Source organism: Andreprevotia sp. IGB-42, assembly GCF_009848685.1.
GTDB lineage: Bacteria > Pseudomonadota > Gammaproteobacteria > Burkholderiales > Chitinibacteraceae > Andreprevotia.
Genome location: NZ_WXTX01000001.1, coordinates 110,990 through 226,332 on the forward strand (window position 1 = coordinate 110,990; position 115,343 = coordinate 226,332).

Annotated in this window: 88 protein-coding genes and 1 CRISPR repeat array (2 of these 89 running past the window's edge); of the genes, 26 read left to right on the forward strand and 62 right to left on the reverse strand. The window is 61.4% G+C overall.

What is annotated here, in order from left to right:
- The 12 genes from IGB42_RS00580 to smc form a co-directional block, all read right to left on the reverse strand.
- Window positions 1-267: the 5' portion of a flagellar protein FlaG gene (locus IGB42_RS00580; RefSeq protein ID WP_159665117.1), read on the reverse strand. It extends 120 nt beyond the left edge of the window; the window shows 267 of its 387 coding nt (coding positions 1-267); it begins with the start codon at window positions 265-267; its stop codon lies beyond the left edge, outside the window.
- 91 nt (window positions 268-358) lie between these two features.
- Window positions 359-1,978: a flagellin gene (locus IGB42_RS00585; protein WP_159665119.1), complete on the reverse strand. Its 1,620-nt coding sequence runs from the start codon at window positions 1,976-1,978 to the stop codon at window positions 359-361.
- Between the two features lie 209 nt (window positions 1,979-2,187).
- Complete coding sequence (locus IGB42_RS00590) at window positions 2,188-8,373, reverse strand: rhamnan synthesis F family protein (protein ID WP_159665121.1); 6,186 nt, start codon at window positions 8,371-8,373, stop codon at window positions 2,188-2,190.
- A 66-nt stretch (window positions 8,374-8,439) separates the two neighbouring features.
- Complete coding sequence (locus IGB42_RS00595; protein WP_159665123.1) at window positions 8,440-9,126, reverse strand: trans-aconitate 2-methyltransferase; 687 nt, start codon at window positions 9,124-9,126, stop codon at window positions 8,440-8,442.
- Window positions 9,126-9,893, reverse strand: coding sequence for an NTP transferase domain-containing protein (locus IGB42_RS00600; protein WP_159665125.1), 768 nt, complete (start codon window positions 9,891-9,893; stop codon window positions 9,126-9,128). Before IGB42_RS00600 ends, IGB42_RS00595 begins: the two co-directional genes overlap by 1 nt.
- A gap of 4 nt (window positions 9,894-9,897) precedes the next feature.
- Entirely contained in the window at window positions 9,898-10,980 is a 1,083-nt protein-coding gene (locus tag IGB42_RS00605; RefSeq protein WP_159665127.1) for a 2-aminoethylphosphonate aminotransferase, read from the reverse strand.
- The gene (aepY, locus tag IGB42_RS00610; protein ID WP_159665129.1) at window positions 10,977-12,137 is read right to left on the reverse strand and encodes a phosphonopyruvate decarboxylase; all 1,161 of its coding nucleotides are present in this window, start codon (window positions 12,135-12,137) and stop codon (window positions 10,977-10,979) included. Before aepY ends, IGB42_RS00605 begins: the two co-directional genes overlap by 4 nt.
- The gene (gene aepX / locus IGB42_RS00615) at window positions 12,137-13,798 is read right to left on the reverse strand and encodes a phosphoenolpyruvate mutase (protein WP_308419197.1); all 1,662 of its coding nucleotides are present in this window, start codon (window positions 13,796-13,798) and stop codon (window positions 12,137-12,139) included. The genes aepY and aepX overlap by 1 nt, the downstream gene beginning before the upstream one ends.
- Before the next feature lie 441 nt (window positions 13,799-14,239).
- Window positions 14,240-15,295, reverse strand: a complete 1,056-nt coding sequence (galU, locus tag IGB42_RS00620; RefSeq protein ID WP_159665133.1) for a UTP--glucose-1-phosphate uridylyltransferase GalU — start codon at window positions 15,293-15,295, stop codon at window positions 14,240-14,242.
- A 77-nt stretch (window positions 15,296-15,372) separates the two neighbouring features.
- On the reverse strand, window positions 15,373-17,760 hold the full coding sequence (gene ligA / locus IGB42_RS00625; RefSeq protein WP_159665135.1) for an NAD-dependent DNA ligase LigA: 2,388 nt from the start codon (window positions 17,758-17,760) through the stop codon (window positions 15,373-15,375).
- A 162-nt stretch (window positions 17,761-17,922) separates the two neighbouring features.
- Window positions 17,923-19,185 carry a cell division protein ZipA C-terminal FtsZ-binding domain-containing protein gene (locus IGB42_RS00630; protein ID WP_159665137.1) on the reverse strand — a complete coding sequence of 421 codons (1,263 nt, stop codon included), beginning with the start codon at window positions 19,183-19,185 and terminating at the stop codon, window positions 17,923-17,925.
- Between the two features lie 49 nt (window positions 19,186-19,234).
- Window positions 19,235-22,741: a chromosome segregation protein SMC gene (gene smc / locus IGB42_RS00635; RefSeq protein ID WP_236822456.1), complete on the reverse strand. Its 3,507-nt coding sequence runs from the start codon at window positions 22,739-22,741 to the stop codon at window positions 19,235-19,237.
- Window positions 22,742-22,923: 182 nt separating this feature from the next.
- Between smc and IGB42_RS00640 the strand changes: the two genes are divergently transcribed.
- The 3 genes from IGB42_RS00640 (at window position 22,924) to IGB42_RS00650 (ending at window position 26,114) form a co-directional block, all read left to right on the forward strand.
- Window positions 22,924-23,328: a cupin domain-containing protein gene (locus IGB42_RS00640; RefSeq protein WP_159665139.1), complete on the forward strand. Its 405-nt coding sequence runs from the start codon at window positions 22,924-22,926 to the stop codon at window positions 23,326-23,328.
- 27 nt (window positions 23,329-23,355) lie between these two features.
- Window positions 23,356-24,684 (forward strand): glycosyltransferase family 4 protein, encoded by a 1,329-nt coding sequence (locus IGB42_RS00645; RefSeq protein ID WP_159665142.1) that lies wholly within the window; start codon window positions 23,356-23,358, stop codon window positions 24,682-24,684.
- 221 nt (window positions 24,685-24,905) lie between these two features.
- Complete coding sequence (locus IGB42_RS00650) at window positions 24,906-26,114, forward strand: cation:proton antiporter (protein ID WP_159665144.1); 1,209 nt, start codon at window positions 24,906-24,908, stop codon at window positions 26,112-26,114.
- Here the strand turns inward: IGB42_RS00650 and IGB42_RS00655 are convergent.
- From IGB42_RS00655 to IGB42_RS00665, 3 genes are all read right to left on the reverse strand, one after another.
- Entirely contained in the window at window positions 26,083-26,430 is a 348-nt protein-coding gene (locus IGB42_RS00655) for an antibiotic biosynthesis monooxygenase (protein WP_236822457.1), read from the reverse strand. The two genes, IGB42_RS00650 and IGB42_RS00655, sit on opposite strands and share 32 nt — an antisense overlap.
- A gap of 2 nt (window positions 26,431-26,432) precedes the next feature.
- A complete protein-coding gene (gene apbC / locus IGB42_RS00660; RefSeq protein ID WP_159665146.1) occupies window positions 26,433-27,521 on the reverse strand; it encodes an iron-sulfur cluster carrier protein ApbC in 1,089 nt (362 codons plus the stop codon).
- Between the two features lie 205 nt (window positions 27,522-27,726).
- Entirely contained in the window at window positions 27,727-29,862 is a 2,136-nt protein-coding gene (locus IGB42_RS00665) for a patatin-like phospholipase family protein (protein WP_159665148.1), read from the reverse strand.
- Between the two features lie 109 nt (window positions 29,863-29,971).
- On the opposite strand from IGB42_RS00665, the gene IGB42_RS00670 reads away from it, so the two are divergent.
- On the forward strand, window positions 29,972-30,646 hold the full coding sequence (locus IGB42_RS00670) for a glycerophosphodiester phosphodiesterase (protein ID WP_159665150.1): 675 nt from the start codon (window positions 29,972-29,974) through the stop codon (window positions 30,644-30,646).
- Window positions 30,647-30,701: 55 nt separating this feature from the next.
- Here the strand turns inward: IGB42_RS00670 and IGB42_RS00675 are convergent, their stop codons facing one another.
- The 5 genes from IGB42_RS00675 to IGB42_RS00695 all read right to left on the reverse strand — a co-directional run bounded on the left by IGB42_RS00675 (window position 30,702) and on the right by IGB42_RS00695 (window position 36,672).
- The gene (locus tag IGB42_RS00675) at window positions 30,702-31,589 is read right to left on the reverse strand and encodes a L,D-transpeptidase (protein WP_159665152.1); all 888 of its coding nucleotides are present in this window, start codon (window positions 31,587-31,589) and stop codon (window positions 30,702-30,704) included.
- Between the two features lie 137 nt (window positions 31,590-31,726).
- Window positions 31,727-33,499, reverse strand: a complete 1,773-nt coding sequence (locus IGB42_RS00680) for a glycoside hydrolase family 18 protein (RefSeq protein ID WP_159665154.1) — start codon at window positions 33,497-33,499, stop codon at window positions 31,727-31,729.
- Between the two features lie 129 nt (window positions 33,500-33,628).
- Window positions 33,629-34,138, reverse strand: coding sequence for a tRNA adenosine(34) deaminase TadA (tadA, locus tag IGB42_RS00685; RefSeq protein WP_201799777.1), 510 nt, complete (start codon window positions 34,136-34,138; stop codon window positions 33,629-33,631).
- On the reverse strand, window positions 34,131-35,786 hold the full coding sequence (recN, locus tag IGB42_RS00690) for a DNA repair protein RecN (protein WP_159665156.1): 1,656 nt from the start codon (window positions 35,784-35,786) through the stop codon (window positions 34,131-34,133). The genes tadA and recN overlap by 8 nt, the downstream gene beginning before the upstream one ends.
- Window positions 35,787-35,796: 10 nt before the next feature.
- Window positions 35,797-36,672 (reverse strand): NAD kinase, encoded by an 876-nt coding sequence (locus tag IGB42_RS00695; protein ID WP_159665158.1) that lies wholly within the window; start codon window positions 36,670-36,672, stop codon window positions 35,797-35,799.
- Window positions 36,673-37,022: 350 nt separating this feature from the next.
- Here IGB42_RS00695 and hrcA point away from each other — a divergent pair, with 350 nt between their 5' ends.
- The 3 genes from hrcA to IGB42_RS00710 are packed head-to-tail and all read left to right on the forward strand — an operon-like array spanning window position 37,023 to window position 39,888.
- Window positions 37,023-38,027, forward strand: coding sequence for a heat-inducible transcriptional repressor HrcA (gene hrcA, locus IGB42_RS00700; protein WP_159665160.1), 1,005 nt, complete (start codon window positions 37,023-37,025; stop codon window positions 38,025-38,027).
- Window positions 38,028-38,045: 18 nt separating this feature from the next.
- Window positions 38,046-39,116 carry a lytic murein transglycosylase B gene (mltB, locus tag IGB42_RS00705; RefSeq protein ID WP_159665162.1) on the forward strand — a complete coding sequence of 357 codons (1,071 nt, stop codon included), beginning with the start codon at window positions 38,046-38,048 and terminating at the stop codon, window positions 39,114-39,116.
- Between the two features lie 4 nt (window positions 39,117-39,120).
- Window positions 39,121-39,888, forward strand: a complete 768-nt coding sequence (locus tag IGB42_RS00710; RefSeq protein WP_159665164.1) for an ABC transporter substrate-binding protein — start codon at window positions 39,121-39,123, stop codon at window positions 39,886-39,888.
- A gap of 35 nt (window positions 39,889-39,923) precedes the next feature.
- On the opposite strand, the gene rlmB is transcribed toward IGB42_RS00710, so the two are convergent.
- Both rlmB and IGB42_RS00720 read right to left on the reverse strand, forming a co-directional pair.
- Entirely contained in the window at window positions 39,924-40,673 is a 750-nt protein-coding gene (gene rlmB, locus IGB42_RS00715; protein WP_159665166.1) for a 23S rRNA (guanosine(2251)-2'-O)-methyltransferase RlmB, read from the reverse strand.
- An 86-nt stretch (window positions 40,674-40,759) separates the two neighbouring features.
- Window positions 40,760-42,520: a diguanylate cyclase domain-containing protein gene (locus tag IGB42_RS00720; protein ID WP_159665168.1), complete on the reverse strand. Its 1,761-nt coding sequence runs from the start codon at window positions 42,518-42,520 to the stop codon at window positions 40,760-40,762.
- A 223-nt stretch (window positions 42,521-42,743) separates the two neighbouring features.
- Between IGB42_RS00720 and mfd the strand changes: the two genes are divergently transcribed.
- Window positions 42,744-46,148 (forward strand): transcription-repair coupling factor, encoded by a 3,405-nt coding sequence (mfd, locus tag IGB42_RS00725; protein WP_159665170.1) that lies wholly within the window; start codon window positions 42,744-42,746, stop codon window positions 46,146-46,148.
- Window positions 46,149-46,213: 65 nt separating this feature from the next.
- Window positions 46,214-46,918 carry a UPF0149 family protein gene (locus IGB42_RS22085; RefSeq protein WP_159666374.1) on the forward strand — a complete coding sequence of 235 codons (705 nt, stop codon included), beginning with the start codon at window positions 46,214-46,216 and terminating at the stop codon, window positions 46,916-46,918.
- 86 nt (window positions 46,919-47,004) lie between these two features.
- Here IGB42_RS22085 and IGB42_RS00735 read toward each other — a convergent pair whose 3' ends face one another.
- From IGB42_RS00735 to IGB42_RS00750, 4 genes are all read right to left on the reverse strand, one after another.
- Window positions 47,005-48,156 carry an NAD(P)/FAD-dependent oxidoreductase gene (locus IGB42_RS00735; RefSeq protein ID WP_159665172.1) on the reverse strand — a complete coding sequence of 384 codons (1,152 nt, stop codon included), beginning with the start codon at window positions 48,154-48,156 and terminating at the stop codon, window positions 47,005-47,007.
- A 66-nt stretch (window positions 48,157-48,222) separates the two neighbouring features.
- Window positions 48,223-49,143, reverse strand: a complete 921-nt coding sequence (locus tag IGB42_RS00740; protein ID WP_159665175.1) for a LysR substrate-binding domain-containing protein — start codon at window positions 49,141-49,143, stop codon at window positions 48,223-48,225.
- Entirely contained in the window at window positions 49,140-49,661 is a 522-nt protein-coding gene (locus tag IGB42_RS00745) for a disulfide bond formation protein B (protein WP_159665177.1), read from the reverse strand. The genes IGB42_RS00740 and IGB42_RS00745 overlap by 4 nt, the downstream gene beginning before the upstream one ends.
- A gap of 25 nt (window positions 49,662-49,686) precedes the next feature.
- A complete protein-coding gene (locus IGB42_RS00750) occupies window positions 49,687-50,886 on the reverse strand; it encodes a patatin-like phospholipase family protein (protein WP_159665179.1) in 1,200 nt (399 codons plus the stop codon).
- Between the two features lie 161 nt (window positions 50,887-51,047).
- On the opposite strand from IGB42_RS00750, the gene guaB reads away from it, so the two are divergent.
- Window positions 51,048-52,514, forward strand: coding sequence for an IMP dehydrogenase (gene guaB, locus IGB42_RS00755; protein WP_159665181.1), 1,467 nt, complete (start codon window positions 51,048-51,050; stop codon window positions 52,512-52,514).
- A 167-nt stretch (window positions 52,515-52,681) separates the two neighbouring features.
- Window positions 52,682-53,685: direct repeats of the CRISPR family, unit length 29 nt; unit sequence CGGTTCATCCCCGCGTTCGCGGGGAACAG.
- Window positions 53,686-54,047: 362 nt separating this feature from the next.
- On the opposite strand, the gene IGB42_RS00760 is transcribed toward guaB, so the two are convergent.
- Complete coding sequence (locus tag IGB42_RS00760; RefSeq protein ID WP_159665183.1) at window positions 54,048-54,254, reverse strand: hypothetical protein; 207 nt, start codon at window positions 54,252-54,254, stop codon at window positions 54,048-54,050.
- Between the two features lie 5 nt (window positions 54,255-54,259).
- Here IGB42_RS00760 and IGB42_RS00765 point away from each other — a divergent pair, with 5 nt between their 5' ends.
- The 3 genes from IGB42_RS00765 to IGB42_RS00775 all read left to right on the forward strand — a co-directional run bounded on the left by IGB42_RS00765 (window position 54,260) and on the right by IGB42_RS00775 (window position 55,699).
- Complete coding sequence (locus IGB42_RS00765) at window positions 54,260-54,754, forward strand: N-acetyltransferase (RefSeq protein ID WP_159665185.1); 495 nt, start codon at window positions 54,260-54,262, stop codon at window positions 54,752-54,754.
- Window positions 54,755-54,799: 45 nt separating this feature from the next.
- Window positions 54,800-55,219 (forward strand): hypothetical protein, encoded by a 420-nt coding sequence (locus tag IGB42_RS00770; RefSeq protein ID WP_159665187.1) that lies wholly within the window; start codon window positions 54,800-54,802, stop codon window positions 55,217-55,219.
- Between the two features lie 81 nt (window positions 55,220-55,300).
- Window positions 55,301-55,699 carry a VOC family protein gene (locus tag IGB42_RS00775; RefSeq protein WP_159665189.1) on the forward strand — a complete coding sequence of 133 codons (399 nt, stop codon included), beginning with the start codon at window positions 55,301-55,303 and terminating at the stop codon, window positions 55,697-55,699.
- A 41-nt stretch (window positions 55,700-55,740) separates the two neighbouring features.
- Here the strand turns inward: IGB42_RS00775 and kdpE are convergent, their stop codons facing one another.
- Window positions 55,741-56,436 (reverse strand): two-component system response regulator KdpE, encoded by a 696-nt coding sequence (gene kdpE, locus IGB42_RS00780; protein WP_159665191.1) that lies wholly within the window; start codon window positions 56,434-56,436, stop codon window positions 55,741-55,743.
- Window positions 56,437-56,439: 3 nt separating this feature from the next.
- Complete coding sequence (locus IGB42_RS00785; protein WP_159665193.1) at window positions 56,440-59,145, reverse strand: sensor histidine kinase KdpD; 2,706 nt, start codon at window positions 59,143-59,145, stop codon at window positions 56,440-56,442.
- A gap of 69 nt (window positions 59,146-59,214) precedes the next feature.
- Between IGB42_RS00785 and IGB42_RS00790 the strand changes: the two genes are divergently transcribed.
- A complete protein-coding gene (locus tag IGB42_RS00790) occupies window positions 59,215-59,523 on the forward strand; it encodes a hypothetical protein (RefSeq protein ID WP_159665195.1) in 309 nt (102 codons plus the stop codon).
- 10 nt (window positions 59,524-59,533) lie between these two features.
- On the opposite strand, the gene kdpC is transcribed toward IGB42_RS00790, so the two are convergent.
- The 4 genes from kdpC to kdpF all read right to left on the reverse strand — a co-directional run bounded on the left by kdpC (window position 59,534) and on the right by kdpF (window position 64,205).
- On the reverse strand, window positions 59,534-60,112 hold the full coding sequence (kdpC, locus tag IGB42_RS00795) for a potassium-transporting ATPase subunit KdpC (protein WP_159665197.1): 579 nt from the start codon (window positions 60,110-60,112) through the stop codon (window positions 59,534-59,536).
- A gap of 74 nt (window positions 60,113-60,186) precedes the next feature.
- The gene (kdpB, locus tag IGB42_RS00800; protein ID WP_159665199.1) at window positions 60,187-62,253 is read right to left on the reverse strand and encodes a potassium-transporting ATPase subunit KdpB; all 2,067 of its coding nucleotides are present in this window, start codon (window positions 62,251-62,253) and stop codon (window positions 60,187-60,189) included.
- 72 nt (window positions 62,254-62,325) lie between these two features.
- A complete protein-coding gene (gene kdpA, locus IGB42_RS00805; RefSeq protein WP_159665201.1) occupies window positions 62,326-64,116 on the reverse strand; it encodes a potassium-transporting ATPase subunit KdpA in 1,791 nt (596 codons plus the stop codon).
- The gene (kdpF, locus tag IGB42_RS00810) at window positions 64,116-64,205 is read right to left on the reverse strand and encodes a K(+)-transporting ATPase subunit F (RefSeq protein ID WP_159665203.1); all 90 of its coding nucleotides are present in this window, start codon (window positions 64,203-64,205) and stop codon (window positions 64,116-64,118) included. The genes kdpA and kdpF overlap by 1 nt, the downstream gene beginning before the upstream one ends.
- Window positions 64,206-64,595: 390 nt before the next feature.
- Between kdpF and leuA the strand changes: the two genes are divergently transcribed.
- The gene (gene leuA, locus IGB42_RS00815; RefSeq protein ID WP_159665205.1) at window positions 64,596-66,299 is read left to right on the forward strand and encodes a 2-isopropylmalate synthase; all 1,704 of its coding nucleotides are present in this window, start codon (window positions 64,596-64,598) and stop codon (window positions 66,297-66,299) included.
- A gap of 189 nt (window positions 66,300-66,488) precedes the next feature.
- Here the strand turns inward: leuA and IGB42_RS00820 are convergent, their stop codons facing one another.
- Window positions 66,489-67,997: a ParB/Srx family N-terminal domain-containing protein gene (locus tag IGB42_RS00820; protein WP_159665207.1), complete on the reverse strand. Its 1,509-nt coding sequence runs from the start codon at window positions 67,995-67,997 to the stop codon at window positions 66,489-66,491.
- Window positions 67,998-68,278: 281 nt separating this feature from the next.
- Between IGB42_RS00820 and IGB42_RS00825 the strand changes: the two genes are divergently transcribed.
- Window positions 68,279-69,058, forward strand: a complete 780-nt coding sequence (locus tag IGB42_RS00825) for a type 1 glutamine amidotransferase (protein WP_159665209.1) — start codon at window positions 68,279-68,281, stop codon at window positions 69,056-69,058.
- 256 nt (window positions 69,059-69,314) lie between these two features.
- Complete coding sequence (locus IGB42_RS00830; RefSeq protein WP_201799778.1) at window positions 69,315-71,108, forward strand: glycoside hydrolase family 19 protein; 1,794 nt, start codon at window positions 69,315-69,317, stop codon at window positions 71,106-71,108.
- A 147-nt stretch (window positions 71,109-71,255) separates the two neighbouring features.
- Here IGB42_RS00830 and IGB42_RS00835 read toward each other — a convergent pair whose 3' ends face one another.
- The 6 genes from IGB42_RS00835 to IGB42_RS00860 all read right to left on the reverse strand — a co-directional run bounded on the left by IGB42_RS00835 (window position 71,256) and on the right by IGB42_RS00860 (window position 77,170).
- On the reverse strand, window positions 71,256-71,984 hold the full coding sequence (locus IGB42_RS00835) for an ABC transporter substrate-binding protein (RefSeq protein ID WP_159665211.1): 729 nt from the start codon (window positions 71,982-71,984) through the stop codon (window positions 71,256-71,258).
- A gap of 115 nt (window positions 71,985-72,099) precedes the next feature.
- On the reverse strand, window positions 72,100-72,396 hold the full coding sequence (locus IGB42_RS00840) for a hypothetical protein (protein ID WP_159665213.1): 297 nt from the start codon (window positions 72,394-72,396) through the stop codon (window positions 72,100-72,102).
- Between the two features lie 23 nt (window positions 72,397-72,419).
- Window positions 72,420-74,462 (reverse strand): S8 family serine peptidase, encoded by a 2,043-nt coding sequence (locus IGB42_RS22410; protein ID WP_159665215.1) that lies wholly within the window; start codon window positions 74,460-74,462, stop codon window positions 72,420-72,422.
- Between the two features lie 213 nt (window positions 74,463-74,675).
- On the reverse strand, window positions 74,676-75,176 hold the full coding sequence (locus IGB42_RS00850) for a DUF934 domain-containing protein (RefSeq protein ID WP_159665217.1): 501 nt from the start codon (window positions 75,174-75,176) through the stop codon (window positions 74,676-74,678).
- Complete coding sequence (locus IGB42_RS00855) at window positions 75,176-76,852, reverse strand: nitrite/sulfite reductase (RefSeq protein ID WP_159665219.1); 1,677 nt, start codon at window positions 76,850-76,852, stop codon at window positions 75,176-75,178. The genes IGB42_RS00850 and IGB42_RS00855 overlap by 1 nt, the downstream gene beginning before the upstream one ends.
- A gap of 147 nt (window positions 76,853-76,999) precedes the next feature.
- Entirely contained in the window at window positions 77,000-77,170 is a 171-nt protein-coding gene (locus IGB42_RS00860; RefSeq protein ID WP_159665221.1) for a hypothetical protein, read from the reverse strand.
- 318 nt (window positions 77,171-77,488) lie between these two features.
- Here IGB42_RS00860 and pepN point away from each other — a divergent pair, with 318 nt between their 5' ends.
- The 4 genes from pepN to IGB42_RS00875 are packed head-to-tail and all read left to right on the forward strand — an operon-like array spanning window position 77,489 to window position 81,195.
- Window positions 77,489-80,143, forward strand: a complete 2,655-nt coding sequence (pepN, locus tag IGB42_RS00865; protein WP_374705040.1) for an aminopeptidase N — start codon at window positions 77,489-77,491, stop codon at window positions 80,141-80,143.
- Between the two features lie 56 nt (window positions 80,144-80,199).
- Window positions 80,200-80,763, forward strand: coding sequence for a hypothetical protein (locus IGB42_RS00870; protein ID WP_201799779.1), 564 nt, complete (start codon window positions 80,200-80,202; stop codon window positions 80,761-80,763).
- A gap of 37 nt (window positions 80,764-80,800) precedes the next feature.
- The gene (locus tag IGB42_RS21855; protein ID WP_174764149.1) at window positions 80,801-80,923 is read left to right on the forward strand and encodes a VOC family protein; all 123 of its coding nucleotides are present in this window, start codon (window positions 80,801-80,803) and stop codon (window positions 80,921-80,923) included.
- The gene (locus tag IGB42_RS00875) at window positions 80,920-81,195 is read left to right on the forward strand and encodes a hypothetical protein (RefSeq protein ID WP_159665223.1); all 276 of its coding nucleotides are present in this window, start codon (window positions 80,920-80,922) and stop codon (window positions 81,193-81,195) included. Before IGB42_RS21855 ends, IGB42_RS00875 begins: the two co-directional genes overlap by 4 nt.
- A gap of 498 nt (window positions 81,196-81,693) precedes the next feature.
- Here the strand turns inward: IGB42_RS00875 and IGB42_RS00880 are convergent, their stop codons facing one another.
- The 6 genes from IGB42_RS00880 to IGB42_RS00905 all read right to left on the reverse strand — a co-directional run bounded on the left by IGB42_RS00880 (window position 81,694) and on the right by IGB42_RS00905 (window position 88,561).
- Window positions 81,694-83,022, reverse strand: coding sequence for an LLM class flavin-dependent oxidoreductase (locus tag IGB42_RS00880; protein WP_159665225.1), 1,329 nt, complete (start codon window positions 83,020-83,022; stop codon window positions 81,694-81,696).
- Window positions 83,023-83,204: 182 nt separating this feature from the next.
- A complete protein-coding gene (locus tag IGB42_RS00885; protein ID WP_201799803.1) occupies window positions 83,205-84,284 on the reverse strand; it encodes an alpha/beta fold hydrolase in 1,080 nt (359 codons plus the stop codon).
- Window positions 84,285-84,334: 50 nt separating this feature from the next.
- Window positions 84,335-85,390 (reverse strand): alpha/beta hydrolase, encoded by a 1,056-nt coding sequence (locus IGB42_RS00890; RefSeq protein ID WP_159665229.1) that lies wholly within the window; start codon window positions 85,388-85,390, stop codon window positions 84,335-84,337.
- A gap of 45 nt (window positions 85,391-85,435) precedes the next feature.
- Window positions 85,436-86,272, reverse strand: coding sequence for a carboxymuconolactone decarboxylase family protein (locus IGB42_RS22105; RefSeq protein WP_159665231.1), 837 nt, complete (start codon window positions 86,270-86,272; stop codon window positions 85,436-85,438).
- Entirely contained in the window at window positions 86,269-87,681 is a 1,413-nt protein-coding gene (locus IGB42_RS00900) for an MFS transporter (RefSeq protein ID WP_201799780.1), read from the reverse strand. Before IGB42_RS00900 ends, IGB42_RS22105 begins: the two co-directional genes overlap by 4 nt.
- A gap of 28 nt (window positions 87,682-87,709) precedes the next feature.
- A complete protein-coding gene (locus IGB42_RS00905) occupies window positions 87,710-88,561 on the reverse strand; it encodes an aldo/keto reductase (protein ID WP_159665235.1) in 852 nt (283 codons plus the stop codon).
- A gap of 121 nt (window positions 88,562-88,682) precedes the next feature.
- Here IGB42_RS00905 and IGB42_RS00910 point away from each other — a divergent pair, with 121 nt between their 5' ends.
- Window positions 88,683-89,651, forward strand: a complete 969-nt coding sequence (locus IGB42_RS00910) for a LysR family transcriptional regulator (protein ID WP_159665237.1) — start codon at window positions 88,683-88,685, stop codon at window positions 89,649-89,651.
- Window positions 89,652-89,759: 108 nt separating this feature from the next.
- On the opposite strand, the gene IGB42_RS00915 is transcribed toward IGB42_RS00910, so the two are convergent.
- Window positions 89,760-90,038 (reverse strand): hypothetical protein, encoded by a 279-nt coding sequence (locus IGB42_RS00915; RefSeq protein ID WP_159665239.1) that lies wholly within the window; start codon window positions 90,036-90,038, stop codon window positions 89,760-89,762.
- A gap of 273 nt (window positions 90,039-90,311) precedes the next feature.
- Between IGB42_RS00915 and IGB42_RS00920 the strand changes: the two genes are divergently transcribed.
- Together IGB42_RS00920 and IGB42_RS00925 are read left to right on the forward strand one after the other, a co-directional pair.
- Entirely contained in the window at window positions 90,312-92,222 is a 1,911-nt protein-coding gene (locus IGB42_RS00920; protein ID WP_159665242.1) for a radical SAM protein, read from the forward strand.
- Between the two features lie 106 nt (window positions 92,223-92,328).
- Window positions 92,329-92,709: a hypothetical protein gene (locus tag IGB42_RS00925; protein ID WP_159665244.1), complete on the forward strand. Its 381-nt coding sequence runs from the start codon at window positions 92,329-92,331 to the stop codon at window positions 92,707-92,709.
- A gap of 281 nt (window positions 92,710-92,990) precedes the next feature.
- Here the strand turns inward: IGB42_RS00925 and katG are convergent, their stop codons facing one another.
- From katG to IGB42_RS00945, 4 genes are all read right to left on the reverse strand, one after another.
- Window positions 92,991-95,201, reverse strand: coding sequence for a catalase/peroxidase HPI (gene katG / locus IGB42_RS00930; RefSeq protein ID WP_159665246.1), 2,211 nt, complete (start codon window positions 95,199-95,201; stop codon window positions 92,991-92,993).
- A gap of 277 nt (window positions 95,202-95,478) precedes the next feature.
- A complete protein-coding gene (gpmA, locus tag IGB42_RS00935) occupies window positions 95,479-96,165 on the reverse strand; it encodes a 2,3-diphosphoglycerate-dependent phosphoglycerate mutase (protein WP_159665248.1) in 687 nt (228 codons plus the stop codon).
- Window positions 96,166-96,228: 63 nt separating this feature from the next.
- On the reverse strand, window positions 96,229-96,696 hold the full coding sequence (locus IGB42_RS00940) for a Dps family protein (protein WP_159665250.1): 468 nt from the start codon (window positions 96,694-96,696) through the stop codon (window positions 96,229-96,231).
- 209 nt (window positions 96,697-96,905) lie between these two features.
- Window positions 96,906-97,793, reverse strand: coding sequence for a ZIP family metal transporter (locus IGB42_RS00945; protein ID WP_159665252.1), 888 nt, complete (start codon window positions 97,791-97,793; stop codon window positions 96,906-96,908).
- A 254-nt stretch (window positions 97,794-98,047) separates the two neighbouring features.
- On the opposite strand from IGB42_RS00945, the gene IGB42_RS00950 reads away from it, so the two are divergent.
- Complete coding sequence (locus tag IGB42_RS00950; protein ID WP_159665254.1) at window positions 98,048-99,640, forward strand: ABC transporter substrate-binding protein; 1,593 nt, start codon at window positions 98,048-98,050, stop codon at window positions 99,638-99,640.
- A gap of 102 nt (window positions 99,641-99,742) precedes the next feature.
- Here the strand turns inward: IGB42_RS00950 and IGB42_RS00955 are convergent, their stop codons facing one another.
- Complete coding sequence (locus IGB42_RS00955; RefSeq protein ID WP_159665256.1) at window positions 99,743-103,474, reverse strand: carboxypeptidase-like regulatory domain-containing protein; 3,732 nt, start codon at window positions 103,472-103,474, stop codon at window positions 99,743-99,745.
- Between the two features lie 818 nt (window positions 103,475-104,292).
- Between IGB42_RS00955 and IGB42_RS00960 the strand changes: the two genes are divergently transcribed.
- Window positions 104,293-104,856, forward strand: a complete 564-nt coding sequence (locus IGB42_RS00960; protein ID WP_201799781.1) for a hypothetical protein — start codon at window positions 104,293-104,295, stop codon at window positions 104,854-104,856.
- Window positions 104,857-104,981: 125 nt separating this feature from the next.
- Here IGB42_RS00960 and IGB42_RS00965 read toward each other — a convergent pair whose 3' ends face one another.
- The 10 genes from IGB42_RS00965 to IGB42_RS01010 all read right to left on the reverse strand — a co-directional run.
- Window positions 104,982-106,370: a beta-1,3-glucanase family protein gene (locus IGB42_RS00965; RefSeq protein ID WP_159665260.1), complete on the reverse strand. Its 1,389-nt coding sequence runs from the start codon at window positions 106,368-106,370 to the stop codon at window positions 104,982-104,984.
- Window positions 106,371-106,525: 155 nt separating this feature from the next.
- A complete protein-coding gene (locus IGB42_RS00970; protein ID WP_159665262.1) occupies window positions 106,526-106,696 on the reverse strand; it encodes a hypothetical protein in 171 nt (56 codons plus the stop codon).
- A 20-nt stretch (window positions 106,697-106,716) separates the two neighbouring features.
- On the reverse strand, window positions 106,717-107,379 hold the full coding sequence (locus IGB42_RS00975; protein ID WP_159665264.1) for a prolyl oligopeptidase family serine peptidase: 663 nt from the start codon (window positions 107,377-107,379) through the stop codon (window positions 106,717-106,719).
- A 127-nt stretch (window positions 107,380-107,506) separates the two neighbouring features.
- A complete protein-coding gene (locus tag IGB42_RS00980) occupies window positions 107,507-109,450 on the reverse strand; it encodes an ABC transporter ATP-binding protein (RefSeq protein WP_201799782.1) in 1,944 nt (647 codons plus the stop codon).
- A gap of 82 nt (window positions 109,451-109,532) precedes the next feature.
- Window positions 109,533-110,855 carry an MFS transporter gene (locus IGB42_RS00985; RefSeq protein ID WP_159665270.1) on the reverse strand — a complete coding sequence of 441 codons (1,323 nt, stop codon included), beginning with the start codon at window positions 110,853-110,855 and terminating at the stop codon, window positions 109,533-109,535.
- 122 nt (window positions 110,856-110,977) lie between these two features.
- Window positions 110,978-111,793, reverse strand: a complete 816-nt coding sequence (locus tag IGB42_RS00990) for an ABC transporter ATP-binding protein (RefSeq protein ID WP_159665273.1) — start codon at window positions 111,791-111,793, stop codon at window positions 110,978-110,980.
- Window positions 111,794-111,866: 73 nt separating this feature from the next.
- Window positions 111,867-112,715 (reverse strand): ABC transporter permease, encoded by an 849-nt coding sequence (locus IGB42_RS00995; RefSeq protein ID WP_159665276.1) that lies wholly within the window; start codon window positions 112,713-112,715, stop codon window positions 111,867-111,869.
- Window positions 112,716-112,799: 84 nt separating this feature from the next.
- Window positions 112,800-113,681: an ABC transporter permease gene (locus IGB42_RS01000; protein ID WP_159665279.1), complete on the reverse strand. Its 882-nt coding sequence runs from the start codon at window positions 113,679-113,681 to the stop codon at window positions 112,800-112,802.
- A gap of 24 nt (window positions 113,682-113,705) precedes the next feature.
- Window positions 113,706-114,791: an ABC transporter substrate-binding protein gene (locus IGB42_RS01005; protein WP_159665282.1), complete on the reverse strand. Its 1,086-nt coding sequence runs from the start codon at window positions 114,789-114,791 to the stop codon at window positions 113,706-113,708.
- 71 nt (window positions 114,792-114,862) lie between these two features.
- Window positions 114,863-115,343 carry the final stretch of an ABC transporter substrate-binding protein gene (locus IGB42_RS01010; RefSeq protein WP_159665285.1) on the reverse strand. Its footprint extends 617 nt past the window's final position, so the window shows 481 of its 1,098 coding nt (coding positions 618-1,098); its start codon lies off the right edge, out of view; the stop codon is at window positions 114,863-114,865.

Below are 115,343 nucleotides of genomic sequence, written 5' to 3' on the forward strand. Positions count from 1 at the left end.
CAGTTGCACGCCCGTATCTTCATCGATCGAAAATTGCAGGCTGTTGCTGTTGGAGAACACCTTGACCGTATCGTTCAATTTCTTGACCGCGTCTTCCAGCGACTGCTGGCGTTGCGACGGATCGCTGGCCGGTACTGCGGTGGCTGCGACATTCAGTGACTGCAGATCACTCTGGCCCGTAGGAACCGGAGCGCTCTGGCGTTGCGAGGGATCAGCGACCGACGGTATCGCGCTGGCGGTCAGGCCGGAAAGGGACGGGATTTGCATGATGAACAATCCTTCTGCGGGAATGCCCCGGCGCGGACTGACCGGGCCGGGGCACACTACTCACCTAGGGTGAAAGCTTACCTCAGACTGCTTAACCGCGCAGCAGGCTCAGCACTTGTTGCGGCAGCGAGTTGGCTTGCGACAGCATCGCTGTACCGGCTTGTTGCAAGATCTGCGATCTGGTCAGGTTCGCCGTTTCCGACGCGAAGTCCGTATCCTGGATCCGGCTTCGCGCAGAACTCAGGTTTTCAGACGTTGTGGCCAGGTTCGAAATCGTTGCTGCAAAGCGGCTTTGCAGGGCACCGAACTTCGCACGTTGCTCGTTGATGTTGGTCAGTGCATCGTCAACGATACGCAGTGCTTGCGTTGCGCCTTCGATGGTCGACACATCCAGCTTTTCAACAGTTTTCAGATCCGACGAGAAGCCAGAGCCGGCACCGAACACCGAACCGGTTGCATTACCGGCGCTCGTGAAGAACACACCCGAAGCAAACGCTGCGGTCTTGGTGGTCAGCGAGTACGAGTTCGACGAGTTCAGCACGACCTGACCGGCGAAGGTCACCTTGCCCGAACCGGCGGAGGCCACCGACGAAGCGGTCAGACGCTGATCGGAACCGTTCGACGATGCGTTGTCGAAGTTCCAGCCGCTGACGGTAGCGCCGAAGCCGCTGGTTGCACCGCTGGCCGAGCTCAGCACGATGTTGGAGCCATCGTCGTTGGTCAGCTTGATACCGTAAGTGGTGGTACCCGAGCTGTCCTTGAAGGTAGCCAGCTGAGCGGTCACACCGGTTTGCGACGACTTCTGGTTGAACGCGGAGATGGCTTGTTGATAGTCATCAGCCTCGATCGTGCCGTCCTTGTCCGCGTCGGTCACGTTGAAGGTGACGGACTGGAAGGTCGAGCTCTTCGATGCCACAGCCAGCGTGTACGAACCGGAACCCATCGAAACGACGGTTTCAGTACGGGCCGAAGCCTTCACGCCAGTGTTGGCCTGGTTGATCTTGGCAGCGATGTCGCTGGCCATATCCGTTTGCGACACCGAAATGCTGGTGCCGTTGATGCTGAATGTACCCGATGTGGTCACCGCGCCGCTGCTGGCGTTGACAGTACCGGTTGCACCGGCAGCCTGGCCGCCGGCACCGGTCACGAAGTGGCTGGTGGTCAGCGTGCCGGTACCGTTACCGTTACCGATCTGGTAGGTACCGTACTGGCTGGTGCGCAGATTCGAAGTCGTTGCGGTGATGGTTTCGTTGGCATTGGCACCCACCTGGTAGGTGGCCGATGTGAACGAACCGTCGAACAGCTTCTGGCCGTTGAACTGTGTGGTGGTCGCAAAGCGATCCAGTTCCGCAGTCAGCTGGCTGACTTCGGAGTTGGTGGCCTGGCGGTCGCTGGAGGACAGTGTTGCGTTGCCCGATTGCACGGCCAGTTCACGGATACGCTGCAGGATGTCGCCCATTTGCGACAACGCGCCTTCACCGGTTTGCGCCAGCGATACGCCATCGTTGGCGTTACGCTGCGCTTGATCCATACCCTTGATCTGGGATGTCATGCGCTGCGAAATCGCCAGACCTGCGGCATCGTCCTTTGCGCTGTTGATGCGCAGACCGGAGGACAAACGCTGCAGCGAGGTGTTGAGGCTGCTTTGCGAGTTATTCAGATTACGTTGCGAATTGAGCGACGCAACGTTGGTGTTAATTACTGCTGCCATGATGGTTTCTCCTCACGAGAGAACAATGCTTTGAGATGCTGCGTCGGATGCAGACGTGCATCCTTGTTTGCTGTATCGGCACCCTGTAAACAAACTTTAGTAAAAAATGATGTGGGCCCTAACATAAGGGCCCACAAAGGTTAGTCGGCGTCACGCCGACAGCAGCGCCAGCCGTTACCGGCCGGCGCTGCAAGCCGGTCCGGCAGCCATCAATCCGGTAACCATGCCTTACGCCATGCATCCAGATGATCGCCTTCCAGCATCCAGTGCTGCAGCACGGCCTGCTTGAGCGCATCACCGCGCGCAGCCGTGGCATCCAGATCGGCCAGGTGTTCGCGGATCGCCTCCACCCAGTCCTTGTGCCGGTTCTTTACCAGCGTCACCGGCAGATCGCCGCGGTAGCAGACGATATCCGTGCACACCACCGGGAAGCCGCAGATACCGTATTCCAGCAAGCGCAGGTTGCTCTTGCAGTCGTTGAACTGGTTGTGTTCCAGCGGCGCCACGGCCAGATCCAGGTTCAGGCTGGCGAGCTTGGCCGGGTATTCAGCAATCGGCACCCCGGAATGGAATTCGTGCACATAAGGTTTGAGCACTTCCGGGCACATGCCCAGGAACACCCACTCTACCTCGTTCGCCAGTTCCTTCACCACGCTGGTGATCAATTCCAGATCGCCGGTATGGCTGGAACCGCCACCCCAGCCCACACGCGGCTTGCGGCCCACGCGGCGCTGGCTCTGCACGCCCGACCACCAGTCGACCGGCAAGCGGTTTTCGATCACGCGGATATCCGGGTGCAACCCTGCATAGGCTTCCGCCAGCGGGCCGGTGGAGACGACAAAACGGTCCACCTGCGTCAGCGCCCGGCGCAATGCCTTCATGATGTCCTTGGGCATGTGCGCGCGGTGCACGCTCTTGATCGGCAGGTTGGGCAGATAGTCATCCAGCTCGTACACCTTGAAGGCGCTGGAAAACTTCTTGAAGCCGCTCATGAACTGGAACTGGTCATCGGTGATCTGTCGCTGCAACACCAGCACGTCCGGCGCGATGCGTTCCAGGTCCAGCGGGTTGAGCAGTTCCCACGACATGCCGCCCGTCAGCCGCTCGCCCTTGGCCATCGCCATGAAGGGCTGGATCACGCGGTACTGGCCGCAGCCCATGCTGTCTGCCGGATGCGCAACCACCACCGGCACCGGCCGCCAAGTCAGCGGTTGCCAGGTCAGCAACGAGCGCGGCTCGATCTCGAAACCGTTGCCATTCAGGCTGAGGTTCTTGTTATACGCCGGATCGCGCGCCAGCAGCGGCAGCCATTTATGCAGCATCGCATCCTGCTCGCCCTGGAAGCGCTTGCGCTTGGCTTCCTGCTTTGCCGGGTCGATCTGTGTCTGGCTGACGCTGCCTTCGTGCATCAGCACCGCGTGTGGCGTCCACACGGCGAGGTACCCCGCCTGGTGCACTTTCAGGCACAGGTCGACATCGTTGTACGACACCTTGAATGCTTCTTCGTCCATGCCGGCCACATCGAAGTAAACCGACTTGCGGATCATCAGGCAGGCTGCGGTCACCGCGCTGTAGTTCTGATCGAACAACATGCGGAACATATAGCCTTCCGCATCGCCCGGCATGCCGATGAACGGGTGATCGGCCGGGCCGCGCAGGCCCAGCACCACGCCACCGTGCTGGATGCGGCCATCCGGATACAGCAGCTTGGCGCCAACGATGCCGACCTCCGGTCGCTGCGCATGGTTGAGCAGGTTTTCCAGCCAGTCCGGCTGGGTGATGGCTGTATCGTTGTTCAGCAACACCAGGTAGTCGCCACGCGCTTCGCTGGCCGCCGCGTTGTTGATTGCGGAGAAATTGAACGGTTCCGGATAGCGCAGCACCCTGACCCGATCACTGCCCAATGCTACCAGGCCGTTCAGGTAACCGATGGCATCTTCGGTTTCGCTGTTGTTATCGATGACGATCAGCTCGTAATTCGGGTATGTGGTTTTTTCCAGCAGGCTTTCCAGGCAGCGGCGCAGTACCGGCAGTTGATCCTTGGTGGGAACCAGGATGGAAACCAGCGGCTGGTCCGAATGCTGGTACAGCACGCGGTTGGCCGACTGCAATGCATGGACCTGCGCACCGATACCGCAGCGGGTAAGGTGCGCGAGCGTAACGCGCGCAGCCGCCTGGGCAATCTCCGGCACATGCCAGCGGCCATGCAGCGGTGCCTGCGCATGCCGCAGGATTTGCGGGATATGGCCAATGGTATGCATGCCTTCCTGCTCGAACACGCGCCAGATCAGGTCCAGCCCCGCCCAGACGCCATGCTCGCTATCGAGCCCGCCCACCTTCAGCCAGCTGGCGCGACTGATAGCAAACGCATCGCCGATGTAGGGGCGGCTACGCAGCCAGTCGACGTTGATATCCGGGAACAGCGATGGATTGTCCACCTGGCCGTCGGCCACCAGCACGTCTTCGTCGGTGTAGAGCACCCGCAGGCGGTCATCCGCCATCAGGTGCTGGGCAACGAACAGCATGGTTTCAGGTTGCAGCACATCGCCGGCAGGCACCACGTACAGCCAGTCGCATTCGAGCTGTGCTACTGCGGCATTGAGCGCTGCAGCCGGGTCGCCCTGGTATTGCAGCCAGTGCACATTGCTGCCTGCGCCGCCCGGCGGCACCGGCAATGGCGTGGCGATCAGCAGGTGGTCCGACGCATACAGCTGCTTGCTGAAGGTCTTGATGCCCTGGATCAATGCAGCCATATCGCCGGCACGGTCAACCAGCACCGGCATGATATTGGGGCGGCTCGGCCAGCTTTCGATCAGGGCATCGAACAGATGCCCCTGTTCGGTGCTCAGGTTGAAGCCGGACAGCCACTGCGCATATGAGGACAGCGTTTCTTCTTCCACCGGCTTGGGCAGTGGCAACGCGTCGATCGATGTGGTGGTCAGACCGCAGCGCCGTGCTGCCAGCGGGAACATGCGCTCCATCACGTGGGCCAGCGTTCCGTCGAGCTGGCCTGCTTCCGATTCGAAATCCGATTGCTGCACGCCCAGTTCGCGCAATACGCCAAAAATGGCGCCGCGTGCCCAGAACATGGTGCCGGCAACAAACGAGTAATCCGCTTCATCCAGGTCGTAATCGAAGCGCTTGGCCCAGCGCTTCATGCCCGGGTAATTCTCGCCGTGACGGCCTATCATCAACTGCGCGCTCAGCAGCATGCCGGCCGGGCCGACGAGGCCCACTTCGGGCTTGGCATCCAGCGTGGACAGCAAAGCTTCCACACCATGATCCGGTACCAGTTGCGTCAGGCTGGTGCGGAGCCAGTCCGCGCCCTCGCGATTGTCCAGATGCGGCGATTTCTTGGTATGAATTTTCAGCACGTAGCGGAAATCTTCCAGCCGCGCGTGCTTGAGCAGCGTAAACAGCGGGCCGACATCGCGGCCGCGGTTTTCGCAGATGACCAGCATGGCACCGGGGAAATCCCGTTCCAGCAGCGGCTGCACCAGCGGCGCTTTCGCGGTCACGGTGGTGAAGAAGAACGTGGCATTCGTGGGCAGCCGGCGCAGTACCTCGACAAACGCCGGCCACAGGTCTTCGTGATAAATATGGCATACCACGGCGATGCGGCCGTCCGGTTGCGCCGGCGGTTGCACGACCGCCTGCGCGTGTGGCGCTGCTGCGCTCTGGCCTTTCAGGTATGCACGCTTGAGCTGGGTAGGCTGGATGCGGATATCCAGGTGGGCCGCGCGGAAATTGGCCGGCGCCGGGCAGAACACCACCACCTGGCGCTGGAATTCCACATCCTGTGCCAGCAGTGCATCGACGTCGACCTTGACGCCAACGCGCTCCGCGATCGCTGCGGACAGATCGACAATCGATGTCGGCGTGCCCGGGCGCGGGGGCGCCACCGTACCCAGCTTGTTCAAGCTATGGAACAGGCCACGGAACAGCGGCAGGGCGAGGTCGATCTCGTCCCACAACTGCCATTCCAGATCGAACAGTGTGTACTTGCCCTGGTTTTCAATCAGGTTGAACGGACTGGCATCGAGCAATTCACCCGGCACCATGCGCCGTGCGCCGCGCTTCTTGCTCTTCTGTTCCAGCACCTGCACGAATGGCCGTACCCATTGCACCAGCTCTTCGACACCCCAACCTTCGCGGTTGACGATGGGCAACAACTGATTGAACAGCAGCTCGCCAGGCAATAGCGGTTCTTCACGGGCAAACTTCATCCATGCCGGTTTTTGCTGGGCGTGCAGCAAGCGGCGGCGCACAACCGTACCCTGCTCTGTGGCAACGATGCGCACTTCCTTGGACAGCGGCTTGCGGCGGCCGGTGGAATAGACAAAGGCCAGATCCTGCTGGTTGAACTGCCAATTGCCTGCACCCTTCTTCGCGATCACGAGAAAGGAGTTGGCCAGATCGCCCAGCAGGCCGTTTTCCAGTAGCCCGCGATACACCGCCCCTTCCGAGAAGGTGCGCGCGTATTCAAGTGCCTGGTTAGGGGCAGCGCCCGCAGCCAGCAGGTTATACAGGCCCGGCTCGCCCGATTCGTTGGCGCGCTCTGTCAGCACCATGTTCGGCAGCTTGTAATCCGGGTACGGGTAATAGAACTCGGTTTCGCTGAAATGAGCCTTCTTCAGCACCCGCTCCAGCTCGCGCCGGCCGAAGGTGACCGCGGTATTGCTGCCATACAGGCTTTCCAGCCCGAAAAACGGAATGCTGATGTGATCTTCCGGCGCACCGGCCCAGTACTTGAGGCCCAGCTTGTTCTCGATGGCCACGATGAGTACGCCATCGGGCTTGAGGAAAGACTGCGCCAGCGCCAGCGCGGTGGCGATCGGGTCATCCCCCTTGATGAAGACGCGGCTGTATTCGAGCACGCCGATCAGGGTCACCACATCGAACAGTTCTTCCGGCTGGAAATCCTGGAAGTTATCGTTGAACACCTTGACGTTGGGCAGGTCGCGGCAACGCGATGCGGTAATGGCCGCACGGCGGCGGCTGCCTTCCACGCAGGTCAGCGTGCAGCCCGCTTCACCCAGGAAGCGGCTGATCGCGCCACAGCCGGAGCCCAGCTCCAGCACGGATTTGCCTTGCAGATTGTGCTCGATCGGCCGCATCAGGTTGGCACGTGCCGGGCTCAGGTGATAGAAGGTAGGCCAATCATTGGCGCGGCTGAACAGTTCATCCGAGCCGACCGAAACATCCTTGGCCTGGGTGACGATGTCGTACAGGCGGTTTTCCACCTGGTCGCCATCGTTGTAGGCAAAGTTGCCCGAGCGCTGGCGCTCGAAGATGCGCAACTGGGTATTGAAGTGATACGGCCCGCTTTGCGCTGCGGCAGGTGCAGGCGCGGCAACCGGCAACGGTTGCGGTGCCGCTTCCAGCCCCAGCGGCGCCACAGTCAGTGCAATGCCATCCACCGCGCTCTCGATCAGATCCACCGCCAGCTGGGCACTTTGCCCGAAATGGCTGAAGTGGAAATCACGCAATTGCGCAGCATCGCGCCGGGCCTGCAGCGGATCGGCCAAAATGGCCTCGACGGTATCGCGCAGCTGTGCGCGGGTGGTCTTGCGCACATGATCGAACGGCACCGAAGCGAAGCGCGGCGGCTCGCGATCAGGAATCAGCCAGTCCGATACCGCTACGCTGGGTACCTCGTACAGCGATGCCTCGATCAGCACGCTGGATTCATCCGATACCAGCAGGTCAGATATGCCGATGCAATACATGATGCTGATTTCAGGGTCGACAATATGCACGTTGTCGGCAATGCCCTGATGCAGCGCATTCATCTTGCGGATGTTTTCCCACACCTGCGTATACGACGGTGCCCACGGGGCCTGCTTGAGCAGCAGGTTCACCGGCATATCCATCAGGCTGCGGACGAAATCGTCCTGCTTGCCGTGGTTTTCCCACGATGGTGCGTACAGCACGGTTTTTTCGTGCTTGAGGCCCAGTGTTTCGCGCAACTGCTGTGCCTTGACGGCAAATTCGTCACGGTTGCGGTAGATCAGGTCGGCCTTGGGCCAGCCGATATCGAACACCCCCAACCGGGGCTGCGCCACGCGCAGCATGCCCTGGCTGCGCCAGCGTTGCACCCAGGCCTCGCCCGGCAGGATGCCGACATCGAACTCGTTCCATGGCTCGTGCATCCAGAAATGCGGCCAGATATCGTGGCGCTGCGCCAGATCGTGCAGCATGATCATCGAGAAACTGGCGTTGGGACGGCAAGCATGCTGGCAATAGATGCCGATTACCGCGCGCTCGCGCAAATCGCTGCTGAAACGTACCGGAAAGCCGCGCTTCTGCGCCTCCTGCGCGATCGGCTCGACTGTTTGCCGCTCGCAATTGTCGGTGAAGAAGAAAGTGATTTCGGGACGAGTGGATTCAGTCATGCGGGATAGCAGTCCGACGTGAAGTTGGAAAGGAAGGCACCCGATACAACGGGGGCGCCACCTGTATTACTTGGTGATCAGGCAGTTGAAGCGGAACGGGCTTTGCGCATAGTTGGGAATGCACTGATCGAACACCTGGCAATGGTAGCCGCGCTGCGCGGCGAAATCTGCAAACCAGCTGCGGTCGTAGTAGAAATGCGCGAGGCCGCGATACTTCTCTTCATAGGCGCTGGGGCTCAGGCTGTCGCGCCGGATACGCTCGGCCTCATCACGCGAGGCCAAGTCGGGCACTTCCAGAATCGCCACCATGCGCGTGGCCTTGTCCAGCATGCGCTGCAACACCTGTGCAGCATAATCCTGATCAGGAAAATAATGGAATACTGAATTGGCGAGCACCACGTCGTAAACGGGCTCCAGCGGCATCTGCACCGCCTCGCCATGCGTGAAGTCGCCATCCGGCATCACTTCGCTGGCCTTGGCAACCAGACTGGCCGAATAATCCAGGCCGCCGATGTGCACGCCCAGCTCCTGCAGTGCATAAAGAAACGCACCGGCACCACAGCCCACTTCGTACACGCCCTGGCCGGCTTGCAGATGCAGCCGCTGCGCGATCAGGTGCACATAGGCGCGCCAGTCTGCCGCGATGATGCGTCCGGCACCGGCATCGAAGCCATCGAGTTCGATCAGCGACTGCAGCGCATCGCTACCCAGCTCACCCTGCCGGCGGTTCCAGATTGCATGCCAGTTCTGCATCAGCGCACTCCCGTTGCATGCGCGGCATCGCGGCGCAGGATTTCGGGGTAAACGCGGTCATTCACCCGTTGCCAGTGCGCTTCGGTATCCACCTCGGACCATGCCAGGTCTTCGACCAGCTGGCAGCGCACCGGCCCGCCACGCGCGGCACCCACCAACGCCTGCTCGTATTCCAGCTTCAGCGTGCTGGCGAATACCTGCTCCGAGTGGCTGACCATGCGCGCAAAGCAGTCCGGCTCGATACGGCTGATGCCCACCAGCTCGCCCAGCACGTTGGCACCGAGCTGGCTGCGATCCTTGGACAGATTGACCAGCAGATCGCCACTGGCCTCGGCATAGACTTCATCCATCGAGCCGGTCGGGCCGGACAGCAGCAATGCGCTGCCGCTGTGCACCCTAGCCAGTTCATCCAGCGCCTTGCGCTCGTAGACGAGATCGGATTCGAACAGCCAGAAGGTTTCGGTCAGCCGCTCCCGCGCGGTATGCAGCGAATACATGCTGCCCGATTCGGCGTATAGCGGGTTATGGACCAACTCGATCAAGCCCGGCATGCGCGCCGCCAGCTCCTGATAGAAATGCTGCAGGTGGCCGGTAACGATCACCACCCGCTCGACACCTGCATCCTGCATCTGCGCCAGCGAGCGCTCGATGATGGGGCCGTCCTCGCCAAACTGCAGGAAGCCCTTGGGCGCCAGCTGGCCCTGCTCACCCAGTCGGGTTCCCATGCCTGCAGCAAGAATGACGGCAAGCGGTGGCACCTTGTTCATGACTCTAAGCTTCCCTGGCAAAAACGTCGTCAAAAGCAGCCAGCAAGCGCTGCAGATCACCATCGGCAATGGCACCCATGGTGGCAATACGGAAAATTTGCGCTGCCAGTGCACCTTGGCCGGCGTAAATAACAAAACCGTGCGCCTTGAGCGCATCGTGCAGCAAGTCATACGGCAGCCGCGCCGGCAGGTGGTAGGCACGCAGCATGCTGGAGCTTTCACCCGCGCCCAATAACGGTTGCACGCCCTTGGCGGCCAAGTGCTGCGCAACGGCATTGGACAACGCCGTAAAGCGCGCCTGCCGCGCCTGCCAACCGCCGCCTTCGGCAAACTCGCGCAGCGCCTCCTGCAACGCCTGGAAAGCCTGTACCGGCTGGGTGAATGGCGACCAGCCCTGTTGCTGGGCCACGTAATAGCGCTCCAGATCCAGATACAGCGTGGTGGCATGGCCATGCGGCGTTGCCAGTACCTCGCGCAGCGCCAGCACGAAAGCCACTCCGGGAATGCCATGCAGGCATTTGTTGGCGGTTGCGGCTATCGCCAGTGGTTGCCAGCGCTCGAAAGGGATCTCTTCGCCACCAAAACTGCTGACGGCATCCACCAGCAAACCGATGTGGCGCCGCTGGCACAGCGCTGCCAACTCATCGAGCTGATTGAGCCGGCCGGTGGTGGTTTCGTGGTGCACGACGGCCAGCGTGGCAACATCCGGATGCGCATCCAGCGCCTGCTCCACCTTGGCCACGTCGATGCCGCCCTGCCAATCGAGCAGCAGCGGCACATACGGCTTGCGCTGCTGCGCCAGCATCTGCGCCATGCGTTCGCCATACACGCCATTACATACCACCAGCGTGGCACGATCATGGGCAGCAAAGGTGGACAGCATCGCTTCGACCGCGCAGCTGCCGGAGCCTGCCACCAGCACCGCGGCATAATCGGCGGCGGCAGCGGGGTAGATATGTTCGATACGGTCGCGCACATCCAGCGTCAGCGCGGCAAATTCCGGCTCACGATGGCAAAGGTCTTCCTGCTGCAGTGCCTGGCGCACCCGTGCAGACAGGGTAACCGGTCCGGGATTGAGAAGAATCAAGCGGTCTGCTCCTGGCTGATGTCGGCAATATACTGGCGCAATCTGCGCGTCACAAAATCGGGGGTCACGGCCGGGCGTGGCAAGCCATCCGGCACGCCGGCACCGATCAGCGCACGCACCAGGAAGGGCCCTGCGGGCGTGCCCTGCAACAGGGTCACCAGCTCACCTGGCTGGGTGATGACGAGCTTGCCGGCATAACCGCAGGCCAGCGCCACATTGCCCAGCTGGACCGAATGACTGACGGTGCCCTGCCCGCCGGTGGATTCATGCAGGCCGTTATCGAGCAGCACATGCAGCAGGTTGCGTGGCGCCATGTAGCCGATGGCGGCCAGCGCACCCAGGCGCATCAGCATTGCGCCGTCGCCGTCGAGCACGATCACGCGCAGATCCGGCCGTGCCAGCGCAAGCCCGAGACCCACGCTGGAAGCACACCCCATCGCGCCGACGAGGTAAAGCTGCTGCGCGCGGTCGTCCAGTGCATACAATTCCCGCCCGGTATAGCCGGTGGTGGCCAGCACCACATCGCGCGGTTTCAGTTGTTGCTGCACCGCCTGCAACATCTGCTGCCGCGTGGCGTGCAATTGCGCCGGCAACCGGTCTGCCTCGGCGGGTGGCAGCGGTATGCGCACCGGCGCAGGCTCGGGTGCCGCGCATGGCGCTACCGCGCCTTTGCGCATCACCAGGCAATAGGGGCGCCGTTCGTTCTCGATCCACGCCATGGCCTGATCCAGGCAGGGTTCGACTTCATCGGCATTGCCGGGGAAATAAGCCCACGGGATATCCATCAACGACAGCATCTGCGTGGTGATGGCGCCCATCAACGCGTGCTGCGGTTCATCCGCCGGCCCGCCGGGCTCGCCACGCAGCGTCACGATCAGCAGCAGCGGGATCTGGTGCGTATGCGCCAGCGAGGTCAGTGGATTGACTGCATTACCAAGGCCGGAATTCTGCATCATGGCAACGGCAAGCCCGCCGCCCAGCTCGTAACCGGCGGCAATCGATACCGCATCGCCTTCATTGCTGGCCGGCACGTAGATCAGGCTGTCGTCACCGATCACATGGTTGATGAACGGCTGCAGGTACGAGCATGGCACACCAGTCCACAGGCCGACGCCGCGCGCGCGCGCGGCATCGACAAAGGTCTTGGCTTCCAGCATCAGAACGCCCCTGCGTTGGTTACATCTTCCAGGCTGTCGATATCCAGCCAGTGCCCGGTGGTGTACACCACGCGCACGCGCTCGCCACGTTCCACCAGCAGATTGAGCAGTTGCGGAATCTTGGCGCCACGGTTTTCCGGCACCGCCAGCAACTGCGCCAGCAGTTCACGCACCAGCGGCAGTTTTTCAGCGCCGATTTTCAGGAAGCCCATCCACTCGCCATGGATTTCGCCTTCCGGCAAATCGGCGGCAATGCGCTCCAGGAAAGCCTCGCGGCCATAGAACTGCCGCGAATAGGGCAAGGAGCCATGCACATAATCGGCGATGCGGTTGCGGTTGGCGCTATCGCGCCAATCGGTATCCACCATGATCACCAGCGCATCAGCGGTTTCATGCAGGATTTCCGGCACGTATTTGCGGAACAATACATCGCCATACGACACGATCACGTCGTGCTGGTCACCCCCCGCGGCGGCAAGGCCCTTCTGCAGCGAAACCAGTTCACCGGTGCTGGCGTAATCATCATTGTCGACAAAGGCGAGATTGGGCAGCGTGATGGCAGCTTTCTGGTAGCCGCGCACCACGGTGATGTCCTTGATGCCGCTGGCGTTATACGCCGCCACGATATGCCCGAGGATGGGCGCGGTGCCCACCTGCACCATCGCCTTCGGGCGGTCCAGCGTGAGTTCGCCCAGCTCCACGCCACGCGATGCAGCCAGCACCACCGCATGCGGCATGCGCTGCGCGGAAGGCAAATAGCGCTTCTCGGCCTCTTCCAGTGCACCGGCGCCCTGCAGGCGGAAAATCTCGTTCACTGTTGCAATATCGGATTCAACGCGGATCAGGCTCTGCTCTTCGTAAATGCGCCGCGTCACCTGCTGCATGCCGCTAATGGCGCTGCGCAGCACATGGTTGGCCCAGATCACCATCGAGATGCCCTGTGCGCGGTAGATGTCCGTCGGGGTCGAGTAATACTTGGTCGGCACGATCACCACCGGGCTGCGGTCCGCCCATTCACGCTTGAAGGCCAGAATCTCGTCCGGTACCGCCAATGCGCTATGGATCAGGATGGCATCTGCACCGGCGGCATGGTAAGCCTCGGCACGGCGCATCGCTTCAGCAAGGCCCCAGCCGGCAATGAACGCCTCCACCCGGGCGACGATGCAGAAATCGTCATCCCGCTGCGCATCCTTGCCAGCCTTGATCTTGCCGGCAAACTCGTCGATGGGCGCCAGCGGCTGCTGCTTGCCACCGATGAAACTGTTGGATTTGGGGAACAGCTTGTCTTCCAGGCACACGGCGGCAATGTCGCGCTGCTCCAGCTTGCGCACCAGCCGCTGCACGTTATTGAAGTTGCCGTAGCCGGTATCGCCATCGAGCAGGATGGGCACGCTGGTGGCGTCGGACATGAATTCAAGCACATCCAGCACCTGCGTCCAGCTGGCTTCATTGTTGTCGCGCACGCCAAACTGGGCGGAAATGCTCAGCCCGCTACCCCAGATACCCTTGAAGCCGGCCTCTTCAACGATCTTCGCGCTGAGGCCATTGTGCGCTTCGCATATGAATTCCAATTGGTCGGACTGTAAAAGTGCCTTGAATTGACTAACCTTTTTCATTGTCGACTTACCCTTATCCAAGAAATCCATACATGCGTGATTCATTTGCCCTGCTGCAGAGCGGCATTCGCTATCGTTCTATCGGCTTCAACCGGCGTCAGCATTAGCGCTGCATCAAAAAATACTGCACTTGCCAAGGCTGCCTGGCTGCAATAGCACGCGGTGCAGCAACTGTCGGCAATCTGTCCAAAACCTGTTCACTGCATGCTACCAGCTTTGCTTTGGGCACTGCGAGAGCACATGCCATTCAATTGGAACCTGTCAGGCCCGATTGAATGCAGCTGATGCTATATAGCCCAATCAAACCTGTACCGGCACGCTTTGGTGCGAATTGCCAATGACAACGCAATAAGGTGTTGGGCCATCCCTGCCGACAAAAGACGCAACGCCTTGCGGCATAAGGAAACGCATGGTGTGTCAGGACAGGATCAATAAAAAAAGGGCGGTGCCAGCCGGCCCGCCCCTCATCACCATCCGACACGCTGATCAGACGCGGCAGAATTCCTTCAGGTAGGCGCCGAATTCCTCGCCCACTTCGTGGTGCTTCATGCCGTAAGCCAGCGTGGCCTTCAGGTAGCCCAGCTTGGAGCCGCAGTCATAACGCGTGCCCTTGAGCTTGTGCGCCAGGATGTGCTGTTCCTGCATCAGCGCGAAAATGCCATCGGTCAGCTGGATTTCGCCGCCCTTGCCCGGCTGCACGTGCTGCAGATGATGGAAGATACGCGGGGTCAGGATGTAACGGCCCACGACCGCCAGATTGGACGGCGCTTCTTCCGGCTTCGGCTTCTCGACGATGTTGCTGATGCGCAGCTTGCCGTTCACATCGCTCACTTCAACGATGCCGTAGGAACTGGTATCGGCATGCGGCACTTCTTCCACACCCAGTACCGCGCAATGCGTATCGCCAAATACCTCGACCATGCGCGACATTTCTGATGTCGAACCGCCATCGATCAGGTCATCGGCGAGAATGACGGCAAACGGCTCGTCACCCACTACCGGCTGTGCGCACAGCACCGCATGCCCCAGGCCCATGGCTTCTGGCTGGCGGATGTAGATGCAGGTGACCGACTTGGGAATGATGGACTGCAGGATTTCCAGCAGCTTTTTCTTGCCCTTCGCTTCCAGCTCGTTTTCCAGCTCGTAGGCCTTGTCGAAGTGATCTTCGATGCTGCGCTTGTTACGGCCGGTGATGAAAACCATTTCGGTGATGCCGGCATCAAGCGCCTCTTCCACCGCGTACTGGATCAGCGGCTTGTCGACCACCGGCATCATTTCCTTCGGGCTGGCCTTGGTGGCCGGCAAGAAGCGCGTGCCCATGCCTGCAACGGGGAATACTGCCTTGCGTACCTTTTGCATCGAATTCGTCCTTGAGAAGGGTTGAGCCAGCAACCCCAGCCGCAATGCGGCGCCATTGACCTGATCGGCCTGGCGTTGGGGAAGTTCGTCTGGCCATTGCGATACGGCGGATCGACCCAAGCCCAAGGCTTCGGCCAACCGCGTCTGGCTGCCAAACAAGCGGATAGCTGAGTGCTTATTCATCGCAATCATGTTCAATCAAATGAACAACCCCGTCAAGCGTGAAATGGAAAATTAATATGTTCAATAAAATGAACAATTCACATCAACAAAGCACGCAAACCATCCTCATCCAGTACTGGCACACCCAACTCTTCCGCCTTGGCCAGTTTGCTGCCAGCCGCTTCACCCGCCACCACGTAATGGGTTTTTTTCGAAACACTGCCAGAGACCTTGCCACCGACGGCCTCGATCATCGCGGCAGCCTCATCACGCGAGAGCGTGGGCAAGGTACCCGTCAGCACAAAGGTTTTACCCGAGAGCATCCCTTCCGCAGCGGATTGCTCCGGCAGCTGCGCCAGCAGCTCGTTGCGCAGTGCATCAAGTACATGCAATTGTGCGGCCTGCGCAGGATCGGTCAGCCAGCCTTGCAACGCACTGGTCACTTCTGCAGGCAAGCCGAAACCGGCCACCTGCTCCGCGGTGGCGTCAGCAAGCGCGGGCAGGGTGACACCTTTTTCGAGCAGCTGCTTACAGCGCGTTTCGGTCAACTTCGGAATCGCCAGCGCGGCCAGCAGCACCAGCGGATCGAGCTGCGTACGCAACTTGGCACTCGGCGCGTGTTCGTCAGCCGGCGCTACGCCAGCGGCCAGCAGCGCATCCAGTGCCTGCTGGTTCTTGGGTTCGGAGAAGAAATCAGCGATGGATACCGCTACGGCATTGCCGATATCGGGCAGCACACGCAGCAGCGCGGCCGGCGCGCGGCGCACCAGCGCAAGCGAGCCCAGCCAGTCCGCCAGCGTCTTGGCGGTGGATTCGCCCACATGGCGGATGCCCAGCGCGAACAGCAGGCGCGCCAGCGGCGGATGCTTGCTGGCGGCAATGCCGGCAATCAGGTTCTCTGCCCAGCGGGTAGCCACCTTGCCAGCCAGCACGGTTTCCGGCACCACGCCATCGCGCTCGTCGGCACGGCGTTTCATGGCCAGCAGATCGTCCAGCGTCAGCGTGTACAGATCGGCAATGCCGTGCACGTAATCGAGCTCGACCAGATTATCGATATAGCGCTCGCCAAGGCCTTCGATATCCATCATGCGGCGGCCGGCAAAATGGCGGATGGCTTCCTTGCGCTGTGCGGAACAGAACAAGCCACCCGAACAGCGTGCAATCGCCTCGCCCTCTTCGCGCACCACGTGCGAACCGCACACCGGGCAGGCCTTGGGTAGCTCGAATGCGCTGTAGCGTGGCTGCAATGCCGGCGTGAACATGTCGCCACCAACTACCTCGTCCATCGGCCGCTGCTCCAGCAACACGCTGACCACTTCGGGTATCACGTCGCCGGCACGGCGCACGATCACCGTGTCGCCCACGCGTACATCCTTGCGGCGTACTTCATCCTCGTTGTGCAAGGTGGCATTGGTAACGGTGACGCCGCCGACGAACACCGGTGCCAAGCGTGCCACCGGCGTAATCGCCCCGGTGCGCCCGACCTGCACATTGATCGCCTCCACGGTGGTCAACGCTTCCTGCGCCGGGTACTTGTGTGCCACTGCCCAGCGCGGCTCGCGGGTGCGGAAGCCCAGTTCGCGCTGCAAGACCAGCGCATTCACCTTGTAGACGATGCCGTCGATATCGAACGGCAATGCATCGCGGCGTTCGCGCATGCGGCGATGGAAATCCACCAGGCCCGCGCCGCCCAGCACCACATCGCGCTCCACGCAAACCGGGAAGCCAAACCCTGCCAGCGCATCGAGCAGGCCCGAATGTGTTGCCGGCATGCCGCTCCAGCCCGCCACTTCCCCCAGCCCGTAGGCAAAGAACGACAGCGGGCGCTGCGCAGCCAGCGCAGGGTCCAGCTGGCGCACCGCACCGGCAGCAGTATTGCGCGGGTTCACGAAGGTTTTGTCGCCGCGTTCGCGCTGGCGTGCATTGAGCGCCTCGAAATCATCGCGGCGCATATACACCTCGCCACGTACTTCCAGCAGCGCTGGCGGATTGCCGTTCAGGCGCAGCGGAATCTGCCGGATGGTGCGGATATTCTGCGTGACGTCTTCGCCGGTTGTGCCATCACCACGGGTTGCCGCCTGCACCAGCAAGCCATCCACATACCGCAGGCTCATCGCCAGACCGTCGAACTTGAGCTCGGCTGCGTATTCCACCTGCGGATCGTCCGCACCCAGGCCCAGTTCACGCCGCACGCTGGCATCGAATGCGAACGCGCCGTTCTCGGTCACATCGGTTTCGGTACGGATGGAGAGCATGGGCACCGCATGCACTACGGGCGTAAACCCCGGCAGAATGCCGGCGCCCACGCGCAAGGTGGGGCTATCGAGCGTTTTCAGTGCCGGGTGTGCCAGCTCCAGCGCTTCCAGCTCGCGGAACAGCCGGTCGTATTCGGCATCGGGCACGCTGGGCAAATCCAGCACGTAATACTCGTGCGCATAACGGTTGAGCAGGTCGCGCAGCTCGGCGGCGCGTTGTTCTGGGGTCATGATGTGTGTTCTCCGCCACCGCCCGGGTAGCTCTGGCTGCAGGCAGGCATTGCGCCCGCCGGTCTATCAAGTCTGGTCCATCAATCTGCTCTGGCAGCCCGTCACCGGGCCGGAATGCAATACGCCGCTGATGGCAGCGGCGTATCGGTCAAGGCATCCGGCTCACGCAAACAGCCGCAACGCCGCCATCGACCCCGGCGCAATGCCGCGGTCATCCATCTGCGCGTAGATACCTGCCAGTTGCTTGCGGATATTGGCCAGGCTGGCCGAAGTCAGCGGCTTGCCATTGTCGTCGACCAGATCACCGGCCAGCGTATTGGCCAGCGTATGGGCAAACTCATTCAGGTAATCGAATACTGCCAGGCCGCCGGCCACGCGCGGCACATCGAACAGCAAGGTCAGCCCTTCGGACGTTCCGCTGAATGGCTTCTGGTTCTGGTTGGCCAGCGTGAACAATGTCTTGCCCGAATCACTCTTGTAGTGGAACAGGCCATCGCCGGCGCGTACCAGCCCGGCCTGCTCGGCCAGCGTGCGCACCTTGTCCATGGCAAACGGCTGCGTCACCGACAGGATATTCAGGCCGATCAGCACATCCACGCCGGCGCAGAACTCATCCAGCTCTGCGGCGGCCTGCATCTTGCCGCTGCGCTGCGGAAAGGTCACTACCGCATCGAAGTCATCGGCAAACTGCTGCACGCCCATGCAGAACGCATTGAGCTGCTCCTGCGTGAGCGCCCCCTGGCGGTCAGCCAGTTGCAGGCCGATACGCAGCTCGGCAAAGGCAGAGCGGCTGTTGGGGGTGACGATTTCCCACTGGTCATCATCATTGAGGCCGATGATTTCCACCCGCTTGCCTGCCGGCAAGGTGGGAATGCGCCCGGCGGCGATCAGCTCGCCTGCGTGCACTTCGGCAATGAAATCGAGCTTGGGGTCGAGCTGGCTGGTTGCCAGCACTTCCACATCCTCGCCATCGAGCGGCGCTTGCGGCGCAGGGGCTTCGCGCACCACGGCGCGCGGGGCCTCGGTTACGCGCACCGGCGCAACTGGCTCGGGATTGCGAGATTCGGCATTGCGGGGCTCGGCACCACGTGGATCAGCCGCGCGTGGGGGCGGTTGGCGCACCGGCTCGGGGACATATGGCGGCTCGTCGTCTTCATCCAGCGGATCGAAATCCACGCGCTGGTCGGTAGCCAGCGTGGGTTCCTGGCGCTCGGTGCGTACCGGGTCGATGGCGGGCTCCAGCCGGGTGCCGGCAGCGGTGCGCACCATGTTCTTGGGGGTTTCCAGCAGCACATCCGGCTGGTTGCGGGCAAACGCCTTGCCAGCCTGCTTCTTGTAGCGGTATTCCTGCCACCAATTGAATCCGTAAACGGCGGCGACGAGCACGCCGCCAGCAATCAGTGAGCCCAGTTGCAAATCGGTCATATTTGTTTGGATCGGTCGATTTGAGGGGAGTTAATCTTGTGCAGTTGCCTTACGCGGATACGGCATCGCGCATTTCCAGCGCGGCTTCGATATCCACAGAGACAACACGCGATACACCTTGTTCCTGCATTGTCACCCCGACGAGCTGTTCCGCCATCTCCATCGCCAGCCGGTTGTGACTGATATAGAGGAATTGCGTCCGGTCTGCCATTTTCTTGACCAGTTCACAATAACGCAGCGTATTGGCATCGTCGAGCGGTGCATCCACTTCGTCCAGAATGCAGAACGGCGCGGGGTTGAGCTTGAAGAGCGAGAATACCAGACTCAGCGCCGTCAGTGCTTTCTCGCCGCCCGAAAGCAAATGGATCGTACTGTTCTTTTTACCAGGCGGCTGCGCCATGATCTGCAAACCGGCATCGAGGATTTCATCACCGGTCAGCACCAGCTCGGCATGGCCCCCGCCAAACAGCGTGGGGAACAGCTCCTTGAGATTGGCGTTAACGCTGTCGTAGGTGTCCTGCAGCAAGGTGCGGGTTTCGCGGTCGATGCGCCGGATGGCCGATTCCAGCGTCTCGATCGCCGCATTCAGGTCTGCCGCCTGCGCTTCCAGGTAAGTGGCACGCTCGCGCGCCGCGGTCAGCTCTTCCAGTGCGGCCAGGTTCACTGCGCCCAGCCCGCCCACCGCCTGGGTGAGCCGGCCGATTTCTGCCACCAGTGTGGATATTTTCATGCCTGTACCCAGCTTTTCGCGCAGTGCAGCTTCATCGGCATTGGCCTCGGACAGTTCCTCGGCAAAACGCGCCAGCGCCAGGCGTGCCTCCTGCTCCTTGAGGCGCGCCGCGTTCACCAGCTCGCGCGCCGGTTCCAGGCCGATCTCGATACGTTGTTTGTCTGCTTCGCGCTCGCGCATGCCTTGCGCGTAACCGTTGAGCGCGTCGCGCGCGCGCGCCAGCGCCATTTCCTTTTCGCTGCGCGTATTCACCGCCTGCTGGAAATCCACATCGAATTCGCCTTCGTCGATGTCTTCCAGTTCCAGCGCCAGCGTCTCCGCACGCTCTTCCAGCACCATCTGCCGGGTATCGAGTTCCTCACTACGCCGCGACAGTTCACTGCGGCGCGCATCGGCCGATTGCACGGCAAAACGGGCCTCCTGCGCACGGCGCTCAGCCTGGCGCAGCCGGCTGCGTTGCAGCTCGCATGCGGCATCCGCCTCCGATTTGGCCAGCCGCGCGTTATCCAGCGCTTCTTCCAGCGGAATCAGCGCATCACTGGCGTTGTCGATCAGCGCTTGGGCTTCATCCTGTGCGAGGATTTCCTCTTCGATCTGCTGCAGCACCAGCGCGTGTTCTTCCTGCAGCTGTTCAAGCTGCGCATTGGCTTGCCTGGCGGCCTCCTCCAGCCGCGCCAGCTCACGCTCCAGTTGCGCCGCACGGTCACGCCGTTGCTGTGCGGCCGGGCGCAGCGTACGCAAGGCGTTTTCCAGATTTGCCAGCAGCGTGTTCTGCTCACCCAGGGCGGCATCGAGTTCAGCCAGACGCGGCTCGATTTGCTGCAGCTGCTGTTGCGCATCCTGCAGTGCCTGTTTGCGCGCCACCAGCCCGCTGCCCTCGCCCGCGGCATGAAAATGCAGCGCCAGCCGCTCCAGCCGGTGGCCTTGCGGCGTCACCAGCATCGCGCCATCCGGCAGTTGTTCGCGCAGCACCAGCGCATCACCCAGACTGTCGCAACACCAGATATTGGCCAGCCAGGCATTCAAATGGGGCTGCCAGCGCGCATCCTGGCATGCAATCTGGCCCAATAGCGGCAACAAACCGTGAAATTGTGGTGCAGGCGCACCAGCAGCGCCCGACAGCGCCAGCACCTGTTTGCCCGGCGCAGCATCTGCAGGCGGTGCGTCTGCCCAGCGTGCCAGCAAGCGGTTGCCCAGCACGGTTTCAACCGCATCGGCCCACGCCGGCGCAACCTGCAGCGATTCGAATAGTGGTGGCAAGGCGCGCAAGGCATGGCCGTCCAGCCAGCCGGCCAGTGCGACATCATCATCGTTGCGCAGCAGATCCTGCAGCGCGGCGATGCGCGCGGTCAGCTGCGCCACATCCACGCGCGCCTGCTCGCGCCCGGTGCGCAGCTGCGCCTGGCGCTCGCGCGCTTCCTGTTGCTGCGTTTCGGTATCGGCAAGCACCAGCGCGGCTTCTTCGATCTCGAAGCGCACGGTTTCCAGTACCTCGCGCTGTGCGGCGGCTGCATCACTGTCCAGCCCGCCCAATCGCGCCAGTTCGCTGTCGAGCCGTTCGCGCCGGGTATGCAAGGTGGCCAGCGTTTTGTGCTGATGGGCGATCTGTTGCTGCGCCAGCTGCGCGCGGGCGCGGGCGGCCGTCAATGCATCTCGCGCCGACTGGAATGCGGCGTCTGCTTCGCGCAGCACGATCTCCAGTTCCGGCAACCGCTGGTTTTCTTCCTCGAAGGCCAGCGTAGCTTCTTCGGCAGCGAACTGCCCTTCTTCATGCCGGCCGGACCACTCCTCGGTCTCCCGCACGATATCGGTGCGGTTTTGCGCCAGCCGGCCCAGATCGGTCTTGACGCTGGCCAGTTGCTGGGTCAGCCGCTCGCGCGTCTGGCGCAGGTGCAGCAGTTGCTGCTCCAGCCGGGCTACGCCCGCGTTGGCATCGTACAGCGCGCCTTGTGCATCGTGCAGCGCATCGCTGGCGGTGAAGTGCTCTTCCCTCAGGGTTTCCAGCAGCGCTTCCAGCGCGCGCAGGTCTGCCAGCTGCGATTCCAGCGTGTTTTGCGCGCTGTCGATGTCGCGGCGGGCATTTTCCACGTCGCGTGCAGCATCGAGCTTGCGCTGCAATGCCAGCAGATTCTGTTTTTCAACGATGGTGTCTTTCAACTGCTGGAACTGCGCGGCCACTTCGGCCTGCGCCTGCAGCTTTTCCACTTGCCGCGTCAGCTCTTGCTGGATATCGTCCACGCGCGCCAGGTTGTCGCGCGTATCCGCCAGCCTCGATTCGGTTTCCTTGCGGCGCTCCTTGTACTTGGAAACACCGGCGGCTTCTTCCAGGAAATGCCGCAACTCTTCCGGCTTGGATTCGATGATGCGGGCAATCATGCCCTGCTCGATGATCGCGTAGCCGCCCTTGCCCACGCCGGTGCCCAGGAACAGATCAGTGATATCGCGCCGGCGCACCTGCAGGTTGTTGATGTAATACGACGATTCGCCCTGGCGCGTCAGCACCCGCTTGATGGCGATTTCCGCATACTGGCTCCACTGCCCTGCGGCAATGCCCTCGCCATTGTCGAATACCAGCTCGACCGATGCGCGGCTGACCGCCTTGCGGGTGGTGGAGCCGTTGAAAATGACGTCCTGCATGGATTCGCCACGCAATTGCTTGGCAGAGGATTCGCCCAGTACCCAGCGCATCGCGTCGATCACATTCGACTTGCCGCAGCCGTTGGGGCCACAAATCGCCACGCGCTGGCCCGGAACGTGGATGTTCGTGGGGTCAACGAAGGATTTGAAGCCGGCAAGCTTGATATGGGTGAGGCGCACAGGGGTCACAACAGATGATTTGCGGTGATTGTAGCGGTGGGCAGCGGCAGCGCGAAGCATTGCCTGCACGCATGGCGCTGCTGCGCGCCGTTGCCGCACCGGCAATGTCATCAAATGTTCCACGCGCGGCAACGCGGCACTGTCTATGCTGGGCGCACAGTGCGCATCTTCCATTGCGCCCGGGGATAGTCATGCAGGATGAAACCAGCAGCGTGATCTACCTGCAGCAAGGCGAAGGACGCGCCTATGCGCTGGGCGGCATGCAAAGTATTTTCAAGGCCGACGGTGCAGAAACCGCCAATGCGTATTCGATATCCGAGTGGTGGCTGCAGCCGCATCAGCCCGGCCCCGGCGCGCACCTGCATGAAGCCAACGACGATATCTTCTACGTGCTTGAAGGCACGGTGACCTTCTTGCTGGGCGAGCGCAGCATCGACGCGGGCAAAGGCGCATTCATCCGCGTGCCCGCCGGGGTGATGCACGACTTTTCCAACACCAGCGATGCACGCGCCGGCTTACTCAATATCTATATCCCCGGCGGCTTCGAGGCGGATATGCCGGCCATCGTCGACTGGTTCAAAACCCATGCGGCGTGAAGCCCCGCCGCAACCGCCCTGTAATCGATGACTTCAAGCCTGCGCATCGCGCTGATCCTGACCGAATTTCCGCCCCACTTCGGCGGCATGCAGACCCATGCGGTGCATCTGGCACGGGCACTGGCTGCCCGCGGGCACGCGGTTACCGTATATACCTACCGCAGCAACCATGCCGAAGAGGCTGCGGCGGCAGCGGCTTTCGATGCCGGCTGCGGCTACCGGGTACAGCGCACGCTCAGCCGTATCGGTTTCTGGTTCAACCATCGCTGGCTGGCAGAAGCGCTGGCCCGGCAGCCCGTTGACCTGATTTACGCATCCAATGTGTTCTACGGCTTGCTGGGGCAGGCACTGGGCGCACCGGTGGTTTGCCGCTCGGTCGGCAACGACGTGCTGCGGCCATGGATTGTTTACCCGTTTCAGCTGGGTAGCGGCCTGTGCGCATGGCCACGGCTGGAATCAACGCTGTACCGGCTGTTCCGGCGCTGCAACAGCCCGGAATGGATAGAGGCGCTGCTGCGCAACGCCCGGCAACGGCTGATGCAGCGCAGCGCCGCCGCCAATACGCTGGTACTGGCCAATAGCGAATTCACCATCACCGCACTGCGCCAGGCCGGCTTGCCCCGCCAGCAAACCAGCTTGCTGGTGGGTGGCGTGGATTGCTGCCGCTTCACACCCTCGCAGCTGGATCGTGATGCATTGCGTAGCGCGCATGGCTTGCCCGCCAATGCGTTGTTGCTGTTCACCGCCTGCCGGCTGGTGGCAAAGAAAGGGGTGGATTTCCTGCTGCAGCAAATGCCGGCCATACTGGCGCGTCACCCGCATGCGCTGCTGCTGATTGCCGGCGACGGGCGCGAAAAATGCCGCTGCATGGCGCTGGCTACGGCGCTGGGCGTTGCCGATGCCGTGCACTTTCTGGGCCGGGTCGAACACGATGCGCTGACCAGCTATTACTGGATGAGTGATCTCTTCGTGCTGGCCAGCCGCGTCACCCGCAACCGCATCAGCGGCTTGCTGGATGCAGAAACCATGGGCCGGGTGCTGTGCGAGGCCAATGCCTCCGGCGTGCCGGTATTGGCCAGCCGCTCCGGCGGCATTCCCTGCGTGATCCGGCATGGCGAAAACGGCCTGCTGTTCGAGGAGGACGATGCCAGCTCTTTTCACCAGCAATTGGAGCAATTGACGGGCGACGCCGCACTGCGGCAACAACTGGTGCAAACGGGGCTTGCCCGCGCGGCGCGCGAGTTTGACTGGCACCATATCATTGCCGCACACGAAGCCGCATTTGCCGCTGCGCTGGCACCACACCCGCAGCAATACTCCCGGTTGGCGCTGCAAGCTGCCAGCCTTGCCCGCTGACAGTGGGCGCAGCCCGAGACTGTTTTGCCTTTATCGATGCAAGTGTCGGTGCTCCGTCGCCCGCTTTCCGATCACGCAAGCGGCAGCAATGAAAACCACCAGACATCGGCCTATTTGATTGCCGGGCAAAGCGCTGATTGCCGGTAAACGGGAACTAAGCATTGCCAAGGTAATCAGGTTTAGGTCATCTTCAGTACAAATAAACAGGGAACCGCTATTCGATGCACCATGAAACGCCATTGCTGAACATGCTGGTGGGCGGCTTCAGCCTCGCCTTTTTGCTGGGCGCGCTTGCGCACCGTTTCAAACTGCCACCATTGGTGGGCTATCTGTGTGCGGGGGTGCTGGTGGGGCCGTTTACGCCCGGCTTTGTCGCCGACCAGGGTTTGGCCAACGAGCTGGCCGAAATCGGCGTGATCCTGCTGATGTTCGGTGTGGGCCTGCATTTCTCGCTCAAGGACCTGATGGCAGTGAAGTGGATTGCGCTGCCAGGCGCTGTGGTGCAGATCAGCATTGCCACCTTGCTGGGTATGGGGCTGGCATGGAGTTTTGGCTGGACACTGGGTGAGGGGCTGGTGTTCGGGCTGGCCTTGTCGGTTGCCAGTACGGTGGTCTTGCTCAAGGCACTGGAAGACCGTGATCTGGTGGAAAGCCCGCAAGGCAAGATCGCGGTGGGCTGGCTGATCGTCGAAGACCTGGCGATGGTATTGGCGCTGGTGCTGCTGCCGGCGCTGTCGGGCAGCCTGGGCGGCAAGGCTGTGGCCAGCGCGGGAGATGCCAGCATTGCCATGATCTTGCTGATCACGCTGGCCAAGGTGGCCGGTTTTGTCGCCTTCATGCTGATCGTGGGCCGGCGCTTCATCCCGTGGATGCTGGAAAAAGTGGTGTGGTCCGGCAGCCGCGAGCTATTCCGGCTGGCAGTATTGGCCACCGCGCTGGGGGTGGCCTATGGCGCAGCGATCACTTTCGGCGTGTCGTTCGCACTGGGTGCATTCTTTGCCGGCATGGTGCTGGCTGAATCCGAATTCAGCCATCGCGCCGCGCAGGAATCCTTGCCGCTGCGCGATGCGTTCTCGGTGCTGTTCTTCGTGTCGGTGGGCATGCTGTTCGATCCACGCGTGCTGATCGCCGACCCATGGGCGGTGCTGGGCACCGTCGCCATCATCATCGTCGGCAAATCCATTGCCGCGCTGGGCATCGTGCTGGCGTTCCGCCACAAGCTCAACACCGCGCTGACCATTTCAGCCAGCCTGGCGCAGATCGGTGAATTCTCGTTCATCCTGGCCGGGCTCGGCATGCAGCTTGATCTGCTGCCCGCCCGGGCGCACGCACTGATCATTGCGGGCGCGATCATCTCCATCCTGCTCAACCCGCTGATTTTCAGCGTGCTTGATCGCTTCAAGGAGAAAGAGGCGTTGCCTGCGCCGTGACATGCGGCAACAGCCCATCCCCATAGCTGCGCAAGACCTGCGAAATCACCACCCGGTAGCCTTTCAGCCATTGGCTATAACGGCGCTTGGCTTCCAGGTGGTTCGGGTCTTGCATCAGCGCCTGAAGGCCGGCTTCCGATTCCCAGTAATACACATTGCAGATGCGGCCGGTCTTGGGGTCTTCCCACGCTTCTTCGCCCAGGTAACCGCTGCTGCCGCGCGCAGCAGCGGCGATCAGCGCATCCAGCCGATGGAACTCGGCATCGAATTCACCGGCATCGAAAATGAACGTGGCCGAGAAGATGGGCGTTTCCACACTCAATCTTTGTGGATGACGATCTTCGGAAACTTGTTGCTGAAGTCCTGGGCTTTTTCGGCCACCTTGACTGCCACCTTGCGCGCAATGGCCTTGTAAAGGTCGCTGATGCGCCCGTCCGGGTCTGCAACCACCGTGGGCTTGCCCTGATCGGCAGCAAGGCGGATGGACAAATCCAGCGGCAACTGCCCCAGCAGCTCGGTGCCGTATTCGGCACCCATTTTCTCACCGCCACCGCTGCCGAAAATCGGCTCTGCGTGGCCGCAATTGCTGCAGATGTGCACGCTCATGTTCTCGACGATGCCGAGAATGGGCACGCCCACCTTCTCGAACATTTTCAGGCCCTTGCGCGCATCCAGCAGTGCGATATCCTGTGGCGTGGTCACGATCACCGCCCCCGTCACCGGTACTTTCTGGCTGAGCGTGAGCTGGATATCGCCGGTGCCCGGCGGCAGGTCGATCACCAGGTAATCGACGTTGTCCCACAGCGTATCGTTCAGCAGCTGCTGTAACGCCTGCGTGACCATGGGGCCACGCCATACCATCGGTTGTTCCGGGTCGATCAGGAAGCCGATCGACATAGTCTGCACGCCGTAGTTGACGATGGGCTCGATATGCTTGTTATCGGGCGAAACCGGGCGCTGGTCGGCAACACCCATCATCAGCGGCTGGCTGGGGCCGTAGATATCCGCATCCAGCAAACCGACGCGTGCGCCCTCTGCTGCCAATGCCAATGCCAGATTAACCGCGGTGGTGGATTTGCCCACCCCGCCCTTGCCCGATGCCACGGCAATGATGTTCTTCACACCCTTGATCAGCGGCACGCCGCGCTGTACCGCATGTGAAACCACCTGGCAGCTGACCTCGACCGCCACCGATTGCACGCCGGGCACGGCCTGCAACGCGGCTTCCACCTGCGCGGCAATCACGCCGAACTGGCTTTGCGCCGGATAGCCCAGCGACACTTCCAGCGAGACCCGCCCGCCATCCACCCTGAGATTGCGGAATGCCTTGGCGGCCGCATAGGGCTTGCCGGTATTGGCATCGACGAGCGCATCAAGCGCGGACTGGATTGCGACGGAATCGGACATGGCAAGCTACCTGCGGACGGCAAAGAACGGATTGTCGCAGATCGCCAATACCGCAGTACATGGCTGATGACTGCAAAGCAGGCATCAGCGCCAATTTTACCGTGTTCGTGCCAAGGCAGGCGGGGCTTGATCTGCCACTGCAGATGCCCGTGCGCCCATCACCCCCGCTGGCCGCCATACCTGATCAACCACCCCCCTCACGCAATCAGAACGGATTGCCGAGCGCGAAGTAGAAACGGCTCTTCTTGTTGTCGCCATAGGCCATGGTCAGGAACAGCGGGCCGATATATGAATCCATACCCCAGAATGCGGTCGTGGAATAATGCCAGCCACCGTTGCTGATGCCTTGCTGGTTATAAATCTGCCCTGCTTCCAGCGCAAAGCCCACGTTCCCCAAGCGCTGCCCGAACGGTGCAAACGGCGTGTAGATCGAGGCACGGCCGTAAAGCTGTGAATCGCCAATCAACTCCTGCACGTGATAGCTGGACAGGTTGAGTAACCCCCCCAGCCAGTCGAGATCGGTGATGGACGAATCACCGGATTCAAAATGGCCTTTCACCGTGATGTGGCCGGCAAAATCACCAAACTTCGCAGCCTGAGTGGCCCTGAACCCGACCGTATCGACTCTCTCGGCGAAATCCCCGCCGGAACCGATCGAATGGTAGGCGTACACCCTGGCCAGCTGACCGCTGGTGGGGAAATTGGGCTGATCAAGCTGATCATAGCCGGCACTGAATCTCAGGCCGTAATCGTATTGCGTCTGGTTCGGTACCGGAATGGTACCTATGCTCTGGTTGAGCTTGGCCCGCTGGTACAGCAAGCCCAGCCTGACTTCGCCAAAACGCGTCCAGCTGGAACCGAAATCGATGCCGACCTTGTCTTGCTCATACTGATATTCGGCAACCTGATTATCATCCAGCCAGAATGCGATGGGCCGTTGCCGCCAAGCGACATAGGGCGATACGAAGATTGCGCTGTCGACCCTCAGCGGCTGGTAGAGCTCGGTCCCCACCAGCTTGTCATTGCCCACACGCACCGCCGCCTGCCAATCGCCACCCAGCGAATTGAGCCAGGAGCGGCGATAGCGCGCGGTGAGGTTGTACGGATTGTTGCGGTCAAAATCGGTCCCCAGCGACACGCCAAAACTCAGGTAATTGGGCCCCCAGTCTTTTTCGATCGGCACCAGCTTGAGTATCTGTCCCTTGCCGTTGTCGGTGAGGTCGTAATTGAGGCGGGAGAAATCGCCGCTGGCATACAGCTGCCCCAGCTCCGTGGCCAATTTTTCGTTATCCAGCAAAGTGCCCTGCTCGATATCCAGCGACTTGCGTACCACCTCAGGGTTGACCCGCACCATGGAACCCATTTCGATCCGGTCTATCGGCTTGGGGGCCAGACGCTTGTCCTGGCGCGCGATCAGCCACGCGCGATATTGCTCGGGTGCCACCGCGTAACGCTGGATCACATCGAGCTTGGCGCGCGCCGCCGCTTCACCGGCGGCAAGCAGCTCCTTGGTCTTGTTGAAGTCCATGGAACCGAGCGTGCCGAAATCGGGCATGATCAGCAAATCGCTTGGCGTCAATGTCTTGATCTGCTGCTCGACGTTCTGTGCAATCAGCAGGCGCGTCAGTTGATCGGCCACATCCAGCATGCTGCCGATCTGCTTGCTCTTCAGTGGGGGGGCGCCAACGTCCACGGCGATCACCACGTCGGGATGGCAGGTTTGCCGGGCAATATCGATGGGCAGGTTGCGCGAGATACCGCCGTCCACCAGCGTCTGTCCATTCAGCAGCACCGATGGAAACACGCCTGGCACCGCCATGCTGGCACGCATGGCGGTAACGATATCGCCATTCTTCAGTACCACCATCTGGCCAGTTTCAATGTCTGAAGCAATGGCGCGATACGGAATGGAAAGATGATCGAAATCCGGCACCGTGCCGGCCAGCGTCATTTCCCGCAGGAAACCCTCGATACGCTGGGTGCTGATCACCGCCTTGGGCAAGCCCAGCTTGCCATCGTCGCTGATGCCGATGGCAAACGGCACCACTTGCGGGCGATCATCTTCCTTGTCGCGGAACAGGATTTCGGTGCGCGGCGGCTGAGTGCTGATCAGCGTATCCCAGTCGGCTTTCAGGATGCGCGCTTCCAGCTCTTCCGGCGTGCGCCCCACCGCATAGCCCCCGGCCACCAGGGACCCCATGCTGGTGCCAACGATGCAGGCGATAGGCACGTGCGCCTCTTCCAGCACCTTGAGCACACCGACATGCGCCAGCCCACGCGCGCCGCCGCCGCCCAACACCAGCGCTACCCTTGGCGGCGTGGCGGCCTGAACCGCCGGCAAGAATGACACCATTACCGCGACAAGCACGCTCATCATTACGGCAGTTTTTACTGCAAATCTCATCGGGGGCGGCCTACACTTTCGGTATCTATGTTGTGTAGTTTAAACCATGCATCTGATTGCTCACCGTGGTCTTGCCCGCAGCGTGCCGGAAAATACGCTGGCGTCGTTCGCCGCTGCATTGTCAGCCGGCTTTGACGGCATCGAAACCGACCTGCGCCTGACCGCGGATGACGAAATCGTGCTGTTCCATGACCGCGTTTCACCGCTGGGGCAACCGGTAGCATCACTGACCCGCAAGGCGCTATCGCAAGCGGCGGGTTATCTGGTTCCCACGCTTGCGGAGGCATTCGATGCCTTTCCCGAAGCATTCTGGAACCTGGAAATCAAATCCCCCGCCGCCGCACCCGGCGCTTTTGCGCTGGTCAACAGCCGCCAGATGCAGCAGCGGGTGCTGATTACCTCGTTCCGGCATGAAGTAGTGGTATTTGCGGCGGAACATCTGGACGCCGAATGCGGCTTCCTGCTGCATATGCGCCCGCCCGCACTCAATACCGTGCTTTACCCGGCGTTGCCGTTGCCCAGGCTGCGCACGCTGGTGTGGCATTACGAAATGCTCGACCAGCATTTGCTGGCCCAGGCCAATGCGCTGGGTTTCCGCAACTATGTGTATGGGGCAATCACCGAGTACGAGCACCTGCTATGCCGAGAATTCGGTTTGCACGGCATCATTACCGACTACCCGCAATTTGTCGGTCTGCGCAGCGATCCCTTGCTGCAATAGCCATCTTCCCGCCGTCTGCTCGCCCCTCAGCTAACTTTCAGCAGGCCAGCCAGTTCTAACCTGCCGGCTGGATTCCCCAGCGCAATGCCACACTGCGCACACCATCGATCTCCACCACATCCGATGCCACGCTGGCACCGCGTTGCTGCCATTCGCCTGCATCGGCGTACGGCGCCAGCATGCGCAGGCTCAGCCATCCTGCCTGTGCGGCCTGTTGCTGCAGTAGCAGTAACAGCGCGCCCGGCAAAGATAGGCCGGGCAAGGCCATCAGTTCGGCATTGCCGCCCGTTAGCAGGCGGCCAGCGGCCAGCAATTGCCCCTCGGTACCCCAGCAGCCATGCCAGCCATGGGCGGCTGCCGCAACCGGGCTGAGCGGCGCCGCAGCAGTCAATGCCTTCAGGCCGGCCGATGCCGGGTTGAAGCGCCGTGGCAATGGGTAGATCACAGTCTCACCAGCGGGCGCCACGATCTCGACAGCAATACCGCACGCCACCAGATCGAACAGCGCCACCACATCCGCGTTGCGCATGCGGATGCAGCCATGTGATGCAGGCTTACCCATCGGTTCGGTATCCGGCGTGCCATGGATGTAGATATAACGCCGCATCGAATCCACCTGGCCGCTCCGGTTGAAACCGGGCTGCTCACCGCACAACCACAGAATGCGACTGAGTATCCAGTCGCGCTGCGGATGCGCTGCGGCCAGTTCCGGGCTCCAGACTTCGCCGGTTGGCCGCCGGCCGCGAAAAACGGCGCCGGATGGCGCACCAGCACCGATCTTCGCGCGGATGCGGTGCCGGCCACGCGGCGTGCGGTAGCTGCCCGTCAGCTCGCCCGTGCCATTCCGAGCACTGGAAATGACAAAGCGGTGCAGCATTTCATCGCTGCCCGAATACAGCGTCAGCGTCTGCTGTGCGAGGTCGATACGGATATGTTCTGGCATGGCGCCATGTTGCCAGCAGGCAGGCATTGCCGCCAAGCCACGAAAGCACGCCCTTGCAACGCAAACGCCTTACCACCGCGCCCAAAATGCAAAACGGGGCGACCAGCGCCCCGTTTCATCTCACCCGATTGCGGTGATCACTGCTTGATCAGATTGTCATAAATGGTCGAGACCAGTTCGCCATCGCGGTCACCGCTCAGCTCCCAGGCCATCATGCCACCGAGTTTCTGCTTCTTGATGAAGTCGATCTTTTCCTTCAGGTATTGCGGATCGTCGTAAGTCCAGACTTCATTGCCGTTGAGCTTCCACATGGCACGAGTTTTCTCGTCGCGGAATACCTTGCCCGGCATCGCTTTCACCTGGTAGTACCCGGCAGTACCTTCTTCCAGCGTGCCCTTGGCCTTGGATTTGACGGTCTGGTACATGCCGCCGTTATCGGTATTGCTGACCACCCAGCCATAGCCGTAGAACGGTACACCGACCACGATCTTCTGCGGCGGCACGCCCCCTTCCATATAGTCCTTCACCGACATGCTCACGCCCGCAGCATCCTTGGCACCGGCATGCAGCGTGGACAACGGCGCGGTCACGCTTGACCATGGGCCGGCAAAGTCATACGTCATCAGGTTGATCCAGTTCAGCGATTTCTGGATCTTGGCCAGTTCGAAATGTGACGACACGCTGGAAGGTGCGCCAGCTGCGATGGTCAGCAGGTAGCCTGGCTTCACCGCGTCCAGTTGCTTGCGGAACTCGGCCAGCAGCGCAGTGAAGTTCTGCGTATCTTCATCGCGGACGATATTGCCCGGCGCACCGGCACTACCCGGGTGTTCCCAGTCGATATCGAAGCCGTCGAATACGCCTGCGGCATTGATCATCTTGCCATCGCGGCCCGGTACATTGCCCTTGATGTAGGCATCGACGCAGGATTTGACGAACGCCACCCGGTTGGCCGGCAAAGCCGCATCGGAGAAATACTTGGACCAGGTCCAGCCGCCCAGGCTGATCACGACCTTGAGGTTGGGGTTCTTGGCTTTCAGTTGCTTGAGCTGGTTCCAGTGACCGAACAGCCCGTTGTCGCCCTTGTCTTCCTTGCCATCGAGCGTGTGCTCTTTGGGGATCGGATCCCAGTAATCGTCAGCGGCTGCGCCCTCGCCGGCCTTGTCCACGCCGACAACGCACTTGTTGTCCTTGACGTTGCCGAACGCGTATTCGATCACGGTCAGCTTTTTGGCCGAACCACTGGTTTCAATGTCCTTCACCCAGTAGCCGCCACCAGGCTGGCCCTTGCCCCACGCGGTGAAATAAGTCACCAGTTGCGGGCCCTTGGGGCCTGGCGCATCGCCAGCGGCGATGGTGGCAACGGCCGGCGCTGCAGCGGCAGCCGGTGCACCTGCGTCACCCTTGGCAATCAGCTTGATGTTGTCGATATAGACATCACCACCTGCACCGCTCGATTGCACCCATTGCTCCAGCGCCAGGTGGAAATCAAAGCGGCCCTTGAAATCGATATCGTAGGATTCCCACTTCTTGGTGTCCTTGATGCGCTCCGGGAAACCGTTGGCAGTACCGGCCAACCAGTAATCGCGCCCCGGGAATGCCGAGGTGATGCCCACCACGCCGCCACAGTTGCCACCGCAAGTGCCCAGATAATCGAAGGTCAGCTTGTACTTGCCTTCCGGATACAGCTGCTTGGTGAACAGGTCACCGCCGAAAACCGGCTTGTCGAAACGCAGGACCTTGTTGCCCGGGCGCAACGGGTCTTCAACGATGGTTGCATGGTAAGGCACCGAGCCATCGCCATTCTGGCCTACCCACAGGTCCAGATTGCCCTCGAATTTTTCTTCCAGCACCACGCTGTCTGCCTGCGCAAAAGCCGCAGCGAGCAGTAGCGGCAACATCAATCGCTTCATCCTGCATTCTCCAGTATTTTTTCTTGGGTGCCCCACACCAGCGTTGGCATGTAGCGGCGACCAGTGTACTACCGGATGACCGGTGCCCGGCAAGCCCGATGGCATACTTTGGCGCAAAGCAAGCGCCTCTCAGCCGCCGGCTGCGCGGCGCGCCTTGTCGGCTTCGCGCCGCTCGCGGAAAAACTGCCTGAGCATTTCGCCGGCCTCTGCGGCCAGCAGACCACCTTCGACCATGGTCTGATGGTTGAGACGACGATCCGGAAACGGGTCGATCACGCTGCCCGCAGCACCGGTCTTTGGGTCGTGAGCGGCAAAAATGATGCGCTCGATGCGCGCATGCAGCATGGCACCCACGCACATCAGGCAAGGCTCCAGCGTGATGTAGATCTGGCAACCGGGCAGCCGGTAGTTTTCCAGCCGGCGTGCTGCCTGGCGCAACGCCATCATTTCGGCATGCGCACTGGGATCGTGCCGGGCAATGGGCTGATTGTGACCGCGGCCGATGATTTCACCGGCCTGCACCACAATGGCACCGACCGGCACCTCGCCCTTGGCATACGCTTTGCGCGCCTCTGCCAGTGCTGCGAGCATGAAGCGACCATCGTCGGCGCTCCATGCAGGCGCCATCACTTCAAGCATGGCCGAGCAACTCTGCCGCGTGCTTGCGCGTGGTTTCGGTGATATCCACACCGCCAAGCATGCGGGCGATTTCATCGATGCGTTCATCCCGGTTCAGGCCACGCACCGCGCTGATGATGCCGGTCCCGGTCTTGGCCTTGCTCACCTGCAGATGCTGGTGCCCCTGCGCAGCCACCTGTGGCAGATGGGTGATGCACAACACCTGCCGCGACGCGCCCAGTTGCGCGAGCAGCCGCCCGACAATCTCGGCCACCCGCCCGCCAATGCCCACGTCGACTTCGTCGAATACCAGCGTGGCCACGCCCGAGCGCGCGGAGACGATCACTTGCAGCGCAAGGCTGATACGCGACAACTCGCCGCCCGATACAATCTTGCCCAGCGCCCGCGCCGGTGCATCGCCATGCGCTACACGGAAATCGATAGTCTCCAGCCCGTGCGCGGATGGCGCGCCGGCTTCCAGCGCAATCTCCAGCCGTGAATCAGCCAGTGCCAGCGGTTTCATTTCCTTCGTGACTGCAGCCGCCAGTTTGGGCGCAGCAGCGCTACGCAGACCGGACAGCTTCTTGCCCAGTTGCTGGTAGCTCGCTTCGGCTTTTGCTACGGCTTTCTCCAGGCTGCTCAGCCCCTCGCTGCCACCCAGCGCGGCCAGCCTGGACTGCCAGTCCTGCAGCAGGCCGGTCAGTTGCTCGGGCTCCACGCGGTATTTGCGGGCCAGTCGCCACACCGCATCCATGCGTGCCTCCACGTCCGCCAGCCGCGCCGGATCGAGTTCCAGACCGTCCGCATAGTGGCGCAGTGCATTCACCGCCTCGATCAGCTGCACGTCAATCTCGTTGAGGAGAGCCAGCGGGCCTTCCAGCTGCGCATCGTAACCGGACAACTCCGCCAGTCTGTGATTGGCCTGGCCCAGCCAGCCCTGGCAGTTTTCATCACCATCGGCCAACACCGCGATGGCTGCCTGCACGCCGTCGATCAGGCTGGCGGCATGATGCAGGCGCTTGTGCTCGGCCTGCAGCTCATCCCACTCTGCGCTGCCAAGCCCGAGCGCGGCTACTTCATCAATCTGCCATTGCAGGCGTTCACGTTCCGCATCGAATGCGGCGGCGTTGCGGCGCGCATCGTCCAGCTGCGCCAGTTGCGATTGCCAGTCGCGCCAGGCGCCGGAAAGCGCTCGCGCGGTATCCACCGCGCCAGCGTAGCCATCCAGGATGTCGCGCTGCATTTCTGCACGCAGCAGCAACTGGTGCGCATGCTGGCCGTGGATATCCACCAGCATTTCGCCCAGCGTTTTCAGCTGGGCCAGCGTGGCGGCAATGCCATTGATATAGGCCTTGCTCTTGCCGGCACTGTCGAGCGTGCGGCGCAGCAGCAGGCTGTCAGCATCGTCGCCGGCCATGTCGTTTTCCTGCAGCCATGCTGCCGCCTGAGGCGTGCCGGCCAGATCGAAGCCGGCGGCAAGGTCGGCCTTGTCTGCACCGTGGCGCAGCATGCCGGTATCGGCACGATCCCCCAGCAGCAGGCCCAGCGCATCGAGCACGATGGATTTGCCGGCACCGGTTTCACCGGTCAGCACGGTCAGGTTGGGGGCGAACTCGAGTTCGAGTTCATCGACGATGACGAAATTCTTCAGTCTGAGGGAGGTCAGCATGGCCTTGGGCTCACAGCAGCTTCTGGCCCCAGTGCAGCTTGGCCCGGAGCATGTCATAGTAGTTGTATCCAACCGGATGCAGGATACGCAGCGTATTGCGGTAGCGGCGGATCAGCACCCGGTCCATTTCCTTGAGTTCGCAATCGGATTGATTGTCGAAATACACACGGGTATCGGCAGAGCGTGTCAGCAGGAATTCGACCTCGCACGTATCGTTCACCACGATGGGCCGGTTGGACAAGGATTGCGGGCAGATCGGCACAAGCGCCAGCGCCGGTAGGCTGGGGTGCATGATGGGCCCGCCGGAGGCCAGCGAATAGGCGGTCGAACCCGTTGGCGTGCTCACAATCAGCCCGTCGGAGCGCTGGCTGTATACGAACTGGCGGTCGATGAAAATCTCGAACTCGATCATCGAGCCCGTCGAGCCACGGCTGAACACCACATCGTTGAACGCAAGATAAGGGCCGCTTTCCACATCGCCCCGCTTGACCACGGTTTCCAGCAGGATGCGCTCTTCAGGCACGAAGGCGCCGCCCAGCATATCGGTCACCAGCCGCTCCATGTCACCCAGCGGAATATCGGTCATGAACCCGAGCCGGCCCTGGTTGATGCCGATCAGCGGTATCCGGTACGGCGCCAGCAGCCGGGCTACGCCCAGCATGGTGCCATCGCCCCCCAGCACGATCACCAGATCGGCCAGCGTGCCGATGGCATCGCGCGTAACCGATGCATGCTCGGTTACACCGTGCTCGGTTGCCGCGGCCTCGTCGATCAGCACTTTGACGCCCAGCGACTGCAGTAATGCCGCCAGTCGCCGTAGCGGATCACCGATGGTTGGCGTGTTGTGGCGCGCCACCAGCGCTATGGTCTTGAACAGGCTTTGCATCGGTCCGGTCCCGGAGGAGATGGCGAATTTAACCATAGCCCGGCCGGCTTGCGGGAGCGCAGGTGCACAGATCCATCGGGATCACGCCGGCCGTACAGGTTTGCGCGGCTCAAGAGTCAACTGGAACGGGCGTTCCACATGGCAGTGGACAGACCTTTGCAGCGACACCATCCGGCAATGGCGGGGCCGGCTGCAGCCATCCAGCACCTGTAAACCGCGATCATGCGCGCCGCGTCCTGCATCGGCGTAACGCAGCAGCTTGCATTCACGCACCGTCGCCTGCATCTGAAACGATGCCAGCATTCAATTCAATCGCCCCGGCCATCGCCTTAGACATTAGAATCGCCACCATGCTGAATGAACGCGCCCAAATACTGCTCCGCACCCTGGTCGAGCGCTATATTGCCGATGGTCAACCGGTGGGCTCGAAAACGCTGGCCCATTCGGCCGGGCTGGAAGTGAGCCCTGCCACCATACGCAACGTGATGGCCGAGCTGGAAGACCTGGGCTTCATTGCCAGCCCGCATACGTCGGCCGGGCGAATTCCCACGTCGCGGGGTTACCGCTTTTTTGTTGACTCGCTGATGATCGCGCAGCAGCGCGAGCTGCTGGACCCGGTAAAGGTGCTGTCTGCCAGCCTGCCCAGCGACAATCCGCAACGCAGCATCGCTGCCGCATCGCAAATGCTGTCGCAGCTCACGCAATTTGCCGGCATCGTGGTGATGGGCAAGCGCCAGGAAGTGTTGCTGCAGCATGTGGAGTTCCTGCGGTTATCCGATAACCGCATCCTGCTGATTCTGGTCACCAATGATGGCGATGTGCAGAACCGCATCCTGCATACGCAAACCGCCTATCCGGCCACGCAACTGATCGAGGCGGCTAACTTTCTAAACCAGCATTGCGCCGGGCGCACGCTGAACCATCTGCACCGTTTCGTGGAAACGGAGGTGTTCACGCTCAAGAACGAGATGATCACGCTGCTGGCCGCAGAGCAGAGGCACCACGGCAGCAACGACCAGTTGCTGATCTCGGGCGAGCGCAACCTGCTCAACAGCGATGATCTGGCGGCCAATATGCAGCGGTTGCGCCAGTTGTTCGAATTGTTTGAGCGCAAGACGGCGTTATTGCAGTTGCTGGAGCTGGGCAACGCCGCAGAAGGCGTGCAGATTTTCATCGGTGGCGAATCCGGGCTGGAACCCCTGGGCGATTGCTCGGTCATTACCGCGCCTTACCAGGCCAATGGCGAGATCGTCGGCACGCTGGGCGTGATCGGCCCCACACGCATGGCCTATGAACGCGTTATCCCTATCGTGAATATCACGGCTAAACTGCTGACCAGCGCGCTGTCGCAGTAACCCATACCGGAATCCTGAATGCATAAACCGCTTGTTGCGGCGCTGTTTGCGCTGCTGTCCCTGTCTGCGCATGCCGATGACGCGTTGCTCGCGCGCCCCGAAGTACAGGATTACCTGAACCAGCTGAGCACCAGCCAGGGTTTTGATCGTGCCGATCTGGATGCGCTGTTCGCCCGGATCGAAACCAAGTCCAATATTGTCGGCATCCTCGATAAACCGTCCACCAGCCGGCCGTGGTACCAGTTCCGTGAGAATTTCATCGAGAAAAACCGCATTATCGGCGGTGCGCGCTTCATGCGCCGTTACAAAAGCACGCTGGATGAAGTGGCGGCGCGCTACGGTGTGCCGGCTGAAGTCATCACGTCCATCATCGGTTGCGAAACCCTGTACGGGCGCAATACCGGCAGCTTTCGTGTGCTGGATGCATTGACCACCATCGCCTTCGACTACCCGCGCCGGGCTGATTTCTTCAAGAACGAGCTCACCGAGTTCCTGCTGCTGGCGCGCGAAGAGCAGGAAGACCCGCTGAGCTTCATGGGCTCTTACGCCGGTGCCATGGGCTGGCCGCAATTCATGCCATCGAGTTTCCGCAAATACGCGGTGGACTGGAATGGCGATCACCACCGCGATATCTGGGGCACCCCCGAAGATGCCATCGCCAGCGTGGCCAACTTCCTGGTGGCACATGGCTGGCAGAAAGGCGGCCCCATCATGCAGCCGGCCAATGTCGGCGGCGACGAAATCGCCGGTCTGCTGGCCGACAAGTTCAACCTGCATTACACGGTGGGCGAACTGATGCAGAAAGGCGTGGCGCCGCTTGCGGAAGCGGATGCAAAACAACAGGCGGTGCTGTTCGCACTGGAAACCGAACCCGGCTTCACGCGCCACTATCTGGGCTACGCCAATTTCTATGCAATCACCCGTTACAACCGCAGCACCTTGTACGCCAGCGCGGTGACCGGACTCGCGGATGCGATCCGCGATGCCTATGCTGAAGAAAAGGATCTGGCCCCACCGCCGACTGCAAAGCCGCAAAACACCGCCAAGCCGGTGAAGCAGGCCAAACCGGCAGCCAGACGCAAAGGATGATTGCTTGGCGCGAACTCCGCTCAAGGCACTGACGCTGTTACTGGCGCTATGCGCGCCACTTGCCCATGCGCGCGATACCGTCGTACGCGTGGGCATGATCGCGTCGATCCCGCCCTATGTGTATGCCAGCGAAGATCGCGGTATCGAAGTGGACTTGATCCGCGAAGCACTGCACCGCAGCGGGCGCGAAGCCAGGATGGTCTACACGCCGCTGGAACGGGTGATCTACGGCTTCAAATCCGGGCAGATCGATGCAGCGGCGACCATGGATGAATCGTCGGGGCTGAAGGCGGCTTATTCAGCGCCCTATATCGCGTTCCGCCACGTGGCGGTCAGCCTGGATAATCGCCAGCTCAACATCAATGCCATCAGTGATTTGCGCAATTACCGCATCGTGAGCTTCCGGCGCGCCAGCAGCTTCCTGGGGCCCGATTTTGCCGCGGCGGCCAAGGCCGCGCCGCTATACCGTGAAGAAAACAACGATGTGGATCTCAACCGCCTGCTCTACAAGGGCAGCGTGGATGTGGTGGTGGGGGACGAACGCATTTTCCGCGCCATCATGGGCCAGCTACCGGAAGGCATCGCCAACCCGGTGCGCGTACACCGGATTTTTCCGCCCAAGCCGTATAGCGTGGCTTTCCGTGATGCGCGCTTGCGCCAGGATTTCGACCGCGCGATGGCGCAGATGCGCGCCGATGGCAGCTATACCCGCATCGTCGCGCATTATCTCGATCAGTTACCTTCAATGATCGAGCAGGACAATCTGCGCTGATTCAGCCCTTGCGGTGATTCTTCCCCTGCCGCGATTCAAGCCTTGGCCACCATGGTGCGCTGGCGGCGTGATTCGGCCAGCACGATGCCGGTGGCTACCGATACATTCAGGCTTTCCACCGAACCGAACATCGGGATCGATACCAGCACATCGCAATGCTCGCGCGTCAAGCGGCGCATGCCTTCGCCCTCGTTACCCAGCACCCACGCAATGGGGCCAGTACCGCCGGTGAAGTGATGCAGATCGACGTGCGCATCGGCTGCGGTGCCGGCAATCCAGATTTCCCGCTCTTTCATTTCGCGCAGCGTGCGCGCGAGGTTGGTCACCATCACGTAGGGCATCACTTCGGCGGCGCCGCAAGCCACTTTGGACACGGTGGCATTGATGCCGACCGATTTGTCCTTGGGGGCAACCACCGCGTGTACGCCCATTGCATCGGCCACACGCAGGCAGGCACCCAGGTTGTGCGGATCGGTGATGCCATCGAGCACCAGGATAAACGGCGGCTCGGTCAGGTCGTCCAGCACATCGTCGAGCGAGACATACGATTTGCCCGCGTCGATCATCGCCGCCACGCCCTGGTGGCGACCACCGCCTGCCAGGCCATCCAGCCGCTTTTCGTCGACCAGTACCACCTTGGTGCCCTGCTCTTCCGCCAGCTTCATCAGCTCGCGCATGCGCTGATCCAGCCGCGTGGCGTTCAGGTACAGTTCGGTCACGCTGTCTGGAAAGCGCTTCAGGCGGGTGGAAACGGCGTGAAAACCGTGGATGAGCTTGTTTTGCATGGGATTTTCCGGCACGGGATCAGGCGCGGCACGTTACCCTAGTCGGGCCATCACCACAAGGTTGCAGTTGCTTGCCTGGCCTGCGCTCATTCGCATTGCTGTGCCAGTGGCGGCATCGCACGCCGGGATGGTGGCGTATAGAAACAGGCCTTGTTCTTGCCCCCCTGCTTGGCCTGGTACATGGCGGTATCGGCCACTTTCAGCAACTGCAGCGGGTCATCGGCATCCTGCGGGTAACGCGCGATACCAATCGATGCGCTCACCAGCATCGGTTGCTCATGCAGCACGATGGGCTGGGCCAGCTCGGCCAGCAGGCGCTGGGCCACGGCGACCAGTTCATCATCAAATTGCACCTTCTCCAGCAGGATGGTGAATTCATCGCCGCCCAGCCGGGCGATCTGGTCGCCCTCCTTGAGGTTGGCGCGCAGCCGCTGCGCAATCACCTGCAGCAGCTCGTCCCCCACACCGTGGCCGTAGGTATCGTTGATCGGCTTGAAGCCATCCAGGTCAATGAAGAACAGCGCCAGTTGCTCGTTGCCGGCGCTGGCGCGGGCCATCGCGGCGCCAAGCGCTTCAGCCATGGCAACGCGGTTCTGCAAGCCGGTCAGCGCATCATGGTTGGCCAGGAACTGCAAACGCTGCTCGGCTTCCTTGCGGCTGGTGTAGTCGGAGAACACGCCCACATAGTTGCTGATCTGGCCCTCTTCATCGCGCACCGCGCTGATCGACAGCCACGCGGGATAAATCTCGCCATTCTTGCGCCGGTCCAGCGTTTCGCCCTGCCACATGCCCTGCTCGCTCAGTTGCGCCAGCACATGCTGGTTGAACTCGCGCACGCGGCCGTGTGTATCGAAAATGCGCGATGTCTTGCCGATTGCCTCTGCAGCATCGAAGCCGGTCACCCGGCTGAACGCCGGGTTGACCGCAACGATGCGCGCATCGGCATCGGTGATCAGGATGCCTTCGGATGCGTTCTCGAACACCTGTGCCGCCAGCCGCTTGGCGCGTGATGCAGCCTGCTGCTGCAGGTTGGACACCGCCAGCAGAAAGCCGGTAATGGCCACGCTGACCAGCAGCAGCAGGGTCGAAAGCTCGACCACGTTGTAATAGCCACGCAGGTTGATGGCGATTTCGGCAATGAAGGTGGCGCCCAGCACGATGGCACCATTACCGACATGGCCGCTGCGCAGTGCAGACCAGATGATCAGCGGAAACAGCATGAACTGCAGATCGGCCGAACCGGGCGAAAAATACTGGTAGATGAGCACCACACCCACCAGGGCGACAATGGCAAGCAAACCCAGCTCGATCTGCCGCTCCGGGCCGATGCGGTGATGCGCTTCAGGCGGTGACATGGCCAGCGGCACGATGGCCAGCAGCCCGAGCGCATCGCTCAGCCAGAGCTGAGCCCATGGCTCGAAGCCGTTGCCGGCCAGCGCGGGGTTGAAGCGGGCGATCACCAGCACCGCCAGCGTGGCGGCAAGGCCCGATACGGCCACCGGCGCCACCGCGATGAAGCGCATGGCATCGGGCACGGTCAATGCGTTCACCCGCCCCAGGCCCTGCAATGCGTAAGCAATCAGCATCGGCTGCGCAACCCCCAGCAGCGACAGCAGCAACACTGCCGGCCACGGCATGTGCTGCAACACCGGCAGCAGCCAGCTACAGGCGGCAAGCCACGGCCAGAAGCGCCAGCCGACCAGCAACAGGCCCAGTACCGCCACGCCACATGCTGGCGCGACCAGCGCGCTGTAATGCCCGCTGGGCGCCAGTGCCCAGGTCAGCAATTGTGCAGCAAGGTAAAGGGCGGCAAACGCCACGAAGACGCGCCACGTTGGCTGTTTCAAGAACGACTCCCGGCAGCGGGATGCAATGGATCGGTGCGCAGGCGCACCGGTAAAGGGCGCTGGCAAGGGTAAAAAACCAATCATTCTGTGCTTGACGGTAAAAATCAACAACCGGTCAGCGGCTTGTCCATCTGGCTGGTCGTAAATACGCCACGGTTCTTTCACCTTATCCACCGTCGCGCCACACCGATATAATCCCCCTTTTGCTCCCGTGGCCCAGCTCATGCCCGCCTTACCCCGCCAGAACGAGCGATTGCAGTTAGCCCAGGCCGATGGCTCTTTCGATGCGAGATTGCTCGCCCAGTACAGCGATCTGGCTGCGCCACTGCTCATTCTTACCGCCAATGCGCAAGATGCGGCACGCCTCAAGGACGAGATTTCGTTCTTCGCCCCCGGCAAGACGGTGCTGCAGTTGCCCGACTGGGAAACCCTGCCGTACGACCACTTCAGCCCGCATCAGGATCTGATTTCCGAGCGGCTGGCCACCTTGTGGCAACTGCGCGAGCAAAAAGCCGACGTGGTGCTGGTGCCGCTGCAAACGGCAATGAGCCGCTTCGCGCCGGTGGAATACCTGGCCGGCTACACCTTCTTCCTGCAGAAAGGCCAGAAGTTCGATGCGGAAAAACTGCGTGCCGATATGGCGTTTGCCGGCTACAGCCATGTCACGCAGGTTTACAGCCCCGGCGAATTCTCGATCCGCGGCGGGCTGATCGACCTGTTCCCGATGGGCAGCACGCTGCCCTACCGGCTGGACCTGTTCGATGACGAAATCGAAACCATCCGCACCTTTGATGTGGATACGCAGCGCAGCCTGTTTCCGGTGCCGGAAATCCGCCTGCTGCCCGCGCGTGAATTCCCGCTGGATGACGGCGGACGCACCAAATTCCGCCAGCGCTTCCGCGAGGTGTTCGAGGGCGACCCGAGCAAATCGCGGCTGTACAAGGATCTGAGCAGCGGCGTTACCCCTGCCGGTATCGAGTACTACCTGCCGCTGTTCTTCGACAGCACTGCCACACTGTTCGATTACCTGCCCAAAGAAGCGCTGATCGTACTGCATGGCGATGCGCACAAGGCCGCGCAGCAGTTCTGGGTGGATACGCAGGAGCGTTACCGCAACCTCTCGGGTGAGAAAGACCGCCCCATCCTGCCGCCCAAGGATATTTACCTGCTGCCGGACGAGCTGTTTACCGCGCTCAAGAGCTACCGGCGGCTGGAAATTGCCCCGGCAGCCACCGACCTGACGTCGCCACTACCTGACCTGGGCGTGGATCGCCGTGCCGAGCACCCGATCCAGAAACTCAGCGACTTCATCGCCCGCCATACCGCCATCAAGAAACAGCGCGTCCTGATTTGTGCAGAGAGCCTGGGCCGGCGTGAAACCATGGCGCAGTTCTTTGCCGAATATGGCTTGAAGCCGGCACTGGTCGACAACTGGGCCGACTTCCTCGCTGCCAAAGACCCGGTGATGCTGGGTGCCGCCCCCATCTACAACGGCTTCATCGAAAACGCCAGCCAGCTTGCCATCGTGACCGAAGCCAACCTGTACGCCACGGTGGCGCAGGCGCGCGGCAAGAAGCAGCAAAAACGCAGCAACACCGATGCCATGCTGCGCGATTTGTCCGAACTGAAAATCGGCGATGCAGTAGTGCACGAAGCGCATGGCATCGGCCGCTATCAGGGCCTGGTATCGATGGACCTGGGCGATGGCCCGACCGAGTTGCTGCTGTTGCAATACGCGGGTGAAGACAAGCTCTATGTGCCGGTATCGCAGCTGCATGTGATCTCGCGCTACTCCGGCGGCAGCGCGGATGCCGCGCCGCTGCACAAGCTGGGCTCCGGCTCGTGGGACAAGGCCAAGCGCAAGGCAGCCGAGCAGGTACGCGATACCGCGGCAGAGCTGCTCAACCTGTATGCCCGCCGCGCCGCCCGCAAGGGCCATGCGTTCGAATGGAACCATCACGATTACGAAGCCTTTGCCGCAGGCTTCGGCTTTGAGGAAACCGCTGATCAGGCCGGCGCCATCGAGGCCGTGCTGATCGACCTGCGCATAGACCGGCCAATGGACCGGCTGGTATGCGGTGACGTGGGCTTCGGCAAGACCGAGGTGGCGCTGCGCGCCGCATTTGCCGCGGTGATCGGTGGCAAGCAGGTGGCGGTGCTGGTGCCCACCACCCTGCTGGCCGAGCAGCACTATCAAACCTTTACCGACCGTTTTTCCGACTGGCCGATCCGCATTGCCGAGCTGTCGCGCTTCCGCTCGCCCAAGGAAGTGGCTGCCGCCATCAAGGGGCTGGCGGATGGCAGCATCGACATCATCATCGGCACACACAAGCTGGTGCAGCCGGATGTGCAGTTTGCCCGGCTGGGCCTCGTGATCATCGATGAGGAACACCGTTTTGGTGTGCGCCAGAAGGAACAGCTCAAGGCGCTACGCGCCGATGTGGACGTGCTGACGCTGACCGCCACGCCGATCCCGCGCACGCTGGCGATGAGCCTGGAAGGCCTGCGCGATTTCTCGGTGATTGCCACCGCGCCCAACAAGCGGCTGGCGGTTAAAACCTTCGTGGCCAAATACAGCGACGGCGTGATCCGCGAAGCGGTGCTGCGCGAGCTCAAGCGTGGCGGGCAGGTGTTCTTCCTGCACAACGAAGTCGACACCATCGAGAACATGCGCGAGCGCCTGGCAGCCTTGCTGCCGGAAGCCCGCATCGGCGTGGCGCACGGCCAGATGCGCGAGCGCGAGCTGGAACAGGTAATGCGTGACTTCAACGCGCAGCGCTTCAACCTGCTGCTGTGCACTACGATCATCGAAACCGGCATCGATATCCCCAACGCCAATACCATCGTGATGAACCGCGCAGACAAGTTTGGTCTGGCGCAATTGCACCAGATGCGCGGCCGCGTTGGCCGCTCGCACCACCAGGCGTATGCCTACCTGCTGGTGCCGGATCTGAAGAACATCACCGCCGATGCCAAGAAACGACTGGACGCCATCCAGGCAATGGAAGAGCTGGGCGCCGGCTTCTACCTGGCGATGCACGATCTGGAAATCCGTGGTGCCGGCGAAGTGCTGGGCGATTCGCAATCGGGCGAGATGCAGGAAATCGGTTTCTCGCTGTACTCGCAAATGCTCAATGAAGCCGTCAAGGCACTCAAGAAGGGGCTGGAGCCGGACCTGACCCAGCCGCTGGGCGTCACCACCGAAATAAACCTGCATGCACCGGCGCTGCTGCCGGTGGAATACTGCCCGGACGTGAACGAGCGGCTGAGCCTGTACAAACGTCTGGCCAGTGCCGATACGCCGGACGATCTGGACGACTTGATGCAGGAGCTGATCGACCGCTTCGGCCTGCTGCCGGACCCGGCCAAAGTGCTGCTCGATTGCCACCGCCTGCGCATGCTGGCCAAGCCAGCCGGCATTGCCAAGATCGATGCCGCGGATACCGCCATCGTGGTGACCTTTGCCAAGAACACCGTGGTGGAACCGTTCAAGATCATCCAACTGGTGCAAAGCAAGAAGAACTACAAGATGGTGCCGCCAGACCGGCTGCGCATCGACGGCAACTGGCCCGAGCCCACGCTGCGCACGGTGCGCATCAAAGAGCTGCTGACCGAGCTCACCCGTTAAGCGCATTCCTCCTCGCGGGCAGCGCCACCTACTATCATCTGTTCAGGATTTACCAGGGAAACACCATGTCGCACACACCGCTCAACGACAGCGAACTCGAATACCTCGACACCTTTTTGATGTCGCCCCGTACGCCGGACGAAACCATGGACCTGGAAATGGTCGATGGCTTTTTCGTGGCGCTGGCCATCGGCCCGGAAGATATCAGCGAAGAAGAATGGCTGCCGCAGATTTTTGCCGGCCAGACGCCCGAATTTTCGGACCAGAAAGAAGCCGATGAAGTCCTCGACCTGATCCACCGGCACTTCCAGACCGTGCAGCAGGCTTTTGCGCCCAAGCGCCGCAGCAATGTGGGGGAAGAACCGCTCTATCTGCCGCTGATCCTCGAAGACGAGGGCGTGGATGAAAAGTGGAAGGAAACGCTGGGCGCCTACTGGGCGTCAGGTTTTCGCGTCGGCATCCTGGCGCGCGAAGACCTGTGGCAGGCGGCGCTGGATGAGGACGAAGAATTCTTCGATACCATCGCCAGCATCCTGGCGCTGGAAGGCAGCGACGGCGAGGCCGAAGAAGACCTGGAAGAACTGGACGTACCGCAGCGCGAAGAACGCCTGACCGAGCTGCCGTGGCTGGTTGAGGACGTGATGTTCTACTGGCTGGAAAAACGCTTCGGCAAAGTGGAAACCGTACGCAATGATGCGCCCAAGGTAGGTCGCAACGATCCATGCCCGTGTGGCAGCGGCAAGAAATACAAGAAATGCCACGGCGCGTGATATGGCGTGGCGGTTAACGCTTCGATAAAAAAACGGCGCTTCAAGCGCCGTTTTTTATCGCCAGTCTGGCTTAGAGCGAATCCTGCTCAAGCCAACACGGGCGGCAGCAACGGCACCAGTGCCTGCCGCTGCCTGGTGGCCTCGCCCAGCAGTGCAAAACCCAGCAAGGTGCCGTCAGCAGCAACGAAGCGGGCATCGACAGCTGTTTCGCTGGCATCCACCTGCCATTCACCCTGCGCGCCGACTGCTGGTGGCGATACCACGGTTGGGCATGCGGGGGTTTTCACCAGCACCGGCATGGCCGGGTATTTGATCTCGGTGTCGTTGCCTGCCAGCGTGGCCGCCAGCGCACGGGCCTGCTGCATGATGGGCAACACGAACGGCAGGGATAGCCCGTTCACTTCGGCGGTATCGCCAACCGCGTAAATCGCCTGGTCCGACGTTTGCAGCAAGCGGTTGACCACCACACCGCGCTCCACATGCAGGCCGGCGGCCTGCGCCAGTTGCGTGCGCGGGCGCAGGCCGATGGCGGACAACACCAGATCGGTTTCCAGCACCATGCCGTCGGCCAGCGTGACGCGGTAGCCGGTTTCCGCCTTGTCGACCGCTGCCGCGCTGACACCCAGGCGCAAATCCACGCCAGCCGCAGCCAGCTTGCCGGCCAGGTAATTACCCGCCTGCTGCGGCACCAGCCGGGACAGCGGCCATGCAGCCACATCCAGCACCGTCGGCTTGATATCGCGCGCCAGCAGGTCATTGGCAAACTCGCAGCCGATCAACCCTGCACCCAGGATCACCACGCGCTGCACGCCTTCGAGCTTGCCGGCAAAGCGGGCGTAGTCATCCAGATCGTTCACCGACAGGACGTCATCAGCGGCATTGCCTGCCAGCGGCAGGCGCAGCGGATCGGCACCTTGTGCCAGCACCAGTTTGCCGTAACCGAGCACACTGCCATCATCCAGCCTGATTTCATGCTTGGCGACATCGATTGCGCTGACGCTACGGCGATTCAGGATGGTGGCGTTCAATTCTTCCGCCATTTTTTCCACCGGTTTCATCACCAGCATGTCGGCGGTTTTCTTGCCGGCCAGTGCATTGGAGAGCATGGGCTTGGAGTAAAAGCCGCCGCCGTCGCGGGTAATCAGTGTGAGCGGTGTGGCGGTATCGAGCTTGCGGACCTCACGGGCAAGGTTGTAGCCGGCAAGGCCGGTGCCGATGATGACGATGGGCGCTGTCATGGGAATCCTCTGGTTGGCTGCCGCGGCAGCCCGATCTGGGTAATGTGGGGTATCGGTTGCTGCTGATCAGCCCAGGAAGCTGACACCGGCAAGGCCGGATGCAAGCACCGCCTGGCGGATCGCCTCGACAGCGCCGGTGCGCGGGAAGTTCTTGCGCCACGCCAGGATCACGCGCCGCGTGGGTGTTTCACCCGCAAACGGCCTGATCGACAGCAGCGCATCATCCGCCGCGGTAATCGACGTGATCGGCAATACCGTCACACCGATGCCACCGGCGACCATATGCCGGATGGTGGTGAGCGAGCTGCCCTGCAAGGTGCGCTGCAGGCTGCCGGCCGGCAGGCTTTCGCGGTTCAGGTCCGGGCAGGTTTGCAGCACATGGTCACGGAAGCAATTACCCGGCGAGAGCAGCAGCACGTTTTCTTCCGCCAGCTGGTTGGCATCGATGGCCTTGAGCTTCTCCCACGGGTGGCCCTTGGGGGTGGCAACCACGAAGGGCTCATCGTACAGCTGCAGCGTGCTCACGCCGGTTTCGAAGAACGGCTCCGCCACGATGGCAACGTCGATCTCGCCCTGCTTGAGCATCTCCGCCAATCGGCCGGTGTAGTTCTCTTCCAGCAGCAGCTGCATTTGCGGCGCTTTGTCGCGCAGTGCCGGGATCAGGCAAGGCAACAGATAGGGGCTGATGGTGTAGATGATGCCAAGGCGCAAGGGGCCGGCCAGCGGGTCTTTGCCCTGTTCGGCCAGTTGCTTGACCACCTGCACTTCTTCCAGCACCCGCTGCGCCTGTTCCACCACGCGCTCACCGGTGGAGGTCAGCGAGACATCACCGGCAGAGCGCTCGAACAGGGTAACGCCAAGCTCGTCTTCCAGCTTTTTCACTGCCACCGACAAGGTAGGCTGCGACACGAAGCAGCTTGCCGCAGCGCGGCCGAAATGGCGCTCACGCGCAACGGCAACGATGTAGCGCAGCTCTGTCAGTGTCATCGCCACCATCCCTTGCGAAGTTCACGCACACGCAACGCGCACAGCACGATGGCGGCAACAAACAGCCCGAAGCAGGCCAGCAGCACCCACACCGGCATGGACAGGCCAAGTACGGTCAGGTCGATATTGCTGCACTCGCCCACCGGGCGGATCAGCGCGGCAAACCAAGATGGCCAGAACGGATCATTCAGGTTGATGGGGAACGGCAGGCTGGGCGCGCAACTGACGGTGACATCCTTGGGGCCGTACTGCAACAGCACGTGCTTGGCGGCTGCGAATGCGCCACCCAGCGATGCAATGCTAGCCAGCGCGCCCAGCACATATACGCCACCGCGGGTTTTGGGCAGCCACACAGCGGCAAGCAAGGCGATGAAACCATAGCTGATGATGGCAATGCGCTGATAAATGCACATCAGGCACGGCATCAAGAAATTGTAGTACTGCTCGTACAGCGCATAGCCGATCATGCCGGCACACGCCAGGGCCAGGGCGAAAAAGCCCGCACGCCATCGCAACATGAAAACACTCCATCGATTGGTTTTTTCAATCGACAGCGATTGTAGCAGCCTCGTCAGGAAGTGGATGTGCTTTTGGGCTTAATCCCAGAAAGGATTCGATGGCACGGCGCTGCGCCATCGCATCCTTGTAACCCAGCTGGATCAGCGCGCGCGTGTATTCACCATGGAACATCAGGTAGCTGGCCACCACCGAGCCCTGGCGGCGGAATGCCCCCAGGCCGGACAGCAAAAAGCGCAGCCCCGGCGGGAAAGTGGATTTGTGCGGAATCGACAAGCGCTCCAGCGGTTGCGAAGGCGCAATCGACAACACCTCGATCGGCTGCAGCTCCAGCTGGTTGGCCCCCTCCGTTGGCAAACGCGTCAGCGTGCGGTTGATGCGGGTCAGCCGCTCCAGATCGGTTTCCATGCTGTCGAGGAATACGCTATTCATCAGGTGGCCCGCCACCTGCGCCAGCGATGGATAGGCATCCGTCCGCTGGCGGCTGCCGCCTTCGTCATCCTGCGGTGCCACGCCCACCACCAGCAACTTGCGCGCGCCCAGGTGGATGGCCGGGCTGATGGGCGCAATCTGCCGCACCGAGCCATCGCCGAAATACTCGCGACGGATACGCACGGCAGGGAACACCAGCGGAATGGCACTGGATGCCATCAGGTGATCCAGCCCGATCTCTACCGGCACGCCGATGCGCTTGGCGCGCCGCCATCCCTCCAGCGTGGCGGCTGCCTGGAAAAAACTCACCGATTCGCCCGAGGTATAACCGGATGCGGTAATCGATAACGCAGCCAGGCAGCCTTTTTCTATGCCCTGTGCGATGCCTTCAAGCTCGATCATTTCTGACAGCAGATCACGCAGCGGCGCGTTATCCAGGAAGCTGCGCGGGTTGAATCGACCCATGCCACCGATCATCAGCGAAATCACCCAGTGGCCAGCGCGGCGGAACAGCTGCAGAAAGCCCGCGCGGTACACGCGGTCTGGCGTCAGTGCCCCCCATGCATGCACCAGCTTGAATACGCTTTTCTTGAAATCGCATGAGCCAGCGGCCAAAGCAGCGGCGTTGATCGCCCCGGCGGAGGTGCCGCAAATGATGGGGAATGGGTTCGGCGCATGGCGCGGCAACAGCCGCGCAATCGCCAGCAATACGCCCACCTGGTAGGCCGCGCGTGCGCCCCCCCCCGACAGGATCAGCCCGGCAGGCACAGAGGATGTTTGCTGAGAGGGGGTCATGAATGCCGCGCCTTGCCTGGATTCTTACTTGTTATAGCTTGACGTTAGTTTTTCTTACAGCGCTTCGCAACCATGCACCGCAACATGACGGTGCCCTACCCCATAGATCATCTTTGCGACATTCGGTATAATCGATTTTTGCCGCCTAAGGATTGCGCCCCATGCGTATCGTTCAGAAAGCCCTGACCTTCGACGACGTCCTGCTCGTTCCCGCTCATTCGAATGTTCTGCCGCGCGACGTTTCGCTCGCCACTCAATTGACCCGCGATATCCGTATCAATCTGCCGCTGCTTTCCGCCGCGATGGATACGGTGACCGAAGCACGCCTCGCCATTGCACTGGCTCAGGAAGGCGGCATCGGCATCGTGCACAAGAATGTCCCCGCAAAAACCCAGGCGCAGGAAGTGGCCAAGGTAAAACGCTACGAATCGGGCATCGTCAAAGACCCGATCACCGTACGCCCCGACCTGCTGGTGCGTGACGTACTGGCCATTACCCGCCAACACCGCATTTCCGGCCTGCCGGTCATCGATGCGACTGGCCAGGTAGTGGGTATCGTGACCAACCGCGACTTGCGTTTTGAATCCCGCCTGGATGTACCGGTATCATCGATCATGACGCCGAAAGAGCGCCTGATCACCGTGCGCGAAGGCGCCAGCATTGAAGATGCGCGCGAACTGATGCACACGCACCGGCTGGAACGCGTGCTGGTGGTGGACGATGCGTTCCGCCTGAAGGGCCTGATCACCGTCAAGGACATCATCAAGAAGACCGAGCACCCGAACGCTGCCAAGGATTCGGCCGGCCGTTTGCTGGTGGGTGCTGCTGTCGGTACCGGCGGCGATACCGAAGAGCGCGTGGCGCTGCTGGTTGAAGCCGGTGTGGACGTGCTGGTAGTCGATACCGCCCACGGCCACAGCCAGGGCGTGCTGGACCGCGTACGCTGGGTAAAAACCAACTTCCCGCAGGTGCAGGTGATCGGCGGCAACATCGCCACCGCCGCCGCTGCGCTGGCACTGGTTGAAGCCGGTGCGGACGGCGTGAAGGTGGGCATCGGCCCGGGCTCGATCTGCACCACGCGGATCGTGGCTGGCGTGGGCGTACCGCAAATATCGGCCGTATCGAATGTAGCTGAAGCACTCGCTGGCACTGGGGTGCCACTGATTGCCGACGGCGGCATCCGTTTCTCTGGCGATATTTCCAAGGCACTGGCAGCCGGCGCGCATTGCGTGATGCTGGGTGGCCTGTTTGCCGGTTGCGAAGAAGCGCCGGGGGAAGTGGAGCTGTACCAGGGCCGCTCTTACAAGAGCTATCGCGGCATGGGCTCGCTGGGCGCCATGCAGCAAGGCTCGTCCGACCGTTATTTCCAGGAAGAAAACACCGCCAACGTGGAAAAGCTGGTGCCGGAAGGCATCGAAGGCCGCGTACCGTACAAGGGCCCGCTGACCGCCATCGTGCACCAGCTGGTTGGCGGCATCCGCTCTTCCATGGGCTATGTGGGCTGCGCCAGCATCGCCGACATGCACGCCAAAGCCGAGTTCGTGCAGATCACCTCTGCCGGTATCCGTGAATCGCACGTGCATGATGTGCAGATCACCAAGGAAGCACCGAACTACCGTATGGAATAAGCAGCAAGGTCCCGAGCTGACTTGCTGCTTGCAATGCAGCCAAAACCCCGTATTCCTTCACAGGATGCGGGGTTTTGGTTTTTTGCGGGCGGGTGGTTCATGTCAGCACCCGCCCTTGACGCTGATTTCCCTGCAGTGCGGAAGTAACTGGCTACTTTCCTGTCCGACGGTTCATCCCCGCGTTCGCGGGGAACAGCTCATTCAGGTCGAGCGCTTCGGCGGCGTAGTCGGTTCATCCCCGCGTTCGCGGGGAACAGGTCAGCTCGCGGCCGATGTTGTCGATCTGCAGCGGTTCATCCCGCGTTCGCGGGGAACAGGATCACGAATACGCCCAAGACACGGCCAGTTCCGGTTCATCCCCGCGTTCGCGGGGAACAGATTACCTGCTGAGCGCCTTGGGCGCCGGTGGGCGGTTCATCCCCGCGTTCGCGGGGAACAGAGCATTGCGTTCACCAGGCCGCCATAAGGCGCTGGTTCATCCCCGCGTTCGCGGGGAACAGCTCGACCATATCGCGAGACAGCCGGTCCAGCCCGGTTCATCCCCGCGTTCGCGGGGAACAGCCCGGAATTTTCTTTCCCGCTAATTTAGAACACGGTTCATCCCCGCGTTCGCGGGGAACAGATCTTCACCGTCAATTCCACCTGATCTTTTTCCGGTTCATCCCGCGTTCGCGGGGAACAGGATGACGCAACAAGAAGCGGACGTAATGTCCAGCGGTTCATCCCCGCGTTCGCGGGGAACAGCCCACCATTGCCACCGCCGTGCCAACAATCGCCGGTTCATCCCCGCGTTCGCGGGGAACAGCGGAACAGCCACCAAAGGCACCGGGCTAACAGCGGTTCATCCCCGCGTTCGCGGGGAACAGTGCCTGTGTACCGTATTTCATGACGAAAATACCGGTTCATCCCCGCGTTCGCGGGGAACAGTACGCCTGCCAATCAAGCGCATCTGACAAGCCCGGTTCATCCCCGCGTTCGCGGGGAACAGATGACCGCCACGTATCGCGCCAAAGTCGTTGGCGGTTCATCCCCGCGTTCGCGGGGAACAGATGAGCAAGCCTGCGTAATAACGCATGGATACCGGTTCATCCCCGCGTTCGCGGGGAACAGGGCATCCTGATAGGCAATCTGGCCACCCTTCCCGGTTCATCCCCGCGTTCGCGGGGAACAGACTAAAACCAAGTCATTGACCCATATAGATTATTATGGACCTCGAAATACTACCAAGCTTTCAAGCTTGCTTTCACACACTACGGATTTTTAAAGAATGTCGCTACAAGCGTGGGTTGAACCACTCCGCATTGCTGCAAAAAAACAGCAACTTGCTAGCGTGAGCCCCCACCGGGGTTATCGGTACTGCTCTGGGCACGCCAGCGGATGATTCCCTTCAAGCAGCACTATCAGGGGATCGGTAAAGCAGATGCCTGGTAATCATCCGCAGATACAGGCAGCAATGCCTGCAAGGCAATCGGCACCCTTTCGCTCCATGACAATATCATCCCTTATTCAGCAAAAATGCAAGTCCAACACCATTCATTCTTGCCAGTGCAAGGGCAGGTCAATGTCTGGCGAATGAATCACCTGAAAACCTGCCCAGCGCACTGCTTTTGACACATCGGCAGCTTGCAGAAAGCGATCAATGCAAGAGAAACTAACCCGGGCTTTGTAGCAGCCGGTCAATGCGGCAAATACCGATCCCGCTTGCGCCAACAATCCAGCCTGCCTGATTACAATACCCACTGCCTATGCCTGGTTCCATCCAGATTGCCTTCTATACGCCCGACCAGCTGGAAACCACGGTCGATCTGCTGCACGACATGAGCGTGCATTACAACGGCAGCAATGCATCCGGCCGGGTTGCGATCAGCAACAATCTGCAGCAAGCCATACTCGGCCCGCAGTCGGGTGTGCAATTGCTGATCGCTGCCGAGGAAGGCAAGGCGCTGGCGCTCGCCACGCTGTCCCTGCTGTACCCGGCACCGAAGGAACGTGGCCAGTTGTTCATGAAGGAGCTGTACGTGCACTCGGCTCACCGCAGTACCGGCCTGGGGCAACTGCTGATGCAATGGGTAGCCCGGTATGCGGTAGCGCAAAACTGCCTGCGTTTTGACTGGACCGTGGATACGTCCAACCCGGGCGCAATCGCGTTTTATCACTCGCTGGGTGCCACGCAGGTGACAGACAAGCTTTATTTCCGCCTGGGAGGTGAAGATTTGCTGAATTTCAGCAGCTCATCCTGATCAGCAGCAACACCCGCATCCACTAAAAACCCATGCAGAGACCCTATGGAACCTGTCGCAAAACACCTTGCCTTTCATGCATCCATTGTCCTGCTGCTGGGCCTGCTGTTTGGCGCACCCTATGCCAAGGCGATCAAGCGTGGCGCAGAAGCGCATATCGTGCGGTCGTGGCAGGTAGCGCACGTCAGCCTGCCGCTGGGGGCAACGTTGATGATTGCCACATCCGCCATCCTTTCCTCGCTGGCCGTTGGTACGGCCACCAAGTGGGCACTGGCGATTGCGCTGATCGTGTCCAGCTATTCGTTCTGCGTGGCGTTGCCATTGGGCGCGCTGCTCGGCCACCGGGGTTTGTCGTCCAGTGGGCCTATCGGCGCCAAAGTCGTTTATGCGGGCAATCTGCTGGGCGCTTGGGCATCGCTCGTTGCTGCGGTGATTCTGGTTTATGCCTGTTTCATCTCGCTCTGAATATCAACCGCGATCACATCGGGATTACGCTGCAACCGGCCTCAGGCTTGCTGTAGCGTTCCCCCAAACTCTGGATACCCCATGGAAATCCCGCAATCCGCTGCCTTGCCGGCCCTCAACCTGAAAACCGTTGAACTGAAAGCCTTCCTGCCTGCGCAGGACTATGCATTGTCGCAAGCCTTTTATCAGGACTTGGGCTTCACCATGGCGTGGGATGGCGGCGACCTGGCCTATTTCCACCACGAGAATGTGAGCTTCTTGCTGCAGAACTTCTACGTGAAGGAGTTTGCCGAGAACCTGATGATGCATCTGCTGGTCGAGGATGTGGATGCATGGTGGAGCACGCTGCAAGCCAGCGGTTTGATCGACAAATACGCAGTCAGGACGGTGCCGCCACAGGATCAACCATGGGGCATGCGCGATTTCGTGATCATCGATCCATCCGGCGTGCTGTGGCGCATTGCGCAGAACACGGATTGACGGGCAAACCAGTGAGCGATTGATCAGCGACCGGCCGCTCATCAACCGGCCAGCAAGCGGTAACCCACACCGGTTTCGGTCACGATGAAGCGCGGCAGCGCCGGCTCATCTTCCAGCTTCTGGCGCAAATGGCCCATGTAGACGCGCAGGTACTGGCTGGATTCCGAATGTGATGGCCCCCATACCTCGCGCAGCAGCTCTCGGTGGGTCAGCACGCGGCCGGCATGGCGGATCAGGGTGGTGAGTAGCCGGTATTCGATGGGGGTCAGGTGCACGGGTTCGCCGGCCTTGAATACCATGCGCGCGGCCAGGTCGATCTTGACATCGCCGAAGGCAAACTCGCTTTGCGCAGCTGTGCCCTGCCCGCTATGCCGGCGCAGCAGCACCCGGATACGCGCCAGGCATTCGGCCACGCCGAACGGCTTGGTCAGGTAGTCGTCGGCCCCCGCATCCAGCGCGGCTACTTTTTCACTTTCCTGTGCGCGGGCAGACAACACCAGGATGGGCAACGCACACCACTCGCGCAGCCTGCGGATCACCTCGACGCCATCCATGTCCGGCAGGCCCAGGTCCAGGATGATCAGGTCCGGCTTGCGGGTGGCTACGTCCACCAGGCCCTGCTTGCCGGTTTCCGCTTCGTGTACATGGATGCCTTCGGCCTCCAGCGTGGTGGAAAGAAAACGCCGTATCGGCTTGTCGTCTTCGATCACCACGATATTGATCGGTGCGTTATCCATACATCAGGCTTCCGGCAAGGCGGGCGGGTTGCCCGCCGGCAGGGTAAAAGTGAATGCGGCGCCATGCTTGCCGCTGTCTGGCGCCAGATTGTGCGCCTGGATCGTACCGCCGTGTGCCTCGATGATGGTGCGGCAAATCGCCAGCCCCAAGCCCACGCCGGGGGTGGCCGATTCGCTCTCACCGCGTGCAAACTTGGCAAACAGTTGCTCGGCGCGGCCCGCCGGCAAGCCGGGGCCATCGTCGCTGACGGTTACTTCAATCATGCCGCCGCTGTGGCGGGCCGCAATCGTCACCACGCTGCCGGGCGGCGTGTACTTGGCGGCATTTTCCAGCAGATTGACGAACACGCGCTCGATCAGTACCGCATCGAATGCCAACATCGGCAGGTCTGCCGGCAACGCCACCTTCAGCACATGCCGCAACAACACGGATTCAACCGCACGCGCAGCACTGCCGATCACCTCATCCAGCAACTGCCACGCCTTGTTGAGCTTCACGCCCGATTGCAGGCGTGCCATATCCAGCAGGTTGATCACCAGCCGGTTCATCCGCTCCGCTTCCTGGCGGATTGCTGTAGTCAGCTCCTGTTGTTGCTCGCCATGCACATGGCCGGCCTCCAGCAAGCTGGCCAGCCCCAGCAGGCTGGTCAATGGCGTGCGCAGATCATGCGATACCGCCGACAGCACGCCGTTGCGCAAGCGCTCGGCTTCCATGGCCACGATGGCATCCTGCGCCACCTCCACGTAATGCACCCGCTCCAGCGACAGCGCAATCTGGCTGGCGCAGGTTTCCAGCAGGCGTTGCTGTTCGGGCTGGAAAATCTGCTGCGCTGCGCCTGCTGCCGCCATACGGGGAATCAGCGCCAGCACCCCGCGTACACGCATCGGCGCGCGCAGCGGCAGGTAATGCGCGACACTGGCCGGCAAGGTGTGCGTGCCAAGGCCAGCAGGCTGCTGATGATCGAACGCCCATTGCGCCAAGCCAGCATCGAAGGCACCACCCTCGCCCGCTGCCTGCAGTTTATCCATGCTGTCGGGCACGAATAATTGCACGTCCGACTGGAACAAGGCAGCCAGCTGGCGCGCTCCGATTTCCACCACCTGCGGCGCGGTCAGCGCGCCAGCCAGCTCACGCCCCAGCTCGTAAAGCGCGCGCGTGCGGCGTTCACGATAAGTCGCCACCGTGGCTTCGAAGCGCAAGCGCGCGGCCAGTTGGCCGATGATCAAGGCCACGGCCAGCATCACCACAAAGGTCAGCAGGTATTGTGTATCGCTTACCCGCAGCGACATGCGCGGTGGTACGAAGAAAAAATCGAACGCGCCCACACTGGTCACCGCGGCCAGCGCCCCGGCACGCCGGCCGAAGCGGACGGCAACCAGTACCACCGCCAGCAGATACAGCATCGCCACATTGGCCAGATCGAACATATCCACCAGGCCGGCGGCGATCAGGCTGGTGATGCCGCAGGCAGCCAGCGCAGCAACGATGCCATAACGCTTGCGGCGCGGGGTGCCGGTATCGAACAACATGCTGCGTGCCGGGCCGGTGGCGGCGGGCTTGCCATCGTCCAGCTCGTGCGCCACCACGTAGACATCCACATCCCGTGCGGCATGCGCCAGGCGCTCCGACAGCGGTTGGCGCCATAGCCGGTGCAGCATGCCGCGCTGCGATTTGCCCACCACCAGCTTGGATGCATTGCGGCTTTGCGCATACGCCAGCAAGGTAGCCGGCAGATCCACACCGGCCAGCACACTGGTTTCGGCACCCAGTTCCTGCGCCAGCTTGAGTGCCTTCAAGGTACGTGCACGCTCTGCCTCGCCCTGGCGCTGCAGGGCGGGCGTTTCCACGTAAATGGCCAGCCAGTCCGCGTGCAGGCTGGCGGCCAGGCGCGCACCGCTGCGCACCAGTTTTTCGGCACAGTTACCCGGCCCCACACACACCAGCAGCCGTTCGCGCGCCTGCCACACCGGGCGGATGGACTGATCTGCCCGGTAGGCACGCATTTGTGCATCCACACGGTCTGCGGTACGGCGCAGTGCCAGCTCGCGCAGCGCCAGCAGGTTGCCCTTGCGGAAAAAGTGCTGCGTAGCGCGCTCTGCCTGCTGCGGCAGGTATACCTTGCCGGCCTGCAGCCGCGCCAATAGCTCATCCGGCGGTAAATCCACCAGCGTGACTTCGTCTGCGGCATCGAATACCCTGTCGGGCACGGTTTCGCGCACCACGATGCCGGTGATCTGCCCGACGATATCGTTGAGGCTTTCCAGGTGTTGCACATTGAGCGTGGTGTAGACATCGATGCCCGCAGACAGGAGCTCTTCCACATCCTGCCAGCGCTTGGGGTGCCGACTGCCGGGCACGTTGGAATGCGCAAACTCGTCGATCAGCATCAACGCCGGCTTGATCAGCAGCGCGGAATCCAGATCGAACTCCGGCAAGCGCTTGCCCCTGTATTCGATGTGCCGTGGCGGCAATTGCTGCAGGCCGGCCAGCATGGCCGCCGTTTCTGCCCGGCCATGCGTTTCCACCACACCTGCCACTACCACCGCGCCCTCGCGCACTTTGGCCTGCGCGGCGGCCAACATCGCCCAGGTCTTGCCCACCCCGGCACAGCCGCCGAAGAAAATCTTCAGGCGGCCACGCGTAGCCTGCGCTTCGTCGCGCTGGATTTCTTCCAGCAGCTGATCCGGATCAGGCCGGTACTCACTCATAAGCTGCCTTGCACGCTGCAAGAACGCCCTTTATAAAAGAACGGTTTCAAACCATATGCTCGCTCAAACATGGACACGGAAACGATAGCATCGTTGATGGGTAACGACATGTTCATGGCAATGCTTGCCTTTTGTGTGTGGATATTCGTCCGTGGGCGTCGCGAGCAACGTCTCATACCCCGCTGCTATGGCTACGGTGGCTTGCTCGGGCATGCAAGAAAACGCATCCTCGCAAACGGCAAGACAGCGCCAGGCGGTTATTGCAGCCATGAATGCCGGCTGAACCGCTACCAGCGTATTGCCCTAGCGCTTGCATTAAGGGTTGCCATGGTTGCAGCTTTATATCCGTTCGCCGTCATCTGGAACGCCATGCCCTGATCGTCGCCGTTCAATGCGTGGAAGCGACATCCAGCGCCATATTCAGCGCCAGCACATTCACCCGCGGCTCTCCCAATGCACCCCATTGGCGTCCGGTCGTATGCGCATCGATCAGCGCCTGCACTTCAACCGCGGCCAGCTTGCGCACGGCGGCAACGCGGCCAAGCTGGTATTGTGCGGCTGCCGGGCTGATGTCCGGATCCAGCCCGCTGGCGGATGCGGTAACCAGATCTACAGGTACCGGCAGGGTATTGGCAGGGTCGGCCGCCTTCAGCAGCGCAACGCGTGCCTTGACTGCATCGGCCAGCGCCGGATTGGTGGGCCCCAGGTTGGAGCCACCGGATGCGCCAGCGTTATACGGCATCGGGCCGGTGGCAGATGGGCGGCCCCAGAAGTAAGCGTTGCCGGTGAAGTTCTGGCCAATCAGGCTTGAGCCCACCACCTTGCCATCGCGCACCAGCAAGCTGCCATTGGCTTGCTGGGGGAATGCCGCTTGCGCAACGCCGGTAACGATGGCCGGATAGATCACGCCGGTCAGCACGGTCAGCAGGCCGAACAAGACCAAAGCCGGGCGAATTTGTTGTTTCATGATGCAATTCCTTTTCATAAAAGCGGTTGAAGCGATGCTTGGCTTGCCCGATACACCGGGCCAGCCAATCGGCATCAGGCCAGGTGCAACGCACCCAGCAACATATCGATCAGCTTGATGCCTGCAAACGGCACGATCAGCCCGCCCAAGCCGTAGATCAGCAGGTTGCTGCGCAGCAGGTTGGCAGCGCTTTGCGCCTTGTACGCCACACCCTTGAGTGCGAGCGGAATCAAAAACACGATGATGATGGCGTTGAAGATCACCGCAGCCAGGATGGCCGAGGCCGGGCTTTGCAAGCCCATCACGTTGAGCGCATCCAATTGCGGATAGGTGCTGGCAAACGCAGCCGGGATGATGGCGAAATACTTGGCCACGTCATTGGCGACCGAGAACGTGGTCAACGAGCCGCGCGTCATCAGCATCTGCTTGCCGATGCCGACGATCTCGATCAGCTTGGTGGGGTTGGAATCCAGATCGACCATATTGCCGGCCTCTTTGGCCGCCTGCGTGCCGGTGTTCATGGCGACAGCCACGTCCGCCTGTGCCAACGCCGGCGCATCGTTGGTGCCGTCGCCGGTCATCGCCACCAGCCGCCCTTCCGCCTGATGGCTGCGGATCAGCGCCAACTTGTCTTCCGGCCTGGCTTCGGCGAGGAAATCATCCACGCCGGCCTCGGCGGCAATTGCGGCGGCGGTCAGCGGGTTGTCGCCGGTGATCATCACCGTCTTGATGCCCATCGCACGCAGCTCGGCAAAGCGCTCCTTGATACCGCCCTTGACGATGTCCTTGAGTTCCACCACGCCCAGCACGCGCTCGTTGTCCGACACCAGCAACGGTGTGGAACCACGGCGTGATGCATCGTTGGCGGCCTGCGCCACCGCATCCGGAAACACGCCGCCCAGCTCGGCCACATGCCGCTTGATGGCATCGATGGCGCCCTTGCGGATCTGCCGGCCGTCGTAATCCACACCACTCATGCGGGTTTGCGCAGTGAAGCCGACAAAGTGGGCGTTGTGCTCGGATAGCTCGCGGGCGCGGATGGCAAACTTCTGCTTGGCCAGCACCACAATGCTGCGGCCCTCCGGCGTTTCGTCAGAAAGCGATGCCAGTTGGGCAAAATCAGCCAGCTCTTTCTCGCTGACGCCCGGTGCAGGAATGAATGCCGACGCCTGGCGGTTACCCAGCGTGATGGTGCCGGTTTTATCCAGCAGCAGCACGTCCACGTCGCCAGCCGCTTCCACCGCGCGGCCCGAAGTGGCAATCACATTGGCCTGCATCATGCGGCTCATGCCGGCTACGCCGATCGCCGATAGCAGCGCACCGATGGTAGTGGGGATCAGGCACACCAGCAGCGCGATCAATGCAGTAATGGTGATCGGCGTGCCGGCGCTGGCAGTGGCTACGCTGAACTGCGAGAACGGCAGCAAGGTCACGGTAACCACCAGGAACACGATGGTCAGCGCCACCAGCAGGATGGTCAGCGCAATCTCGTTGGGGGTTTTCTGACGCTTGGCGCCTTCCACCATGGCGATCATGCGATCGAGAAAGGCCTCGCCCGGGTTGACACTCACCTTGACCACGATCCAGTCCGACAGCACACGGGTGCCGCCTGTCACCGCAGTAAAGTCGCCGCCGGATTCCCGGATCACCGGGGCGGATTCACCGGTGATCGCCGCTTCATCCACTGAAGCCACGCCTTCCACCACTTCGCCATCGGCGGGGATGACATCCCCGGCCTCGACCAGCACGTAATCGCCGCGGCGCAGGTCGGCACTGCTGGCAATCTGCTTGCTGGCGCTGCGGTTGGGGCCAGACAATTTTTTAGCCACCACATTCTTCTTGGTACTGCGCAGGCTGGCTGCCTGTGCCTTGCTGCGCCCTTCGGCCAGCGCTTCGGCAAAGTTGGCAAACAGCACGGTAAACCACAGCCACAAGGTGATCGCACCGATAAAGCCTGCCGGTGCTTCGCCGGTACCGAACAGGGCCTCGGCAAACAGGATGGTGGTGAGGATGCTGCCCAGGTAAACCACGAACATCACCGGGTTGCGCCATTGCACCTGCGGTGCCAGTTTCCTGAATGCGTCGACCAGTGCCGACTTGATCAGCGCGGGGTCGAACAGCGAGAGTTTGTTGCCGGTCATTCCAGTATCCTTTTGGGCTTCAATGTCCTTCGATGCAGGTGCCCGCCACCGGGCCGGCACCTGCCGTGGTGATCAGCGTGCTGCTGCGCTCATCTGCAGGTGCTCGACAATCGGCCCCAGCGCCAGCGCGGGGATATAGTTGAGCGCCCCCACCAGCAACACCGAACCGATCAGCAACAGCACGAACAGCGGACCATGCGTGGGCAAGGTGCCGGCATTGGCATTCAGCCGTTTCTTGGCCGCCAGCGAGCCGGCAATCGCCAGGATCGGCACGATGATCCAGAAGCGCCCGAACCACATCGCAATACCCAGCAGCAGGTTGTAGAACGGCGTGTTGGCAGATAGCCCGGCAAACGCGGAGCCATTGTTGTTGGCCGCGCTGGACAATGCGTACAGCACCTCGGAGAAACCATGCGCGCCCGGGTTGAAAATACCGGCCTTGCCGCCAGTTGCAAGCACCGCAATGGCGGTACCGGCCAGCACCAGGATGGGCGTGACCAGAATGGCGATGGCGGTCATTTTCATTTCGAACGATTCGATCTTCTTGCCCAGGTATTCCGGCGTGCGGCCCACCATCAGGCCGGCAATGAACACCGCCAGGATGGCAAACACCAGCATGCCGTAGAGCCCGGAGCCCACGCCGCCGAACACCACCTCGCCCAGTTGCATCAGCAAGGTGGGTACCATGCCACCCAGCGGCGTCAGCGAATCGTGCATGGCGTTGACCGCGCCGCACGAAGCCGCCGTGGTGATGGTGGCAAACAGGCTGGATGCCACGATGCCGAAGCGCGTTTCCTTGCCTTCCATATTGCTGGCAACGGCGGCACCGGCCTCCTTCAGCACCGGGTTGCCGGCAATCTCGGCACTGACAAGGGCACCATAGGCCAGCACGAAAATCAGCGTCATGGCCGCCAGTACCGCCCAGCCCTGCCGGCGGTCGCCCACGATACGTCCGAACACGAAGCACAGCGCCGTGGGGATCAGGAAAATGGCCAGCATCTGCAGGAAATTGGATAGCGGCGTGGGGTTCTCGTACGGATGCGCCGAGTTGGCATTGAAGAAGCCCCCACCGTTGGTTCCCAGCATCTTGATCGCTTCTTGCGATGCCACCGGCCCCATGGCCAGCGTTTGCGTGGTGGTGGTGACAGCCTCAACGACTGCATTCCCCCTGGCATCCTTGAGCGCACTGCCGTCAGCACCCAGCTTGGCTTGCTGGAAGGTGGTCGCCTCCAGCGTGGCCACTTCCTGGTACGGCTTGAAGTTCTGGATCACCCCCTGCCCCGCCAGTACGACCGCCAGCACGATGGAAAGCGGCACCAGTACATACAGCGTGGCGCGGGTCAGGTCGGTCCACACATTGCCGATGGTGCTGCTGCTCTTGCGTGCAAAGCCACGGATCAAAGCAATGGCAACGGCAATGCCAGTGGCGGCAGACAGGAAGTTCTGCACGGTGAGGGCGAGCATCTGCGTGAGATAGCTCATGGTGGTTTCACCGGCATAACCCTGCCAGTTGGTATTGCTGACAAACGAAATGGCGGTGTTGAACGCCGAATCAGCCGATACCGCACCCAGCGCCTGCGGGTTGAATGGCAGCACGCCCTGCAGGCGTTGCAGCGCATACACGGCCACCACGCCGATCAGGTTGAACAGCAGGATGCCGACTGCGTAGGGCTTCCAGCCGGTTTCTTCATCGGCCTTTACCCCGGCCAGCTTGTAGAAAAGGCGCTCCAGCGGCGACAGCCAGCGTGCATACGCGGGCGTTTCGCCATTGAAGATTTTTTGCATGTATGCGCCCAGCGGCCATGCCAGCACCAGCAGCACGGCCAGATAGAGCGCGAGTTGAAAATAAGCCTGGGTTTGCATCAGAAGCGCTCCGGCTTGATCAGTGCATGAAGCAGGTAGCCGAGCAGGAACACCGCAGCGGCACCGGCAAGCAGGGTAATCAGGCTCATTGCGCACCCCCGGCTTGCTCACACAGACGGATGAACAGGAAAGTGAATGCGGCAAAGCCGGCAATCGCGGCGAGATAGATCAGGTCCATGGCAAGTTGCTCCCTTGTGTTGGATGGCGTTTTGGCCTGATCAAACTGTAAGTAAATGGGTGTAAAGACAGCGCTAAAAGGCAGCATGACGGTATAAAAATGCTGTAAAGACCGGATTAACCTGTTCCGCATGCTTGGCCAACGCCAGAATTAGACATAAAGTACAAAATGTCTAATAAAAATCGGGTGGCAAGCATATATTCCGATACAAATCGGAATACATTTGACGTTACGGCCACGAATATGCAAAATTGGTCACATCAATGCCATCAGTCACCCTACTTTTTGTCAAAGGTCCGCCATGATTGCCCAGCCCGCCAGCAAGTACCGCGCTTTTCAGCCCATTGCCCTGCCTGACCGTACCTGGCCAGACCGGGTAATCACCGCCCCGCCGATCTGGATGAGTACCGACCTGCGCGACGGCAACCAGGCGCTGATCGAGCCGATGAGCGTGGAAAAAAAGCTGAAAATGTTCGAAACACTGGTGGCAATCGGCTTCAAGGAAATCGAAGTGGCGTTCCCGTCCGCTTCGCAGACGGATTTCGATTTCGTCCGCCGGCTGATCGAGGAAAAGCGCATTCCGGATGACGTCACCATCGAGGTGCTCACCCAGGCGCGCGAAGACCTGATCCGCCGCAGCATCGAATCCCTGCTTGGCGCGCGCCGTGCCATCGTGCATATGTACAACGCGCTGGCGCCAAACTTCCGCCGCATCGTGTTCGATACCGACAAGGCAGGCTCCAAAACCATCGCGCTGGCCGGCACCCGCCTGATCCGCGAACTGATCGAACAACACCCGGAAACCGATTGGGTGTACCAGTATTCGCCGGAGACCTTCTCCGCCACCGAGCTCGACTACGCCAAAGAAGTGTGCGATGCAGTGGCAGACGTGTGGCAACCCACGCCAGAGCGCAAGATGATCGTCAACCTGCCGGCCACGGTAGAGATGGGTACGCCCAATATCTATGCCGACCAGATCGAATGGATGAGCCGCAACCTCACCCGCCGCGACAGCATCATTTTGTCGGTGCACCCGCACAACGACCGCGGCTGCGCGGTGGCGGCCGCCGAACTCGCGGTGATGGCTGGCGCAGACCGTATTGAAGGCTGCCTGTTCGGCAGTGGCGAGCGTACCGGCAACGTCGACCTGGTGACGCTGGCGCTCAACCTGTACAGCCAGGGCGTGCATCCGGGGCTGGATTTCTCGGATATCGATGCTATCCGCCAGACTGCCGAGCACTGCACGCAGTTGCCGGTACACCCGCGCCATCCGTATGCGGGTGATCTGGTATTCACCGCGTTTTCCGGCTCGCACCAGGATGCCATCAAGAAGGGCTTCGCCAAGCGTGTGGCAGGCGAGATCTGGGAGGTACCTTACCTGCCGGTCGACCCGGCAGACCTGGGCCGCAACTACGATGCGGTGATCCGCGTCAACAGCCAGTCGGGCAAGGGCGGCGTGAGCTATGTGCTGCAGCAGGAATACGGTTTTGACCTGCCGCGCCGCATGCAGATCGAATTCAGCCGTGCCATCCAGCGCGTGAGCGATGCCACTGGCCGCGAAGTGCGTGCCGCAGACATCATCAATGTGCTGCGTGCCGAATACCTGGATCGCAACGCGCCGTGGCAGTATTTGCGCCACAGCCTGGAAGAGCGCGCAGGCGGCCCGGACGGTGACGTGGTACAGATCGAAGTGGAGGTGCTGCACGCCGGCAAGCACCAGTTGGTGATCGGCAAGGGCAACGGCCCGATTGCAGCGTTTGTCGATGCATTCAAGGCGGTGACCGGCGTGGCCATCTCGGTGGTGGATTATCACGAGCACGCTCTGAAAGGCGGCGCCGATGCCGAAGCCGCCTGCTACATCGAAATGCGCGTGAACGGTGGCAGCCCGGGCTTTGGCGCCGGCACCGACCGCAACATCGTCGCTGCGGCGATCAAGTCCTTGCTGTGCGGGGTGAACCGCGCTGTGCTTGCCGTGCCGGCCATGACCGAACAGGCGGCGATTTAAGCCGCCAGGCCCGGCAGCCGGTACGCAAGCGCGTACCGGCTTTTTACTGCCCGCCAGCCTATGGCAGCCGGATGATGCCGATGCCGCAGCAGGGGCCAGTATTGATGCCGCTACCCATTTCTGACGCCCAAGCAAAAACCCCGGCCATAAGGCCGGGGTTCTGATCATTGCAGGATCAACCCGTGGCGCTTACATCAAACCGCACTGATAAACCTTGGGGCCGTTCACCTGGTTGGAGCGGCCCAGGTTCAGCGGGTCAGGCAGGTTGGCGTAACACATCACCGGGCCATTGATGGTGTTGCCGGCCAGCACCACGCCGCCATTGTTGCTGTTGAGCGCCACGGCGCCGCTAATTGCATTCACCGTGCAACCGTTGCCGCCGATCTGCAGCAGGCCGCTGGTACCATTGATGGCAACAGCGCCATTGATCTGGTTACCGCACAGGTAAACGCTGCCTGCGTTGCTGAAGCGCAGCGCACCGTTGATGCTGCTGCCATTGATCACCACGCTGGCGCCGCTGCCCACCGCGATATCACCCTGCACCGTGGCACGGTCGAGACACAGCACACCGCTACCCGCATTCACTGCTCCGCTGTGCACGCCACTGATGGTGGTGGTGCAAGCCGGCGTCACCGCGACATCCGCGCGGAAGTTGAGCGAATAGGCGAGCTTGCCCGGCTTGGCATCGCTGAATGGCTTGGAGAGCTTGTCGAATTCGCCACCGGTTTCTTTCTTGCCGCCGTTCCATTGTGCAATCCTGCCCAGATCAGCAGCAGTGGCACCATCGATCAGCGTGCCGGCAGGCAATGCGGCCATTGCTTGCGACGCCTGCTTCACCAGCTTGAGGTAGGTGGCGCTGTCATTCAGGTCGTAGGCGTTCAGATCCACGCCGGTGCTGCGCAGCCAGCCACCCCAATAGTACTCGAGGAACTCGGTAGCCTGTGCCGGTACGTTGTAGCCGATATCACGGGTGAAGTAGACCAGGCTGCGGTATTTGTCGTCATGGAAATTGGCAAGGCCAAGGCGGTCCGGCAATTGCGCTAGGGTGATCGGCTGGTTGTTTTCATCCCGTAGCCACACGCGGCGATTGTCCTGCATCGCCTGCCAGAAGGCATTCAGCGGCAGAGCGCTGAGGTTATCTGCCACGCGCACACGCACATGCATCGCCGCGCCGCCGTCCGGGGTTTCCAGGAACGAGGTGAAGGTGTGGTGGCCATCAGTCAGGTAGAGTGCACCGCCCGGGCCGATCACCGCGGTTTTCATCGCCGCTACGGTAGCCGGTGTCTCGGCGCCCAGCGGCACCGTGCAACCGAAGCTTGCCGGGTTGTTCAGGCGCGAATTGGTATCGGCCCACAGGGTTTTCTCCTGGCCGTTGGCTTCGCACCAGTCATCGAAACGCTTGTTGAATGAACCGGCCAGCTCGTCCTTGTTGCTGCGATAGCGGCCCAGCTTGTAATAGATTTCTGCCTTGCCCAGCACGGCTTGCGTGGGGTGCAGCGCATCTAGCGTGACGTCGATCAGCTCACCGGGCTGTGCACATACATAAGGCGCCTGCGCGCTGGCGGGCAGATTGGCATCACATGCCGACTGGGCGGCATGTGCAGGGGTTGCGATGGCGGCAAGGGCGCCGGCCAGCAACGTGGCTGCCAGCAGGGATGCCGCGCCGTTGCGGCGCTGGCTTGAAAACAATGGGTTCATGACGGGTTTCATCCTCTCATACTCTCGACAACTGGCTTGCGGTTTTTGTGGCCTGCGGGGCGGACGATCAGGGCTAAATCTCCGGGCAGGCGCGTGGCACCTTACAGCGTGGAAGTGACGTGGCTGTTACGCGCAGCATGCAGGGGCTGCGGCATGCGGCATGGATACGGTATGCGCGGCGTCTCTTGATGGCATTTTTATGCCGGCACACCAGCTTTTTGCATTGTTTTGAGGTGGGTTTTCTTAGAGTGACTGCGTGTTCATCACCACCGCAGGCCAGCATGAAACCCGTTGCAATCTGCCGTCACCACCCCGCACAGGGGCCTGGTTACCTGACCGAATTTTTCGACCGCAACCACATCCGCTGGCAACTGTTTGCCATTGATGCCGGTGATACGCCACCAGCGCGCGCAGGTGATTACAGCGGTGTGGTCATCCTGGGATCGCCCGCCAGCGCGAACGACAGGTTGAGCTGGATGCAGCGCGAAATGCTGCTGATCCGCGATGCCATGCGGCTGGATCGCCCCGTACTGGGTCACTGTTTCGGGGGCCAGTTGCTGGCCGCCACGCTGGGGGCACGCATCCGCCGCAATACCGTGCCGCATATCGGCTGGGGCAAGGTGCTGGTTACGCAATTCGATGAAGCGGCGGCATGGTTCGGCCCGCAGCGCGAGCTGGAGCTCTTCCATTGGCATTTCGATACTTTCGAAATCCCGCGCGGCGCCAGGCGCGTGCTGTTCGGACGCTACTGCATGAACAAGGGGTTTGCACTGGGCAAACACCTGGGCCTGCAGTCACACCTTGAAGTCACCCGGGACAGCATCCGCGACTGGTGCGAGGCCGATGGCGACGAGCTATGGCAACACGCCGGTCCTTCGGTGCAAACGGCTGCACAGATTTTTCACGGCATCGATCAGCGCATCGCGCAGCTGCATGCATTGGCTGACCACGTGTACACCCGCTGGGCAACAGGCTTGCCCGGCTTTGCATTACCGCAAGCGCAGCGCCCGCAAGGCGGCTCCAGCTGGGGCCAGGCACTGGGCAACCGGCGTAGCGCATAAACATACCAAGTAAACATACCGTGTAAAGATGTTGCGGGGCAGCGAAGGCTGCTTTGTAGCAGCAGCCTGTGCTGCGCTGTTTGAAACGCAGCAATAATATTGCATCGCAACATTAGCATATTTTCATATATTATTGATTTTAAAAGACTTTTCTAGATAAATAGTTTGACGGCATATGCACGGCTGCTCCACCATCGCGTTACAGCACGTCAGCTTCAGGCTGACAGTGACAAAACCAGGATGATGGAGAATCACAATGTCCAAAAAACCGTTTGCCTTCTGGCTTGCGGCGGGGCTGCTTGCAGCCAGCGCCTGGGCCGCTCCCGTCTGGCAGGAAGGCCAGACCTACGCAGCCGGCGCCCAGGTCGATTACCAAGGCAAGACCTACCAAGCGCTGGTTAGCCATACCGCCTATGTGGGCGCCAACTGGAACCCGGCAGCAACCGCCACACTGTGGAAGCTGATCGGCACGGCCAGCCCTACCCCGACTCCGACCGCAGCGCCAACCAGCAAGCCGACAGTAGCGCCTACGGTTGCCCCGACCAGCAAACCGACCGCAACGCCGACTGCTGTGCCAACCGTGGCACCGACCACCGCCCCCACCAGCAGGCCAACCGTTACCCCGTCGCCCAAGCCGACCGTAGCGCCTACCGTCGCGCCGACACCGGTTGCCACATCGAAGCCGACCAGCGCTCCGACCGTTGCACCCACGGTCGCACCGACCATCACGCCGACGGGTACTCCGAGTGGCACGCCGTGCGCGGCAGCATGGAGCGCAACAGCGATCTACAACGGCGGCAACAGCGCCAGTTACCAGAACCACAACTACACCGCCAAATGGTGGACGCAGGGCAATGATCCCACCCAGGGTGGTGTATGGGTGGATGCCGGAGCCTGCAGCAACGGCGGCAATGGCGGCGTAAGCCCGCCACCGGTTGCCACGCCGGTACCGTCCGGCCCGCCAACGCTGCAGCAAGCGCAAGCCCGCGAAGCGGAACTGACCAACAACGATTTCTTCCGCACCATCAAGGCATCGATCCGTACGCTGGCCAATGCCGAGGTGGACAAGGTTGCCCCGGGCAACGCCGCCAACCCGCTGAACGTGAAGCGCGTTGAACGCGTGATGCCGGAAGCCAAGTGGAACCTGTACTTCGAAATCCGCGATCCGAGCTACACCTACCAGCGCTTCCTGCAAGCTGTTGCCAAGTTCCCGGCCGTGTGTGACGACTACAAGGACGGCCGCGATGCAGATGCCATCTGCAAACACTCGCTCGCCACCATGTTTGCGCACTTCGCCCAGGAAACCGGTGACCACAACGCCAACCTGACCATTCCGCAATGGCGCCAGGGCCTGAAGTACCTGCGCGAGCTGGGATGCGATGAAACCGGTGCCGGTTGCGGTTACAACACCGAATGCGCCGATCCGGTGTTCAACAAGGTGTGGACGTGCGGCAAGAACGCCGATGGCAGCTTCAAGAAGTACTTCGGCCGCGGCGCCAAGCAACTGTCGTACAACTACAACTACGGCCCGTTCTCGCAGGCGATGAACAACGGCGATCAGTTCGTGCTGCTGAACAACCCGGATCTGGTTGCCAGCACCTGGCTGAACCTTGCATCCGCCACGTTCTTCTTTGTCTACCCGCAACCGCCCAAGCCTTCGATGCTGCACGTGATCGACGGCACCTGGGTACCGAACCAGGTTGATCAGGTCAATGGGGCTGGCAACAACTTTGCCACCACCATCCAGATCATCAACGCCGAATGTGGCCTGGGTACGGAAAAGCAGGCAGCGCAAAACCGCATCGATTACTACAAGCAGTTTGCATCCGATCTGGGCTGGGATTACAGCAAGGAGCAACTGAGCTGCGCCACCATGAAGCGCTTCGATGCCGGCAGCTCGGCCGCGTACAACATCTATTGGGAAAAGAACTGGAATGTCGGCGGCGACAACCAGTGCCAGTTGGTGAGCTACCAGACACCGTACAACGCGCTGATGGCAGGCAACTACGTGAAATGCGTGCAGGACAATTGGGGGATCACCCTCAAGTAAAGTGCGGGCGCGCCGGCCCCCCTCCGGCGCGCATCGTCATAATGCTGTCAGGCAGTACCGACCTTCATGGGCACCTTCGGGTGCCCTTTTTGCTTGCTTGGAAGCTTGTTTGAGCACTTGCTTGCGGACGAGTGGATCCGGGAAGCGTCAGCGGTAGCGCTGCAGGATGCGTTCGATATCGCCATTGCGGCGCATCGTTTCTATCGCGGCCAGCACGCGGGTAGCATCGATACGGCTGCGCTTGCTCACGCCGCATTCCGCATCGAAGCGTTGCACCGGGTAAATCAGGTACAACGGCTGGGTGGGGTCTTGCTTGCGTACCCAGTCAATCAGCAGCCTGTGCATCACGACCAGATCGGTACGGCCGAGCCGCGCCTTGCGCAACGTGGTCAGCTCGTCAGCCGCATCATCGCGCAGCAGCGCGCCAGAACGGAATTCGTCTTCCAGCGCCGGGTACACATAACCCAGCACTGTACCCAGCCGGGCACCGGTGAAATCGGCCAGCGTATTGACCGCGGGGCGAGGCTGCAGGCTGACGATCATGTCTTCGTTGGAAAACAGCGGCCCGCTCCAGCGGTAAGCATCCGAGCGTTGCACCCAGCTGCGGCTGACATAACAGCGAACATCCACGGTGCCATCGGCAAAGGCTGCATCCACCCGCTTGCGCGGCAGGGTCACGAACTCGGCCTTATAGCCACTGGCGACGGCGATCTGGCTCATCAGATCGAACAAGATGCCATCCGCCAGCCGGCCCTGCTCCAGCCTTGCCAGTGGCATCACCCAGGATTCGGTCACGGAAAAACGCAGGTTGTCCGCGTGAGCCGTTACTGCCAGCCCCGCAACAGCCATCCATGCCCATTTCGCCAGTCTGTTCAACGCCGTGCACCTGTAAGGAAACCGGATGGTCGAGTATAAAGCGATCAGTTTGAAAGCCGCCTGGCAAGGCCATTTTTGTGGCATTGCAACAACGCAGTCGTTTGAAACGAATGTGTTACTGCGTATGCATTACGGCATCCCACTCCGCGTAATCGAGCCCCGGCGCCTGCTGCAGCTCGGTGAAGAACGCCTGCTGTGCCGCGCCATCCACTTCATACAACCAGGCACCCAGCGCAAGCTCGCGCGGTGTGCCCAGCTTGATGTGGTGGCGCTCGGCCAGTGCCTGCATGGCAGGCGTGCGTGCGTCATCCACGTTGAAACGCACAATCAGGCCACGCGGTGCAGCGGCCACCCCGGTGGCGCAACCGGCCAGCAGCAAGGCGGAAAACAACAGGCCCGATATCCAGCGCATTTTCTTCTCCGCCCGTGTTGCTGTTACTTGCCGCAGCTACCCAGCGCCAGCCAGGGTTGACCATCGCCAGTGCTCACTGCCGGCGCCTGGCCGCGCGTCCACCACTTGGCTTCGTAGTTGACGCCCTGATAGCTTACCCGGTTGCCCTGCACATAAATACTGCTGTCGCTCCATGCTGCGTTACAAGCGTTAGCCGGTACAGGGGTCGCGGTGGGGATGGATGTGGGCACCGCAGTCGGCGAGGACGTTGGTCGTGGCGTTACGGTGGGCTGCGGTGCTGCCGTCGGTACCGGGGTGGCAGGTGGCGTTGGCGTCGCGGGGTTGGGAGTAGCCGTGGGCGCAAAGGTCGGTGCAGTGGTCGGCAGCGCAGTCACGCTGCCGCATGCACCCAGGTCCTGCCATGGCTTGCCGTCGCCGCTGCTGGTCGATGGCGTGTTGGCCTGTGTCCACCACTTGGCCTGATAATTACGACCGTTGTAGGTCACCTTGTCACCGCCGGTATAAGCGGTGCTGGCATTCCACACGGCATAGCAACTGGCTGGCGCGGTGGTGGGCACGGCAGTCGGAGCAATGGTCGGCTTTGGCGTGACCGTCGGTGTGGCTGTCGGTGCTGTGGTCGGTTTCACGGTGGGCGCCACGGTAGGCAGCGGGGTTGGCGTGACGGTCGGTTTGACCGTGGGCACGACGGTCGGCACTGCAGTAGGTGCCGGGGTCGGCGTAGTTAGCAGCAGTGCCCTGGCCTTGGCAACCGCAGCACGCGCATCCAGCAGGCCGGCACCGCAACCGGCCGGGCAACTGACTGCCTTGGCGGTACTGCGCAGGATATCGGTCACTTGCGCGGGCGTCAGGCCGGGGTTGGCGGATAACATCAGCGCTACCGCGCCAGCCACGTGCGGCGTGGCCATGCTGGTGCCGCTCTTGTTGCCGTAGCCATCGCCCACCGGCGTGGTGGTGCCGGTATCGATGGTGGAAAGGATGGACGAGCCCGGCGCCGCCAGCGTCACCAGCGCGCCGTAGTTGCTGAAGCTGGATCGCGCACCGCTGCTGGTGGTCGAGGCCACGGTAACCACGCCGCTGCAGTTGGCCGGGCGATGGTTGGCCGCATCTTCGTTATCGTTGCCTGCAGCCACGATCACGTTCACGCCGCGGCCCGTGGCGTAGTTGATGGCGTTCTGATAGGTGGTACCGCACGCGCCGGCGCCACCCAGGCTCATATTGATCACCTGCACGGGGTTGGCATTGCGCGCCAGGTTGGGCACATCGCCGCCAGCCGCCCAGATGATGCCATCGGCAATATCCGAGGTATAACCGCCGCATACGCCCAGCACACGCACCGGCACGATCCTGGCGTTGTAGGCGACGCCGGCCACGCCTTCGCTATTGTTGGCGACGGCGGCGATGGTGCCGGCAACGTGCGTGCCATGCCAGCCACTGTTGCCCACCACGCCATCGCAGGTACCGTAATCACCCGGGTCTTGCGCATCTGCATCGCGGCCATCGCCATCATTGGCCTTGCTGGTGGTGGCAATCATGTCCATGCCGGGCAGGATATTGGCCAGCAAATCACGGTGCGGGCGGTAGCCGGTATCGATTACCGCCACGCGCACGCCACTGCCGGTTGCCAGGTCCCAGGCCCCGAACACGTTGCTGCCTGCGCTGCTGTCCTTGAAGCCCCACAAGTCCGCAATGCGGCTGTCGTTGCTGGTGGCGGTCGGGAAGTTGAGCAGATCGGGCTCTGCGTATTCGACGTCCGGATCTTCCGCCATCAGCTCGCGCGACAGCTCGCGCAATTGCGCCACCGATGCCCGCTTGTTCAGCTTGAGCACGCGCGCGCCGCCATGCAGGTCTTTCAGCTTGCTGAACATCAAGCCATGCCGGCCGGCGGCAATGGCTTCGGTGCGGGCACTCAGCTCGCGCTGCACCAGCGCACGTGCGCTGGCCTGGCTGCGGTATTTGACGATAAGGCGATCGGTGGAATCGGCTGCTGCGGGATCGGCGGCGTGCGCGGAAAGCGCGCAACCGGCCGCCAGCGCCAGCAGCATGTGCTTGAGCGAGGGGGAATGCATTTGACTATCTCCGTCCAGATTTATATGGGCTGATTCAGGTCAGCCTTTTTTATGCCGGATGGATCATAACATCATGATTTTCTGTTCTGCTGCAAAACCGGTGGATGGCAGACATAGCTGTACGTGATTGCAACACCGCGCGGTACCGCATACCGGACACCCATGAAAAAACCGCCTTGGCAGGCGGTTTTTTCCAGTCGCTACAGCAACAGATCAGGCGCGGCGGCGGAACAATGGTTGCGGTTGCTGCACGCTGGATTGGTAGAACTCGGGGAAATCATCCAGGCCCTTGGCGGCTTCGACGATGTCCTTGTCCTCGCGCACGGCAAACGCATTGAAGCCACAGCGATACAGGTAATTGATGGTGTCCTTGAACACATCGCCGAATGCGCGCAGCTCGCCGGTATAGCCATAGCGCTCGCGCAGCAGGCGGCCGATGGAAAAACCGCGGCCATCGGTAAATGCCGGGAATTCCACACCGATCACCGCCAGTGCCTGCGCATCCGCACCGAGGTCTTCCGGCTCGTCATCCGGCGCGAACCACACGCCAACGTTGCCGCGCACCTGCAGCGCGCCCTTCTGCGCCACGAACTGCTTGAGCGGCACCAGCACCGCGCCTTCTGCCGGCACGTCTGCAAAGCTGCCATCTTCGTTCAGGCGCAGCGTGAGGGTATTGTCGTCGACAATCTGGCGGTCACGAATGATCCGGGCCATTACACGGCCTCCTTCGCAACGGCCTTGCCCGGGTAAACCTTCGCCTTGAACGGGTCCATGCCGATGCGGTCGAACACCTCGATGAAGCGTTCGTCATCGTGACGGTTTTCCACGAATACGCCAATGATTTTCTCGATCACGTCCGGCATGTCGTCCTGCGCGAACGAAGGGCCCACCACCTTGCCGATGCTGGCGCTCTCGCCCTGGCGGCCACCCAGCGATACCTGGTACCACTCGGAGCCATTCTTGTCGACGCCCAGGATGCCGATATTGCCGATGTGGTGATGACCACAGGCGTTCATGCAACCCGACATATTGAGCTCGATCTCGCCCAGATCATGCAGGTAATCGAGATTGTCAAAACGCTCTTCGATCGCCAGCGCGATCGGAATCGACTTGGCGTTGGCCAGCGAGCAGAAATCGCCACCCGGGCAGCAGATCACGTCGGTCAGCAGGCCCACGTTCGGCGTGGCAAAGCCGATGCGCTTGGCTTCTTCCCATACCGCGAACAGCTCGGACTGCTTCACGTACGGCAGGATCAGGTTCTGATCATGCGATACGCGCACTTCGCTGAAGCTGAATTTGTCGGCCAGATCAGCCACGTCATCCAGCTGTTTGTCGCTGGCATCACCCGGCGCAATGCCGCGTGCCTTCAGCGACAAGGTCACACAGGCGTAACCCGCTTTCTTGTGCCCGAACACATTGCGCTCCACCCAGCGTGCAAACGCCGGGTTGCTGGCCTTGGCAGCCAGGAACGATGCATCGTCACCCGTCAATGTTTCGTAGGCAGGGTCGACGAAGAACGCGGCCACGCGGTCGATTTCCGCCTGCGTGAGCGTTTGCGGGCCATCCTTCAGGAATGCCCACTCTTCTTCCACCTTGGCGGCAAACGCCTCGGGCGTCATCGCCTTGACGAGGATCTTGATACGCGCCTTGTACTTGTTGTCGCGGCGGCCGTAGCGGTTGTACACACGCAACACGGCATCGAAATACGACAGCAGGTGCTCCTTGGGCAGGAAAGGCTTGATCAGTGCGCCGATGATGGGGGTACGGCCAAGACCACCACCCACATAGACTTCGAAGCCCACTTCCCCAGCGGCATTGCGCACCACGTTCACGCCGATATCGTGCACCAGAATGGCGGAACGGTCTTCCTTCGCGCCGTTGACGGCGATCTTGAACTTGCGCGGCAGGTGGGCGAATTCCGGGTGGAAGGTGCTCCACTGGCGGATGATTTCGCACCACGGGCGCGGATCGAGGATTTCATCGTGCGCCACACCGGCAAACTGGTCGCTGGTGGTGTTGCGGATGCAGTTGCCGGACGTCTGCACTGCATGCATCTGCACGGTGGCAAGGTCGGCCAGGATTTGCGGCACGTTTTCCAGCGCCGGCCAGTTGTACTGGATGTTCTGGCGCGTGGTGAAATGCGCGTAATCGCGGTCGTACTTGCGGGCAATCTCGGCCAGTACGCGGATCTGCCGGCTGTGCAGCTCGCCGTAGGGAATGGCCACGCGCAGCATGGGCGCATGGCGCTGGATATACAGGCCATTCTGCAGCCGCAGCGGACGGAACTCTTCGTCGGTGAGTTCGCCAGCCAGGTAGCGGCGGGTCTGGTCGCGGAACTGCGCAACGCGCGCGTCCACGATCTGCTGGTCGTAATCGTCGTAAATGTACATCGGCGGTACCGGGCAAGACTGGTCAACAATGACCGCAATAATACCAGCCGGCGCTTATCTATAAAACAAATCGTTTTTCATATTCATATCACCAGAACAGATGAGCGGCTGCGCACGACCTGGTGCGGCGCAAATAACAGCGCGCGGCTAATCCGCCTTCTTGTGATTGTCCGGATCGTATAGCTGGCCGGTTTCGTGATCGAACGGCTGCTGGCGCGGAATGTTCACCCGGTGGACGTTGCGCAAACCGATGCGCCGCGCGTGGATCAGCCTGTTTACCGGTTCGATCAGCCGTTGTTGCTGGCTTGCCTTGTCCATGATGTGCTCCTTGCGTTGACAAACGGCATGCATGCCCAGCCGATCCCGGCATCACCCGGCGGCGATCAGGCTTTGCATGTGCTCACTATGAGCATAGTACGCATGGCATGCCTGGCAGCGCCCGCTGGTACAGAAGGTCAGCCGTCTATCGTGCCGCCCCGCATGGTGGTGGATGACTGCCAACAGCATTGCACGCCACCGGCGCCCGGTATCGCTGCGGTTGCAGCGGGCAGCAAACCTGCAGCCGGCAGAATCGGGGAATATCCGACATGTATTGGCAAAGGCTTTGCGGCACAATAGCGGCTTACTCCGCACGTCATGACGAAAAACATACTGATGACCGCCTCCCGCTCTGCCATCCGCCGCCTGGATTACACCGTCCCCGCTTATCTGATCGACCGTGTCGATCTCACTTTCGAGCTGGAAGAAAACAACACGCGCGTACTGTCGCGGCTGGTGGTCAAGCGCAACACCGGCACGCCGGAAAACACGCCGCTGGTGCTAGACGGCGAAGCACTCACGCTCGAATCCGTGAAAGTGGATGGCGCGCCGCTCAAACCCGAGCAATACACGTTGAGCGACAGCACGATCACGCTGCCGGCGATTGCCGATACCGCCATTCTGGAAATCGTTACCCGCATCGACCCGGCGGCCAATACTGCGCTATCCGGCCTATATGCATCCAACGGCAATTTCATCACCCAGTGCGAGGCCGAAGGCTTCCGCCGCATCACCTATTATCTGGACCGGCCGGACGTGATGGCCAAGTTCACCACCACCATCATTGCCGACAAGACCCGCTACCCGGTGCTGCTATCCAACGGCAACCGCGTAGGCAGCGGCAACAGCGACAAGAACCGCCACTGGGTGAAGTGGGTAGACCCGTTCAAGAAGCCGGCCTATCTGTTTGCGCTGGTAGCCGGCCGATTCGTTTCGTTGTGCGATACCTTCGTCACCGCCTCCGGGCGCAATGTGGCGCTGGAAATCCACGTCGAGCCCGGCAATATGGACAAATGCCACCATGCGATGGCGGCAGCCAGGAAAGCCATGCGCTGGGATGAAGAACGCTTCGGCCTGGAATACGACCTGGATGCCTACATGATCGTCGCCACCAGCGATTTCAACATGGGCGCGATGGAAAACAAGGGCCTCAACGTTTTCAATACCAAGTACGTGCTGGCACGCCCGGATACCGCCACCGATGCGGACTTCGATGGCATCGATTCGGTAGTGGCGCATGAATACTTCCACAACTGGACCGGCAACCGCGTGACCTGCCGCGACTGGTTCCAGCTCAGCCTGAAAGAAGGGCTGACCGTATACCGCGATCAGGAATTCAGCAGCGATCTGGGCAGCCGTGCGGTACAGCGCATCCAGAACGTGCGCAGCCTGCGCGAAGCGCAGTTTGCCGAGGACAGCGGCCCGCAGGCGCACCCGATCCGCCCGGATGAATACCTGGAAATCAACAATTTCTATACCTGGACCGTGTACGAAAAAGGTGCGGAAGTAGTACGCATGTACGCCAGCTTGCTGGGCCGCGAGGGCTTCCGCAAGGGCATGGACCTGTACTTCAAGCGCCATGACGGCCAGGCGGTAACCTGTGATGATTTCCGCGCCGCCATGGCCGATGCCAATGGTGCAGACCTGGAGCAATTCGGCCTGTGGTACAAGCAGGCCGGCACGCCGGTGCTGGATGTGGAAGGCGTTTACGACGATGTAGCACGCAGCTACACGCTGACCGTACGCCAGCACACGCCTGCCACGCCGGGCCAGCCCGACAAACTGCCGCTGCACATGCCGCTGGCCATGGGCCTGCTGGACCGCCGCGGCCAGCCCCTGCCGCTACGGCTTGCCAGCGAAGCCGCCGCCAGCGGCGACAGCCGTGTGCTGCAACTGCGCAAGGCCGAAGAAGTGTTCACCTTTGTCGACGTACCGTGCCAGCCTGTACCTTCGCTGCTGCGCGATTTCTCGGCACCGGTGCGCCTCAACTACGGCTACAGCGATGATGAACTGGTATTCCTGATCGCCAACGACACCGATGCCTTCGCACGCTGGGAAGCGGCCAATACCTATGCCGGCAACCTACTCAAATCCGCGTATCACGCGCTGGGGCACCACGAAGCAGCGGTGATTCCCCCGCAATTCATCGAAGCATTCGGCAAGCTGCTGGCCAACGAGCAGCTGGACCCGGCGCTGGTGTCCCTGATGCTGGAACTGCCATCCGAAAACGCGCTGTTCGAAGCACTGAACGATGTCGACCCGGCGCGCATCCACCTGGCACGGCAAGCGGTGAAGCAGACACTGGCGCGCGAGTTGCGCGCATTGTTCCTGGCCATCTACCAGCGGCTGAACGATGGTGCGCCATATCACTATGACGGCGATGCCGTGGCGCGCCGCAGCCTGAAAAACGTCTGCCTCGATTACCTGGCCGAGCTGGACGAACCGTTGATCAGCGAACTGCTGGCCAACCAGTACCGCCGTACCGACAACATGACCGACCGCTTGGCCGCACTGGCCGCGCTGACGCAGCGTGCGGATGGCGAGCCCTTCCTGGCCGATTTCGGCAACGTGTGGCAGGACGATGCACTGGTGATGGACAAATGGTTTGCGCTGTCTGCCACCAGCAGTCGCGCTGGCGCGCTCAACCGCGTGGAAGCGCTGATGCAGCACCCCGCGTTCTCGCTGAAGAACCCGAACAAGGTGCGTGCGCTGATCGGTGCATTCTGCCTGCGTAACCCGCAGCATTTCCATGCGCTCGATGGCTACGGTTACGCATTTGCTGCCGACCGGGTGATCGAACTCGATCGCATCAACCCGCAGATTGCCGCACGCATGGCCAGTTGCTTCAACCGCTGGACCAAGCTGGAGCCGGCACGCCAGGCGATGATGAAGGGCGAGCTGGAACGCATTGCCAGGGAGCCGGGGCTATCTGCAGATACATTTGAAATCGTCAGCAAGGCTCTGGCGATATAGACATGGCATGGTGGCAGTTTGCACTGCCACCCTCCTCAACTGCTGATCGAACTCTCATGCCCAGCCTGCGCATCTTTTTCCTGCTCATCGCCGCCCTGCTCACGGCCGGCATCACCAATGCGGGGCCTGCTCCGGCGCCTGGCTATGCCGCCTATTCCGAATCCCTGCCGTGCGTGGACCGCATCGGCCGCTGCTTCGATGCCATGCTGGCCGGCCAGCCTGTCAGTGTGATTGCAGATAAAACCCGTCATCAGCAGATTACTGCCGCCGCACAGGCCACCAATCGCAAGGTGCGCGATGTTTACTGGGAAGTAGTAGGTGCAGTAGAGAGCGCACGCGCGCTGGAAATCACGGTGAGTGCCAACGCGCTGGGCCACAGCGAAGTGGGCGAACCGGCCGAGGCACCCGTGCTGACCATCTACCCGCTGGATGGGCAAATCCTGCAGAGCAAGGCTGCCGACGTGGTCAGCCCCGATGTGAACGTCAATGGCAACGCCATGGTCCAGCGGCAGAATCTGTTGCAGCAGGATGCGCTGCCCACTGGCCGCTATGTGATTGCCATCCGATATATCGGCACCGCCAACTGGGAACGCAAGCAGGTGTTCCTGACCGTCAAATAGGGTAGCCGCAGCAATCCCGAAACGCCGGAGGACAGCCATGATCAGCCTCGACCACACCATTTTGCATGTGCGCAACCAGGCCGCATCGCTGCACTTTTATCGGCAGATACTGGGTTTGCAGCACACGGGCCGCGCCGGGCCGTTCGAGGTGCTGCGGTGAATGACGGCCTCACGCTGGATTTTCTGCAACAAGCCCCCATGGAACCCATCCATCTGGCGTTTGCAGTGGACCGCAGCACGTTCCACAACGTGCACCAGCGCCTGATCGAACACGGTATCGCCTTTGGCGGCGATACCTTCAACCGCGATGGCCGGATTGGCGCCAACGCGTTTGGTGCCGCTGGCATGGCGGAGTCGATCTACTTTCATGATCCGGATCAGCACAATATCGAAATCCGGCTTTACCCGGAAAACGGACGGTCTTATCTCTAATCCACTCAGCACCCCACAGCAGGGACTGCGAAACCTTGACCAGCCTGAATCGAAGCTCAGCCCCCAAAGTATTGGAAATACATGCGAAATCCATAGTTTGGCCACAGGCCCATTTTTTTCGAGCTATTCCCTGTTACCCCCAGAGCTTCCAACGCCTGTCGGAACGACTCGAAATTCCAAGACTCACATGTCAACAGATAGAACAATCGTTTTATACGATGCCACCGCGTATTCCAAACATCGCTCAATACCAGCGCAACGCTGATTACGATGCCGCGTTCGGCCTCCAGCTCCGAAACTGGCGAGACCCTCGCAGGCCGACCTATGCCGCGCCCATTGGCAGCATCGTGTGTCCTTCAACTGCTTCAAGAGCGTTGAAACCGTGCGGCCCAATGCGACTCTGTGTAATGGCATGAACGGCTACCGATGCGCTACCGTACTCATTCTGGTGTCACGGTGCTCAGCAATGAATACCCGATCGCTGCCTAAGCCAGTGCCTCAGCGCCCGGCAAACTGGCTCCGCGGCCGGCTCAACCCATAGTGTTCCCGCAAGGTAGAACCAGCGTACTCGGTCCGGAACAGGCCGCGTTCCTGCAAGATGGGCACCACCTTGTCTACAAAGGCATTGAACAGCGCGGGATACAGCGGCGGCATCACGTTGAAACCGTCGGCGGCGCCGGTGTTGAACCACTCGGTGATGATGTCGGCAACCTGTACCGGTGTACCGGCTACGACGTTGTGGCCACGGGCACCAGCCAGCCGGTAAAGCAACTCACGCAAGGTCGGCCGATCACGTTCCACGATATTGGCCACCAGCTGGCGGCGGCCGCGATTGTTATCCAGCACGTTGCCAGCCTGACCGAATCGCTCCAGCGGTACCTTGTCATCCCATGCCAAATCAGCAAACGATTGGCCGGCCATTACCTGCAGCTGAGCCAGGCCATAGGCAGGTACCGTCAGGGTGTTGAGCTCGTGTGCCAGCTCGCGCGCTTCTTGCTCGGTATCGGCCACGAAGGGGCTGATGCCAGGCAGGATTAGTACCTGGTCCGCATTGCGCCCAAAGCTGGCGGCCTGGTGCTTCAGGTCGGTATAGAACGCCCGCGCATCTTCAACGGTCTGGTGGGCGGTGAACACCGCCTCTGCATGCCTGGCGGCGAATTCGCGGCCATCGTTGGATGCACCGGCCTGCACCAGCACCGGCCGCCCTTGTGGCGAGCGCGGCAGGGTGAGTGGGCCGCGCACGTTGTAGAAATCACCGTGGTGGTCGATGGCATGCACCTTGGCGGTATCGAACAGGATGCCGTTGTCACGGTCAATCACCAGCGCATCGTCCTCCCAGGAATCCCACAGCTTGTTGGCGACTTCCACGAACTCATGGGCGCGCAAGTAGCGTTCAGCATGTGGCGGCATGTCATCCAGCCCGTAGTTACGGGCGGCAGCCTTGGCGTAAGTGGTCACGATGTTCCAGCCGGCTCGTCCGTTGGAAATCGTATCCAGCGAGGCAAACTGGCGCGCCAGGGTATACGGGTCGCTCAGCGTGGTAGAGGCCGATGCAATCAGGCCGATGCGGCTCGTGACCGCTGCGACCGCACTGAGCAAGGTGATCGGGTCCAGCCCGTGCGAGAGGCGATGCCCGGTGTCGTACGCCAGGCCCGGCACATCCGCCAGGAACACGGAATCCAGTTTGCCGGCCTCGGCCTTCTGCGCAATCTGCTGATAGAACGTGATGTCGTTGATGCGCTCCGCACCGCTGTTCAGATGCCGCCAGGCCGCTTCATGGTGGCCGGTATCATGGAGAAAAGCGTTCAGTACAAGTTGGCGTGGCATGGCAGTCGACTTATTGGAGGGCTGTTGCCCGGGCAAGCGCACATTGGGCCAGTGAGCGCTCAGCGCCGTCCAATACCGAATTTGAATTTCCTTATATGCAAAGCCATGCGGTGGATGAACAGTTTGCAGACAGAGCAGCGTCTTCAGACATGCACTCCGATATGTCCAATGTGCTCCCTGGCTCAATCAAGCCGCTTTTTAGCCAGGAACTGCGACATCAAATCCGCGATTTGCTGATTGTTCAAATCAGAGAACGGGAAATGCGTGTTGCCGCGTATGCCGATCTGGGGAAGGTGCACCAGCGTTGCATCGCCACCATGGCGCTTGATGGCCTCCACCCATAGCTTCGCCATCGCCAGCCGGACACGCCAGTTGTCCTGCCCCGGATTCACCATCGGCTCGGTCGGGATGTTGTCCCCGTAGTAGACGATGATGGGGATGCGTGTGAGCTTCAGGAACTCCGCCTTCGGTACGGCTACACCGTCGAGCGAGCCAGCGGCGCTGGGCATGGTCGCCGGCACTTCGCCCTCAGGAAAGACGAAGCCGCTGCCCGGTTCATAAGCGATGACCGCCTTGATGTTCGAATTCTTCATCGCGGCCAGCCAGCCAAGACCGCCCGAGTGGGAATGCGTAACAAGGACACCGCCGCCAATCTTGTCGAACAAGGCCGAGACGCCATCGACGGCCACCTGCGCATCGAACGGCCCGGTATCGGGCACCATCTGCCGGAAATACTGCTCCAGTGCCTCAGGGTCAGCAGAGAACTGCACGCCCGGAAACAGGCTGGGCCAGTTCCCCAGCCTGAACTGGTTGAACCACCGTTGTTCGTCGGGCACTGCAGAGATGGTTGTTCCCACCGTGCTGCGCGCGGCGCCACCCCGGCGCGGCTGGTCAAGCAGGTACACCGGGAAGCGTCGGCGCAGGAAAATGGTCTGAAAACCCTCGCGCCCATCAGGCGTGGTTTCCCACGTCTTTGCAAACTCGCCGAAGCCATGCCACATCACCAGCGGCAACTTTCTGGGGTTCACAGGGATCTGATAGAAAACCCGCGCATGGTCGCCATGCAGCGTCTGCCCATCCGGTAGCGTCGGCTTCAACGGGTCAAAGGTGCCGCGCTGCTTCAGCACCGTACCGCCCACCGCAAAGCTGCCTTGCTCTTTAATCTGCAGCGGTGCAGCAAAGTGCTTGGCGGGCTTCTGGGCCAATGCCGCGCCTGCGCTCAGTGCCAGCAAAAAGAATGCGGCCTTGGTCAGCTGGCTCAATGTGGTCATCACTCAGTCTCCTGGCGTATTCATCAGCGTATTGATAAAGGTCAGAGTGTCCTGCCGAAGAAGTCTTTCAGCTTGGCTGCAGCCTGATTCACGTACTGGGGCTTCCAGTAGGTCTCGATATGGGTCGCACCTTCAATGAGGAACAGCTCCTTGTCCTTCGCGTTCAGGGCTTTGGCGAATGCGTCCTTGGTCATATAGAGCGAGTCGGCGCGGCTACCTGCCATCATCAGCAAGGGCTGGGCGATGAGTTCGATATTGTCGGTTGCGTCCCAGCGCATCAGATCCAGCAAGCTGCTCGTGGTGTACTTGAAGGTCGAATTGGGGTGCGCATGCGTCTTCCAGTAGTACTCATAGCCCTGCCGATACAAATCGAATGGCAACTTGGCAATCTGTTCGTCCGTCAGATTGGCATCGCCTGAATACAGCACCTCGCCACCGGCGGCTTCCTGCGCCCGCGCTGCCGACGCCTGCTGCAAGCGTTGCTGGATGCTGCTCAATTGCGAATCTACATAGCCATTCCGGCGAACTCGCCCGGAATTGAACATGCTCAACGTTGCAACCGATTTGAAGCGCTTGTCGGTTTTTGCTGCCGCCAATGCGTAGCCACCACCACCACAGATGCCCAGCAATCCAAGCCGCGTGGTGTCGGCACCGTTGAAGCCGGAGATGAAGTCCGCCATGCCGTGGATGTCTTCCACCCGATTGGCCGGTTTGTCGACAGAGCGCGGCATGCCCCCGCTTCCGCCCTGATAGGCCGCATCAGCGGTGATGGTGATATAGCCTTGCTCGGCAAGATGTTGCGCGTACAAGCCGGCCACCTGCTCTTTGACGCCACCGTTAGGGTGCGCAACCACCACGATTGGGTACTTTCGCTTTACGTCGAAGTTGGCTGGCGTGTAGACATTGGCCACGATATCCAGACCGTTGAGCTGGTACTTCACCGGCGTGATGTTGACCGCACCTTTGACGTTCCCGGTGATCGCACCGTCGTAGGCCAGCGTGAAGGGGTTCTGCTTGTAGTCTGCAGCCACGCTTGCGCCCGAGAAAAGGGTAATGGCGCCTGCTACGCAGGTCGCACTGAGGGTCTTGAGTATCATGTGAGATCTCGTGGAATGTGATTGGGATGGATGCTGTGCCAAGGACTACTGCGCCTGTTTGCTCAGGAACACTTCCCTGGCAACGCCCGTAGCCGACACTGCGTTTGGCCAACCGGTGTAGAAGGCCAGGTGCGTGATGAGTTCGGATACTTCCTGCTGCGTGAGCCCGTTCTGAAGGCCAAGTGCAAAGTGCGAACGCAACTGGTCCGGTCTGTTCATCGCAATCAACGCGCTGATCGTAGCAAGGCTGCGATCCCGCTTGGCCAGGCCCGGGCGCTCCCAGACATCACCGAACAGTACCTGGTCCGTGAGTTCGGCAAGCTTGGGGGCTACGTCGCCCATCAACTGCTGAGCACGGCTCGGACCACCGGCTGGCGCAACCGGTGCCAATCCCGCACGCTTCGCTGCTGCCTGATAGTCCTGGTCGCTGACCTTGTCTTGCCAGGTGACGGCGCTACCATTTTCCTTCTCCGCAATCGCCACATGCGTCATCGCACCGCCGGGACCCGCGCCGTGCCAATGGCGCGTATTGGCAGGAATGGTGACCACATCTCCGGGCCGAAGAATCTGGGCAGGCTGGCCGTCTTGCTGCACCAAGCCGATTCCGGAGGTGACGATCAGCGTCTGCCCCAGCGGGTGGGTATGCCACGCGGTACGGGCTTGGGCCTCGAAATTCACTGTGGCACCACCGGCGCGGCCGGGCGCAGCGGCCTGGAACGGTGCCATGATCCGGGCCGTCCCGGTAAACGTCTGTGTTGACCCGACCATCGCTGGTGCAGCAGCAGCTTGACGAACTTCCACCATTGATAATGGCTCTGCCAAACAGGGGGCCGACGCCGTTGCGCCGGCAGAAACCAAAGCCAGACTGATCAGCTTTTTCATGCGAGAGACTCCTTTTGGCGCAAGATGCCGCGCCGATGCGGGTTGATGATGCAGATCCACGCCACTAGGCCAGCCAGCGCGAGCATCAACGCGCTAGCGTCCATGACAGTGGCAATGCGCTGCGCAAGGGACGCGATATCGTGCGCAGGGGCAGGTGCCGCACTGGCAAAAACCAGTACCAGCACACCCAGCCCCAGCGAACCGCCAAATTGATGTGCGACGTTGACCAAGCCCGAAGCTGCGCCCGTATCCTTGTGTGCCACGCCTGCTACCCCTGCGGCGGTGAGCGGGGCCATGAGCACGCCCTGCCCGAGGCCAATCAGCAGCATGGGCAAGGCGACATGCAGCCAATAACTGGCATGGCTATTTGCCTGGCCGAGCCAGACCAGGCCGACGATGCAAAGCAGCAGTCCTGCCATCAACAACGCATGGCTCCCGAATCGTCGCGTGAGATACGGCACGGCCATTGCGGAAGCAAAATTGGGCAAGGTGACAGGCAAGAAGGCGAGGCCCGCCTGAAAAGGCCGTAGATGCAACACGCTTTGTAAAAACTGCGTGGAAAAAAACCAGAACCCGACCATGCCGGCCAGGAACAGCATGCGAGCCAGATAGGCGCCATTCCGTTGCCGATTGGTCAACAAACGCAGCGGCAACACCGGTTGTGCAACCCGCTGCTCGATCAGCACAAAGACGAGGGTCATGGCGAGGCCCAGGCCGAGCGCCAGCAACGCCTGAGCGTCGTGCCAGCCAACCTCGGACGCACGCACCAAGCCGTAGACCCAGGCCGCCATGCCCAAGGTCGATGTCGCAGCGCCACCGAGATCAAAACGGCCCGTGTGCCTTGGCGTTTCTTCGATGTACCGGCTGGCCGCCACGATCAGCAGCAAACCGATGGGCAAGTTGATGAAAAAGCCGGCGCGCCAGGACAGCAGGTCAGCGAACAACCCGCCTAATACCAGCCCCAACGTGGCCCCTACGCCAGCTGCAGCGGCATAGAACGAAAGTGCGCGCGTGCGTGCCGGCCCTTCGGCGAAATGCGTGGACAGTAGCGCGAGCGTAGAGGGTGCCAGTACGGCCGCACCGACGCCCTGGATGGCCCGCGCAACCAGTAGCCAGGTCACTGATTGCGCCACACCGATCGCGACTGAAGCCAGTGTGAATAACGACAGGCCAGCGATGAACATGCGCCGGCGCCCGAGGATGTCACCAGCACGCGCACCCAGTAGCAGCAGGCCACCGAACGCCAGGGTATAGGCGTTCTGTACCCAGGACAATTGAGCGGCACTGAAGCCAAGGCTTGCCTGGATCTTGGGGAGACCGGTGATGACGATGGAAATATCCACCACAATCATCAGATAGCTGGCCACGATGATGGCCAGCACGATGCCGGCGCGTGGGCTGGTGGCCACGCTTGCAGATGCATTCACGGTAATGCCCTCAAATGTCGAGCTTGCGCTCGGCCATCCACTTGACGATGGCCGGGTCTCGGTGCGAGAAGAAGCTGCTGGTATTGGTATCGAGCGTGGCGATACGCGCCATGTCCGCGTCATCCAGCGCGAAATCGAAAATGGCGAGGTTTTCCGCCATGCGTTCCTTGCGCACCGACTTGGCCAGTGCAACCACACCGCGTTGTATCAGCCAGCGCAGCACAACCTGACCCACGGACTTGCCATGGCGCGCGCCGATGCCCAGCAGCACCTCATTCTGGAACAGGTTGTTGCAGCCTTCCGCAAACGGCGCCCAAGCCTCGGCCTGCACGTGGTTTTCCTGCAAGAAGGGAACGCTCTCCAGCTGCTGCTGGAAGGGATTCACCTCGATCTGATTGACCGCTGGCGCAATCTCGTTGAATGCCTTGATATCCATCAGCCGGTCCGGCTGGAAGTTGCTCACGCCTATCGCGCGCAGCTTGCCGGCGCGATAAGCCTCCTCCATTGCACGCCAGGAACCGTGCACATCGCCGAACGGCTGGTGGATGAGATACAGGTCGAGGTAATCGAGCGGCAGGCGGCGCAGTGATTTATCGATAGCCTGCCGGGTGCGCTCGTAGCCGGTCTCCTGCACCCAAAGCTTGCTGGTCACGAATAGCTGCTCGCGCGCAACGCCGCTGGCCTCCAAGCCTTTGCCAACCGCTTCTTCGTTCAGGTACGACGCGGCCGTATCGATCAGCCGGTAGCCGCTCTCGATAGCGTCGACAACGCTGCGCTCGCATTCCTGTGCATCAGGAATCTGAAACACACCGAAGCCCAGCATGGGCATGGCTACACCGTTGTTCAGCGTGACGTGCTGCATGGCGCTTACTCCGAGGATTGATGCACTGAACTCTAGGCGCACCACCCGCATCGGAATAGTATTGAAAAGATTGTTTGATTGGCATCAATCTGGAGACAATAGGCAAAGGAGGCACCCACGCATGGCCATCAACGAGCTACGCTCCATCTCCACTTTCATCAAGGCCGCTGAGCTGGGTAGCCTGCGCAAGGCCGCGCAAGCGCTCGATATCAGCCCGCAGGCGGCCAGCAAGGCGCTGGCGCAGCTGGAAGCACATCTGAATGCGCGGCTGTTTCACCGCACCACGCGGGTCATGTCACTCACCGATGCAGGCCAGCGCTTGCTCGAAGAGGTGCAGCCATCAATGCTGGGCATGCAGCGTGCGTTGCAAAATGCGCGGGCAGCCAAGGAGGAGCTGGCCGGGCCACTGCGCATTGCCGGCCCCCGTACCACCTTCCAGCCCGTCCTCTGGCGCCTGGTCGAGGAATTCTGTGATTTGTATCCGGGCATCCAGCCGGATGTGCTGCTGGACGACCGGCTAGGCAACTGGGTCGAGGACAGGGTGGATGTGGGCTTCCGGCTTGGCCCGTCCCCGCACGAGGGCGTGATCGCGCGCAAGCTGTTCCCGCTGCAAATGATCATTTGCGGGGCACCGGCCTACTTCCAGCGCCATGGCATGCCGGATTCACTGGCCGCGCTGGCTGGCCACCGATGCAGTGCTTTTCGCCACCCCGGCACCGGCAAAGTCGCGCCGTGGCATGTAAAGCTGGGTGAAGAGACCGTCGACCAGCCCGTGGTACCAGCCATATGCAGCAATGACGAAGTGTTCGAGCTGCAGGCGGTGCTGTCCGGTAACGTGCTGGGGCAACTGGCAGGTGTCACCGCGGCGCCCTACCTCCGTTCAGGCCAATTGGTGCCTGTTTTGCTGCCGCACATGCCCGATTTTGCCAACTATTTCGTGTATTTCGGCAGCAGAACCGCTCAGCCAGCAAGAGCGCGCGCATTCATCGATTTGGCCGTAAAGCGGCTGACGGACAATCCGGCCTATTTGCTGAGCCACGAAGAGCTGCAGGAAATGTATGGCCGGATTCGCCGTTCGACCAGCGAATAAGAGTAAAAACTACTCGAGCGTGGATAGGGTCAAGCAGCTCTGCGTATTTGCCCGACGCTCATTTCGCATGATGGCGGCTGTTCTGCTTGGCAAATCTTCTGGGTCAGCTTATCCAGTTCGTGACTGTGGAAGAGGTCGATGCATTTCATTCGTGTTGAACTCGCCAGGCACCCAGCCGCGGTATGTCAGCTTGGCGTACTTCTTGGCCAGCTCGCGTAACTGGTCGAAATCCTCCATACCCATCTTGCTGTACCCCAGGTATGCGGAAGCCGTCACGCCGGCATCGGTCGCAGCCTTGTCCTTATCGCCATAGCCCCGTGTTGTTAGGACATAGCTCATCCGAATCGGGCAAGCATTCGTGAAGCCGCCGCTCTTAACCTGCTCCATGTTCACTCCACCTTGCCACCGCCTTTTGCGAGTGGCGCTCCACACCATGAGCACCCAAGCCGCACCAGCCACCGCCCCTCACCGCAAAAGCACGTGCCAAGGCAATGATTTCATGGGAAAATCCGCCGATCCGTCCTGAAAAACCGGCCATGCGCTGCAGCGCTGCCGTTTTGTGCCTGCCATGGGGCATGGCGCCGGGGCCAGCCCATCGGGCTCGATCAATCCCAAAAGATGCCCGCCACCGGCCGGGTATTTCACTTCTGCGTTGTCACCATGTCTGCCAAGCCTTACCGTGTTTTGTCCGTCATCCCGCCGATGACGCAACTGAACACTCCCTATCCTTCCACTGCCTACCTGACGGGCTTCCTGCGCTCGCGCAAGGTCGATGCAGTGCAGGAAGACCTGGCACTGGCACTGGTACTGCAGTTGTTCTCGCCCGAAGGCCTGCAGGCGGTGCGGGACAAGATCGACGCCATCCCGGCACGCAAGCGCTCGCCGCAGGTACACGCGTTTGTCGAACAGTTCGACCGCTACCTTGCCACCATCAAGCCCACCATCGCCTTCCTGCAGGGGCGCGATTCCACACTGGGCCACCGCATCTGCGGACGCCAGTTCCTGCCGGAAGGCGCGCGCTTCGAATCGCTGGATGTGTATGTGGACGATGAAGGCGGTGATCCGCTGGCGTGGGCATTTGGCGCGCTGGGCCTGCAGGACCGCGCGCGCCATCTGGCCACGCTGTACCTGAACGATATTTCCGATGTGCTGCGCGATGCCATCGACCCACGCTTCGAGTTCGTGCGCTATGCCGAATCACTGGCGCAAAGCCAGCCCACGTTCGATCCGCTGGCGCAGGCGCTTGCCGCCCCCACCAATCTGGTGGACGACACGCTGCATGCGCTCACGCTGGCCGCCATCGCCAGGCACCAGCCTGATCTGGTGCTGATTTCGGTGCCCTTTCCCGGTGCCGTATATGCAGCGTTCCGCATTGCGCAAACCATCAAGGCTGCCAATCCGGCGATCCGCCTGGCGCTGGGTGGCGGCTTCGTGAATACCGAACTGCGCGAGCTGAGTGACGCACGTGTGTTCGATTATTTCGATTTCGTCACGCTGGACGCCGGCGAGCGCCCGCTGCTGGCGCTGCTCGACCACCTGCAGGGCAGCCGCTCGCAGCAACGGCTGGTGCGCACCTTCGTGCGCGACAATGCCAGCCAGGCCGTGCGCTACGTCAACTTCGTCGAGCCCGATGTACCGTTCGATGATGTGGGCACCCCTACCTGGGACGGCTTGCCGCTGGATCGCTACCTGTCGCTGCTGGACATGCTCAACCCCATGCACCGGCTGTGGTCGGACGGGCGCTGGAACAAGCTCACCATTGCCCACGGCTGTTACTGGAAGAAATGCAGCTTCTGCGATGTCAGCCTTGACTATATCTCGCGCTATGAGGCGGCATCGGCCACCACCTTGGTGGACCGCATCGAGGCCATCATTGCCGAAACCGGCCAGACCGGTTTCCATTTCGTCGATGAAGCCGCACCGCCCAAGGTACTGAAAGCGCTGGCGCTGGAACTGCTGCGCCGTAACGTCGCTATCTCGTGGTGGGGCAATATCCGTTTCGAGAAATCCTTCAATCCCGAGCTGTGCCAGTTGCTGGCAGACAGTGGCTGCATCGCTATCTCTGGCGGGCTGGAGGTGGCGTCGGACCGCTTGTTGAACCTGATGAAGAAAGGCGTATCGGTGGAACAGGTTGCGCGGGTGACGCGCGGTTTCTCCGATGCCGGCATCCTGGTGCACGCCTACCTGATGTACGGCTTCCCCACGCAAACCGTGCAGGACACGGTCGATGCACTCGAATACGTGCGCCAGCTGTTCGAGGCCGGCTGTATCCAGTCCGGCTTCTTCCACCGCTTTGCCTGTACCGTGCATTCCCCGGTGGGGCAGAACCCGGAAGAATACGGCGTTACGCTGCAACCGCTGCCGCCCATCTCCTTTGCCAAGAACGATATCGGCTTCGATGACCCTACCGGCACCGATCACGATACCCTGGGTGTGGCACTGAACAAGGCGCTGTACAACTACATGCACGGCATCGGTCTGGATGAAGACGTGCGCAGCTGGTTTGCCGGCCGCGTACCGCGCTCGACAGTGAACCGGCACAAGATCGGGCGGGCGCTGGGAGAGTTTTGAGGTGAAGTGGCCAAAAAGCCTGCTATCTGTACCTGCCCTGCTTGCGCTGGCCTGCTGCACCCCTGCTTGCGCGGCTGAATTCTCCTTTGATGGCTACACCTTGGGCATGCCCGCCGCATCTGCCAGCATGGTGAAGCCTTATCTCGGTTGGCAGAAAGCGGCAAGCAGCGAAGGCGAAGCCAGCCGCCTGCAGTTCAAGGCCAGCTACCTGGGGAGCGAAGCCGACGCCTATGTCGATCTGGATGCCACCCGACGATACGTGAAGCGCATCGGCTTCGTGTTTGCGGCAGCAAGCGATTTCGATTGCCTGGCCAGCTCGGTGCTGGCTGCCGAAACGCTGGACAAGACCTATGGCAAGGGCACGGCTACCGAAGCGGCCACCGGCCGCAAGGTGCAGTGGCAAGGGCAAGATGGCTTTACGCTCAGTTGGCTGGAAGTCTGCAGCGTGGGCGGCAAGGCGTATTCGGTGGTGTTCAGCAAAACCTAGCCTTGGGCGTGGGCATGCAGGTAGTTGGCGCAGCGCGTTGCCGCACAGCCCGGGAAGCATGCATCGCTGCACTCGTCAGCAAGAGGATCGGGGCTTCTCGTCCATACGTTTTTTGCCTGGCGTGCTGGCGGCACCATGCCATGGGCGATATGGCACACAAAGGACGTCTTTACTCAGTAACCCAAAGCCGGCGTACGCCTTGGACACACGCCGGCTTTTCCTTCATCAGTACCAAACGGGCCACATCATCAACAGGCCCTTGGCACATAGCCATACCTGGCTCAAGCCAGATCGAAGCGCCCCAGATTCATCACCTTGCTCCAGGCGGCCACGAAGTCGTGCACGAACACCTGCTGGGCATCGCTGCTGGCATATGTTTCCGCAACGGCACGCAATTGCGCATTGGAGCCGAACACAAGGTCGACCACCGTGCCGGTCCATTTGAGCTGGCCGCTCGCCCGGTCGCGCCCCTCCAGCACAGCTGCATCCGTGGCAGACTTCTGCCACTGGGTACTCATGTCCAGCAGGTTGACGAAGAAGTCATTGCTCAGCGTTTCGGGCCGGCTGGTGAAGACACCGTGCCGGTTCTGGCCGAAGTTGGCGTTCAGCGCACGCAGCCCGCCAATCAACACCGTCAGTTCGGGGGCGGACAAGGTCAGCAGATTCGCCTTGTCCACCAGTTGCTCGGCAGCAGATCCCTCCAGCGCCTTGTGCAGGTAATTGCGGAAACCGTCTGCGTTGGGCTCCAGCACCGCAAAAGACGGCACGTCGGTCTGTTCCTGCGATGCATCCGTGCGCCCCGGGGTGAACGGCACCTGCACATCCTGGCCGGCCCGCTTTGCAGCGGCTTCCACAGCGGCACTGCCACCCAGCACGATCAGGTCGGCCAGCGATACTTTCTTGCCGCCGGATTGCGCAGCGTTGAATTCGGCCTGGATTGTCTCCAGCACCTGCAGCACCTTGGCGAGCTCCGCCGGCTGGTTGACGGCCCAATCCTTCTGCGGCGCGAGGCGGATACGTGCGCCATTGGTGCCACCGCGCTTGTCGCTGCCACGGAAGGTAGACGCCGATGCCCAGGCAGTGGACACCAGTTGCGGGATGGTCAGGCCCGATGCCAGCACCTTTGCCTTCAATGCAGCGATGTCGGCCGCGTCGATCAGCGGGTGATCGACTGCCGGCACCGGGTCTTGCCAGATCAGTTGTTCCCCGGGTACCAGCGGGCCAAGATAACGGGCCAACGGCCCCATGTCGCGGTGGGTGAGCTTGAACCAGGCGCGGGCAAATGCATCGGCCAGTTCTTGCGGGTTGTCCTTGAAGCGACGGGCGATTTTTTCATAGGCGGGATCGGCACGCAGTGCCAGGTCGGCAGTGGTCATCATCGGTGCGTGGCGCACGCCCGGATCATGCGCATCCGGCACCGTGCCGGCAGCGGCGCCGCCCTTGGGCCGCCACTGCTTGGCGCCAGCCGGGCTATGGGTCAGCTCCCATTCATGGCCGAACAATGTTTCCAGGAAACTGTTGTCCCACCGGGTGGGTGTGGCGGTCCAGGCACCCTCGATGCCGCTGGTAGTGGTATGCACGCCCTTGCCGCTGCCCAGCGCGTTTTTCCAGCCCAGGCCCTGCTCGGCGATATCACCGGCTTCCGGCTCCACACCGACCAGCGCCGGGTCGCCCGCGCCGTGCGCCTTGCCAAAAGTGTGGCCGCCAGCCACCAGCGCCACGGTTTCTTCATCGTCCATCGCCATGCGCCCAAACGTATCGCGAATGTCGTACGCGGATGCCAGCGGGTCGGGGTTGCCATCCGGCCCTTCCGGGTTCACGTAGATCAGCCCCATCTGCACGGCAGCCAGCGGGTTGGCCAGATCACGCTTGCCGGCGTAGCGGCTGTTCGGTTTGTCGCTGGTGGCCAGCCATTCGCCTTCTGCCCCCCAGAAAATATCGACTTCCGGCTCCCAGATATCCACGCGTCCACCGCCAAAGCCGAAGGTCTTGAAGCCCATGGACTCCAGCGCGACGTTGCCGGTGAGGATGATCAGGTCTGCCCACGACAGGTTGCGGCCATACTTCTGCTTGATCGGCCACAGCAGGCGGCGGGCCTTGTCGAGGTTGCCGTTGTCCGGCCAGCTATTGAGCGGGGCAAAGCGTTGCGCGCCCGATCCTGCGCCACCCCGGCCATCGGCAATGCGATAGGTGCCGGCGCTGTGCCATGCCATGCGGATGAAAAGTGGCCCGTAGTGGCCATAATCTGCCGGCCACCAATCCTGCGAATCGGTCATCAGCGCGTGCAGATCCTTGATCACCGCGTCCAGATCAAGCTGCTTGAATGCCTCGGCGTAGTTGAATGCTTCGCCCAGCGGATTGGAACGGGGCGAATGCTGGTGCAGGATTTTCAGGTTGAGCTGCTTGGGCCACCAGTCCGCGTTCGATCGTGCACTGGCTACCGCATGCTTGGGCGCGCTGCCCGCGAACGGACAGGTTGTTTCGGTCGACATGATTCTCTCCAATGGGGATATAACGGACTGCTGGATGCAGTTTGGAAGTGAGATATCACTGACGCAAATTGGATTTGCCAATGGTGCCGATAGTCGTCTGGCATATGTACCCAAGCCACCGTTGCCGAGGGCCCATACCAGCGCCTCCCGGACGGTCAAGCCCGGATCAAGCGCGGTGCAGCCAGCCAAGCGTGCCACTGTTGGCGTTCATGCCGGGCAGCCAGGTAGGCCACTTGTATCCTGCGGATGACGCAAGGCCGACCATCGGCCCGCGCAGTCACAGATAGTAATGACGGATGGGCTGCAATGCGGCATCCAGCTCATATACCAGTGGCACGCCGTTGGGAATTTCCACCTTCATGATATCCGCATCGGAAATACCATCCAGATGCTTGATCAGCGCACGCAGCGAATTGTTGTGCGCGCTGACCACCACGCGCTGCCCTTGGCGGATGGCGGGGGCCAATGCATCGTTCCAGGCCGGGATCACGCGCTCTATGGTGTCGCGCAGGCATTCGGTCAGCGGGATCTGCTCGCGCGGTACATGTGCATAGCGTGGATCGTTGTAGCTGGCGCGCGGGTCATCCGCCGTCATGGCCGGTGGGCGATCATCGAAGCTGCGCCGCCAGCGCAATACCTGGTCATCGCCATGGATGGCAGCGGTTTCGGCCTTGTTGAGCCCTGCCAGCGCGCCGTAGTGGCGCTCGTTCAGCCGCCAGTCTATCTGCGTGGGCAGCCACATCAGGTCCATTTCTTCCTGCACCAGCCACAGTGTGCGGATCGCACGCTTCAGTACCGAGGTATACGCCACATCAAAGCCGTAGCCTGCTGCCTTGAGTTTCTGGCCGGCATCACGCGCCTGGGCAATGCCCAGCTCGGTCAGTTCGACATCCACCCAGCCGGTAAAGCGGTTTTCCAGATTCCATTGCGATTCGCCATGGCGGATCAATACAAGCTTGTGCATACGGCCCCCTTGTGTGAAAACACCGCAAACGGGCCGTTGCATCTGCAACGGCCCGTGGTGGCGCTACTCAAGCAGGCTACGCAGCATCCAGGCATTTTTCTCGTGCACCTGCATACGCTGGGTCAGCAGGTCGGCACTGGCTTCGTCGTTGACGGCATCCACTTCCGGGAACAGGCTGCGCGCGGTGCGCACCACCGTTTCCTGACCCTTGAGCAGGATGGCGATCATTTCCTTGGCAGCCGGCACGCCATCGACTTCCTGCACGCTGGCCAGCTTCGAAAAACTGGCATAGGTGCCCGGGGCCGGAAACCCCAGCGAGCGGATACGCTCGGCAATCAGGTCCACCGCCAGCGCCAGCTCCGTGTATTGCCCTTCGAACATCAGGTGCAGCGTATTGAACTGCGGGCCGGTTACGTTCCAGTGGAAGTTATGGGTTTGCAGGTACAGCGTGTAGGTATCTGCCAGCAAGCGCGACAGTCCTTCGGCTATGCGCCCGCGTTGATCTTCACCAATACCAAGATGGATTTCCATGATCGAGTATCTCCTGAAAGAATCACCAAACACGCGCGGCTGCATGCAGCGGCAATCGCAGCCAACGCCAGATAAGCGGCCCCGGTGGCCAATGCCGCCGGGTGGGCTGATCAACCCGCCCTATCTTAGGCAGACCTTGCAAAAATCTGCCAGCTCCCGTGATTAATTACCCTCCCGAGCACGTCGCGGGGCCCGTGTACCCAGGTCTATCAGCCCAGGCCCAAGTCCATCGCTGCCATCAGCGCAAAGCCGGCGGCAAAGATCAATTGCGCGCTGCGCGACCTGAGCACCAGTGGGCCAATCTCGGTAGCGGTTACCCACAGCATGGCGCCACCGGCCAGCGCCAGTAATGCGGGCAATGCCGTAGCCGTCAGCGCCACCGCACCGGCACCGGCCAATGCGCCAAAGAATTCGATCAGGCCGCTGGCCGCTCCCCAGGCTGCGGCGCGTAGCGGGCTCATGCCGATCTGCAGCAGCGCTGCGGCAACGGCAAAGCCCTCCGGAATATCCTGCAGGCCGATGCCGATCACCAGCGAAGCACCATGCTCCTGCCCGGCCAGCGCCACACCACCTGCCAGGCCTTCCGGCAGGTTGTGCAACGCAATCGCCCACACAAACAGCAGCACACCGGTGCGGTGCAGTTCTGTGCCCGCTGCCTGCCGGATCGCCCGCTGCCTCCACATGGCCAATGCACCGGCGCCGGCCAGCGCCGCCAGCCCGGTCAACAGGCCGGCCTGATTGCTGCTGCCCAGTTGCGCGCTGGCCAGCGTGAATGCGGGCCATAACAGCGAAAAGAAACTGGCGGCCAGCATGATGCCGCCACCGGCCAGCAGCAGTTGCTGCGCCAGCGCAATGGGCAGGCGGCGCGCAAACGCTACCGGCAACGCGCCGATTGCCGTGGCCAGCGCCAGGCCGGTACCCGCCAGCAAGCCCTCACGCAACGTGGGGCCGCTATGCGCCACCAGGCCCACGATGGCACCAATCCAGATCAGCGCGCCTACCGCGTAGCGCAACTTGCGGCGCGACCGCACTGCCGGTTGCGTGCGGGGTGCGGTAGCCGCCTGCCTGCGCTGCAAAGTGTGTATCAGCGTGCTCATGATGATCTGCCCGGTTATCCTTTGAACCAATTATAGTGAGAATGATTCTCAATATTGAAATGAATTCTTTCTCTCGGACCGATAAGCAAAACCAATCATGCCGGCTCCTGCAATTGCTGCTTTCTTAGGCCGGCAGGCTGCCGGTGCGGTCCATTCGGCCATATCCTTATGCACAAACAGTCGTTTATCCCCGGCGGCTTGCGCGGTATGCTCGCGAGATTGAAAGATCAATGACAGCCGGCACGGAGACCGCCATGACGCCAATACGCCCGCACAGCATCGCCCCCATTCTTGCCACGATGGCACTGGCCATTGCCAGCGCCCAAGCCAAACCGCTGGCCGTGTGTACGGAAGCCAGCCCGGATGGTTTCGACGTGGTGCAGTACAACTCGCTCACCACCACCAATGCATCGGCCGATGTGCTGTTCAACCGCCTGGTCGATTACGATGCAGGCACCGGCAAGGTGGTGCCCAGCCTGGCGGAAAAATGGGAAGCCAGCGCAGATGGCCTGGCGTATACGTTTACGTTGCGCAAGAACGTGGCATTCCAGAGCACCGATTACTTCAAGCCCGGCCGCGCGCTGAACGCGGACGATGTGCTGTTCACCTTCAACCGCATGCTCGATAGCAACCACCCGTGGTACAAGAGCGCACCCAACGGCTACCCGCACGCGCAATCGTTCCAATTGCCCAAGATCGTGAAGTCGGTCAAAAAGGTGGACGACTACACGGTGCGCTTCGAGCTGAACAGCCCGGAAGCCACATTCGTGCCGCTGCTCACCATGGGCTTTGCCTCGATCTATTCGGCCGAATACGCGGGCCAGCTCACCCCTGCCAAGGCGGCTGATCTCAACAGCAAGCCGATTGGCACCGGCCCGTTCATCCTGAAGAGCTACCAGAAGGATGCGGTAATCCGTTACGACGTAAACCCCGGCTACTTTGGCAACAAGCCCAAGGTAGACCGGCTGATCTACGCGATCACGCCGGATGCCACCGTGCGCGTGCAGAAGGTGAAGGCCGGCGAATGCCAGATTGCGCTGTCACCCAAGCCGCAAGACGTGACCGCAGTGCGCAACGACAAATCGGTGAAGGTGATCGATACCCACGCGTTTTCCACCGCGTTCGTTGCCTTCAATACCCAGCACAAGCCGTTCGACAACGTAAAGGTGCGCCAGGCGCTCAATACCGCGCTCGACAAGAAAACTTATCTGAAACGCGTGTTCGATGGCACCGCCACGGCTGCAGACGGCCCCTACCCGCCCAATACCTGGAGCTACGTCAATCTGCCCGACTATGGCTATGACCCGGTCAAGGCAAAACAATTGCTGGCCGAGGCCGGTTTCCCGAACGGCTTTGCCACCACCATCTGGATCCGCCCGGCGGGCAGCACGCTCAACCCGAACCCGCGTGCGGGCGGTGAGCTGCTGCAGGCCGACCTTGCAAAAATCGGCGTGAAAGCCGAGCTGAAAGTGATCGAATGGGGTGAGCTGATCAAGCGCGCCAAGGCCGGCGAGCACGATATCCTGTTCATGGGCTGGAGTGGCGACAATGGCGACCCGGATAACTTCCTGACCCCGCAATTTGCCTGCGCATCGGTTGAATCCGGCCTCAACTTTGCGCGCTTCTGCGATGCCGCGCTGGACAAGGCCATCAGCACCGGGAAGAAAACCACCGATCAGGCCGCGCGCAGCAAGCAGTACGAAATCGCCCAGAAAATCATCCACGATCAGGCACTGTGGATACCGCTGGCCCACCCAATCGCCGCCGTGCTGACCACACCCAACGTCAGTGGCTACAAGGTGAACCCGTTCAGCCGGCAGGACTTCACCGGCGTAACGGTGAACTGAGTCAGCAGCCAATACGGCCGGTCAATAGTGCTGGCAGCATGAAAAGAGCCCGCATCGCGGGCTCTTTCCGTTCCGGCCACCGGATAGCGGCCGGGGCACTGCTTAGTTGGAATTGCGTACGTTCTTCACCGAAATGCTCAGCACGCCAGCATCACCGTCATCCTCATCGGTATTGGTGATGGTGAGCGTGGCACCGCTGGTCTGGCCCACCCCGGTCTGGAAGGTCAGCCCCCCCTGGCCGTCCAGATCGTTGGTGTCCTCGCTGGTGCCTTCGAACAGCACGCCCTGCAATTGCAGGTCGATGCTGTTGTTCACCAGCAGGCGCACGGTGATGGTGTATTCAACCCGCACCTCGCCACCCCAGTGATAGGTACGCGTGGTGGAGTTGATCAGCTTGTCCGGCCCCAGTTCCAGCTCGAAGTATTCCGGGCCCGGGTCCTTGATCTCGTCATCTGCCGCCCATTCCTCGTCGCGGCCCCAGAAATCGATGAACACCTGCGCAATGCGGAAGCGCTCTGCCGGCGGTTGCAGATGGATGTCCACCGCAAGATCGGCTGTCTGCAGATTGATGTTCGGCTGCGCGGAGAACAGCATGCCGTCGATGACCTTGGAGCCCTTGAGCTGGTAATGCCCCAGCGGCACATCGTGCAGCGAATAACTGCCATCGTTGCCGGAGAACGTGGTCTTGCCATCGAACACCTGCACCATGGCACCCGCCACCGGGCCACCCTCGCCGAATACCTTGCCGTGCACGGTGCCACGGCTCAGCACCTTCTTCCACTTGCTGACCGTAAAGCTCTCGACCCGCGGTTCGCGGTACAGCGCCGGTTCGGCAAAGCCATACAGGCCACCGCGCGACGGGCCATCCCACCACAGCATGTTGTCCGGCGAGATCGCATTGGCAGCAACCACGTTCTTCCAGTCTTCGCTGTCCTTGCCATCGGCATTGTCATTGGCAAAGCAGTTGAGGAACTGGTTGGCGACGTCATCGGCACCATCGGTGAGGATCTCGCCAAACCAGCCGGCTTTTTCATAGGCCTGGTTGTAGATGGTGTCGTACAGCCAGTTGGCCGCATCGGTGCGCTCCTGTGCCGAATAGTTGTACAGCCCGTCCTTGGTGGTGGGTTGCACATCGGCGCCGGTAGCGACATCTGCGGGTTCCAGGTCAGTCGGCGTGACCAGCGCCTGCGATGTTTCCATGTGCGCGCCGCGCCCCTTGGCATGCATCCAGATGAACGACGAACACACGGATGGGTGCGTGCCGGCCGCCCAGCCTGCTGCCGGGCCTTCCGGTGCGCCCTGGCCGATGGTGGGGTCGGTGTAGCAGAACCAGCGGTAGTGGAACTTGGGCTTCACGCCCGGCCGGCCGGCATTGGCCCGCGCATCGGTGGCAATGGCATGCAGCGCCGTGCGTACCCCCGGCGTTTCCTCGGTGGGGTTCGGCTTGAGCACCAGCGGCGGAATCATCGTGAACTGATCGTTATGCGTGACCCCGACCTCATGCGCGCCAAACGCGGAAATGTTGTAGCTGGCGTTGAATTCCGGATCGGGAAAGGATTCGCCTTCCATCGAGGCCTGCACGGACTGGGTTACCGCACCCGGCCAGATGAACTTGAGCACGTGCGGATCAAAGCCATCCGAACCATCGAACACACCCACCATATGATCCATCAGCCGTTTCTGGCTGCCGGTACTGTGGGTGATTTCATCGTAGTTGCGCGTCATGATGCCGGAGTGGCTGTACCACTGCGCGGGCTTCACGTTGAGCATCAACCCGCCGATGATGCCATCACCGCCCGGCGACAGGATGCAATCGCCCTTGCGGGCATTCATCCAGCGCGCCGGCATCAGCACGTCTTCCTGCTCGCTGGTCAGCTGGCATACCAGCTGGCCGGCATCGGCCTGTGCCAGTTGTGCCTCGGTCAGGTTGTCTGGTTCGCAAATCTGCCCTTCCGCCACGAAGCCCGGCATCGGTGGGCCCTTGAGGGTATGCCACGCACTGCCACCAAAATCCAGCGGCTGCAGCTGCAAGCCGGCCACAGCCACATTGGTGGTGCTGAGGTTGGCAGCGCCAAGCGTTGCTACAGCAACGCGTGCCGTGGCATTGGCACCCACGTGGGTTGTTGCCGTCGTTACGCCATGCAGCGCAGCGCCACGCCCCAGGCCGGTAGCCACAGTGCGTACCGCCAGCTTCCTGCTGTCCGCCGGGGTGAATACCGCCGACAGCACGCGGTCTGCCTGCGCACGTGCGGCCACCTTGCTCTTGAGCGCATTGGTGACGCCCAGCGAGACGGCCAGCGTGCCGGTCTTGCTGTCCAGCACCGTGTCGCCAGGATGGCTCACGTTGATGATCGGGTCCTTCAGCGTGGCGAGGATATCTTCCACCAGCTCCCACGGCCAGGTGTGGGTTTGCAGTGGCGGCACATTGGGCAGTGGCGGTGCTTCCGGCTTCTTGCCCCATTGCTCGACCGGGATATCGAATACGGCGCTGCAACGCACCGGCGTCCTGCCCGTGGTACCGGCATACAGCACGGTAAATCCGGCAATATCGTGGCGCAGCTGGCCATTGACCGGCAAGCCGGCCACGAAGGGCACGTTCACGTTGATCAGGCTGGATGACTTGGCCGCGATGGTGATCTTGTTGCCCAGCGAAATGAACGGATTGGGCAGGCTGACCGCATCGCCATCGTCGGTATTGGCGGTGATCGATACGCGATCGAGCACCAGTGGCTGGTTTTCCACGTTATGCACGGTGAACGTGCCGCTGATCAGGTTGTAGCGCTTGTGCGCAAACAGGTCCGCCTCGACATGCGGTACCACCGTGCCGGTCTTCTTGCAGATGGCATAGGCCGAGTGCAGGTTGAGCGTACGCCTGACCGTGATGCCGGCGTGCTTGGCCGTACATGTGACATGAAACTGGCTGTGGCCGCGGGCATGATCGATGCTGTCGAAGTAATCGTGCAGCACCGCCGGCGTGCGCGTGGTGATCTTCTGGCCATCACCGAAATCCCACTCGAACTCCATCTTGGCTTCCGGCGCCACCTGGCCGAAGAAACCGTTCATGTCCACGTGGGACAAATCATAGACGGCACTGATGGCCTGGCGCGTGGCAGCCTGCGGCCTTGTCCGCACTGCCGAGCGCGATACGTTGTTTGCCGCCGCCCGCGCCGTTGCTGCAGCGGTATTGGCATTGGCGGCAAGGCTGACAGTTGCGGTGCGCCTGCTGAGAGCATTGACCCGTGCCAGATTCACCCCGGCTGCCAGCACAGGGCGCAGCCGGATTTCGCTGCGGGTATTGGCAAGGCGACTCTGGCTGGTGCTGACCAGTGCCTGCGGATTGGCAGCCATCGCCTGGGCCAGAGCACCGCGCTTGATCAGCTTGCCAACCAGCGTATCCCGGCCGAAGGCCTTTACCGGCAACGTGGATACCTTGGGTGGCGTGGGGGTGATGGTATGCGTGGCACGTGGATCAACCAGCGCCCCCAGCGTGATGGTTGCCACGTAAGCGTTCGTGGCAGACTGGGTGACACCCAGCATGGCAATGTCTTTGCGGTTGCGGCCGGAAATGAACTGCAGCGGCTCGCCCTCGACATCGAGCTCCACCGTTTGCTGCTGGCTTTCCCCGTTGCCGGCACGCACCAGCACATTCAAGCGGCGCTTGCCCGGGCTAGCAAACTGCAGGAAATGCACGGCGCCTGCCACGCCATTGATCGTTACTTCGCTGTTGCTGCCTTCAAACGACTTGTCGTTCACGTCGAATACTTCTACCCGTGCGGATTCACCCGGGCGCACCGATGCGGGCTCGACTGCAACCCGCCCAATGATCTTGGTCATGACATCTCTCCAGTGTTTTGGTTTATGTGGGCACGCGCAAGCTGTTGCGCTGCCTCACCAGAACAGTCGAGCGGCCCATGCTGCCCGTGCCGTTTGCTCGGGCGCATTGCCAGGCACAGCTCGCTTATAGCAGCAATGCAACGGGCAATACGCCACCCTTTCCATGCCGCGGTCACCACGACAATCTTGTAAGTAAAAATGGGAATGATGCTGCGTTGCGCCCGATATCAGAATCGCGCTAGATCAATGATTATTTTCATCTAATACCCATACAGTCAGCCGTGATGACGTGGGAGTACGATAATCCAAGGGCAAGCGCATTGTCTTAAAAACTTTCTTGTTTCTTTCTTTTAATATAAAATATATAAAATCTAACTTACAATTAAAGAAACATGTTTCAAGAAAATAGGATGGTATAGCTGGTTCTGCAGCGTTTGGCAGACAGCGAAGCCAGTTGATCCGGTTAATTGCCAGCGCGGATTGATGCAGGCTTGCAGCAGGAGCCGACGGATGGAAGAAACAGGCGTTGAATCACGAGCAGAGGCACAACAGGAACGGCGATTAGCAAGAGCGCTGCCAGCAAAAAACTGCTGCAATGCGGCTGGCGAGGCGCAGCCGGACGGATGCGGCAGACAATCCCCACTGCCTCTGCCGGGAACCGCTGCTCAACGCCTCCAGCGGGTGATGGCGACGAGCCGCATTTGCGGGCATGATGACCAACGGGTACATTTGCTTAAACCGGGTGGTGATCAAGTCGCAGCTGCCTGACTGCAATGCATGCTGATCGGGGCACGGCCCTGCTGAAGAGAGGCCCGCTCATGATCACTCCCGATTTCGCCACGCATTACTATATGGCCGAGCATGGGCCATTCCGGAGTCTGTCCGATCTGCCGCTGGGCGCCGATGACCCGGTTTTCCAGCACTTGCTCACTCGCCACCAGCACGATGGCAGCTACCGGCGCCGCTATGGACGCGATTACATCGCAAAACGCCGGGTGATCGAGGCGCAGTTGCGTGATCTGTTCATTGCCCGTGGCGGCAAGCCACGCCGCAACAATCCTTTCTATATGGTGTTGGGCAGCTCGCCATGGTTTGGCGGGCTCAATGACGGGCATCAATCACTGCAGATCGCGTTGTCGCAACTTGATCCGGCAACCACCTCGCTCACCTTTCCCGATAGCTTTATCGCGCTCACGCGTGAAGACAAACCCTATTTCAAGCAGATTTTCCTGCTGGATGAAGTTGCCGGCCTTACCGGGCAATTTGGCGTGCCATCCGAGCCTGTGCCCGCGTCCTATGAGCGCTATTGGGAAAGTGATTTCGAGTTCTACGTGGAAATCCAGTTATGGGACGAACCCCATGGGCTGATCACCGGCGCTTGAACACACCCAAAATTGGAATGCACCAATCGATCCCCGCTCTATCCCTTGGCGAACCATGGGAAAACCATGAAAAAATGCCCGTCTGACGTGAGGCCAGAGCGGGCATTGCGGAGCGGTAAAGCGGTTTACAGCGTGACCGTTGCCGGCTCCAGCACCACAGTCAGCGTATCGACATTGGCCGGGTTGAGACTGGCAAAAACCGGGGCAAAGCGGTCGGAATAGGCAAAGTTATACGCCTGCGAGAGCGGGGCCAGCGTGGCAGCCCACTGGTTGTAATCGGTATTGCCCGGCTGCAGCCCGGCAAAGAACGTGGCTGGTGACAACTGGAACCACTGCTGGCTGGGCAGCGCCCCCACCAGCGTCTGCCCCGGCAGCGCGGACGCCGTACTGCTGCCCAACGCACCGATATTCAGGCCGGAGAACAGATCACCGCCGATCCAGCCATACACATCATTGCCGGGGCTAACGGCAGCAGCACCATTCAGGCTGTAGGGCGCGTTGCCACCATAGATACCGGAAGGATTGGTGAGATCGCCCACCGCATACAGGATGGTTACGGTGTCGTCGGACAGACTGAGCTTGCCGCTCAGCGTGATGTTGTAGCTGGCATCAATGCTGGCGCTGAACTGATATTGCTGGGCGGCCTGCGGGCCGCTGGCGGGCACATTCGGCCCCACGCCGGCGAAATTGCCCGCGATGGTGGCGATCACCCCGTTGCCGAGGCCAGGCACCGTGGCGCCCACGGTGGTACCGGGGCCGAAGGCGGCGTAGAGGTTTTTAAGGTAGCCCAGCAGCGTATCGTACGGCGTGACCGGAATGGCGCCCGGCGGCGGGTTGATCGGCGGGTACGACGACGGGCCGATCACGCGCGCAAACGTGGTGCCGGGTGCGGGCGATGTACTGCTGAACTGCTGGAACTGGCCCGGCACCTGTGCCGGCAGCGGCGTGCCATCGATGCCACCGGGGCCGGCAATGCCCGATACCGGCGTGGCGGTCAGCGCGTTCAGCGCGGAAAACATCTCCTGTGCGGTCGTACTGCCTTGCAAGCCGGCTACCGTTTGCGCAACGGTACCGCCCTGGCTGGTTTGCAGCGTGAGCGGAATCGCCCAGTAATCGATGCTGGTCAGGTTGGCCACATCGGCAGCCTGGCCGGTAAAGGTCATTTCCAGTTTGTCATAACGCAAAAAGAAGTTGGGATCGGTGACCGACTGCGCCGGCTCGTAACCCGCGTTCTGCACCGCCCACGCGGGGCCATACGCCACGTATACGCGCCCGCTGAAGGCACTGATGCTCACGCCCTGCGCCAGATCGGCAAGGCTGTACCAGTTGCCGGCGAACGGATAGGTTTGCGGCGGATTCGCGCTGCTGTTGACCAGATTGAGCGGCAGCAACGCGCTCTGGTCTGCATTGCTGATGATATCGAAACCGGCGTTGCTGGCACCCGGTACAAAGCCGATCGATACCGCCGTGGTATCACCACCACGGTTGTCATTGAAATTCAGGGTCAAAGCCATGCGTTGCTCCATGAGTTACCGGCACGTGGGCCGGCGCAGGATAGTTCGGGCTGATGCGCGGGCTACCGGTACGGCTGCGTCGAGCCCATGCCAAATGGGTAGCCCCATTGTTGATAGCCACAAACGACACAAAGCGCCAACAGCGTGCATGGAATTTATGAAAGCTGGTCGATAGTCATTGCAGGAAAATCGTCAGCCGGGGCCAGCGCGGTATCGCTGGCGGTCATGACGGCAAGGCCGGGACGCTGATCCGCCGGCCGCTCGTATTCGTCGTACAAATCGAGCAGCGCTATGGCATCGGCGGACGTGGCATGGCGGATCAGCATGGGTTTACATCAACAATGAATCAGGCAGCTACCGTTTCCAGCCTTTGGGTCAGCAACCATTGTTGCAGCTCCGGGTTACCGTAGGCGGCTTCGGCAATGAAATGATCGCCGTCCGGGATCAGCGTGAAGCGCACGTCGCCACCCAATGCGCTCAGCGCGGCGGCGGCAGCTTCCGCCCCTGCAGCGGGCACCTTGTCGTCCTTGCCGCCGTGGAATACCCATACCGGGGTGTGCTTGAGCCTGGCAAGGCCGGCATCGCCAACGGCTTCCGGCAAGCGGCCGGATACCACAACGAGACCGGCAAAACGCTCGGCGTGCTCGCTGCCGATTTGCCAGGTGCCGGCAGAGCCCAGGCTGAAGCCGGAGAGGATGATGCGGTCACGGTCGATTGCGTGCGTGGCAGTCAGCTGGTCGATCAGCGCAAACAGCTGCGGCTGCCATTCCGGCCATGTGGTATCGGCGGGGATCTGCAGCGCCAGCCAGTAGTAGGGCAAGGTGGTGGCCTCGCTCACCAGCTGGGGAAAGCCCCAGGCCAGCAATTTGGACAAATCATTGCCTCGATCCTTGGCGCCATGCAGGAATACCACCAGCGGCGCCGCTTGACCGGGCTGCGGGACCGGCTGGGCGAACAGGTAAGGCAAGGCAGCGGTTTCGGTCTGGAAAACACGTTGTTCAACAGTCATGGGGCACCTGTGCAAGTGAGAGCAAAGACCGGATTACCGGCCATGGGATTGATGCCGGCCCGGCCGGGCCGGCATCTACAGCTAAGAAGAAGACGGCAATGATGGGCAATGAAGCGGGTGCCGGGCATCACTTGGCCGCCGCGAAAGACACATCCGGGTCTTCACGCTTGGCGCGATCCGGATCATTGCTGCTATCGGCATCGGGCAGCACCTTGTCGAGCTGCGAGCCAGCTGGTACCTGCTCCAGCCGCCTGGCTGGCGCTGCTTCACCATTGCTGCTTTCGGGCAGGAAGCCGTCCGATTGCTTGCTCCACAGCCGGTAGTACGCACCCTGCCTGGCAATCAGTTCTGCATGGCTGCCGTCTTCGATGATCTCGCCGTTGTCGAACACCAGGATGCGGTCCAGATGCGCGATGGTGGACAGGCGGTGCGCCACCACCAGCACGGTCTTGCCCTTCATCACCTCGTCCAGCGTGTTCTGGATGGCTTTCTCGGTGATGGAATCAAGCGCGGACGTGGCTTCGTCCAGGATCAGGATCGGCGCGTCTTTCAGGATCACCCGGGCGATGGCGATGCGCTGGCGCTGCCCGCCCGATACCTTGATACCGCGCTCGCCCACCATGGAATCGTATTGCTCTTTCATGTCCACGATGAAGTCGTGTGCGTAAGCCTTCTTCGCGGCCTCCACCACTTCTTCATCGCTGGCATCGAGCCTGCCGTAGCGGATGTTTTCCTTCAGCGTGCGGTGGAACAGGCTGGGATCTTGCGGGATCAGGCTGAGCTGGCCGTGCAGCGCATCCTGCGTCATCTGGCGGATATCGGTGCCATCGATAACGATCTGCCCGCCCTGTACGTCGTACAGGCGCAGGATCACGCTGACGAAGGTCGATTTGCCCGATCCGGAGAACCCCACCAGCCCCACGCGCTGCCCGGCGGGAATGGTGAGGTTGAGCTTGTTGAATACCTTGCGCTCGCCACCGTAGCTGAAATCGACATCGCGGAATTCGATCCGGCCGGTGCTGATGCGCGCCGGTGCGGCGCCGGGCTGGTCCACCAGTTCGTGCGGGCGCACGATGGTGTGCACGCCATTGGCCACGTTGCCGATGAACTCGAAAAATTCCAGGAAACGGCGCGACAAATTGCGTGCTTCATTGATGATCAGCAACGACAAGCTCACCGCCATCACGAACTCGGCCACGCCGATCTTGCCCTGTCCCCACAGCGTGAGCGCGAAATATAGCGTACCCACCTTGAGCACAGCGGCGGCGGCAAACTGGAACCAGCGCACACGTTCCGAGTAGCTGTTGGAGCGGCGCACCATCACCAGTTCTTTCTGCAGTGAATCCTCGAGGAAATCGCGCTCGAACTTCAGCCGGGCAAACAGGCGCGCGCTGGTGAGGTTGGTGACCGAATCCACCACCTTGCCGGTAGTCTCGCTGCGCGCCGACGATGCACGGAACGCATGCGGCTGCGCCCGGCGCGCCAGCAGGTAAGAGATGCCGATGAATAGCACCGCCCAAGTACCGACGAAGGCAGCCAGTTGCGGGTGTGCGGTATACAGCAGCGTGATCGCCACGCTGAACACGATCACCACCGGCCAGAATTCGGTAATCACCGACCACAGCGTTTGCGTGACCCCCATCGAGGTTTCGCTGATGCGATGCGCCAGCGCGCCGGCAAAGTTGTTGCTGAAATAGCGATGCGAATGGTGCTGCAGGTAGTGGTAGATGGTGCGCGTGACATTCTGGCGCTGCCGCGGCCCGAGCCGAATCTGGATGGCACCGGCCAGCCGGCCGAACAATACCTCGCCGGCGCTGAGCGCCACGAACAGCAGCAAAGGCCCTTGCAGCGAAGTCACCAGTGCCATCGATTGCTCGTGCGCGCCCGTCACGCTCTTGATGATACGCGACAGGGCATATGGAATGCTGATGCCACAGGCGGCATTGAGCGTTTCCATCGTCAGCATCGCCAGATACCACCAGCGGTAGCGAACGACGAAATAACAGATGAAGCGGAACGGCGTTGCCGGTAAATCCGGCGTGCCGGGCGCACGTTGAAAATCGGTACTCATTGTTGATCCCCGGGGCATCTGTCGTGCCCTGTTTCTGGAAACCGGCCACGGCTCGCGCAGTGCGCAGACCTGGCCGGATATATCATTTGGTTACCAGCGCCACGGCTGGCGCTTGCTGGCCGGCTGGCGGTGCTGGCTCTAGCGTGGCTGCGGGCGCATCACCAGACCGGTTTTCGTGCGGAAAGCGATCCATGTGGCTGAGCACCGGAAAAATCCGCATCCACAAGCCGGTGACCACCAGCGTGGCGGCACCGCCGAATACCACAGCGGGAATCAGGCCGAACCAGCCAGCAGTGGTACCGGATTCGAATTCGCCCAGCTCGTTGGATGCACCGATGAACACCGCATTCACCGCACTGACCCGGCCACGGATCGCGTCCGGCGTTTCAAACTGCACCAGCATGTGGCGGATATACACGCTGACCATATCGCCCACCCCGGTCAGCGCCAGTGCAACCACCGACAGCAGCACACTGGTCGACAAGCCGAACACGATGGTGGCTGCACCGAACAGCGCCACGCCGCCAAACATCCAGCGCCCCACGTGGCGGCGGATCGGCCAGAACGCCAGCGCCACCGACGTCAGCGCCGCACCCACCGCCGGTGCACTGCGCAGGATGCCGAGGCCAGTAGGGCCCACATGCAATACGTCGTGCGCGAACACCGGCAGCAACGCCACAGCGCCGCCAAACAGCACGGCAAACAGATCCAGCGAAATGGCGCCAAGCACGATCTTGCGAGACCAGATAAAGCGGAAGCCATCGAGCACCCCTGCCAGCGATACCGGTTCGCGCTTTGCCGTCTGCTGGCTGCGCACCAGCCACATCAGCACCACGGACAAGGCGAGCACGCCGGTTGCCACCGTATAGACCACGTGTGGTCCCAGCAGATAGAGCACGCCCCCCAATACAGGGCCGGCGATCACGGCGGCGTGAAAGCTGGATGAGCTGATCGCCGTGGCCTGACCAAACAGGTGATTGGGCACCAGGTTCATCACGATGGCCTGGCTGGCCGGCATCATGAATGCCCGTGCACACCCCGCCAGCGCTGCCGCGGCAAACACCGGCCATACTGCCGTCACCCCGCTGATCGTGAACGCCAGCAACAGCAACGCAGCAATACCCTGCACGGCAAAAGCCACATTGATGATCACGCGGCGGTCGTAACGGTCGGCAATCTGCCCGGCCGGCAACACCAGCACGAAGAACGGTGCAAACTGCGCCAGACCGATCAGGCCCAGGTCGGTGACGCTATGCGTGAGCGCATACACCTGCCAGCCCACCGCCAGGTTGACCATCTGCATGGCGATGGTGGATAGCAGCCGGGCGGACAGATAGGCAGCGAAGTTGCGGTTGCGCAAGACGGCGAAGCCATTGGCTGCTGCGGGTGATGAAGGAGAAGACATGCGGGCGCCATGGCAGAAGAGGAAGACATGCGCAGCACTGGCTGCGCGTGGAAATGCGGCCACGGATAGGCGGGGCTACCCGTGGCAGATGACCAGTGGTGTGGTCAGCAATGCAGCCAGCCTTACCAGGCAAACTGCCAGTTGGCGCCCAGTGTTTCCTGCGGATTGATCAACTCCTCACGCGGCGCATCCGAGAACTCGGACAGCACGTCATCCTTGATCTGCGAGAACGCGTAGCTGCCACGGTCACGCGAGCGCGCCAGCGGCACATCGACAATGCGCTTGATGCGGCCAGGGCGCGGCTGCATCACCACCACCCGGTCACCCAGATAGACGGCCTCTTCCACATCGTGGGTGACCAGGATGGCGGTAATGCCCTCCGCCTCCCAGATACGTTGCAGTTCTTGCTGCAAGTGTGCGCGGGTCAGCGCATCCAGCGCGCCGAACGGCTCATCCAGTAGCAGCACTTCCGGGCGGTTGACCAGCGCACGGGCAATGGCCACGCGCTGGCTCATGCCGCCAGATAACTGATACGGGTACGCGGTTTCAAAGCCCTTCAGGCCCACCAGTTCGATATGCTCCTGCACCGATTTTTTCTTGGCCGCATCAGACAGGCCGGCATTGAGCAAACCGACGCTGACGTTCTGTTCCACGTTCAGCCACGGAAACAGCCGGTGCTCCTGGAACACGATGCCGCGATCCAGGCTGGTGCCGACGATGCGCTTGCCGTCGAGCAGAATTTCGCCCTGGTAGTCTTCCTCGAGGCCGATCACCAGCCGCAGCAAGGTGGATTTGCCGCAACCGGAGCTGCCGACGATGCTGACGAATTCGCCCGGTTTGATCGACAGCGAGATGTTTTCCAGCACCGGCAGCGGTTCGCCTTTCACGGTGTATTGCTTGTTGAGATCCTTGATCTCGAGAGTGCCTGCATGGGCCATGGTGTAACTCCTTCTGTTGCCGGCAGCGCCGGCCTGGCGAATGACTGAAAAGGGATAAGGAACGTATGGGAAATCAGAATTGCGCGGTGGAGCGGCCCCGCCAGCTCAGCAGGCGCGCTTCAATCCGGCTGGCAATCCAGTTGAGCAGGAAGCCGACGATGCCCACCACCACCACGCCGAGAATCACGTAATCCATCCAGAAGTGTTCGCGGCCATCGGTAAGCAAGTTGCCGATCCCCACGCCGGAGGTCAGCAGGTATTCCGCACCCAAGGTGGCCAGCCACGCATAGATCAGCGCGAGGTAAACGCCGGTAAAGATCGACGGCAATGCGGATGGCAGCACCACGCGAGTGAGCAACTGGGTACGGCTGTAGGCAAATACGCGCGCCACCTCGATGTATTCGCGCGGTACGCTGCGGATGCCCTCGAAGCTGTTGAGTACAACAGGGAAGAACGCCGCCAGCGCCAGGAACGCCACTTTGGCCACGTCACCCAGACCAAACCACAGCGAGATCAGCGGAATCCACGCAAACAGCGAAATCTGCTTGAGCGTGTGGAAAGTCGGTCCGATCAGGTTCTCCATCAGCCGGGACAAGCCCAATGCCCCGCCCACCAGCAAGCCGATCAGCGAGCCGATCACGAAGCCGGCCAGATCACGCGCCAGGCTGGCGCCCAGCGCTTTCCACAGCTCGCCGGTGCTGGAGAGCTTCACGGCGGTATCCCATACCTTTTCGATCGGCACGAACAGCTGCGATTGCGTCCAGCCAAAGCGGTAGGCGGCCCACCACAGCACGAACAGCAGCCCGGGGATTACCCAGCCGCGCAGCGGCTTGGGCACGATGGCCGGATGCAGCCAGCGCAGTGGTGAGCGGGAGACCACCGGTTTATCCGTAGCGGCCAGTTGCAGGATTGAAGTCGTCATTGCGGACTCCCTGTTTGAATTGAAGACCCCGTTAGCGGGGAAAACATATGGATAAGCGGACTTGCGGTGTGCACGGGCATCCCCTCAGAAAGCGTCATGACGCCAGCGCAGCAAACGCGTCTCGATGGTGGCCAGTACCTTGTCGAGCACGAAGCCCACTGCGCCCACCACCACCACCGCAGCCATCACCACATCCATCTGGTACAGCTGGCGGCCGTAGACGATCAGGAAGCCGAGCCCCTCGCTGGAAGCCAGCAACTCCACCGCCACCAGTGCCAGCCACGAGTGCGTAAGGCCGTAACGAACGCCGTTCCAGATCATCGGGAACGCCGCCGGGAACACCACGCGCACCAGCAACTGCCACTGGTTGAAGCCGTACACCTTGGCGACCTCGATATAACGGGTAGGTACCCCCTCGATGCCCTTGAGCGTATTGAGCGCCACTGGTACCAGTGCCGCCTTGGCCACCAGGATGATCTTCAGTGCTTCGTCGATACCGACCAGCATCATCAACAGCGGCAACCAGCCCAGTGATGGCACTTGTGCAAAGGCTCGGAATATCGGATAGACGTAATCCTTGAACGTGGGGGACAGACCCATCAACACGCCCAGCAGCAAGCCGCTGGATGCACCGATGGCAAAGCCCGATACCACGCGATTGAAGCTGATCACGCCGTTGGTGCGCAGCTCGCCACTGTTGAAGAGATCACCAAAGGTGTTGAACACGGTTTCCGGCGAAGGCAGCACCTGTGGTGCCACCCATTCGAAATGCGCCGCGGCAGACCAGAGCGCAAAGATCGCCAGCGGGAACGGCCACGCCAGCAGGAAGCGACGCAGCGTGGGCCAGGCAGCCTGCCAAGCACCCAGCAGGCGCGCTGCCAGCGTGGGCTGGCCGGTTGAACGTGGCACGGCGACGTCGGCGTCTTGCAGGCTGAGCGAGGCGGTAGCGGAGTTGAAAGAGGACATGGCTTGCTCCAGGAATCGGCGGCGTTACTTGCTGGCCGCCACAGCGGTACCAGCCGGCTTGGCATTGGCATCGAGCGGGGTCCAGTAGCCGGTCAGCTGCAGTTGTTTGAGCGCGGCATCGAGGAAGCGGCGGTCCACCCAGCTGTTCACCTCGACCTGATTGCGAGTGAGCTTGAGCTTGAGCGTTTCCTGCGCCACCGCCTTGTAGCGGCTGACGAAAAAGTCATCCAGCAACGGGCTTTGCAGCGATTTCAGCGGCTCGCCCGATGCGTCTTCACGCAGAATGGCCTCGGAAAAACCCATCTGGCTCCATTGCTGGAATGCCTCGGGCTGGTTGGCTTCCTGCGAGACCCAGTGCGCGCTGCGCACCAGTGTCTTGACGATGCGTGTGGTGGCTTCCGGATATTGCGTGGCAAATTCATCGGTGACCAGCAGCGCGTTCTGCCGCGTGAACACCGGCGACGCACCGCGGTTGGTGTAGATGATCTTGGCCAGGCCCTTGTCACGCAGGCTCAGAAAATCCACAAAGCTGAACGCAGCATCGATGCTCTTGCTGGCGATCGCGGCGTTCAGGCTGCCGGTATCGAGGTTGACGATACGCAGGTCTTTCTCGGTCAGGCCGTTGGCCGCCAGGATGCGGTCTACCACCAGTTGCATATTGGTGCCGACAAACACCCCTACCCGCTTGCCCTTCAGATCCTTGATGGTCTTGATCTGCGAATCAGGCGGCGCCGCCAGATAGATGTTGGTGCGCACCGTGGCCGCAGCGATCAGCCGGGTCTTGAGCCCGGACGAGCGGCCGATGACTGCCGGCAGATCACCCTGCAGCGCAAAGTCCAGCTGATGGTTGGTGAGCGCTTCGTTCACTGCCGGGCCGGCACCCTTGAAGAAAGTCCATTCCAGCTTCACGCCATCTTTCCTGAACTCTTCGTCGAACCAGCCCTTGGTATACGCAAGGCCGTAAGCACCGGTGGTGAAGCGCGGCGGGTTGCCCACCGAAGGCGATGCCACGCCGATGCGGATGACCTTGGGCAATGCCTCGGCATGGCTGGCCATTGCCGCGAACATCAGGCCACCTGCCAGCGCGGCCCGGGTCATTTTGATGAACATGTTTTTCATAGGAAGCTCGCTGGAATATTCAGACAACAAGATATATCAAACGTATTTGATATTCCATTTTTTTATTTAACATCCGCACCGAGCGGCACCCAGTACTGTGTGAGCTTCAACTGCTTGAGTGCGTTGTCCACATAGCGGCGGTCTATCCACTGCTCGACATCGAACTTGTTGCGCGCCAGCTTGAACGCCACCGCATCGTTGACAGCGTCCTTGTAGCGGGCCACCACGAATGCATCGAACAACGGGCTATGGCGTGATTTGAGATCCGGGCCGAAGTCTTCCTTCCAGTGCGCCACCGGCGTGCCCTGCAGCGCCCAGATATTCAGCACATCGTTGTAATTGGCAGGCTCGGACACCCACTGCGCGGTCTTCACCAACGTGGTCACCAGGGTTTGCGTGGCTTGCGGGTAACGGGCGGCAAATTCGTCAGTCACCAGCAGTGCGCTTTGGCGGGTGAACTGTGCAGAACCGGCGCTGGTGAAGGCGATTTTGGCTACGCCCTTGTCGCGCAGCTTGAGCAGCTCGTAACCGCCAAAAGCGGCA

Bases quoted from the DNA above. Each gene is read 5' to 3' on its own strand.
- IGB42_RS00585 (WP_159665119.1), bottom strand. From the start codon at position 1,978: ATGGCAGCAGTAATTAACACCAACGTTGCGTCGCTCAATTCGCAACGT.
- IGB42_RS00590 (WP_159665121.1), bottom strand. From the start codon at position 8,373: ATGACTGAATCCACTCGTCCCGAAATCACTTTCTTCTTCACCGACAAT.
- IGB42_RS00595 (WP_159665123.1), bottom strand. From the start codon at position 9,126: ATGCAGAACTGGCATGCAATCTGGAACCGCCGGCAGGGTGAGCTGGGT.
- IGB42_RS00600 (WP_159665125.1), bottom strand. From the start codon at position 9,893: ATGAACAAGGTGCCACCGCTTGCCGTCATTCTTGCTGCAGGCATGGGA.
- aepY (WP_159665129.1), bottom strand. From the start codon at position 12,137: ATGCTGGAAGCCAAGACCTTTGTCGATGCCGCGCGCGCGCGCGGCGTC.
- aepX (WP_308419197.1), bottom strand. From the start codon at position 13,798: ATGAATCACGCATGTATGGATTTCTTGGATAAGGGTAAGTCGACAATG.
- galU (WP_159665133.1), bottom strand. From the start codon at position 15,295: ATGAATAAGCACTCAGCTATCCGCTTGTTTGGCAGCCAGACGCGGTTG.
- ligA (WP_159665135.1), bottom strand. From the start codon at position 17,760: ATGACCCCAGAACAACGCGCCGCCGAGCTGCGCGACCTGCTCAACCGT.
- IGB42_RS00630 (WP_159665137.1), bottom strand. From the start codon at position 19,185: ATGACCGATTTGCAACTGGGCTCACTGATTGCTGGCGGCGTGCTCGTC.
- IGB42_RS00640 (WP_159665139.1), top strand. From the start codon at position 22,924: ATGCAGGATGAAACCAGCAGCGTGATCTACCTGCAGCAAGGCGAAGGA.
- IGB42_RS00645 (WP_159665142.1), top strand. From the start codon at position 23,356: ATGACTTCAAGCCTGCGCATCGCGCTGATCCTGACCGAATTTCCGCCC.
- IGB42_RS00650 (WP_159665144.1), top strand. From the start codon at position 24,906: ATGCACCATGAAACGCCATTGCTGAACATGCTGGTGGGCGGCTTCAGC.
- apbC (WP_159665146.1), bottom strand. From the start codon at position 27,521: ATGTCCGATTCCGTCGCAATCCAGTCCGCGCTTGATGCGCTCGTCGAT.
- IGB42_RS00670 (WP_159665150.1), top strand. From the start codon at position 29,972: ATGCATCTGATTGCTCACCGTGGTCTTGCCCGCAGCGTGCCGGAAAAT.
- IGB42_RS00675 (WP_159665152.1), bottom strand. From the start codon at position 31,589: ATGCCAGAACATATCCGTATCGACCTCGCACAGCAGACGCTGACGCTG.
- IGB42_RS00680 (WP_159665154.1), bottom strand. From the start codon at position 33,499: ATGAAGCGATTGATGTTGCCGCTACTGCTCGCTGCGGCTTTTGCGCAG.
- tadA (WP_201799777.1), bottom strand. From the start codon at position 34,138: ATGCTTGAAGTGATGGCGCCTGCATGGAGCGCCGACGATGGTCGCTTC.
- recN (WP_159665156.1), bottom strand. From the start codon at position 35,786: ATGCTGACCTCCCTCAGACTGAAGAATTTCGTCATCGTCGATGAACTC.
- IGB42_RS00695 (WP_159665158.1), bottom strand. From the start codon at position 36,672: ATGCAAAGCCTGTTCAAGACCATAGCGCTGGTGGCGCGCCACAACACG.
- hrcA (WP_159665160.1), top strand. From the start codon at position 37,023: ATGCTGAATGAACGCGCCCAAATACTGCTCCGCACCCTGGTCGAGCGC.
- mltB (WP_159665162.1), top strand. From the start codon at position 38,046: ATGCATAAACCGCTTGTTGCGGCGCTGTTTGCGCTGCTGTCCCTGTCT.
- rlmB (WP_159665166.1), bottom strand. From the start codon at position 40,673: ATGCAAAACAAGCTCATCCACGGTTTTCACGCCGTTTCCACCCGCCTG.
- mfd (WP_159665170.1), top strand. From the start codon at position 42,744: ATGCCCGCCTTACCCCGCCAGAACGAGCGATTGCAGTTAGCCCAGGCC.
- IGB42_RS22085 (WP_159666374.1), top strand. From the start codon at position 46,214: ATGTCGCACACACCGCTCAACGACAGCGAACTCGAATACCTCGACACC.
- IGB42_RS00735 (WP_159665172.1), bottom strand. From the start codon at position 48,156: ATGACAGCGCCCATCGTCATCATCGGCACCGGCCTTGCCGGCTACAAC.
- IGB42_RS00740 (WP_159665175.1), bottom strand. From the start codon at position 49,143: ATGACACTGACAGAGCTGCGCTACATCGTTGCCGTTGCGCGTGAGCGC.
- IGB42_RS00745 (WP_159665177.1), bottom strand. From the start codon at position 49,661: ATGTTGCGATGGCGTGCGGGCTTTTTCGCCCTGGCCCTGGCGTGTGCC.
- IGB42_RS00750 (WP_159665179.1), bottom strand. From the start codon at position 50,886: ATGACCCCCTCTCAGCAAACATCCTCTGTGCCTGCCGGGCTGATCCTG.
- guaB (WP_159665181.1), top strand. From the start codon at position 51,048: ATGCGTATCGTTCAGAAAGCCCTGACCTTCGACGACGTCCTGCTCGTT.
- IGB42_RS00765 (WP_159665185.1), top strand. From the start codon at position 54,260: ATGCCTGGTTCCATCCAGATTGCCTTCTATACGCCCGACCAGCTGGAA.
- IGB42_RS00770 (WP_159665187.1), top strand. From the start codon at position 54,800: ATGGAACCTGTCGCAAAACACCTTGCCTTTCATGCATCCATTGTCCTG.
- IGB42_RS00775 (WP_159665189.1), top strand. From the start codon at position 55,301: ATGGAAATCCCGCAATCCGCTGCCTTGCCGGCCCTCAACCTGAAAACC.
- kdpE (WP_159665191.1), bottom strand. From the start codon at position 56,436: ATGGATAACGCACCGATCAATATCGTGGTGATCGAAGACGACAAGCCG.
- IGB42_RS00785 (WP_159665193.1), bottom strand. From the start codon at position 59,145: ATGAGTGAGTACCGGCCTGATCCGGATCAGCTGCTGGAAGAAATCCAG.
- IGB42_RS00790 (WP_159665195.1), top strand. From the start codon at position 59,215: ATGGACACGGAAACGATAGCATCGTTGATGGGTAACGACATGTTCATG.
- kdpC (WP_159665197.1), bottom strand. From the start codon at position 60,112: ATGAAACAACAAATTCGCCCGGCTTTGGTCTTGTTCGGCCTGCTGACC.
- kdpB (WP_159665199.1), bottom strand. From the start codon at position 62,253: ATGACCGGCAACAAACTCTCGCTGTTCGACCCCGCGCTGATCAAGTCG.
- kdpA (WP_159665201.1), bottom strand. From the start codon at position 64,116: ATGCAAACCCAGGCTTATTTTCAACTCGCGCTCTATCTGGCCGTGCTG.
- kdpF (WP_159665203.1), bottom strand. From the start codon at position 64,205: ATGAGCCTGATTACCCTGCTTGCCGGTGCCGCTGCGGTGTTCCTGCTC.
- leuA (WP_159665205.1), top strand. From the start codon at position 64,596: ATGATTGCCCAGCCCGCCAGCAAGTACCGCGCTTTTCAGCCCATTGCC.
- IGB42_RS00820 (WP_159665207.1), bottom strand. From the start codon at position 67,997: ATGAACCCATTGTTTTCAAGCCAGCGCCGCAACGGCGCGGCATCCCTG.
- IGB42_RS00825 (WP_159665209.1), top strand. From the start codon at position 68,279: ATGAAACCCGTTGCAATCTGCCGTCACCACCCCGCACAGGGGCCTGGT.
- IGB42_RS00830 (WP_201799778.1), top strand. From the start codon at position 69,315: ATGTCCAAAAAACCGTTTGCCTTCTGGCTTGCGGCGGGGCTGCTTGCA.
- IGB42_RS00840 (WP_159665213.1), bottom strand. From the start codon at position 72,396: ATGCGCTGGATATCGGGCCTGTTGTTTTCCGCCTTGCTGCTGGCCGGT.
- IGB42_RS22410 (WP_159665215.1), bottom strand. From the start codon at position 74,462: ATGCATTCCCCCTCGCTCAAGCACATGCTGCTGGCGCTGGCGGCCGGT.
- IGB42_RS00850 (WP_159665217.1), bottom strand. From the start codon at position 75,176: ATGGCCCGGATCATTCGTGACCGCCAGATTGTCGACGACAATACCCTC.
- IGB42_RS00855 (WP_159665219.1), bottom strand. From the start codon at position 76,852: ATGTACATTTACGACGATTACGACCAGCAGATCGTGGACGCGCGCGTT.
- IGB42_RS00860 (WP_159665221.1), bottom strand. From the start codon at position 77,170: ATGGACAAGGCAAGCCAGCAACAACGGCTGATCGAACCGGTAAACAGG.
- pepN (WP_374705040.1), top strand. From the start codon at position 77,489: ATGACGAAAAACATACTGATGACCGCCTCCCGCTCTGCCATCCGCCGC.
- IGB42_RS00870 (WP_201799779.1), top strand. From the start codon at position 80,200: ATGCCCAGCCTGCGCATCTTTTTCCTGCTCATCGCCGCCCTGCTCACG.
- IGB42_RS21855 (WP_174764149.1), top strand. From the start codon at position 80,801: ATGATCAGCCTCGACCACACCATTTTGCATGTGCGCAACCAGGCCGCA.
- IGB42_RS00880 (WP_159665225.1), bottom strand. From the start codon at position 83,022: ATGCCACGCCAACTTGTACTGAACGCTTTTCTCCATGATACCGGCCAC.
- IGB42_RS00890 (WP_159665229.1), bottom strand. From the start codon at position 85,390: ATGATACTCAAGACCCTCAGTGCGACCTGCGTAGCAGGCGCCATTACC.
- IGB42_RS22105 (WP_159665231.1), bottom strand. From the start codon at position 86,272: ATGAAAAAGCTGATCAGTCTGGCTTTGGTTTCTGCCGGCGCAACGGCG.
- IGB42_RS00905 (WP_159665235.1), bottom strand. From the start codon at position 88,561: ATGCAGCACGTCACGCTGAACAACGGTGTAGCCATGCCCATGCTGGGC.
- IGB42_RS00910 (WP_159665237.1), top strand. From the start codon at position 88,683: ATGGCCATCAACGAGCTACGCTCCATCTCCACTTTCATCAAGGCCGCT.
- IGB42_RS00915 (WP_159665239.1), bottom strand. From the start codon at position 90,038: ATGGAGCAGGTTAAGAGCGGCGGCTTCACGAATGCTTGCCCGATTCGG.
- IGB42_RS00920 (WP_159665242.1), top strand. From the start codon at position 90,312: ATGTCTGCCAAGCCTTACCGTGTTTTGTCCGTCATCCCGCCGATGACG.
- IGB42_RS00925 (WP_159665244.1), top strand. From the start codon at position 92,329: ATGCCCGCCGCATCTGCCAGCATGGTGAAGCCTTATCTCGGTTGGCAG.
- katG (WP_159665246.1), bottom strand. From the start codon at position 95,201: ATGTCGACCGAAACAACCTGTCCGTTCGCGGGCAGCGCGCCCAAGCAT.
- gpmA (WP_159665248.1), bottom strand. From the start codon at position 96,165: ATGCACAAGCTTGTATTGATCCGCCATGGCGAATCGCAATGGAATCTG.
- IGB42_RS00940 (WP_159665250.1), bottom strand. From the start codon at position 96,696: ATGGAAATCCATCTTGGTATTGGTGAAGATCAACGCGGGCGCATAGCC.
- IGB42_RS00945 (WP_159665252.1), bottom strand. From the start codon at position 97,793: ATGAGCACGCTGATACACACTTTGCAGCGCAGGCAGGCGGCTACCGCA.
- IGB42_RS00950 (WP_159665254.1), top strand. From the start codon at position 98,048: ATGACGCCAATACGCCCGCACAGCATCGCCCCCATTCTTGCCACGATG.
- IGB42_RS00955 (WP_159665256.1), bottom strand. From the start codon at position 103,474: ATGACCAAGATCATTGGGCGGGTTGCAGTCGAGCCCGCATCGGTGCGC.
- IGB42_RS00960 (WP_201799781.1), top strand. From the start codon at position 104,293: ATGATCACTCCCGATTTCGCCACGCATTACTATATGGCCGAGCATGGG.
- IGB42_RS00965 (WP_159665260.1), bottom strand. From the start codon at position 106,370: ATGGCTTTGACCCTGAATTTCAATGACAACCGTGGTGGTGATACCACG.
- IGB42_RS00970 (WP_159665262.1), bottom strand. From the start codon at position 106,696: ATGCTGATCCGCCATGCCACGTCCGCCGATGCCATAGCGCTGCTCGAT.
- IGB42_RS00975 (WP_159665264.1), bottom strand. From the start codon at position 107,379: ATGACTGTTGAACAACGTGTTTTCCAGACCGAAACCGCTGCCTTGCCT.
- IGB42_RS00980 (WP_201799782.1), bottom strand. From the start codon at position 109,450: ATGAGTACCGATTTTCAACGTGCGCCCGGCACGCCGGATTTACCGGCA.
- IGB42_RS00985 (WP_159665270.1), bottom strand. From the start codon at position 110,855: ATGTCTTCTCCTTCATCACCCGCAGCAGCCAATGGCTTCGCCGTCTTG.
- IGB42_RS00990 (WP_159665273.1), bottom strand. From the start codon at position 111,793: ATGGCCCATGCAGGCACTCTCGAGATCAAGGATCTCAACAAGCAATAC.
- IGB42_RS00995 (WP_159665276.1), bottom strand. From the start codon at position 112,715: ATGACGACTTCAATCCTGCAACTGGCCGCTACGGATAAACCGGTGGTC.
- IGB42_RS01000 (WP_159665279.1), bottom strand. From the start codon at position 113,681: ATGTCCTCTTTCAACTCCGCTACCGCCTCGCTCAGCCTGCAAGACGCC.
- IGB42_RS01005 (WP_159665282.1), bottom strand. From the start codon at position 114,791: ATGTTCATCAAAATGACCCGGGCCGCGCTGGCAGGTGGCCTGATGTTC.